Source organism: Bradyrhizobium sp. B039 (genome assembly GCF_038965675.1).
In the GTDB taxonomy this organism is placed as follows: domain Bacteria; phylum Pseudomonadota; class Alphaproteobacteria; order Rhizobiales; family Xanthobacteraceae; genus Bradyrhizobium; species Bradyrhizobium diazoefficiens.
Genome location: NZ_CP152416.1, coordinates 6,878,777 through 6,989,035, shown reverse-complemented (window position 1 = coordinate 6,989,035; position 110,259 = coordinate 6,878,777). Strand labels below are relative to the sequence as shown.

Annotated in this window: 110 protein-coding genes, 1 other RNA gene, 1 pseudogene and 1 riboswitch (2 of these 113 only partly in view); of the genes and pseudogenes, 59 read left to right on the top strand and 53 right to left on the bottom strand. The window is 65.4% G+C overall.

Going from position 1 to position 110,259, the window contains the following annotated elements; all coding sequences use genetic code 11:
- The 8 genes from AAFG50_RS33205 to AAFG50_RS33170 form a co-directional block, all read left to right on the top strand.
- A protein-coding gene (locus AAFG50_RS33205; RefSeq protein WP_028174578.1) for an FAD-binding oxidoreductase crosses the window boundary here: on the top strand, positions 1-1,033 show its 3' portion. Its footprint begins 296 nt before the window's first position; only the last 1,033 of its 1,329 coding nucleotides appear in the window; its start codon lies off the left edge, out of view; its stop codon occupies positions 1,031-1,033.
- Between the two features lie 13 nt (positions 1,034-1,046).
- A complete protein-coding gene (locus AAFG50_RS33200; RefSeq protein WP_028174579.1) occupies positions 1,047-1,973 on the top strand; it encodes a glyoxylate/hydroxypyruvate reductase A in 927 nt (308 codons plus the stop codon).
- Between the two features lie 9 nt (positions 1,974-1,982).
- Entirely contained in the window at positions 1,983-3,851 is a 1,869-nt protein-coding gene (locus AAFG50_RS33195; protein ID WP_028174580.1) for an ABC transporter ATP-binding protein, read from the top strand.
- A gap of 449 nt (positions 3,852-4,300) precedes the next feature.
- A complete protein-coding gene (locus AAFG50_RS33190; RefSeq protein ID WP_028174581.1) occupies positions 4,301-4,816 on the top strand; it encodes a hypothetical protein in 516 nt (171 codons plus the stop codon).
- Between the two features lie 316 nt (positions 4,817-5,132).
- Positions 5,133-8,462 (top strand): adenylate/guanylate cyclase domain-containing protein, encoded by a 3,330-nt coding sequence (locus AAFG50_RS33185; RefSeq protein ID WP_028174582.1) that lies wholly within the window; start codon positions 5,133-5,135, stop codon positions 8,460-8,462.
- A gap of 317 nt (positions 8,463-8,779) precedes the next feature.
- The gene (locus AAFG50_RS33180; protein WP_231166566.1) at positions 8,780-10,060 is read left to right on the top strand and encodes an HlyD family secretion protein; all 1,281 of its coding nucleotides are present in this window, start codon (positions 8,780-8,782) and stop codon (positions 10,058-10,060) included.
- Positions 10,061-10,072: 12 nt separating this feature from the next.
- Positions 10,073-12,265 carry a glycosyltransferase gene (locus AAFG50_RS33175; protein ID WP_028174584.1) on the top strand — a complete coding sequence of 731 codons (2,193 nt, stop codon included), beginning with the start codon at positions 10,073-10,075 and terminating at the stop codon, positions 12,263-12,265.
- Between the two features lie 171 nt (positions 12,266-12,436).
- Complete coding sequence (locus tag AAFG50_RS33170; RefSeq protein ID WP_028174585.1) at positions 12,437-14,341, top strand: diguanylate cyclase; 1,905 nt, start codon at positions 12,437-12,439, stop codon at positions 14,339-14,341.
- A gap of 31 nt (positions 14,342-14,372) precedes the next feature.
- Here AAFG50_RS33170 and phaZ read toward each other — a convergent pair whose 3' ends face one another.
- Positions 14,373-15,596: a polyhydroxyalkanoate depolymerase gene (gene phaZ / locus AAFG50_RS33165; protein WP_028174586.1), complete on the bottom strand. Its 1,224-nt coding sequence runs from the start codon at positions 15,594-15,596 to the stop codon at positions 14,373-14,375.
- Positions 15,597-15,777: 181 nt separating this feature from the next.
- Here phaZ and AAFG50_RS33160 point away from each other — a divergent pair, with 181 nt between their 5' ends.
- A complete protein-coding gene (locus AAFG50_RS33160; RefSeq protein ID WP_028174587.1) occupies positions 15,778-16,434 on the top strand; it encodes a glutathione S-transferase family protein in 657 nt (218 codons plus the stop codon).
- Positions 16,435-16,714: 280 nt separating this feature from the next.
- On the opposite strand, the gene AAFG50_RS33155 is transcribed toward AAFG50_RS33160, so the two are convergent.
- Positions 16,715-16,939 carry a hypothetical protein gene (locus AAFG50_RS33155; RefSeq protein ID WP_011089440.1) on the bottom strand — a complete coding sequence of 75 codons (225 nt, stop codon included), beginning with the start codon at positions 16,937-16,939 and terminating at the stop codon, positions 16,715-16,717.
- A gap of 184 nt (positions 16,940-17,123) precedes the next feature.
- Here AAFG50_RS33155 and AAFG50_RS33150 point away from each other — a divergent pair, with 184 nt between their 5' ends.
- Entirely contained in the window at positions 17,124-17,480 is a 357-nt protein-coding gene (locus tag AAFG50_RS33150) for a hypothetical protein (protein ID WP_028174588.1), read from the top strand.
- A gap of 9 nt (positions 17,481-17,489) precedes the next feature.
- Here AAFG50_RS33150 and AAFG50_RS33145 read toward each other — a convergent pair whose 3' ends face one another.
- Complete coding sequence (locus AAFG50_RS33145; RefSeq protein WP_028174589.1) at positions 17,490-18,593, bottom strand: mandelate racemase/muconate lactonizing enzyme family protein; 1,104 nt, start codon at positions 18,591-18,593, stop codon at positions 17,490-17,492.
- A gap of 183 nt (positions 18,594-18,776) precedes the next feature.
- On the opposite strand from AAFG50_RS33145, the gene AAFG50_RS33140 reads away from it, so the two are divergent.
- The 4 genes from AAFG50_RS33140 (at position 18,777) to AAFG50_RS33125 (ending at position 23,099) form a co-directional block, all read left to right on the top strand.
- Positions 18,777-19,610 (top strand): AraC family transcriptional regulator, encoded by an 834-nt coding sequence (locus tag AAFG50_RS33140; protein ID WP_028174590.1) that lies wholly within the window; start codon positions 18,777-18,779, stop codon positions 19,608-19,610.
- Positions 19,611-19,777: 167 nt separating this feature from the next.
- Positions 19,778-20,704: an SMP-30/gluconolactonase/LRE family protein gene (locus tag AAFG50_RS33135; protein WP_028174591.1), complete on the top strand. Its 927-nt coding sequence runs from the start codon at positions 19,778-19,780 to the stop codon at positions 20,702-20,704.
- Positions 20,705-20,844: 140 nt separating this feature from the next.
- Positions 20,845-21,438, top strand: a complete 594-nt coding sequence (locus AAFG50_RS33130) for a GNAT family protein (RefSeq protein ID WP_028174592.1) — start codon at positions 20,845-20,847, stop codon at positions 21,436-21,438.
- Positions 21,439-21,452: 14 nt separating this feature from the next.
- A complete protein-coding gene (locus tag AAFG50_RS33125) occupies positions 21,453-23,099 on the top strand; it encodes a GMC family oxidoreductase N-terminal domain-containing protein (RefSeq protein ID WP_028174593.1) in 1,647 nt (548 codons plus the stop codon).
- A gap of 1,013 nt (positions 23,100-24,112) precedes the next feature.
- On the opposite strand, the gene AAFG50_RS33120 is transcribed toward AAFG50_RS33125, so the two are convergent.
- Together AAFG50_RS33120 and AAFG50_RS33115 are read right to left on the bottom strand one after the other, a co-directional pair.
- A complete protein-coding gene (locus AAFG50_RS33120) occupies positions 24,113-24,955 on the bottom strand; it encodes a MoxR family ATPase (RefSeq protein ID WP_028152332.1) in 843 nt (280 codons plus the stop codon).
- Positions 24,956-25,062: 107 nt separating this feature from the next.
- The gene (locus AAFG50_RS33115) at positions 25,063-25,308 is read right to left on the bottom strand and encodes a GlsB/YeaQ/YmgE family stress response membrane protein (RefSeq protein WP_028174594.1); all 246 of its coding nucleotides are present in this window, start codon (positions 25,306-25,308) and stop codon (positions 25,063-25,065) included.
- Positions 25,309-25,431: 123 nt separating this feature from the next.
- Between AAFG50_RS33115 and AAFG50_RS33110 the strand changes: the two genes are divergently transcribed.
- The 3 genes from AAFG50_RS33110 to sseA all read left to right on the top strand — a co-directional run bounded on the left by AAFG50_RS33110 (position 25,432) and on the right by sseA (position 28,129).
- Positions 25,432-26,607, top strand: a complete 1,176-nt coding sequence (locus AAFG50_RS33110) for a VWA domain-containing protein (RefSeq protein ID WP_011089432.1) — start codon at positions 25,432-25,434, stop codon at positions 26,605-26,607.
- Positions 26,608-26,738: 131 nt separating this feature from the next.
- On the top strand, positions 26,739-27,152 hold the full coding sequence (locus tag AAFG50_RS33105) for a rhodanese-like domain-containing protein (protein WP_018641027.1): 414 nt from the start codon (positions 26,739-26,741) through the stop codon (positions 27,150-27,152).
- A 125-nt stretch (positions 27,153-27,277) separates the two neighbouring features.
- A complete protein-coding gene (sseA, locus tag AAFG50_RS33100; protein ID WP_028174595.1) occupies positions 27,278-28,129 on the top strand; it encodes a 3-mercaptopyruvate sulfurtransferase in 852 nt (283 codons plus the stop codon).
- 2 nt (positions 28,130-28,131) lie between these two features.
- Here sseA and AAFG50_RS33095 read toward each other — a convergent pair whose 3' ends face one another.
- Positions 28,132-28,899: a hypothetical protein gene (locus AAFG50_RS33095; protein ID WP_028174596.1), complete on the bottom strand. Its 768-nt coding sequence runs from the start codon at positions 28,897-28,899 to the stop codon at positions 28,132-28,134.
- 368 nt (positions 28,900-29,267) lie between these two features.
- Between AAFG50_RS33095 and AAFG50_RS33090 the strand changes: the two genes are divergently transcribed.
- Entirely contained in the window at positions 29,268-30,470 is a 1,203-nt protein-coding gene (locus AAFG50_RS33090; protein WP_039185840.1) for a L,D-transpeptidase, read from the top strand.
- A gap of 475 nt (positions 30,471-30,945) precedes the next feature.
- Entirely contained in the window at positions 30,946-32,322 is a 1,377-nt protein-coding gene (gene ltrA, locus AAFG50_RS33085) for a group II intron reverse transcriptase/maturase (RefSeq protein ID WP_028144467.1), read from the top strand.
- Positions 32,323-32,402: 80 nt separating this feature from the next.
- Here ltrA and AAFG50_RS33080 read toward each other — a convergent pair whose 3' ends face one another.
- Together AAFG50_RS33080 and AAFG50_RS33075 are read right to left on the bottom strand one after the other, a co-directional pair.
- Positions 32,403-33,365, bottom strand: coding sequence for a D-2-hydroxyacid dehydrogenase family protein (locus tag AAFG50_RS33080; RefSeq protein WP_028176317.1), 963 nt, complete (start codon positions 33,363-33,365; stop codon positions 32,403-32,405).
- Positions 33,366-33,496: 131 nt separating this feature from the next.
- Positions 33,497-33,712, bottom strand: a complete 216-nt coding sequence (locus AAFG50_RS33075) for a hypothetical protein (RefSeq protein WP_028176316.1) — start codon at positions 33,710-33,712, stop codon at positions 33,497-33,499.
- A gap of 236 nt (positions 33,713-33,948) precedes the next feature.
- Here AAFG50_RS33075 and ettA point away from each other — a divergent pair, with 236 nt between their 5' ends.
- Both ettA and AAFG50_RS33065 read left to right on the top strand, forming a co-directional pair.
- Positions 33,949-35,598 (top strand): energy-dependent translational throttle protein EttA, encoded by a 1,650-nt coding sequence (gene ettA, locus AAFG50_RS33070; RefSeq protein WP_011089425.1) that lies wholly within the window; start codon positions 33,949-33,951, stop codon positions 35,596-35,598.
- A 7-nt stretch (positions 35,599-35,605) separates the two neighbouring features.
- A complete protein-coding gene (locus AAFG50_RS33065; RefSeq protein WP_028176315.1) occupies positions 35,606-36,832 on the top strand; it encodes a lytic murein transglycosylase in 1,227 nt (408 codons plus the stop codon).
- 83 nt (positions 36,833-36,915) lie between these two features.
- Here the strand turns inward: AAFG50_RS33065 and AAFG50_RS33060 are convergent, their stop codons facing one another.
- On the bottom strand, positions 36,916-37,197 hold the full coding sequence (locus AAFG50_RS33060; RefSeq protein WP_011089423.1) for a hypothetical protein: 282 nt from the start codon (positions 37,195-37,197) through the stop codon (positions 36,916-36,918).
- Between the two features lie 211 nt (positions 37,198-37,408).
- The gene (locus AAFG50_RS33055; protein ID WP_028176314.1) at positions 37,409-37,744 is read right to left on the bottom strand and encodes a hypothetical protein; all 336 of its coding nucleotides are present in this window, start codon (positions 37,742-37,744) and stop codon (positions 37,409-37,411) included.
- Between the two features lie 134 nt (positions 37,745-37,878).
- On the opposite strand from AAFG50_RS33055, the gene AAFG50_RS33050 reads away from it, so the two are divergent.
- From AAFG50_RS33050 to bfr, 3 genes are all read left to right on the top strand, one after another.
- Complete coding sequence (locus tag AAFG50_RS33050; protein ID WP_028176313.1) at positions 37,879-38,181, top strand: hypothetical protein; 303 nt, start codon at positions 37,879-37,881, stop codon at positions 38,179-38,181.
- Positions 38,182-38,343: 162 nt separating this feature from the next.
- Positions 38,344-38,616 carry a (2Fe-2S)-binding protein gene (locus AAFG50_RS33045; protein ID WP_011089421.1) on the top strand — a complete coding sequence of 91 codons (273 nt, stop codon included), beginning with the start codon at positions 38,344-38,346 and terminating at the stop codon, positions 38,614-38,616.
- 133 nt (positions 38,617-38,749) lie between these two features.
- Positions 38,750-39,238 carry a bacterioferritin gene (gene bfr, locus AAFG50_RS33040; RefSeq protein WP_011089420.1) on the top strand — a complete coding sequence of 163 codons (489 nt, stop codon included), beginning with the start codon at positions 38,750-38,752 and terminating at the stop codon, positions 39,236-39,238.
- A gap of 130 nt (positions 39,239-39,368) precedes the next feature.
- Here bfr and AAFG50_RS33035 read toward each other — a convergent pair whose 3' ends face one another.
- The 3 genes from AAFG50_RS33035 to AAFG50_RS33025 form a co-directional block, all read right to left on the bottom strand.
- Positions 39,369-39,971 (bottom strand): pyridoxamine 5'-phosphate oxidase family protein, encoded by a 603-nt coding sequence (locus tag AAFG50_RS33035; protein WP_028176312.1) that lies wholly within the window; start codon positions 39,969-39,971, stop codon positions 39,369-39,371.
- Positions 39,972-40,047: 76 nt separating this feature from the next.
- Positions 40,048-40,401, bottom strand: a complete 354-nt coding sequence (locus AAFG50_RS33030) for a hypothetical protein (protein WP_028176311.1) — start codon at positions 40,399-40,401, stop codon at positions 40,048-40,050.
- Between the two features lie 174 nt (positions 40,402-40,575).
- Positions 40,576-41,637: an alpha/beta fold hydrolase gene (locus AAFG50_RS33025; protein ID WP_028176310.1), complete on the bottom strand. Its 1,062-nt coding sequence runs from the start codon at positions 41,635-41,637 to the stop codon at positions 40,576-40,578.
- Positions 41,638-41,761: 124 nt separating this feature from the next.
- Between AAFG50_RS33025 and AAFG50_RS33020 the strand changes: the two genes are divergently transcribed.
- Both AAFG50_RS33020 and AAFG50_RS33015 read left to right on the top strand, forming a co-directional pair.
- Positions 41,762-42,028 carry a DUF2277 domain-containing protein gene (locus AAFG50_RS33020; RefSeq protein WP_028176309.1) on the top strand — a complete coding sequence of 89 codons (267 nt, stop codon included), beginning with the start codon at positions 41,762-41,764 and terminating at the stop codon, positions 42,026-42,028.
- Positions 42,029-42,124: 96 nt separating this feature from the next.
- Entirely contained in the window at positions 42,125-42,346 is a 222-nt protein-coding gene (locus AAFG50_RS33015; RefSeq protein WP_028176308.1) for a hypothetical protein, read from the top strand.
- Between the two features lie 96 nt (positions 42,347-42,442).
- Here AAFG50_RS33015 and AAFG50_RS33010 read toward each other — a convergent pair whose 3' ends face one another.
- Positions 42,443-42,961, bottom strand: coding sequence for a collagen-like protein (locus AAFG50_RS33010; protein WP_039185833.1), 519 nt, complete (start codon positions 42,959-42,961; stop codon positions 42,443-42,445).
- A gap of 41 nt (positions 42,962-43,002) precedes the next feature.
- Here AAFG50_RS33010 and AAFG50_RS33005 point away from each other — a divergent pair, with 41 nt between their 5' ends.
- Entirely contained in the window at positions 43,003-43,401 is a 399-nt protein-coding gene (locus tag AAFG50_RS33005; RefSeq protein WP_231166565.1) for a hypothetical protein, read from the top strand.
- 26 nt (positions 43,402-43,427) lie between these two features.
- Here the strand turns inward: AAFG50_RS33005 and AAFG50_RS33000 are convergent, their stop codons facing one another.
- Both AAFG50_RS33000 and AAFG50_RS32995 read right to left on the bottom strand, forming a co-directional pair.
- A complete protein-coding gene (locus AAFG50_RS33000; protein WP_027547911.1) occupies positions 43,428-43,673 on the bottom strand; it encodes a helix-turn-helix domain-containing protein in 246 nt (81 codons plus the stop codon).
- A 285-nt stretch (positions 43,674-43,958) separates the two neighbouring features.
- Positions 43,959-44,726, bottom strand: a complete 768-nt coding sequence (locus tag AAFG50_RS32995) for an SDR family oxidoreductase (RefSeq protein ID WP_028176306.1) — start codon at positions 44,724-44,726, stop codon at positions 43,959-43,961.
- 111 nt (positions 44,727-44,837) lie between these two features.
- Here AAFG50_RS32995 and AAFG50_RS32990 point away from each other — a divergent pair, with 111 nt between their 5' ends.
- Positions 44,838-45,323, top strand: coding sequence for a molecular chaperone DnaJ (locus AAFG50_RS32990; RefSeq protein ID WP_028176305.1), 486 nt, complete (start codon positions 44,838-44,840; stop codon positions 45,321-45,323).
- Positions 45,324-45,452: 129 nt separating this feature from the next.
- Here the strand turns inward: AAFG50_RS32990 and AAFG50_RS32985 are convergent, their stop codons facing one another.
- The 4 genes from AAFG50_RS32985 to AAFG50_RS32970 form a co-directional block, all read right to left on the bottom strand.
- Positions 45,453-46,091: a hypothetical protein gene (locus AAFG50_RS32985; protein WP_028176304.1), complete on the bottom strand. Its 639-nt coding sequence runs from the start codon at positions 46,089-46,091 to the stop codon at positions 45,453-45,455.
- Between the two features lie 106 nt (positions 46,092-46,197).
- Positions 46,198-46,449: a hypothetical protein gene (locus AAFG50_RS32980; RefSeq protein ID WP_028176303.1), complete on the bottom strand. Its 252-nt coding sequence runs from the start codon at positions 46,447-46,449 to the stop codon at positions 46,198-46,200.
- Between the two features lie 239 nt (positions 46,450-46,688).
- A complete protein-coding gene (locus AAFG50_RS32975) occupies positions 46,689-46,949 on the bottom strand; it encodes a hypothetical protein (RefSeq protein ID WP_028176302.1) in 261 nt (86 codons plus the stop codon).
- Positions 46,950-47,092: 143 nt separating this feature from the next.
- The gene (locus AAFG50_RS32970; RefSeq protein WP_028176301.1) at positions 47,093-47,476 is read right to left on the bottom strand and encodes a RidA family protein; all 384 of its coding nucleotides are present in this window, start codon (positions 47,474-47,476) and stop codon (positions 47,093-47,095) included.
- A gap of 479 nt (positions 47,477-47,955) precedes the next feature.
- On the opposite strand from AAFG50_RS32970, the gene AAFG50_RS32965 reads away from it, so the two are divergent.
- A complete protein-coding gene (locus AAFG50_RS32965; protein ID WP_028176300.1) occupies positions 47,956-48,390 on the top strand; it encodes a hypothetical protein in 435 nt (144 codons plus the stop codon).
- Positions 48,391-48,494: 104 nt separating this feature from the next.
- Here AAFG50_RS32965 and AAFG50_RS32960 read toward each other — a convergent pair whose 3' ends face one another.
- Both AAFG50_RS32960 and AAFG50_RS32955 read right to left on the bottom strand, forming a co-directional pair.
- Entirely contained in the window at positions 48,495-49,190 is a 696-nt protein-coding gene (locus tag AAFG50_RS32960) for a glutathione S-transferase family protein (protein ID WP_028176299.1), read from the bottom strand.
- A gap of 106 nt (positions 49,191-49,296) precedes the next feature.
- Positions 49,297-49,944 carry a glutathione S-transferase family protein gene (locus AAFG50_RS32955; RefSeq protein ID WP_028176298.1) on the bottom strand — a complete coding sequence of 216 codons (648 nt, stop codon included), beginning with the start codon at positions 49,942-49,944 and terminating at the stop codon, positions 49,297-49,299.
- A 205-nt stretch (positions 49,945-50,149) separates the two neighbouring features.
- On the opposite strand from AAFG50_RS32955, the gene AAFG50_RS32950 reads away from it, so the two are divergent.
- Positions 50,150-50,878: an SDR family oxidoreductase gene (locus tag AAFG50_RS32950; protein WP_028176297.1), complete on the top strand. Its 729-nt coding sequence runs from the start codon at positions 50,150-50,152 to the stop codon at positions 50,876-50,878.
- Positions 50,879-51,038: 160 nt separating this feature from the next.
- On the opposite strand, the gene AAFG50_RS32945 is transcribed toward AAFG50_RS32950, so the two are convergent.
- Entirely contained in the window at positions 51,039-51,590 is a 552-nt protein-coding gene (locus AAFG50_RS32945; RefSeq protein WP_039185825.1) for a mismatch-specific DNA-glycosylase, read from the bottom strand.
- A 111-nt stretch (positions 51,591-51,701) separates the two neighbouring features.
- Here AAFG50_RS32945 and AAFG50_RS32940 point away from each other — a divergent pair, with 111 nt between their 5' ends.
- The gene (locus AAFG50_RS32940; protein ID WP_028176295.1) at positions 51,702-52,151 is read left to right on the top strand and encodes a hypothetical protein; all 450 of its coding nucleotides are present in this window, start codon (positions 51,702-51,704) and stop codon (positions 52,149-52,151) included.
- A gap of 125 nt (positions 52,152-52,276) precedes the next feature.
- On the opposite strand, the gene thiC is transcribed toward AAFG50_RS32940, so the two are convergent.
- The 6 genes and pseudogenes from thiC to AAFG50_RS32910 all read right to left on the bottom strand — a co-directional run bounded on the left by thiC (position 52,277) and on the right by AAFG50_RS32910 (position 57,930).
- On the bottom strand, positions 52,277-54,175 hold the full coding sequence (gene thiC, locus AAFG50_RS32935) for a phosphomethylpyrimidine synthase ThiC (RefSeq protein WP_028176294.1): 1,899 nt from the start codon (positions 54,173-54,175) through the stop codon (positions 52,277-52,279).
- 199 nt (positions 54,176-54,374) lie between these two features.
- Positions 54,375-54,983 (bottom strand): thiamine phosphate synthase, encoded by a 609-nt coding sequence (locus tag AAFG50_RS32930; protein WP_028176293.1) that lies wholly within the window; start codon positions 54,981-54,983, stop codon positions 54,375-54,377.
- Positions 54,970-55,752, bottom strand: coding sequence for a thiazole synthase (locus AAFG50_RS32925; RefSeq protein ID WP_028176292.1), 783 nt, complete (start codon positions 55,750-55,752; stop codon positions 54,970-54,972). The genes AAFG50_RS32930 and AAFG50_RS32925 overlap by 14 nt, the downstream gene beginning before the upstream one ends.
- 171 nt (positions 55,753-55,923) lie before the next feature.
- On the bottom strand, positions 55,924-56,121 hold the full coding sequence (gene thiS, locus AAFG50_RS32920; protein WP_011089396.1) for a sulfur carrier protein ThiS: 198 nt from the start codon (positions 56,119-56,121) through the stop codon (positions 55,924-55,926).
- A gap of 7 nt (positions 56,122-56,128) precedes the next feature.
- Positions 56,129-57,139 (bottom strand): FAD-dependent oxidoreductase, encoded by a 1,011-nt coding sequence (locus tag AAFG50_RS32915; RefSeq protein WP_028176291.1) that lies wholly within the window; start codon positions 57,137-57,139, stop codon positions 56,129-56,131.
- A riboswitch (TPP riboswitch) is annotated at positions 57,127-57,255 on the bottom strand. (Overlaps the previous gene by 13 nt.)
- Positions 57,256-57,389: 134 nt before the next feature.
- Positions 57,390-57,930, bottom strand: a pseudogene (locus tag AAFG50_RS32910) (lytic transglycosylase domain-containing protein).
- Between the two features lie 371 nt (positions 57,931-58,301).
- Between AAFG50_RS32910 and AAFG50_RS32905 the strand changes: the two are divergent.
- Positions 58,302-58,502 (top strand): hypothetical protein, encoded by a 201-nt coding sequence (locus tag AAFG50_RS32905; RefSeq protein ID WP_028176290.1) that lies wholly within the window; start codon positions 58,302-58,304, stop codon positions 58,500-58,502.
- Between the two features lie 8 nt (positions 58,503-58,510).
- Here the strand turns inward: AAFG50_RS32905 and AAFG50_RS32900 are convergent, their stop codons facing one another.
- Both AAFG50_RS32900 and AAFG50_RS32895 read right to left on the bottom strand, forming a co-directional pair.
- On the bottom strand, positions 58,511-59,836 hold the full coding sequence (locus AAFG50_RS32900) for an ATP-binding protein (protein WP_028176289.1): 1,326 nt from the start codon (positions 59,834-59,836) through the stop codon (positions 58,511-58,513).
- A 14-nt stretch (positions 59,837-59,850) separates the two neighbouring features.
- Positions 59,851-60,621, bottom strand: coding sequence for a response regulator (locus AAFG50_RS32895; RefSeq protein WP_028176288.1), 771 nt, complete (start codon positions 60,619-60,621; stop codon positions 59,851-59,853).
- Positions 60,622-60,801: 180 nt separating this feature from the next.
- Between AAFG50_RS32895 and AAFG50_RS32890 the strand changes: the two genes are divergently transcribed.
- Positions 60,802-61,371 carry a hypothetical protein gene (locus tag AAFG50_RS32890; protein ID WP_028176287.1) on the top strand — a complete coding sequence of 190 codons (570 nt, stop codon included), beginning with the start codon at positions 60,802-60,804 and terminating at the stop codon, positions 61,369-61,371.
- Positions 61,372-61,593: 222 nt separating this feature from the next.
- Entirely contained in the window at positions 61,594-62,121 is a 528-nt protein-coding gene (locus AAFG50_RS32885) for a PRC-barrel domain-containing protein (RefSeq protein ID WP_028176286.1), read from the top strand.
- 217 nt (positions 62,122-62,338) lie between these two features.
- Here the strand turns inward: AAFG50_RS32885 and AAFG50_RS32880 are convergent, their stop codons facing one another.
- From AAFG50_RS32880 to AAFG50_RS32845, 8 genes are all read right to left on the bottom strand, one after another.
- The gene (locus tag AAFG50_RS32880; RefSeq protein WP_011089388.1) at positions 62,339-63,550 is read right to left on the bottom strand and encodes an ABC transporter substrate-binding protein; all 1,212 of its coding nucleotides are present in this window, start codon (positions 63,548-63,550) and stop codon (positions 62,339-62,341) included.
- Positions 63,551-63,811: 261 nt separating this feature from the next.
- A complete protein-coding gene (locus AAFG50_RS32875; protein WP_028176285.1) occupies positions 63,812-64,642 on the bottom strand; it encodes an ABC transporter permease in 831 nt (276 codons plus the stop codon).
- Positions 64,639-65,901, bottom strand: coding sequence for an ABC transporter permease (locus AAFG50_RS32870; RefSeq protein WP_028176284.1), 1,263 nt, complete (start codon positions 65,899-65,901; stop codon positions 64,639-64,641). Before AAFG50_RS32870 ends, AAFG50_RS32875 begins: the two co-directional genes overlap by 4 nt.
- A gap of 22 nt (positions 65,902-65,923) precedes the next feature.
- Positions 65,924-66,982 (bottom strand): ABC transporter substrate-binding protein, encoded by a 1,059-nt coding sequence (locus tag AAFG50_RS32865; protein ID WP_028176283.1) that lies wholly within the window; start codon positions 66,980-66,982, stop codon positions 65,924-65,926.
- A 56-nt stretch (positions 66,983-67,038) separates the two neighbouring features.
- On the bottom strand, positions 67,039-68,148 hold the full coding sequence (locus AAFG50_RS32860) for an ABC transporter ATP-binding protein (protein ID WP_028176282.1): 1,110 nt from the start codon (positions 68,146-68,148) through the stop codon (positions 67,039-67,041).
- Between the two features lie 135 nt (positions 68,149-68,283).
- Entirely contained in the window at positions 68,284-69,852 is a 1,569-nt protein-coding gene (locus AAFG50_RS32855) for a DUF4403 family protein (protein ID WP_028176281.1), read from the bottom strand.
- Positions 69,853-69,992: 140 nt separating this feature from the next.
- Positions 69,993-70,631 (bottom strand): PQQ-binding-like beta-propeller repeat protein, encoded by a 639-nt coding sequence (locus AAFG50_RS32850; protein ID WP_028176280.1) that lies wholly within the window; start codon positions 70,629-70,631, stop codon positions 69,993-69,995.
- Positions 70,632-70,659: 28 nt separating this feature from the next.
- Complete coding sequence (locus AAFG50_RS32845) at positions 70,660-71,880, bottom strand: hypothetical protein (protein ID WP_028176279.1); 1,221 nt, start codon at positions 71,878-71,880, stop codon at positions 70,660-70,662.
- Positions 71,881-72,030: 150 nt separating this feature from the next.
- Between AAFG50_RS32845 and AAFG50_RS32840 the strand changes: the two genes are divergently transcribed.
- Complete coding sequence (locus AAFG50_RS32840) at positions 72,031-72,825, top strand: DUF899 domain-containing protein (protein WP_028176278.1); 795 nt, start codon at positions 72,031-72,033, stop codon at positions 72,823-72,825.
- The gene (locus tag AAFG50_RS32835; RefSeq protein WP_028176277.1) at positions 72,818-73,096 is read left to right on the top strand and encodes a hypothetical protein; all 279 of its coding nucleotides are present in this window, start codon (positions 72,818-72,820) and stop codon (positions 73,094-73,096) included. Before AAFG50_RS32840 ends, AAFG50_RS32835 begins: the two co-directional genes overlap by 8 nt.
- A gap of 16 nt (positions 73,097-73,112) precedes the next feature.
- On the opposite strand, the gene AAFG50_RS32830 is transcribed toward AAFG50_RS32835, so the two are convergent.
- Entirely contained in the window at positions 73,113-73,841 is a 729-nt protein-coding gene (locus tag AAFG50_RS32830; protein WP_049832631.1) for a dienelactone hydrolase family protein, read from the bottom strand.
- On the bottom strand, positions 73,838-74,323 hold the full coding sequence (locus AAFG50_RS32825; protein WP_028176276.1) for an Lrp/AsnC family transcriptional regulator: 486 nt from the start codon (positions 74,321-74,323) through the stop codon (positions 73,838-73,840). Before AAFG50_RS32825 ends, AAFG50_RS32830 begins: the two co-directional genes overlap by 4 nt.
- 133 nt (positions 74,324-74,456) lie before the next feature.
- Between AAFG50_RS32825 and AAFG50_RS32820 the strand changes: the two genes are divergently transcribed.
- On the top strand, positions 74,457-74,852 hold the full coding sequence (locus AAFG50_RS32820) for a nuclear transport factor 2 family protein (RefSeq protein WP_028176275.1): 396 nt from the start codon (positions 74,457-74,459) through the stop codon (positions 74,850-74,852).
- Between the two features lie 16 nt (positions 74,853-74,868).
- On the opposite strand, the gene AAFG50_RS32815 is transcribed toward AAFG50_RS32820, so the two are convergent.
- Together AAFG50_RS32815 and AAFG50_RS32810 are read right to left on the bottom strand one after the other, a co-directional pair.
- Entirely contained in the window at positions 74,869-75,288 is a 420-nt protein-coding gene (locus AAFG50_RS32815; RefSeq protein ID WP_039186095.1) for a c-type cytochrome, read from the bottom strand.
- 112 nt (positions 75,289-75,400) lie between these two features.
- On the bottom strand, positions 75,401-76,117 hold the full coding sequence (locus AAFG50_RS32810; RefSeq protein WP_028176273.1) for a L,D-transpeptidase: 717 nt from the start codon (positions 76,115-76,117) through the stop codon (positions 75,401-75,403).
- Between the two features lie 275 nt (positions 76,118-76,392).
- Here AAFG50_RS32810 and AAFG50_RS32805 point away from each other — a divergent pair, with 275 nt between their 5' ends.
- From AAFG50_RS32805 to AAFG50_RS32795, 3 genes are all read left to right on the top strand, one after another.
- Positions 76,393-77,445 carry a glycosyltransferase family 1 protein gene (locus tag AAFG50_RS32805; protein WP_028176272.1) on the top strand — a complete coding sequence of 351 codons (1,053 nt, stop codon included), beginning with the start codon at positions 76,393-76,395 and terminating at the stop codon, positions 77,443-77,445.
- A gap of 33 nt (positions 77,446-77,478) precedes the next feature.
- Positions 77,479-78,168: a methyltransferase domain-containing protein gene (locus AAFG50_RS32800; protein WP_011089374.1), complete on the top strand. Its 690-nt coding sequence runs from the start codon at positions 77,479-77,481 to the stop codon at positions 78,166-78,168.
- 258 nt (positions 78,169-78,426) lie between these two features.
- On the top strand, positions 78,427-79,086 hold the full coding sequence (locus AAFG50_RS32795; RefSeq protein ID WP_028176271.1) for a hypothetical protein: 660 nt from the start codon (positions 78,427-78,429) through the stop codon (positions 79,084-79,086).
- Between the two features lie 281 nt (positions 79,087-79,367).
- On the opposite strand, the gene AAFG50_RS32790 is transcribed toward AAFG50_RS32795, so the two are convergent.
- Positions 79,368-81,032, bottom strand: a complete 1,665-nt coding sequence (locus AAFG50_RS32790; RefSeq protein WP_039185817.1) for an aminotransferase class III-fold pyridoxal phosphate-dependent enzyme — start codon at positions 81,030-81,032, stop codon at positions 79,368-79,370.
- A 35-nt stretch (positions 81,033-81,067) separates the two neighbouring features.
- On the opposite strand from AAFG50_RS32790, the gene asd reads away from it, so the two are divergent.
- Both asd and AAFG50_RS32780 read left to right on the top strand, forming a co-directional pair.
- Positions 81,068-81,931, top strand: a complete 864-nt coding sequence (gene asd / locus AAFG50_RS32785; protein WP_028176269.1) for an archaetidylserine decarboxylase — start codon at positions 81,068-81,070, stop codon at positions 81,929-81,931.
- A 66-nt stretch (positions 81,932-81,997) separates the two neighbouring features.
- Positions 81,998-82,561, top strand: a complete 564-nt coding sequence (locus AAFG50_RS32780) for an NUDIX hydrolase (protein WP_028176268.1) — start codon at positions 81,998-82,000, stop codon at positions 82,559-82,561.
- A 113-nt stretch (positions 82,562-82,674) separates the two neighbouring features.
- On the opposite strand, the gene AAFG50_RS32775 is transcribed toward AAFG50_RS32780, so the two are convergent.
- Positions 82,675-84,117, bottom strand: coding sequence for a FecR domain-containing protein (locus tag AAFG50_RS32775; RefSeq protein WP_039185813.1), 1,443 nt, complete (start codon positions 84,115-84,117; stop codon positions 82,675-82,677).
- Between the two features lie 188 nt (positions 84,118-84,305).
- Positions 84,306-85,082 (bottom strand): DUF2147 domain-containing protein, encoded by a 777-nt coding sequence (locus AAFG50_RS32770; RefSeq protein ID WP_028176266.1) that lies wholly within the window; start codon positions 85,080-85,082, stop codon positions 84,306-84,308.
- Between the two features lie 197 nt (positions 85,083-85,279).
- On the opposite strand from AAFG50_RS32770, the gene AAFG50_RS32765 reads away from it, so the two are divergent.
- On the top strand, positions 85,280-86,173 hold the full coding sequence (locus tag AAFG50_RS32765; RefSeq protein WP_028176265.1) for a DUF2147 domain-containing protein: 894 nt from the start codon (positions 85,280-85,282) through the stop codon (positions 86,171-86,173).
- Between the two features lie 70 nt (positions 86,174-86,243).
- Here AAFG50_RS32765 and AAFG50_RS32760 read toward each other — a convergent pair whose 3' ends face one another.
- The gene (locus AAFG50_RS32760; RefSeq protein ID WP_162185870.1) at positions 86,244-86,486 is read right to left on the bottom strand and encodes a hypothetical protein; all 243 of its coding nucleotides are present in this window, start codon (positions 86,484-86,486) and stop codon (positions 86,244-86,246) included.
- A 97-nt stretch (positions 86,487-86,583) separates the two neighbouring features.
- Between AAFG50_RS32760 and AAFG50_RS32755 the strand changes: the two genes are divergently transcribed.
- The gene (locus AAFG50_RS32755) at positions 86,584-87,798 is read left to right on the top strand and encodes an extensin family protein (protein WP_028176264.1); all 1,215 of its coding nucleotides are present in this window, start codon (positions 86,584-86,586) and stop codon (positions 87,796-87,798) included.
- A 34-nt stretch (positions 87,799-87,832) separates the two neighbouring features.
- Here AAFG50_RS32755 and AAFG50_RS32750 read toward each other — a convergent pair whose 3' ends face one another.
- Positions 87,833-88,174, bottom strand: a complete 342-nt coding sequence (locus AAFG50_RS32750; RefSeq protein ID WP_028176263.1) for a DUF6665 family protein — start codon at positions 88,172-88,174, stop codon at positions 87,833-87,835.
- Between the two features lie 55 nt (positions 88,175-88,229).
- Positions 88,230-88,865, bottom strand: a complete 636-nt coding sequence (locus AAFG50_RS32745; RefSeq protein WP_028176262.1) for a TetR/AcrR family transcriptional regulator — start codon at positions 88,863-88,865, stop codon at positions 88,230-88,232.
- A 199-nt stretch (positions 88,866-89,064) separates the two neighbouring features.
- Between AAFG50_RS32745 and AAFG50_RS32740 the strand changes: the two genes are divergently transcribed.
- From AAFG50_RS32740 to AAFG50_RS32725, 4 genes are all read left to right on the top strand, one after another.
- On the top strand, positions 89,065-90,381 hold the full coding sequence (locus AAFG50_RS32740) for an HlyD family secretion protein (protein ID WP_028176261.1): 1,317 nt from the start codon (positions 89,065-89,067) through the stop codon (positions 90,379-90,381).
- Between the two features lie 29 nt (positions 90,382-90,410).
- Positions 90,411-91,994 (top strand): DHA2 family efflux MFS transporter permease subunit, encoded by a 1,584-nt coding sequence (locus AAFG50_RS32735; RefSeq protein WP_028176260.1) that lies wholly within the window; start codon positions 90,411-90,413, stop codon positions 91,992-91,994.
- Between the two features lie 447 nt (positions 91,995-92,441).
- Positions 92,442-94,241 (top strand): ABC transporter ATP-binding protein, encoded by a 1,800-nt coding sequence (locus AAFG50_RS32730; RefSeq protein WP_028176259.1) that lies wholly within the window; start codon positions 92,442-92,444, stop codon positions 94,239-94,241.
- Between the two features lie 70 nt (positions 94,242-94,311).
- Positions 94,312-95,718, top strand: coding sequence for an MATE family efflux transporter (locus AAFG50_RS32725; protein ID WP_028176258.1), 1,407 nt, complete (start codon positions 94,312-94,314; stop codon positions 95,716-95,718).
- Positions 95,719-95,750: 32 nt separating this feature from the next.
- Here the strand turns inward: AAFG50_RS32725 and AAFG50_RS32720 are convergent, their stop codons facing one another.
- Positions 95,751-96,494: a sulfite exporter TauE/SafE family protein gene (locus AAFG50_RS32720; protein ID WP_028176257.1), complete on the bottom strand. Its 744-nt coding sequence runs from the start codon at positions 96,492-96,494 to the stop codon at positions 95,751-95,753.
- Positions 96,495-96,722: 228 nt separating this feature from the next.
- Here AAFG50_RS32720 and AAFG50_RS32715 point away from each other — a divergent pair, with 228 nt between their 5' ends.
- Positions 96,723-96,983: a hypothetical protein gene (locus tag AAFG50_RS32715; RefSeq protein WP_039186092.1), complete on the top strand. Its 261-nt coding sequence runs from the start codon at positions 96,723-96,725 to the stop codon at positions 96,981-96,983.
- Between the two features lie 7 nt (positions 96,984-96,990).
- On the opposite strand, the gene AAFG50_RS32710 is transcribed toward AAFG50_RS32715, so the two are convergent.
- Complete coding sequence (locus AAFG50_RS32710) at positions 96,991-98,361, bottom strand: PLP-dependent aminotransferase family protein (protein ID WP_028176255.1); 1,371 nt, start codon at positions 98,359-98,361, stop codon at positions 96,991-96,993.
- 79 nt (positions 98,362-98,440) lie between these two features.
- Between AAFG50_RS32710 and AAFG50_RS32705 the strand changes: the two genes are divergently transcribed.
- Complete coding sequence (locus AAFG50_RS32705) at positions 98,441-98,869, top strand: DUF983 domain-containing protein (RefSeq protein WP_028176254.1); 429 nt, start codon at positions 98,441-98,443, stop codon at positions 98,867-98,869.
- Positions 98,870-98,939: 70 nt separating this feature from the next.
- Positions 98,940-99,653, top strand: a complete 714-nt coding sequence (locus AAFG50_RS32700; RefSeq protein WP_028176253.1) for an alpha/beta hydrolase — start codon at positions 98,940-98,942, stop codon at positions 99,651-99,653.
- A gap of 247 nt (positions 99,654-99,900) precedes the next feature.
- Here the strand turns inward: AAFG50_RS32700 and rnpB are convergent.
- An RNA gene (rnpB, locus tag AAFG50_RS32695) (RNase P RNA component class A) lies at positions 99,901-100,327 on the bottom strand.
- 148 nt (positions 100,328-100,475) lie between these two features.
- Between rnpB and AAFG50_RS32690 the strand changes: the two genes are divergently transcribed.
- Positions 100,476-100,826 (top strand): YciI family protein, encoded by a 351-nt coding sequence (locus AAFG50_RS32690; protein WP_011089353.1) that lies wholly within the window; start codon positions 100,476-100,478, stop codon positions 100,824-100,826.
- A complete protein-coding gene (locus AAFG50_RS32685) occupies positions 100,826-102,061 on the top strand; it encodes an RNA polymerase sigma factor (protein WP_028176252.1) in 1,236 nt (411 codons plus the stop codon). The genes AAFG50_RS32690 and AAFG50_RS32685 overlap by 1 nt, the downstream gene beginning before the upstream one ends.
- A gap of 113 nt (positions 102,062-102,174) precedes the next feature.
- Here AAFG50_RS32685 and AAFG50_RS32680 read toward each other — a convergent pair whose 3' ends face one another.
- Positions 102,175-102,954 carry an N-acetylmuramoyl-L-alanine amidase gene (locus tag AAFG50_RS32680; protein WP_039185808.1) on the bottom strand — a complete coding sequence of 260 codons (780 nt, stop codon included), beginning with the start codon at positions 102,952-102,954 and terminating at the stop codon, positions 102,175-102,177.
- 510 nt (positions 102,955-103,464) lie between these two features.
- Between AAFG50_RS32680 and rsmH the strand changes: the two genes are divergently transcribed.
- The 6 genes from rsmH to mraY all read left to right on the top strand — a co-directional run.
- Positions 103,465-104,454 carry a 16S rRNA (cytosine(1402)-N(4))-methyltransferase RsmH gene (rsmH, locus tag AAFG50_RS32675; protein WP_028176251.1) on the top strand — a complete coding sequence of 330 codons (990 nt, stop codon included), beginning with the start codon at positions 103,465-103,467 and terminating at the stop codon, positions 104,452-104,454.
- 3 nt (positions 104,455-104,457) lie between these two features.
- Positions 104,458-104,850 (top strand): hypothetical protein, encoded by a 393-nt coding sequence (locus tag AAFG50_RS32670; RefSeq protein ID WP_011089349.1) that lies wholly within the window; start codon positions 104,458-104,460, stop codon positions 104,848-104,850.
- Positions 104,847-106,589, top strand: a complete 1,743-nt coding sequence (locus AAFG50_RS32665) for a penicillin-binding protein 2 (RefSeq protein ID WP_028176250.1) — start codon at positions 104,847-104,849, stop codon at positions 106,587-106,589. The genes AAFG50_RS32670 and AAFG50_RS32665 overlap by 4 nt, the downstream gene beginning before the upstream one ends.
- Positions 106,590-106,659: 70 nt before the next feature.
- Positions 106,660-108,117: a UDP-N-acetylmuramoyl-L-alanyl-D-glutamate--2,6-diaminopimelate ligase gene (locus AAFG50_RS32660; protein ID WP_028176249.1), complete on the top strand. Its 1,458-nt coding sequence runs from the start codon at positions 106,660-106,662 to the stop codon at positions 108,115-108,117.
- Positions 108,114-109,493, top strand: a complete 1,380-nt coding sequence (gene murF / locus AAFG50_RS32655) for a UDP-N-acetylmuramoyl-tripeptide--D-alanyl-D-alanine ligase (RefSeq protein ID WP_028176248.1) — start codon at positions 108,114-108,116, stop codon at positions 109,491-109,493. Before AAFG50_RS32660 ends, murF begins: the two co-directional genes overlap by 4 nt.
- A 169-nt stretch (positions 109,494-109,662) precedes the next feature.
- Positions 109,663-110,259: the 5' portion of a phospho-N-acetylmuramoyl-pentapeptide-transferase gene (gene mraY, locus AAFG50_RS32650; protein WP_011089345.1), read on the top strand. The gene runs 507 nt beyond the window's last position; the window shows 597 of its 1,104 coding nt (coding positions 1-597); it begins with the start codon at positions 109,663-109,665; its stop codon lies beyond the right edge, outside the window.

Here is a 110,259-nt window from a genome sequence, read left to right as displayed (position 1 = left end):
CGGCGTCTTGTTCCTGACCAAGAGCAAGGACGAGCTCGCCGGCTGGGAACGCTGGGCCGCGATCGCGCGCGAGCAGCAGGTACACTCCACCGTCCTGACGCCGGCGGAGGTCGCCGAGCGCATGCCAGGCAATGCCGACAAATGGGTCGGCGGCCTGCACACGCCGAGCGACGGCCGCGCCGAGCCGTCGATGGCCGTGCCCGCGCTTGCGACTGCCGCGCGAAAGCACGGCGTTACGATCCACCAGGGCTGCGCCGCGCGCGGGCTGGAGACGACCGGCGGGCGGGTCAGCGCCGTCGTCACCGAGAAGGGCACCATCCGCGCGCAATCCGTGCTGCTGTCGGGCGGGGCATGGTCGTCGCTGTTCTGCCGCCGTCACGGCATCGAGCTGCCGATCGGCCTCGTCAACGCCACCGCATGCCGCACCACACCCGCGCCGGAGATTACCTCAGGGGCGCTCGGCACCGACTTCTACTGCATCCGCCGCCGCCTCGACGGCGGCTTCACGCTGGCGCTGCGCAACCGCGGCACGGTGGAGCTGTCGCCCGATCTATTCCGTTACGCCCGCACCTTCTGGCCGACCTATCTGCATCGCCGCAACGGACTGAAGATGTCGTTCGGCAAGTCGTTCTTCGACCAGCTCATGCGCGGCACCAGCTGGAGCCTCGACAAGCCCTCGCCGTTCGAGACCGAGCGGGTGCGCGATCCCGCGCCCGACATGTCGCTGGTCAATGCGGCGCTCGCATCGCTGATCAAGTCCAATCCCGAGTTGAAGGACATCGAGATCGCGGAAGCCTGGGGCGGCACGATCGACTGCACGCCCGATACGATCCCGGTGATCTCGCCGGTCGATGCGCTGCCGGGCTTCTTCCTCGCCACCGGCTTCTCCGGCCACGGCTTCGGCATCGGCCCTGCGGCCGGCAAGCTCGCCGCCGACATCGTGACCGGCTCGACGCCGCTGGTCGATCCTGAGCCCTACAGCCACAAGCGCATGATCGACGGCCGCCGGCTCGCGCCGGTCAGCCCGTTCTGAGGGCCTTGGCCGCATGACGGTTCTCTACAAGGCCAACATGGTGCGCGGCGCGGAGTGGGCGCGCTTCTTCGCGGAGCGCGCGCCGCATCTGCCGTTCCGGCTCTGGCCCGACATCGGCGATCCCGCCGAGGTGCGCTATCTCGTGGCGTGGGTGCCGCCTGATAACATTGCGGCGACCTTTCCAAACCTCGAGCTGGTCTTCTCGGTCGGCGCCGGCGTCGACCAGTTCGACGCCAGCAAACTTCCACCGCACATCCCGCTGGTGCGCATGCTGGAGCCCGGCATTGCCGAGACCATGGTGGAATACGTCACCATGGCCGTGCTCGCCCTGCATCGCGATCTCCTGCACTTCATCGCCCAGCAGAAGGAACAGGTCTGGCGCGAGATCCGGATCACGCCGGCGAAGCGGCGGCGTGTCGGCGTGATGGGGCTCGGCCAGCTCGGCCAGGCCGTGCTCGAACGCCTCAAGGCGTTCGGCTTCCCGCGTCTCGGCTGGAATCGCTCGCCGCGCGAGATCGAGGGCGTTATCTGCCATGCGGGCATGGACGCCTTGCCCGACTTCCTTGCGCAGACCGACATTCTCGTCTGCCTGCTGCCTCTGACCGATGAGACAAGCGGGATACTGAACGCGGACCTGTTCGCGCGCCTGCCGCGCGGCGCCTCCCTGGTCAATGTCGGGCGTGGCCCGCATCTCGTCGAGGCCGATGTCCTCGCGGCGCTCGACAGCGGCGCACTCTCGGGGGCTGTCCTCGACGTCACCGATCCCGAGCCGCTGCCGGCGGGCCATCCATTCTGGAGCCATCCGCGCATCTTGCTGACGCCGCACAACGCCAGCATGACCACGCCGGATACGGCCGTCGACTACGTGCTCGACGTCATCGCACGTCACCGTCGCGGCGAGGATCTGCCGGGGCGTGTCGATCGTACGCGCGGCTACTAGGACACTCGCATGAGCATCGGCGCCAGCAGATCTGACCAAGTCATTGCCGAAGCGCAGGGGCCGGTGCTGTCGGTCGCGGGCTTGACCACGTCCTTCACGCGCGAGCGGCAATGGATCCCTGTCGTCCGCAACGTGTCGTTCGACGTCGCGCCGCGCGAAACCGTGGCGATCGTCGGCGAGTCCGGTTCGGGCAAGAGTGTCACTGCGCTGTCGATCATGCGGCTCATTCCGAAGGAGAGCGGGCGGATCGAAGGGCGCGTCACGCTCGCCGGCCGCGATCTCCTCGCGCTGCCCGAAGCGAGCATGAAGGACATCCGCGGCAACGACGTTGCCATGATCTTCCAGGAGCCGATGACGAGCCTCAATCCGGTGCTCACCATCGGCTTCCAGATTGCGGAAGCGCTGATCCAGCATCGCGGCATGTCGCGGGCGGCGGCCGAGGCCGAGACCGTCCGGCTGCTCGATCGCGTCCGCATCCCCGCCGCGAAATCTCGCTTCCACGAGCATCCGCACCGCTTCTCCGGCGGTATGCGCCAGCGCGTGATGATCGCGATGGCGCTGGCCTGCAAGCCGAAACTCCTGATCGCCGACGAGCCGACCACCGCGCTCGACGTCACGATCCAGGCCCAGATCCTGGAGCTCCTGAAGGAGCTCCAGCAGGAAGAGGGGATGTCGATCCTCTTCATCACCCACGACATGGGCGTGGTCGCCGAGATCGCGGACCGCACGGTCGTGATGTATGGTGGGCAGGCGGTGGAGACCGATGCGACATCGCGCATCTTCGCTGCGCCCTCGCATCCCTACACCCGCGCGCTGCTCGCGGCGGTGCCTCGCCTCGGCTCGATGGACGGGCGTCCGCGGCCGATGCGGTTTCCGATTGTCGACAAGGTCACCGGCACCTCGGATGAGCCGACCGAGACACCGGATACGGTCTCGACTGCCGAGCGCCCGCTGCTCGAAGTCTCGAACCTCACCACGCGCTTTCCGATCCGCTCGGGCCTGTTCGGCAAGGTCTCCGGCCGCGTCCACGCGGTCGAGAACGTCTCCTTCACCTTGCACGCCGGCGAGACGCTGGCGCTGGTCGGCGAATCCGGCTGCGGCAAGTCGACGACCGGCCGCTCGATCCTCAAGCTGCTCGAGCCGGACAGCGGGACGGTTCTGCTCGACGGCCAGGATGTGCTGGCGATGAACGGCCGCACCTTGCGCGACTTCCGCAAGCAGATGCAGATCGTGTTTCAGGATCCGTTCGCGAGCCTCAATCCGCGCATGTCGGTGGGCACGGCGATCGCAGCGCCGCTGCTGGCCAACGGCCTCGCCACCGCTGCGCAGGGGCGCGACAAGGTCGCCGACCTGCTCGTGCGCGTCGGCCTGACCGCCGACATGGCCGCGCGCTTCCCGCACGAATTCTCCGGCGGCCAGCGCCAGCGCATCTGCATTGCGCGGGCGCTCGCGCTCGGGCCGAAGCTGATCGTCGCGGACGAGGCGGTTTCGGCGCTCGACGTCTCGGTGAAGGCGCAGGTCGTCAACCTGATGCTCGACCTTCAGGCCAGCATGGGCCTTGCCTACCTCTTCATTTCCCACGACATCGCGGTGGTCGAGCGCATGAGCCACCGGGTCGCGGTGATGTATCTCGGCGAGATCGTCGAGATCGGCCCGCGCGCAGATTTGTTCGGCAATCCGCAGCATCCCTATACGAAGAAGCTGATGGCCGCCGTGCCGGTCCCCGATCCCGCGCGCCGCGGCACCAGGCGCGAGGCCTCCAACGACGAGATCAGGAGCCCGGTGCGCGCGCCGGACTACCAGCCGCCGGTGCGGCAATATCGCGAGGTCTCGCCTGGTCACGTCGTCCAGGTGTGGGGCGAGGAGTGGTCGGCCTGAGGCGCGCAGGATGCGGTACGTTTCCGATGACGTGACCGAACGCATGAGTTGACGTGTACGAAGCAGGCAAGTGTAGATAGGTTTGATGTCGGCGAAAGCGCCGGGCAGATGCAGACTCGTCCTCCGGAAATCGTGACCGGATCGAGCGACAGGGAGCTGCGGAATGTGAACGATCTCATATTCCATCACACTCTTCTCGAGCTACCAATTCCGCAAGAAATTGCCGCACCCGAAGCTAACTGACAGACACGGGTGAGATGCAATGCCTGCGAAGCCGCGTGCTCGCAGCTTTGGATTGGCTCTCGTCTTGCTCGCGAGCAAGCCAGCCCCATCACTCAGCACAGATTTTTCAGAAATTGGAATCAGGGGAATCGCAAGACGCGTCCACGAGGCTGCCTCTATTCGGGGTCGGCCGGTAGGCTGCTACTTACCCAAGAAGGAGCTCACCAATGAAGCTAGGCGATGCAGTTTCCAGTGCAGTGTCCGAAACGAGGCAAGCCGGCAATCTTCGGATCGCTCGTTCCAGCCTGATCAAATCGGCCCATCTTCTTGAAAGAATTGGGCTCGCAGCCGTTGGCGCCTCTTGCGGCCTCTATGTGGGCGCGACCCTGTTGCGTCAGAGAGACGGACTGTTTGAAAGCGGCTGGATTGTGCTGATGACCACGCTCTACGGAGCTCTCAGCTATTATGTTGGAATCGATTTGTCTCGCAGTGTCGCTCGGAAGTCGATCTCGAGCCTCTCGGAAGAATACACCGGTTCCGAGGCGGTTGAGATCATGAGTGCGGCCGGAACGTTCGTCGCCGCCATTGCCGCAACCCTGTCAGTCAGCATCCTTGTCCTTGATCAAAATCTCCCCAACGGCCTGATAGGCTTTGTTGCCGGCTGTTGGGTGGTTGGCTCTTCGCTTCAAGTTGCGGCGGGCACGATGGCTCGCAGCTACGAAGCGTCGATGGACAAGGAATGAAGGACTGCGCTCACGGAAAGCGTCTGCCAGGCGTGGTGAGGCGGGCACGAGCCGCAGTGTTGGAGGGGGCCTCAGGTACGGGGTGAGTAGCCACGACTCATTGCAACCTCCGTCGTTCAACGCTGCGTGCTGACGATTCTTGGTAGCGCTGCCGTTCGCATCGGGCAATGCCGCTGCTTGGAAGCCCTATCAGTACTGAGCAACCTGAGTTTATCGCGCAACAAACAAGACGTGCCATCATGACGATGTTGGGATATCGTCCCCGCGCCGTGGTCCAAAATTCTGCTAACCGCCAACCACAGGATCGGTGGAGCCAATGCAGATTGCGGAGTGGCTCGAGAAGCTGGGACTTGGGCAGTACGCAGAGCGTTTTGTCCAAAATGGCGTCGACATGGGCGTCCTTCCCGAGCTGATGGACGAGGACTTCGATAAGCTCGGAGTCCTGCTCGGCCATCGCCGTAAAATGCTGCGTGCTATTGCCGACCTCGATCCCGCCGCGTTGATCGCATCGCCGGCTCCTCCTCACGACGCCGAGCGGCGCCACCTCACCGTCATGTTTTGCGATCTGGTCGGCTCGACTGCACTCTCGGCGCGTCTCGATCCCGAGGATATGTGGGAAGTGATCCGGGCCTATCGCGCTGCCTGCGCGAGGGTCATTTCCGCCTATGACGGCAGCATAGCGAGGTTCGTCGGCGACGGAATACTCGTCTATTTCGGCTATCCGCGCGCCCACGAGGATGACGCGGAGCGCGCAGTGCGCGCGGGCCTCGACGCCATCTCTGCGATGCGACAGCTCAAGACGAGCGGCGACGAACGGGTTGAGTTGCGGATCGCAATCGCGACCGGGCTTGTGGTGGTCGGCGACCTCATCAGCGGAGATGCGTCAGAGGAGAGCGCAACGGTCGGCGATACACCAAACCTCGCTGCCCGGCTCCAGAGCCTGGCGGAGCCGGGAGCGGTCGTCGTTGCCTCGTCGACGCGCCGGCTGCTCGGTGATCTCTTCACTTTTCGTAACCTCGGCCGCCGCGAGGTCAAGGGGATATCCGAACCCATCGCGGTCTGGGCGGTCGAGGGAGCGCCCGCATCGGAAAGTCGCTTCGAGGCGGTCCACGCGGCGCGCTCGATCGGCTTTGTCGGCCGCAAGGAGGAGATCGAACTCACGCTCTCGCGCCAGCGGTTGGCATGGCAGGGGCAAGGGCAGATGGTGCTGATTTCCGGCGAAGCCGGCATCGGCAAGTCGCGCATGGTTGCAATGCTGTCCGAAAGCCCCGTGTTGGGGGCGCACCGCCGCGTGCGATATCAGTGCTCACCGTACCACACCAACAGTGCGCTTCATCCCTTTGTCGCGCAACTCGAGCGCGCTGCCGGCATTTGCTCGCACGACACGCCCGGGCAAAAGCTCGACAAGCTCGAGGCGATGCTGGCGCTTGGAACGCAGCAGGTTGCCCGGGCGACAGCGCTCATTGCGGCACTGCTTTCGATCCCAACCGGCGACCGTTATCCGCCGCTCGGTCTGAGCCCGGCGCAGCTGCGGCGACAGACCTTTGCCACCCTTCTCGATCAGCTTGAGGGATTGGCGCGAGAGCAGCCCCTGCTGATCATCTGCGAGGATATGCATTGGGCCGATGCCACGACACTTGAACTGTTCGATCTCACGGTCGACCGGATCAGGCGACTGCCGATACTCGTGCTCATGACGTCGCGGCCGGAGTTCGAGCCCTCCTGGTCGGGCCTTGCCAACGTCACTCTGTTACGGCTCGACCGGCTCGATCGGCAGGACACGCGGGCGCTGGTCGAGCAGGTGACTGTCGGTCGCCAGCTGCCACGCGAGATGATGAAGCAGATCATCGACAGGACGGATGGCGTCCCGCTATTCGTCGAGGAATTGACCAAGATGGTGCTGGAGTCCGGATGGCTCGTCGAAGGTGCCGGGCGCTATCGCCTCGAAAGTCCGCTCCCGCCGCTCGCTATTCCCGCGACGCTGCAGGATTCGCTGATGGCGCGGCTCGACCGGCTGGCTCCGGTCAAGGAGGTGGCGCAGATTGGCGCCGCCATCGGCCGCGACTTCTCGTACGCGCTGCTGAGATATGTGGCGGGACGCGATGATCTGACGCTGAGCGCTGCTTTAGGGCAACTCGAGGAGGCCGAACTGCTGGTGTGTCGCGGGGCTCCGCCCGAGGCAAACTACAGTTTCAAGCACGCTCTCGTTCAGGAGGCGGCCTACGAGAGCCTGCTCAAGAGCAAACGGCAGGTGCTTCACACGCGCATCGGCGATGTCCTGCGCGAAAAGTTTCCAGTCGTCGCCGAGACTGAGCCGGAAGTTCTGGCACACCACTTCACCGAGGCTGGGCTGAACGAGGTCGCCCTCGAGTGGTGGCGCAAGGCGGGCCAGCAGGCGCTGAAACGCTCGGCCTATTCCGAGGCAATTGCGCATCTCGGCAAGGCGATTGCCATCGCCGATGAGTTGCCTGACGAGCCTCGCCGGATGATGAGCAGGCTGCATCTTCAAATCGCATATGGCCGCGCGTTAAGGGGCGGCCTCGGGCACAGCGCCCCCGAAACGGTAGCCGCATGGACGCGCGCCCGGCAGTTCGCTGCCGACATCAATGATCCGGTGGAACTTGCGCCGATCCATTCGGGCCTCTTCAATGCCTGTCTGACACACGGCGAACTTGCTCCAATGCGGGAACTGGCCGACGCCATCATGAGTGCCGCGGAGCGACGACCGGACGCGCCGGTGGCCGCCGTCGTTGCGCATTGGACAGGCGGCGTCACCTGCTGGTTCGGGGGCGACTATTTGAACGCGAGAACGCATCTCGAGCGGGCACTGGCGATCTATGGTGCCGAGCCGGATCCCGCGACGTTCAGGCCCTCGGCGCTGGATCTGCCGTTCGTGATCATGAGGTTTCTTGCTCTGGTGCTTTGGCCGCTTGGCAGCATCGCTCGCGCGCGCCGGCTCGCAGCCGAAGCGGTGAGCGCTTCGGGAGAACAACGGGCGCTGTCCCGGGCCAATGCGCTTGTTCATCGGGCCGTGTTCGACGGACTGTGCGGGGGCATGTTGCAGCAGACGGATACCATCCTGGCGCTCGGTCTCGCGCGCGACCACACGATGCCGCTGTATGTGGCCGCCGGTACCTATCTGAATGGCCTCGCCAAGTGGCGTGCCGGCGACCGGATGGCCGGACTGACGGAAATGCGTCGCGGATGGACCATGCTGCGCGAGAATGACTGCTACCTCTGTGAACCGTTTTGGGGGATGCAGGTCGCGATGGCCGACGCAGAGGTGGGCCAACTCGAAACCGGGCTGGAGATCTTGAGCGAATTGATCGCATGGGCGGGACAATCCGGTCAGCATTGGCTTGATGCCGAGCTGCATCGCGTCCAGGGCGAGCTTTTGTCGCGACATGACCCTCCGGACGATTCCGGGGCCGAAAATGCCTTCAACCGGGCGCTGGAAATCGCACGCCACCAACAGGCGAAGACTTTCGAGCTGCGCAGCGCCATTGGACTTGCGCGCCTGCACAAGACAAATGGCCGAGCGGGCGCGGTTTTCGAACTGCTCACTCCCGTCCTCGCCGAATTCGAGGCGGAACGAAATCTTCCCGAAATCGGGGAAGCGGAGACGCTGCTTAGGAATGGGCGTTAGACGCGCCGCCATTCGATCGGCGCAACCGGCGCGCCGACTTCAAGCCGGAATAGGTCGGCATCCTGGTCTTCGATTCGGGGAGCCGTAGTCTTCCGGTTTTGACACAGCTTAACCTAATGTGGTGAAAGCTAAATACGCTTCTCTTGGTTGTGAGCGCGAGTCTGCTGCTGCGGCGATCCCGATCTCGGCTAGCACCAATGTTGTCGGATTGCTCAGTGCCTCAAGGCGCAGACTCCATCCCAGGGCCGGGCCATGCGGCGATTGGCTTGCCTTCGCTGGGGCAGGCGCAGCGACCAAAGCCCATTGGAGATCCAGTCGTGGTTCGCTTGCATGTCGAACGTTTCATTCGCAGCCGGATTGTTCGCCGATCCTTGGCGCTCGGGATCATCGCTCTGAGCGGATGGACCCTGTTGCCGTATGTGACCTACCGAATCGCTCCCTCCGCCTATGTCAATGCCGAGCTCATGCGGGTGACTGCACCGATGGCGGGTCAGCTCTCGTCAGATCTTCCACGCAAGGGTGAATATTTCCAGCGCACCCGGGTGGTGCCGCTGGTCGAGGCGCGTTCGCCGGATCGCCGGCACCTCATGGACCTTGATCAGCAGCTCGCCATGTCCACCAAACGCGCCGAGCTCGCACGTCGGCAACTGGAGGAAATCGCCGAGCTCGATCGCAAGCTCGGCGAGCGCAGCGAGGACTATCGTTTGGGGATGGTGGAGCGCCTGAGCCACGAGATCGGCGAAACGGAAGCTGAAAAAGGCGGCTGTCTCGCCGAGGCGCGGCAGCGGAACGATGTCGCGGGCCGGATGGAGAGGCTCGTGAAGCTCGGCATCAGTTCGCAGATCCGCTCCGGTGAGGCCCAGGCCTCGCAGGAGGCAACCGCAACGCGGTGCCAGATGGCCGATGAACGCCTGCAGCGCCTCAAGACCGAGATGGGGGCGGTCGAGAAGGGCATCTATCTTCGTGGCGATGCCAATGACGTGCCGTATTCTCAGCAGCAGCGCGAGCGGCTTGTCCTCCGCCGCCAGGAGCTCGAGACGGACCTGTTGCAGAACAGCTCACGTGCCGCGCAGCTGGCCGCGGAGATCGCAGAGGAACGCACTCGACTTGATCGTCTCGATCACTACGATCTGTCCTTGCCCGCAGCCCATGTGGTCTGGTCGGTCGCGGCCAGCCCGGGCTCGATGGTCACGGAAGGGCAATCGGTCTTCGATTTTGCGGATTGCGAGCGCCGGTTCATCGTTGTTGAACTCCCCGAGCGTGATTTCGAGAAGATTAAGGCCGGAGATGCGGCTACCGTCCGCCTGATTGGGAGCCGCGAATGGAAGACCGGCCAGATCCGGCAAGTCCGCGGATCGGCAGCCTACGGCGATGATCGGCTGCTTGCGGCTCGGGTGCCGCGGCCTGATCCGGGCAACATCACCGTAGAGATATCGCTTCCGCCCAATGAGACGTCGGCCGATCGCAACGGCTCCTGCGATATCGGACGGTTGGCTGAGGTGCGCTTCGAGCGCAGCGCCGACGGCCTGCTACGATTGGTCAGCTCGAAGTTGAAATGGCTGACCGCTCGCCTGGAGCTCGACCAGTCGTCCCTGTAAGCGAGATGTTCCATGCAGGCCATGACTCTGCCGCTCTCTCAGCTGTTCGCGCCGATGCTGGGCATCTTTGCGGCGATGTACCTGTTGGCGCCGACCTTTCCAGTCGCGCGCCCTTGGGCGCGAGTCGCGGTCTTTGTCGTGGTTTGGCTCGTGGTCGCCCGCTATCTCGAATGGCGTATTTGCACCACCGTGCTGCCGGCAAGCGGGAGCTGGTATCAGGTCGGCTGGATCTGGCTCTGTCTGTTCGTCGAGCTTCTGACCTTCACAGATCAGTTCATTCTCTATCTGACTTTCCTTCGCAGGACCGATCGCCGCAGCGAAGCAGATCAGCACGAGCGTCGGCTTCGCAGCCTGCCGGATGACGAGTTGCCCTCGGTCGACGTCTTTATTCCGACCTATGACGAGCCATTCGAGGTGCTGGAAAAGACGATCACGGGCGCGCTGTGCCTGGGCTATCCAAATTTCCAGGTCTGGGTCTTGGATGATGGTCGCAGGCCTTGGCTCAGGGAACTCTGCAAGCAAAAGGGCGCCGGCTATCTCACGCGCGCCGACAACTTGAATGCCAAGGCCGGCAATATCAATCATGCCCTGACGAAGACGAGCGGCGAATTCTTCGCGATCTTTGATGCGGACTTCGTGCCGCAGCGCAATTTCCTGATGCGCACGATGGGCTTCTTCGCCGATCCAAAGATCGGAATCGTTCAGATCCCGCACACCTTCTACAATGAGGACCCGATGCAGGCGAATCTCGGCCTGCACAGGGGACTGCCGGACGAGCAACGGTTCTTCTTCGATTCCATCATGCCGGCGCGCGACGGCTGGGATGGTGCCTTTTGTTGTGGTTCCAACTCCGTCACGCGTCGCGCAGCACTCCGCGCGGTGGGCGATGCCTTGCCGACCCAGTCCATTACGGAAGACATGTTGTTGACGCTGGTCCTGCTGCGCAAGGGGTACGTTACTCGCTATCTACGCGAGCCGCTGGCGATTGGATTGGCGCCGGAAAGCCTTGACGCCTTTTTCGTGCAGCGGCAACGCTGGGCGCGTGGCGCGATCCAGACGCTGTATCTCGCCGACGGCCCGCTCGGCCCCGGACTGGGCTTGATGCATCGGCTCCTCTTCTTTCCGACGCATTGGCTCTCAATGGGCCTGCGGGCGCTCGCGGTCGTGTTGGTTCCGATCGTGTTCATGTGGACTGGGCTAGCGCCTGTCGTCGACGTCACTCCTGAGTCCGTCTTCTATTACTTGTTCCCCGCGATCCTGGCGCTTAACGGCGGCATCTCCTGGTTCGCGCCGCACGAGCACTTTCCGCTCGCCGCTCAGGTATCGGCGACTATCCAGAGCTTCAAGATCTTGCCAACGGTGCTCGGGACTCTCGTCAAGCCGACGGGGCATGCGTTCAGGGTAACGCCCAAGGGCGCAGCCGCGCGACGCGCAAGCTACGCCGCGGAGATATTCTGGCCATCGGCGGGTCTGATGGCGTTGACGGTCGTCGGCGTGGTTCTCAACACCATCCCGGAATGGCGGATCATCGATCATCCGGGCGCTTTACCGATGGTCGCCTTCTGGTCGGTCGTGAACATCGTCGTGCTCTTCTTCGTCTGCATGACCTCGCTGCAGGCGCGGATGGGACGTGCCGAGGAGCGTTTCGATGTCGATGAATCAGTCTTGATCCTGACTGGGACCGGCGAGGTGCTTTCTGGGCGCGTGAGCAACGTCTCCCTCTCTGGCGCCGGCGTTCTGCTCGGCGCCGGCATTGACTGTCCTCGCGCTGGAGAACCGCTGCGCGTGCACATCGCGCAGGTGGGGTGGATCGACGCGATGGTCGTGCAACAAAGAGGCCATCTCGTCGGGCTGCAGTTCCATTTGCCGCAGTCGCTTGAACGAGACCTGCTGATCCGGAAGCTCTTTACCGTCGCCCGCCTGAGGGGCAACGGCGTCATCGCGTGCTCGGTGAACAGGGCGATGCTCAAGAACATCTGGTCAATGGCCGCGCCGTTGCCCCACATTGTTGCAGGCGGCGCGAAGCCCGCGTCGTTTTCGCCGACCGAACGCCTGCCGGCAGAGAGCCTGGTCATTCGGCCTCAACCGCGGATCGACGACTTGGCACATCTTGCCGGAGTTCGAAGCCGTCATCCGGCGAGTTTTACTGAACCTCACTTTGGTCGAGTGGCCGGCACAGTGCTCGAGGCCGTCAAGCTGAGCTGATTGCTGTGTTATCCTTCTCGTCCGATCAGTCCATGGGCTATCGATCGACGGTCAGGCCGCTCATCGATGCCGTCAGTCTCCTTCCGGTGCTCTGCCAAAAACCTCAACCGGAACGAGCAACCATTCCTTAGCCCAAGGCGTTTACGGGGTTGAGGGTGGAGGGAGCGTCTCTTGATCGATCACCGTAGTGATGTTCGCCAGGGGCGTCTGACGCTCTGGGCCTCCGCATTTGTGGCGGTCGCTTGCTTGGCGATGGTCGCGCTCAGCGGCTGGCGGGAGTGGTCCTCGCGACAGACGCTGCTGAAGGGCTCCGAAACGGACATGGCCAATCTGGCCCGGTCGGTGACGCAACACGCGGACGATACGTTCGAACTCGCGGACACCGTTCTCAATGTGTTGGTTGGCCAACTCGAACTCGAGGGAACCAGCCCGGCGGCAATCGCCAAGATTCAGACCTTTCTTTCCCGGCGCAAAGCCGCGAACCGGATCCGCGCCGTGTTCGTCTATGACGAGACCGGCCGCTGGCTCGCGACCAGCGAGCCTGTGGATTTCGCCAGTCTCAACAACAGCGACCGAGAGTATTTCCAGCATCATCGCGCCATGGCTGACCGGGGAACCTTCATCGGGCCTCCAGTGAGGAGCAGGTCGGGCGGGCAATGGATCATCACCGCGTCAAGGCGCTTCAATCATCCTGACGGCAGTTTTGCCGGAGTGGCTCTTACCACGATCGATGTCGACTACTTTCTGCAATTCTATCGCGGGTTCGACGTTGGCCAGAACGGCTCAATTTCACTGGCGACAGCGAAAGGCATTGTCCTCGCGCGTAGCCCGGACAACGGATACACGGGCCGCGATCTGTCGAATGCACCGCTCTTTAGGAATTTCCGCGAGCGGCCGGCTGCGGGCGTCTACTACTTCACGTCGCCTCTCGACGGCGTTCGGCGACTGAGCTTTTATCAACTGAGCAGTCGCTACCCCGTTCTCGTGGTTGCGACGGAATCGGAAGACGACGTCTTGGCTCCATGGCGCAGGGCCGCGCTGATGCGCATGGCTGCGGTGCTGGGACTGATAGGAGGGCTCGCTGTTGCAGGGCTTTTGCTGGTGCGCCAGTTGCACCTGCGGCAAAAGATGGCCGCCGCCCTGATCGCCAAGGAGGCGGATTTTCGCCTCCTTGCGGAGCAGTCGGGAGACATGGTCATGCGCATCGCGCTCGATGGACGCATCCTCTATACGTCGCCGTCCAGCGCGCGGGTTCTCGGCTGGGCTCCGAACGAATTGGTAGATACGTCGGCCCTTGCCGGCATAAATCCCGCGGACCTGGCCCGGGTTGAGCAAACGATCTCCGCGCTGATGAACGGCGAAGCCGAGGAGGCTAGAATCACTTATCGCACTCGGCATCGCGAGAAAGGCGAGGTCTGGATCGAAACCGCGCTGCGCGTCGCAAGGAGTGCGCAGAGTGGAGACATCAACGGCGTGGTGGCGATCTCGCGCGACATGACCGAACGTAAGGACCTGGAGGATAAGCTGTCGGCTCTCGCCAGTTCGGATGGCCTGACGGCCCTGGCAAACCGCAGACACTTCGACGAGCGGCTGGAGGCGGAATGGGACCGGGCGAGGCGCGAAGGAACGCCTCTGTCACTGTTGCTGATGGACGTCGATCATTTCAAGCGTTTCAACGATCAGTACGGGCATCAGGCAGGCGATGCATGTCTTCGCTCGGTCGCCGGGGTCCTGGCAGAGCAGGCCAGACGGCCTGCAGACGTAGCCGCTCGGTATGGTGGTGAGGAATTCGCGTTGCTGCTGCCAAACACCGACATGGGAGGGTGCGAGCAGGTCGGCGAGCGAATCCGGCAAGCGATTCAGGACCTCGGGATTCTCCACGCGCTCAACCCGCCATCCAAGCAGGTCACCCTCAGTATTGGTGGCGCCACACATATGTCGTTCGGCGACAAGGCGGATTGCACGTCGTTGATTGTGGCTGCGGATAAAGCGCTCTACGCCGCCAAGGAGAGCGGACGCAACCGCCTTGTGATGTCAGGGCAAGTCGTCGCGTGGCCCGGCTCGATACGGGCTTGAAGAGCAGCCCTAGCGCGGCGCGGCGTGCGCCTCACGAATTCACGTGCACGAAATCCCGCAGCAGCGGATAGATCTCGTTGTTCCAGCGCTTGCCGGAGAACACGCCGTAATGGCCGACGCCGGCCTGCATGTGGTGCACGCGGCGATAGGCGCGCACGCCGGTGCAGAGGTCTTGCGCGGCGAGCGTCTGGCCGATCGAGCAGATGTCGTCCTTTTCGCCCTCGACCGTCATCAGCCCCATGCGGCTGACGGCTTTGGTGTTCACCGGCCGTCCCCGATGCATCAGCTTGCCCTGCGGCAGCAGATGCTCCTGGAATACGTCGCGCACGGTCTCGATGTAGAATTCTGCGGGCAGATCCATCACCGCGAAATATTCGTCGTAGAAGGTCTTGATGGTTGCCGCCTTTTCCTTCTCGCCCTTGGCGATGTGGTTGGCGAGGTCCATGTGCTGCTTGATGTGCCGCTCGAGATTCATCGAGACGAAGGCGGTGAGCTGCACGAAGCCGGGATAGACCTTGCGCAGCGCGCCGCGGCACTGCACCGGCACGTAGTTGATCAGGTTCTGCTCGAACCAGTCGATCGGCCTGCTCTTGGCGAATTCGTTCACCCTGGTCGGCTGGATCCGCGTGTCGATCGGCCCCGCCATCAGCGTCAGCGTCGCCGGCCGCGAGGGATGGTTACCTTCGCACATGACGGCGGCGGCCGCGAGCGCCGAGACCGACGGCTGGCAGATCGCCACCATATGCGGGCGCGGGCCGAGCTGGCCGAGGAAGTCGATGAGATGATCAGTGTAGTCGTCGAGCCCGAAGCGGCCCTCGCTGCGCGGAATGTCGCGCGGATTGTGCCAGTCGGTGATGTAGACGTCGTGGTCCTGGAGCAGCGTCTTCACGGTGCCGCGCAACAGCGTGGCGAAATGGCCGGACATCGGCGCCACCAGCAGCATGCGCGGCTGCTCGGGCACGTCCTGCTTCTTGAAGTGCAGCAGCGAGCCGAACGGGGTCGCGTAGGCGATCTCCTCGGTGACGGCGACCTCACGGTTGCCTACCATGACGCTGTCGATGCCGTAGGCCGGGCGATGGTAGGTGAGGGTGGAGCGCGAGATCAGCTCCAGCGCCGCCGACAGCCGGCCGACGACCTGGTGCGACACGCCCTGCGGCACCAGGTTGAGGAATTTGAGCGCAGACGAGGCGCCCGCCCGCCACGGCGCTGTCAGGTCCATCTGGTTCTGAAAGGCTTGATAATACATCGACATCATACTGAAGCGCCCACCTGTCCCATGGTGCCATGCAATATCGAAGCCAAAACTGAGTCAAATCGCCCGTAAAACTGGCACATCGCTTGCTCTTCAAGCGGGGTGTACACATTGGAAGCACAGGTAGTGGGCATGCCCGCGGGCCGGGCGGGGTGCCCATCTCAGGCGTGAGGGAAGAGGCCATATGGCGAAGGCGACACTGACCATCAGCAGCAAGAACTACTCGTCCTGGTCGCTGCGTGGCTGGCTGCTGACGAAGTTTTCCGGGCTCGATTTCGAGGAGATCGTGACCGCGCCCGACGACGCCTCCGCGCGCGCCGAAATCCTGTTGCTGTCGTCGTCGATCCTGGTGCCATGCCTGCGGCACGAGGGCGCGACTGTCTGGGATACGCTGGCGATTGCCGAATACCTCAACGAGGTGATGCCGGACGCCGGCCTGTTGCCGGATGACCGCGTCCAGCGCGCTCATTGCCGCTCGATCTGCGGCGAAATCCATTCCGGCTTCACCACGCTGCGCGCCTCGCTGCCTGTCAATCTGAAGGGACACTTCCCCGGCTTCAAGATCTGGTCGCGCGCGCAGGCCGACATCGACCGCGTCTGGTCCATCTGGCGCGACTGCCTGGAGAAATCGGGCGGCCCGTTCCTGTTCGGTGAGAGGCGCACCATGGCGGATGCGATGTACGCGCCCGTGGTGACGCGCTTCGTGACCTATGACGTCAAGCTCGAGCCGCTTCTGAAGGCCTACGCCGATACCATCATGGCCATGCCCGAGATGCAGGAATGGATCGCGGCGGCCAAGGAAGAGCCGGCCGAGATCGAGGAGCTCGAGGTCGAATATTAGGCAGGCGTTGCGCTGGCCTGCCTGTTTCGGGGGCGGGGACCGGCTGGGGCGGCGGTGCGAGCCATGCCTTGTCCACCGTTAACCTTTGGCGCCGGCTCCAGGCTCGAGCCCACCCGGCCGTCGCGCAGATATTGTGCGCGAAAACAGATCCGCGTCGACATCTAGCCGTGAACAGGCGTGGACGAGGCGATTCGGCTGATTCGGACGCGATTCGTTCGAACCGCGTTCCGAAGGTTAAGGCGGAGCGCGGCCCCGTTGCATTTTGGAACAGAAGCCGCTGTCAGGCGACGCCGGAGTGCTTCACACGCGGCAAGCGCCAGCCGATCACGGTCGCTTCGACCGCGATGCCGGCCTCGTGGTTCTGCCAGCGTCCCTCGACATAGCGGCAGGCGAACGGCAGTTGATACGTTCCGCTGTGATCCTCGCACAGCACTTCGACCGGCAAGCCAGGAGGCGGTTCACCGGCTCCGTCGAATTCCGCCAGACGTCTATCGCGCGTTGCCATTCCAAAAATCTCCCCTAATCAAAGCCGCGGAAAGAGCGCCCATTTCTTCCGCGCGCGGTTCACTGCTCCCTGTCCCAAGGGAACAAGCCAAGCTCAACGCGAGAATGCGGTACGAGTGTGGTAGCGTCCGGCGGCTGTGCGCAAACAGCGCACATTGCCGTGATCAATTTGACGAGGAACCTGCATGCCGTTTCGAAGCGCCGGCGTCTGTGTCGTGATGTTGCTGCTCGCCACGCTGGCGATCGCGCCGCTCCGCGCGCAGGACGTGCCCGGCATCGAGATCTGCACCGTCGAGAAGACCATGGAGCGGCGCACGAGCTGCCTCCAGAGCAACGTCGATTTCCTCCAGAAGACGATCACCAAGCTCAACCTCGATCACCAGCAGAGGCTGGATGCCGCCAATCGCCAGATCGACGCGTTGAAGACGAGCCTTGCCGGCTTGCAGAAGACGCTCGGCGATCTCCAGGCCGCGCAAACGAAGATCGCGGAGGACGTGAAGAAGAAGCAGGACGCGCCGCCGGCCAAGGACGCGGCGAAATAGGCGCCGCGCTCACGCGACGCGATATCGCTCCATCACGCCGCGGTCGGGCTCATAGCCGAGCCCAAGCCCAGTCGGCACCGCGACATGGCCGGTGGCATCGACGTCGGCGCGGCCGCCCCAGAGGCAGGCTTCGCGCTTCAGGTAAAACATCTCGACGAACCCGTCGTCGCGCCCCGCCAGCAGATGCAAGGTCGCAAGCAGGCCGGGGCCGAAATACGGGGAATGCGGGACGATCTGGACGCCGAGCCGATCGGCGAGCGCCGCGACCTTCAGGAACTCCGTGATGCCGCCGACCTTGATCACCGACGGCTGGGCGTGGCTCACCGCGCCCGCATTCATCATCTGGCGGAATTGATATTCCGTGCAGGCGTTCTCGCCGGCGGCGACGCCGAGCCCGCCCTTGCTGCGGACCTCGGCGAGCGCGGCAAAATCCTCCGGTGGCCAGACCGGCTCCTCCAGGAACATCGGCTGCGCGTCCCGGCATGTCCCGGCGAACGCGATCGCCTGCTCGCCTGACAGCGGGCAGTTCATGTCCACCATCAGCGGTATGCCCGGCCCGATCGCCTCGCGCGCGGCATAGACCGCCGGCGCCGTGGTCTCGTGCAGCTTGATGGCGCCATAGCCGAGCGCGAGCGCCTTCTTGCATTCGGCCGCGATGTTGTCGGGCGAGCCGATCCGCAACAGGCTCGCATAGGCCGGAATGGCCGGGCGCCTGGTCTCGCCGAGCAGGCGGTGCACCGGCACGCCCTTGATCTTCGCGGCGAGGTCCCAAAGCGCGATGTCGAGCCCGGAGATCGCGAACATGGTGATGCCGTAGCGGCCGAACAGATGCAGATTGCGCTGGATCTGCTCCATCACCGCGGGAATGCCGGCGGCATCGGGAACCTCCAGGCCACGGGCCTGCGGTGCGATCATCTCCTCGACGGCGCTGCGCGTGGTGCGGGGGCAGACATAGGCGAAGGCATCGCCCCAGCCGGTCAACCCGGCATCGGTCGTGACCTCGACGATCACCATGTCGAGCGCGGTGATGGCGGAGGCGCCCTGGCGGAAGCTCGCGACACCGGCGTCATAGGGGATGCGGATCTGGTGCGCCCGCACATCGGTGATCTTCATGACGCGGTTCCTCCTGCTTTCTTGTGAGCGGTTTCAAGGACGTCCCGAGTGTAGCCATGAATGCCCGGACGTTGCCAGTAGCTGTGCCGGCGTTATTCTCTTGCGGGATCGCAACGCCGATCAAGCGAAGCCCGCGGCGTTCCGTGCATCATGGTCGCGCTTCGAACGAGGGCCCGAACCAGCATGAATCCAGCCCAGCGCGCGCTCTGGTATATCGAGAGCCATCTGGCCGAGCCGATGACGCTCGACGAGATCGCTGCGATATCGGGCGTGTCGCGGTTCCACATCGTGCGCGCGTTTGCCGCAGCCACCGGCCTGCCGGTGATGCGTTACGTGCGTGCACGGCGGCTGACCGAGGCGGCGCGCAGCCTTGCGAACGGCGCGCCGGACATCCTGTCGCTGGCGCTGGAGGCGGATTACGGCTCGCACGAAGCATTCACCCGCGCGTTCCGCGACCAGTTCGGCACCACACCCGAAGCGGTGCGGGTCGCGACGTGCACCGGCCATCTCAAGCTTCAGGAGCCGATCCTCATGGACTCCACCATCTCAGACACTCTCGCCCCGCCGCGTTTCGAGACCGCAACGGCCTTCCTTGTCGCCGGCATCAGTGAACGCATCTCCTGCGACAACGGCGCGATCATCCCGGGGATGTGGCAGCGCTTCCACCAGGAGGTCGCCGACATTCCGGCGCGTGTCGGCAACGTCGCCTATGGCGTTTGCTGCAACGGCGACGATGCCGGCAATTTCGACTACATCGCCGGTGTCGAGGTCAGCGATTATTCCGACCTGCCGCGCCGCTTCGGCCGCATCCGCATCCCCGAGCAGCGCTATGCGGTGTTCGCCCACACCGACCACGTCGCCTCGATCAGGCGCACCGTCAACACGATCTGGAATCAGTGGCTGCCCGCCTCCGGCCTGAAGGCCGCGGACGCGCCGAGCTTCGAGCGCTACGACGAAAAATTCGATCCCGCGACCGGCAATGGCGGCTTCGAGATCTGGGTGCCGGTGCGCGGGTAGCACGATCCGCGAGGACCCTTAGTCGCGCCTTGCGGCGCAACGCTGGCATACCGTCCCGCTTGCTTGGCAAGCCCCGGTGACTTTGTCATAACCGCAGGCAAATCTTGCGTGTGGGGCCCGTGCCGGACATCCCGTGCAAGCCATAACAAGCAGCCGGGAGGGTCTCAATGTCTGACGTCCGCGTTCTCGCCACCGACCTCGAATTTCCCGAAGGGCCGGTCGTGATGCCGGACGGTTCGGTGGTGCTGGTGGAAATCCGCGGCCAGCGCCTGACCCGCGTCCATCCCGACGGCCGCAAGGAGATCGTGGCGAAGGTGCCGGGCGGACCGAATGGCGCCGCCCTCGGCCCCGACGGCAAGATCTACATCTGCAACAATGGCGGCTTCTCCTGGATTCCGACCGGCCAGATGATCATGCCGGGCCCGCAGCCGGACAACTATCTCGGCGGCTCGATCCAACGCGTCGACCTGCAATCCGGCAAGGTCGAGACCGTCGTGACCAAATGCGGCGAGCACGAGCTGCGCGGGCCGAACGATCTGGTGTTCGACAGGCACGGCGGCCTCTGGTTCTCCGATCTCGGCAAGCGCCGCGCGCGCGAGATGGACGTCGGCGGCATGTATTATCTCAAGCCCGGCATGAAAGAGGTCGTGGAGGTCGTGCACGGCGTGCTGCCGGCCAACGGCATCGGGCTCTCGCCGGACGAGAACACCGTCTACATCGCGGAGACGCCGACGGCGCGGCTCTGGGCCTATGAGCTCTCCGCGCCCGGCACGCTGAGGCCGCGCGAGGTGATCTATCGCGGCGAGCGGGGCAAGCCGATCTGCGGCCTCGGCGGCTACCAGATGTTCGACTCGCTCGCGGTGGAGGCGAACGGCAATGTCTGCGTCGCCACCCTCGTCTCCGGCTGCATCTCGGTGATCGCGCCTGACGGCACCCTGGTCGAGCAGGTGCCGACCGGCGACCGCGTCACCACCAACATCGCCTTCGGCGGCCCTGGGCTGAAGACCGCCTACATCACGCTGTCAGGCAAGGGCGAGCTGATCGCCATGGACTGGCCGCGCGGCGGTTTGCCGTTGAACTTCTTGAACAAGTGACAATCGCGTAAAACGCGATTGTCATCCCGGGGCTATGCGGAGCATAGAACCCGGGATCTCGAGATTCTCAGGTGCGCAATTGCGCACCATAGTCTGGTCCTTCGGACCATCCCGGAATGACATTCATGAGGAACGATTCAATGCCCTGGCCTGATCCCATCACCCTGCGTGGACAGCACGCCCGTCTCGAGCCGCTGTCGCACCAGCATATCGAGGGGCTGACCGAGGCCGTGAAGGACGGCGAGCTCTCGAAGCTCTGGTACACTGCGATTCCCCTGCCTGAGAACATGGGCAAGGAGATCGACCGCCGCCTGGCCTTGCAAGCCGCAGGCTCGATGCTGCCGTTCACCGTGTTCGACGCCGGCGGCAACATCGTCGGCATGACGACCTACATGAATATCGATGCCACCAACCGCCGCGTCGAGATCGGCTCGACCTGGTATGGCAAGAGCGCGCAGCGCGGCCCGCTCAACACGCAGTGCAAGCTGCTGCTGCTCCGGCACGCCTTCGAGACGCTGAACTGCATCGCGGTCGAATTCCGCACGCACTTCTTCAACCACCAGAGCCGCCGCGCCATCGAGCGCCTGGGCGCCAAGCAGGACGGCATTCTGCGCAGCCACCAGGTCGCGCCGAACGGCACGCTGCGCGACACCGTGGTCTACAGCATCACCGCCGCCGAATGGCCGACCGTGCAGGCGCATCTCGAATTTCAACTCAACGACAAGCCGCGCTGAGCGGCCGAGGCACCATGGACAGATTTGATTATGTGATCGTCGGCGCGGGCTCCGCCGGCTGCGTGCTTGCCAACCGGCTCAGCGAAGATCCGAACGTTAGCGTCTGCGTGCTGGAGGCGGGCCCAAGCGACTGGCACCCGTACATCCATCTGCCGGCGGGCTTCATCAAGACCTTCCACATGAAGAGCATCAACTGGGCCTACCAGCAGGAGCCGGGGCCCTACACCGGCGGGCGCAGCATCTACGCGCCGCGCGGCAAGACGCTCGGCGGCTCGTCCTCGATCAACGGCCACATCTACAATCGCGGCCAGCGCATGGATTTCGACACCTGGGCGCAGATGGGCAATCGCGGCTGGGGCTATGCCGACGTGCTGCCCTACTTCAAGCGGCTGGAGAAGCGGGTCGGCGAGGGGGAGGACACCTATCGCGGACGCGACGGCAACCTCATCGTCACCACCATGGACTGGCGTGATCCGCTCTGCGAGGCCTTCATGGAGGGCGCGGTCTCGCTCGGCATCCCGCGTAACCCCGACTACAACGGCGCGAAGCAGGAAGGCGTCTCCTACTGCCAGCGCACCATCAACAACGGCCTGCGCGTTTCCGGCTCGACCGCGTTCCTGAAGCCCGCGATGAAGCGGCCCAACGTGCATGTGCACACCCACGCGCACGCAACCGGGATCATCTTCGAGGGCAAGCGCGCCGTCGGCGTGCGCTACACCAAGGGCGGCCGCGGCGGCACGCCGGTGGAGGTGCGCGCCAACAAGGAAGTGATCCTGTCCGGCGGCACCTATAATTCGCCGCAGCTGCTCCAGCTTTCCGGCGTCGGCTCGCCCGATCTGCTCGGCGCGCACGGCATCGCGGTGCGCCACGCGCTGCCGGTCGGCGAAGGTCTGCAGGATCACTACGCCCCGCGCACGGTGGCGCGCGTAAAAGATATCAAGACCATCAACGAGCTCCGCCGCGGCTTCTCGCTGTGGATCGAGGCGCTGAAATGGGCAACCGCGCGCCGCGGCCTGCTGTCGCTGTCGCCGACCATGGTTTATTGCTTCTGGCATTCCGGCGAGAGCGCCGAGTCTTCCGACCTGCAGCTCACCTTCACACCGGCAAGCTACAAGGAAGGCGTGCAGGGCCAGCTCGAGGACGAGCCCGGCATGACGGTGGCCTCCTGGCAGCAGCGCCCCGAGAGCCGCGGCTATGTCCGCATTCGCTCGGCCGATCCGTTCGCGCCGCCGATCATCCAGACCAATTACCTCGACGCCGAGCTCGACCGCCGCGTCATCGTCGGCGGCATGAAGCTCGCACGGCGCCTTTTGAAGAGTGCGCCGCTGTCGCCCTATTACGCCTACGAGGATTTCCCCGGCCCCAACATCAACACCGACGACGAATTCCTCGCCGCCGCCACCGAACGCGGCACCACCACCTTCCACCCCGGCTGCACCTGCCGCATGGGTCCGGCGGATTCCACCTGGGCCGTGGTCGACGACCAGCTCCGCGTCCACGGGTTGGAGGGCCTCCGCGTGATCGATGCTTCCGTGATGCCGCGGATGATCTCGGCGAACCTGAATGCATCCACGATGATGATCGCGGACCGTGCCTCGGACCTGATCCGCGGCAAGGTGCCGATGGAAGCCGCGCGCATTCCGGATGCAGCGGTGGCGTGAGATCTTCGTAGGGTGGGTTAGCTAGCGGCTGCGCGAAGAGCAGTCCGCGCGGCGTAACCCACCACTTCTCTGGACGCGGAGACAAAAGAGGTGGGTTACGCTGTTGCTAACCCACCCTACTAGATTTGTTGTGTCGCTCACCCGTCAATCCCTCCCCGCAAAAATATTCCACTTTACCGAAATTCGGAATTGCGGCATAAGTCGAAACAGCCCGGCCCGACGAAGAGGGGCGGTTCGCGAGTCGTTCGAAACGCAGGCCGGGTTGCGGTGGACGCGGCAGCGTCGTGTGCGAGAGGCTGAGGGCAGGGCGGATTGCTCTCCGTGAGCCCAAAACTTCGTGCGGACGAGCGGCGCTGCGTGCGTACGGCAAAACCGTGTGGTCCTGGCCGTCGTTGCTACGGTCAAGCTCTTGCGGATGCGGCAGTCGCGTCAACCGGCGCGGTGTCGGTGAATTCCGCGAGGACGAGGGAGGCCAGAACGAACTCGGCTCCCGGGAGAGCACGGCATAAGCCGTCCGACCACTGCGCAGGGAAGGCCGTGTGTTGGGCTTCACCTGTATGCCGCTGTGCAGTTTTTCTGCGTGTGCCTTCGCACGGCGGACCGTGGGTGCCAGCCGGCACCCGGCCTTCCCTGCGCCCTCTTTCCTGGACGGTGTGATGGAGAGAGCAAAGCTCGGGCGAAATGCGCCGCGAGGCTGCGAAGGCGTGTCTGCGATTAAGCTGCGAGGTGGAGAACGATGCCCTTGCCCCTTGCTCCGTCATTGCGAGCGCAGCGAGGCAATCCAGACTGTTTCCGCGGAGGGATTCTGGATTGCTTCGCTGCGCTCGCAATGACGAGGTTGAGGCAGCGCGCAAATGCCTCCCCAACGTCGTCCTGGCGAAAGCCAGGACCCATTACCCCAGGGAGTGGTTTGGTGGGCGGTACTGGCCCCGGAGTCATATCGATAAATCACGCGGTATGGGTCCCGGCCTTCGGCGGGACGACACCGGGCGTGTGGTTGGCGGCGCGCCGACCTACACTTCCCTTCGGCTCAAGAACGCCAGCCGCTCGAACAGATGCACGTCCTGCTCGTTCTTCAGCAGCGCGCCGTGCAGCGGCGGGATCAGCTTCCGCGGGTCGCGTTCGCGCAGTTGCTCGACGCTCATGTCCTCGTTGAGCAGCAGCTTGAGCCAGTCCAAAAGCTCCGAGGTCGACGGCTTCTTCTTCAGGCCGGGCACCTCGCGCACCTCGAAGAAGATGCGCAGCGCTTCCTCGACCAGGCGCTTCTTGATGCCGGGGAAGTGGACGTCGACGATCCGGCCCATGGTGTCGGCGTCGGGGAACTTGATGTAGTGGAAGAAGCAGCGGCGGAGGAAAGCGTCCGGCAGCTCCTTCTCGTTGTTGGAGGTGATCATCATGATCGGGCGCTGCTTCGCCTTGATCGTCTCGCCGGTCTCGTAGACATGGAATTCCATGCGGTCGAGCTCGAGCAGCAAATCGTTCGGGAACTCGATGTCGGCCTTGTCGATCTCGTCGATCAGCAGCACCGGGCGCTGTTCGGCGGTGAACGCCTCCCACAGCTTGCCGCGCTTGATGTAGTTCCTGATGTCGGACACGCGGGCATCACCGAGCTGGCTGTCGCGCAGGCGCGACACCGCGTCGTATTCGTAGAGGCCCTGCTGCGCCTTGGTGGTGGACTTGATGTGCCAGGTCAGAAGCGGCGCGTTCAGCGCCTTGGCCACTTCCTCCGCCAGCACGGTCTTGCCGGTGCCGGGCTCGCCCTTGATGAGGAGCGGGCGCTCCAGCACGATCGAGGCATTGACGGCGACCTTGAGATCGTCGGTCGCAACATAGTCCTTGGTGCCGGTAAATTTCATCGCGCGTCCTTGTTGGTCGTCGTCCCAGATCTTGCCCTGCAGGCTTCGCCCTGGTCCAACAAACGGAACGGCCGCTCATGGCGGCCGTTCCTGGTTCGGTCAGGCTTTCAGACCCGTTTTATCAGCGAAAGGATGACGAGCACAATCACCGCGCCGATGGTGGCGTCCACGATGGCGCCGACCGTGCCGCTGGCGAGCTGGATGTGCAGCTGAGGCAGCACCCAGCCTGCAACCAGCGCGCCGATGATGCCGACGACGATGTTGCCGATCAGCCCAAATCCCGCCCCGTGGACAATCTTGCCGGCGAGCCAGCCGGCGATCGCGCCGATGATGAGTGCAGCGAGAATTCCCATTGCATACGTCCCCAAAACAACCCCGTGAGGTGGTCAATTCTAGAGCAAAAAGCCTCCCGGTCCAGCGTCCGACGACGGGCTCCGCCCCTTGACGTCCGCCCCCCGACGGGCAATCTGTCACCCATGTTCCTGCAATTCTTCACTTCTCTGCGCGATGCGCAGGTCCCCGTGACGCTGCGCGAATACCTCACGCTGATGGAGGCGCTCGACGCTGACCTCGCGGACTACACCGTCGAGAATTTCTACTATCTGTCGCGCGCCTCGCTGGTGAAGGACGAGCGCAATCTCGACAAGTTCGACCGCGTCTTCGGCACCGTGTTCAAGGGGCTGGAGAGCCTGCTCGAGGCCATGGACAAGGCCGAGATCCCCGAGGAGTGGCTGAAGAAGCTCGCGGAGAAGTATCTCACCGAGGAAGAGAAGAAGCAGATCGAGGCCATGGGCTGGGACAAGCTCATGGAGACCCTGAAGAAACGCCTCGAGGAGCAAAAGGGGCGGCATCAGGGCGGCTCGAAGTGGATCGGCACCGCCGGCACCTCGCCGTTCGGGGCCCACGGCTATAATCCCGAGGGCGTCCGCATCGGTCAGGAGAAGAACCGCAACAACCGCGCCGTGAAGGTGTGGGACAAGCGCGAGTTCAAGGATCTCGACGGCAATGTCGAGCTCGGCATCCGCAACATCAAGGTGGCGCTGCGGCGCCTGCGCAAGTTCGCGCGCACCGGCGCGCCTGATGAGCTCGATCTCGACACCACCATCCGCGAGACCGCCAATCACGGTTATCTCGACGTGCACATGCGGCCCGAGCGGCGCAACGCGGTGAAGCTCTTGGTGTTCTTCGACATCGGCGGCTCGATGGATTCGCATATCGAGCAGGTCGAGGAGCTGTTCTCGGCGGCGAAGAGCGAGTTCAAGCACATGGAGTACTTCTACTTCCACAACTGCCTCTATGAAGGCGTGTGGAAGCAGAACAAGCGCCGTTTCACCGACCGCACGCCGACCTGGGACGTGCTGCACAAATACCCGCACGACTACAAGGTCGTGTTCGTCGGCGACGCCTCGATGTCGCCTTACGAGATCATGGTGCCGGGCGGCTCGGTCGAGCATGTTAACGAGGAGCCGGGTTCGGTCTGGCTCGACCGCATCATCCGCACCTATCCGCATACGGTGTGGCTCAATCCGGTCGCGCAGAAGCACTGGGACTATTCGGAATCGACCACCATCATCAAGCGCATCTTCACCAATCGCATGTTCCCGATCACGATCGAGGGGCTGGAGGGTGCGATGAAGGAATTGACGCACTAGCTTCCCGTCATTCCGGGGCGCGCGTAGCGCGAACCCGGAATCCATCGGGCCGCAATGTTCGTCGATAGATGGATTCCGGGTTCGATGCTGCGCATCGCCCCGGAATGACGAAATAACAGAAGGGAAGACCCATGCCCCAGACCATCACCCGCGGCATCAAGGCGCTGATCGACGAGGCCAATGCCGAGATCGAGACGCTCACCGCCAAGGACGCCATCGAGATCTCCAAGAACGGTGACGTCGTCATCGTCGACATCCGCGATCCCCGCGAGATCGAGCGCGACGGCCGCATCCCCGGCGCGTTCGCTTGCACCCGCGGCATGCTGGAATTCTGGATCGATCCGCAGAGCCCCTATGCCAAGCCGATCTTCCAGGAAGACAAGAAGTTCGTCTTCCACTGCGCCGGCGGCCTGCGCTCCGCGCTCGCTGCCAAGACCGCGCAGGACATGGGCCTCAAGCCCGTCGCCCACATCGCCGGCGGCTACGCCGCCTGGCGCGACGCCGGCGGCCCGACGGAGCAGTGGGAGCCGAAGAAGAAGGGTTAGATCTCTCCCTTCGTCATTCCGGGGCGCGCGTAGCGCGAACCCGGAATCCATTCATCCACCATCTCTGCCGCGCGATAGATTCCGGGCTCGCGCTACGCGCGCCCCGGAATGACAAGGAAAGACCGATGACCCCCGACCCCCTCGTGTCCACCGAATGGCTCGCCGCCCATATCAACGACGCCAACCTTAAAGTGCTCGACGCCAGCTTCAAGCTGCCGGGCGTGCTGCCGCTGCCGAAGGACGACTATCTCGCCGCGCATCTGCCCGGCGCGGTGTTCTTCGACGTCGACGCGGTGTCGGATCATTCCAACCCGCTGCCGCATATGTATCCGAGCGCCGAGCAGTTCGGCCGCGACGTCGGCAATCTCGGCATCGGTAATGCCGACACGGTCGTGATCTACGATGCCGGCGGCTGGGTCGCCGCGCCGCGCGCGTGGTGGATGTTCCTGGCTTTCGGCCACGGCAATGTACGCATCCTCAATGGCGGCCTGAAGAAGTGGCGCGCCGAGGGGCGTCCCGTCGAGAGCGGCGAGGTGAAGCCGAAGCCTGCGACGTTCAAGGCGAGCTATGATTCAAAACGCGTGCGCAGCATGCAGCAGCTCATCGCCAACGTCGAAAGCAACAAAGAGCAGGTGATCGACGCACGCGCCGCCGACCGTTTCGAGGGCCGCGCGCCCGAGCCGCGCGCGGGCATCCGCTCCGGCCACATCCCCGGCGCCCGCAACGTGCCCTACAATCTCCTGTTCGATGCCGCGACCGGAACGATGAAGCCGCTCGACGATCTGCGTGCCGCTTTCACCGGTGCCGGCGTCAAGCTCGATGCGCCGATCGTGACGAGCTGCGGCTCGGGTGTGTCGGCCGGCGTGCTGACGCTCGCGCTCTATCGCCTCGGCATCACCGATACCGCGCTCTATGACGGCTCATGGTCGGAATGGGGCCAGGCCGGCGGCCCGCCGGTCGCGACCGGGCCGGCGTAAGCTTACTGGCGCGCGCGCGTGGTCGTCGTAGCGAAGGTCTGCTGCGGCTGTCCAAACGGGTCAAGCGACTGCTGCAGCTGTTGAGGCGGCGGGCGCCGCACCACGCGGTGCCGCTTCTTCGCCTTCGCCCGCGGCTTCGTCGCCTTGCTGTCCGGTGCGCTGCTGTCCGCCTTGGCCTTGGCCGGCGGATCCTTCCAGGCCGTGGTCGCGGGATCGTTCAGTGCAGCCATCCTGGCCGAGGCGGCATCGAGCGCCGAGGATTCCAGGGCGAGGCTAGGGTCAGCCGGGGCCGGCGCGCCGGCGGTCGGGACAGGGGGGGCCTCGGGGATCGATGCCGTGGTGTCGGCAGGGGTGAGCGTGTCGGTGGGAGCTGGTGCCGTGGCTTCCGTCGTCGTCTCGGTCTTGGCCGGTTCGGCGGCTGGCGCCTCAGCCGACGGTGTAGCGACCTGGGGCTCAGCGTCAGCCTCACTCGTCACCGCCGCGACCTGCTCGGGCTCGCTCACCGGCAGAGCGATGGTCGGCACCTGGTCGCGCAGCGACGGCGCGGTGGGCTCGGCCGGCTCCGGCTCCGCCCGCAAGGCCGCGAGCACCGGCTGGGCCGGCTCGGATGCCTGGGCAAACATCTGCTCCTGCGGGCCGTTCCGCCAGGAGGGGTTGCTGACATACTGCTCGTGGCTCGCCCGCAGCAGCGCGGCGGCGCCCAAGCCGAACACCAGGATGGAGGTTGACAGCAGGATCGCGGCAAGCAGGAAGCGAAAGCCGGGAAGCATCGAGGGATTGCGAATTTCCGCCCCGGCGGCGAGGTGGCCAGGGCCAATGAGCCATCTGAACGCGGTGACGGTACTGGTTGCCGCGTTCGCCACGCGGAATCGGAGCTCAAAGCGGCGGCGAATCAGGCTGATTCGAACATATCGCAACCCCTCCGCGCCGTTCCCTTAAAATCGGGGGCGATGACTCCGGCAATCCACGGCGGAATGCGATTTCCGCCCCCGTGATGCAACGGAGCAACGGTAGTCTTGCGGATCACAAATCGGCAAATCCGGCGCAAATCGGCCTGTAATGTCTTGAATGTGCCGCTATCTTCGGTCATCTGGCCGTTAGCGGTCCGATAGGGCCTGGGGACTATACAAGAGCGATGATGATCAAACATTTTCTGACGATATGCGCTGCCGCAACAGTCGCTGCGGCGGGAACCTCGCTCGCACAGGCCCAGAGCTATCCGGTCCAGCAGGCGCCGAGCTACGGCGCTCCGGCTGAATACCGCCCCGGCGACCGCACGCCGAGTTTCGACGCGCTGGAAGATGACGACGACGCGCTGCCGCAGGCATCGCTGCCGCCGCCCGGCCCGGGCGGTCCGATCTCGCCCAACGATCCGCGCTACGGCCGCCCCGCTGGTCCTCCGGTCTATTCGGCCGCTCCGCCGCAGGGACCGGTGATGTCACCGGATGATCCCCGTTATGGCCGTCCCGCCGGCGCTCCCGTCTACTCGGCTGCGCCGCCGCAGGGGCCGGTGATGTCGCCCGACGATCCCCGCTATGGCCGCCCCGCCGGCCCGCCCGCGGTGATCTATGCCGACCGTCCCGCTCAGCAGGCCCCCGGCAGCGACGGCCTGCGTCCGCCGGAAGCCGTCGGTGGTCCCGCCGCGACCGGAGCGGTCCAGGCCGGGCAGCCGCCGGTTGGCGCCGATGGCCGGCCGATGGCGATCGCCTCGCTTCCGCCCGAGGAGCAGCCCGACGCCGCGCCGGCACAGTTGCCGCCGAACCTGCGCCGCCAGGAGGTCTCGCTCGCGACCAAGGAGCCGGCCGGAACGATCATCGTCGATACCCCGAACACCTACCTGTACTACGTCCTCGGCAATGGCCGCGCGGTCCGTTACGGCGTCCGCGTCGGCCGCGACGGCTTCACCTGGACCGGGGTGCAGAAGATCACCCGCAAGGCCGAGTGGCCGGATTGGCATCCGCCGACCGAGATGATCGAGCGCCAGCCCTATCTGCCGCGCTTCATGGCCGGCGGCCCCGGCAATCCGCTCGGCGCCCGGGCGATGTATCTCGGCTCGACTGTCTACCGGATCCACGGCACCAACCAGCCCTCGACGATCGGCAAGTTCGTCTCCTCCGGCTGCATCGGCATGCTGAACGAGGACGTCTCCGACCTGTTCGACCGGGTCAAGGTCGGCACGCGCGTGGTGGTGATGCCGGGTGGTCCGGCGCCGGGAACGGCGACTGCGTCCGCCGCACCCACCCCCGGTGCGCCGGCCCCGATGGCGGCCCAGGCCGGCCCTGTCCCAGGTACGCAGCCGACCGTTGTGCCGCCGCTGCCCGCGCCGGTCACCGTGCGCTAGGCGCTGCGAGACAATTCAGATTGCGAAGGGCGTGCCGTCGGCACGCCCTTTTCGTTGTGTGCCGAGTATGAGCGACAGCTTGGAGGTGGAAGTCCTCTATCCAGCCTGATGGCGGCGAAGGATTAGCGAAGCGCAAGGGCGTCATCGTGAGGTGGGGTCTGAAGAAAGCGTGGAGCAAAGCCGCGGCCCGATGGACAAACACCGGATAACGAGGCCTACCCGGCCGGACGAGCGAGCAATTGATCGCGAAGTCCAAGGTCATCAAAGGTCGGGGTGGTAAATTCGGCGGGCGTGCGGTGAAGGCGGTCGGTCTTACCTCGGGAGGTCTGCGCTGTGTCTCGGCAACGAGACTGAGACCGTCGCAAGACGGCCTGACCGCAGCGCAGAAGTCAGCCGAGGGCGTAGTAGGCGGCAGCGCGCCGCTGAAGGCCTGAACGGTGGAAGTGGTCAGTAGAGCGGCGATCTCGTGCGAGCCATGCGGCAGAAGAATCAGGTCGAGCTGAACTTGAGCCCCGGAGCGGAGGGTGAAGCCCGAAGCGCCGGCGCCCGAGAGCCTGAAGCGCGTGCGGCGGAAGTCTGTCTCGAACGCCCGGCGGTCGCAGGACCGTCGATGGAAGACGTTGTCGAGAGTGAGAATCTGAAGGCAGCGTTGGCGCAAGTAAAGCGCAACAAGGGCGCGGCGGGCGTCGACGGGATGACCGTCGGCGAGCTGTCAGCCCACCTGAAGGAGCACTGGCCTGCGATCCGAGCCCAGTTGCTTGACGGCACCTACAAGCCACAGCCGGTGCGGCGGGTGGAGATACCGAAGGCGTCGGGCGGCCTGCGGCCGCTCGGCATTCCGACGGTGCTCGACCGCTTGATCCAGCAGGCGGTGATGCAGGTGCTGCAGGCGGATTGGGATAGGACGTTCGCCGAGACGAGCTTCGGCTTTCGGCCGGGGCGCTCGGCACATCGGGCGGTGGAACGGGCGCAGGCGTACATTGCGGCCGGCCACAGCATCGTGGTGGACATCGACCTGGAGAAGTTCTTTGACCGGGTCAACCACGACATCCTGATGGGACTGGTTGCCAAGCGGGTTGCTGACAAGCGCATCCTGAAGCTCATCCGCGCCTTCCTGAATGCGGGTGTGTTGGAAGGAGGGCTGGTCAGTCCGACGGAAGAGGGCACGCCGCAGGGCGGTCCGCTCTCGCCGCTGTTGTCGAACCTGATGCTGGATGTGCTGGACAAGGAACTGGAGAAGCGCGGCCACCGCTTCGTGCGTTACGCCGACGACTGCAACATCTACGTGCGCAGTCAGCGGGCGGGCGAACGGGTGCTGGCTGGCGTCGAGAGGTTCCTCGAAAAGCGCCTCAAGCTCAAGATCAACAAAGCGAAGAGCGCGGTTGCCAAACCGAGTGTTCGCAAGTTCCTGGGCTTCAGCTTCACCGGCGGGCAAGAACCGCGGCGGCGCATCGCGCCGCAGGCACTCGCCCGCTTCAAGGCGAAGGTTCGGGAGCTCACGCGACGCACGCGTGGTCGATGCCTCGTGCAGATCGCCAAAGAACTGTCGACCTACCTGATTGGGTGGCACGGCTACTTCGGCTTCTGTCAAACCCCGTCGGTGTTGCGCGTGCTTGACCAGTGGATCAGGCGACGGTTGCGCGCCGTTGCCTGGAAGCAATGGAAGTATGGACCCGCTCGCTTTGCCGAGTTGCGACGCCGCGGCGTCGGCCGGGATCTGGCGGCGCAAACCGCCGGCAGCCCACGTGGCCCTTGGCGGCTCGCGAACAGCCCCGCGCTCACCATTGCTCTGCCAAACGGCTTCTTTGCCTCACTCGGCTTGGCTTCCGTCGCGGCACGGCGACCCGCATAATCCGCTGAACCGCCGGATACGGACCCGTATGTCCGGTGGTGTGGGAGGGGCGGAGCCGCGAGGCTTCCCCCTATCCCGATTCAGGCCAGCTTGCGCGGCAGCTCGCCGCCGCGGGTCCAGGCGTCGATCGCCTCGACCATCTGGCCGTAATGGATGCGCAAGCCGTCCTCGGTGGCGTAGCCGAGATGCGGCGTCAGCACGAGATTGTCGAGCTTGCGGAAGGGATGGTCGACCGGCAGCGGCTCGACCGAGAACACATCCAAGCCGGCGCCCGCGATCTTCCGCTGCTGCAAGGCCTCCAGCAGGGCCTGCTCGTCCACGATCGGCCCGCGCGCGGTGTTGACGAGGAAGGCCGTCGGCTTCATCCGCGCGAGGTCCGCAGCGCCGACCAGTCCCCGCGAACGCTCGCTCAGCACCACATGGATGGTGACGATGTCGGCCTTGGCGAACAGCTCCTCCTTGGTGGCGTAGCCGACGCCGGCCGCCTTGCACTTCTCCGGCGTGAGGTTCGGGCTCCAGGCGATCACGTTCATGCCGAATGCTTTCGCAATGCCCGCCATCTTGCTGCCGAGCTTGCCGAGCCCGACGATGCCGAGCGTCAGCCCCTCGATCTCGACGCCGGCAAAGGTCTGCCAGGGCTCGCCGGCATGCATGCGCGCATTCTCCCGGCCGATGCCGCGGGTCAGCTCCAGGATCAGGCCCATGGTCAGCGGTGCCGTGGGATCGCGGGAATATTGCGTGCCGCCGATCGCAACGCCCTTCGCCTTCGCGGCCTCCATGTCGATCGAGGCGTTGCGCATGCCTGACGTCAGCAGCAGCTTCAGCTTCGGCAAGCCATCGAACAGGCTCTTGGGGAACGCCGTGCGCTCGCGCATCGCGCAGACGATCTCGAAATCGGCGAGCGCGCTGGCCGCGGCCTGCTCCGAGGTGAAGGGATGGCTGAACACGGTGACGTCGATGCGGTCGGACAGTTTCGGCCAGTCGGCGACGTCGAGGGCGATGTTGAAATAGTCGTCGAGAATTGCACAGCGCAGCCGCGTCATCAGCGTTCATCCATGGCGAGAGGTGATGGCGCCAGGCGGGGGCCATCGTCGGAACCGGGCCATGGTTGCGCGCAATCACACCTGCGCGCAAGCAGCTCGCGTCTTCAAAAATCCGATAGCGGGGAAAGGGCTCAGGGGTCGCGGGGCTTCAACCGGACCGGCGCATCCATGCCGTGCTTGGCGCGCCAGGCGGGGCCGGGGCCGCGCATGTAGTGCAGCTCGGGCCGGTAGGGGTTGAAGGCGGTGGCGAAGAAGCCCTTCCAGAAGCCCTTGATCTCCGCGACGAGCGCGGAGGTGCTGCCGGCTTCTGCCGGAACGGGAAAGGAATTGGTCTCGGTCAGAGCCATGGTGCGGCCTCGCTGTTCTCCCCGCCGCTTCTGCCGCGGGTGGCGTCTTTTTCGGCGCCGTGACGAGCTTTGGCCTGCTTTATTAAAAAATGGTTTCAATTGTCCGGATTGGCGTCAGCATGGTGTCCATCCCGTATTCATCCGTGGTGAACGGAGGGAAAACGTTGCCCTTTGGGGGCGGGATCGCTACATCGGCGGCAAGCAAATTTCCTCAAATCGAAGGTTTCACGGGACCGATGGCGCGCCAGTTCATCTATTTCATGCAGGGCCTGACCAAGAGCTACCCGACCCGGAAGGTGCTCGATAACATCCATCTGAGCTTCTACCCGGACGCCAAGATCGGCGTGCTCGGCGTCAACGGCTCGGGCAAGTCGACGCTGCTCAAGATCATGGCCGGCCTCGACAAGGAGTATAATGGCGAGGCCTGGGTCGCCCAGGGCGCCCGCGTCGGCTATCTCGAGCAGGAACCGCAGCTCGATGCCAAGCTTTCCGTGCGCGAGAACGTCATGCTGGGCGTCGCCAAGCAGAAGGCCATCCTCGATCGCTACAATGAGCTGGCGATGAACTACTCCGAGGAGACCGCCGACGAGATGACCAAGCTGCAGGACGAGATCGAGGCCCAGGGCCTCTGGGATCTCGACAGCAAGGTCGACCAGGCCATGGACGCGCTGCGCTGCCCGCCCGACGATGCCGACGTCACAAAACTCTCCGGCGGTGAGCGCCGCCGCGTCGCGCTGTGCCGGCTGCTGCTCGACCAGCCCGAGTTGCTGCTGCTCGACGAGCCGACCAACCATCTCGACGCCGAGTCGGTGTCGTGGCTGGAAGGCCATCTGCGCAACTATCCCGGCGCGATCCTGATCGTCACCCACGATCGCTACTTCCTCGACAACGTCACCAGCTGGATCCTCGAGCTCGATCGCGGCAAGGGCATTCCCTACGAGGGCAACTACTCGTCCTGGCTGGTGCAGAAGCAGAAGCGGCTGGAGCAGGAAGGCCGCGAGGACGCCGCGCACCAGAAGACGATTGCGCGCGAGCAGGAATGGGTCGCGTCCTCGCCGAAGGCACGCCAGGCCAAGTCCAAGGCGCGCTACCAGCGCTACGAGGAACTGCTGAAGCAGGCGAGCGAGAAGCAGACCCAGACCGCGCAGATCATCATCCCCGTGGCCGAGCGGCTCGGCGCCAACGTGGTCGATTTCGAAGGCCTCAGCAAAGGTTACGGCGATCGCCTGCTGATCGACGATCTCACCTTCAAGCTGCCGCCTGGTGGCATCGTCGGCGTGATCGGCGCCAACGGCGCCGGCAAGACCACGCTGTTCAAGATGATCACCAAGCAGGAAACGCCGGACAAGGGCACCATCACGGTCGGCGAGACCGTGCATCTCGGCTATGTCGACCAGTCGCGCGACGCGCTCGACGGCAACAAGAACGTGTGGGAGGAGATCTCCGGCGGCAACGAGCTGATCCTGCTCGGCAAGAAGGAAGTCAATTCGCGCGGCTATTGCTCGTCGTTCAACTTCAAGGGCGCCGACCAGCAGAAGAAGGTCGGCGCGCTCTCCGGCGGTGAGCGCAACCGCGTGCATCTCGCCAAGATGCTCAAGTCCGGTGCCAACGTCCTGCTGCTCGACGAACCGACCAACGACCTCGACGTCGACACGCTGCGCGCGCTCGAAGAGGCGCTGGAGGATTTCGCCGGCTGCGCCGTCATCATCAGCCATGATCGCTGGTTCCTCGACCGCATCGCGACCCATATCCTGGCCTTCGAGGGCGACAGCCATGTCGAATGGTTCGAAGGCAACTTCCAGGACTACGAGAAGGACAAGATGCGCCGGCTCGGCCAGGACAGCATCATCCCGCACCGCGTGAAGTACAAGAAGCTGACGCGGTGATGACGGCATGATGCGGCGGGCGCTCATCGCTGCGGTGATCGTTGTCACCTGCGGCTGGTCGTCCGCCCGCGCCGCCGACGCCGCCTTCACGCAGTTCATCGCCTCGCTCTGGCCGGAGGCGCAGGCGGCCGGCGTGTCGCGCGCGACGTTCGAGCAAGAGACGCGCGGGCTCGAGCCGGATTACAAGCTGCCGGATCTGATCCTGCCGGGCCGGCCGGCGACCGGCGCGCCGTCGCAGGCCGAGTTCGTGCAGGTGCCGGCCGACTACGTCAGGGACGCCTCGATCGCGCGCCTTGCGGGCGAGGGGCAGCGGCTCTTGCAAAAATATCGTCCCGCGCTGACCGAGATCGAGAAGAGTTCCGGCGTGCCTGCGACCGTCATGCTCGCGATCTGGGGCCGCGAGACCGACTACGGCCGCTACACGCTGCCGTATGATTTGGTCCGCGTGCTGGCGACGCAGGCCTATGTCGGTCGCCGCAAGGACACCTATCGCAACGAGTTCATCCTCTCGCTGAAGATCCTGGGCGAGGGCATGGTGACGCGCAAGGACATGCGCTCGTCCTGGGCCGGCGCCACCGGGCTCACGCAATTCCTGCCGTCCGAATACTACAAGCACGGCGTCGACTTCGACCGCGACGGCCGCATCGACATCTGGCACTCGGTGCCGGATGCGCTCGCCTCCGCCGCGCAGCAGCTCGTCAACAAAGGCTGGCAGAGCGGCGTGCGCTGGGCCTACGAGGTGCAGGCGCCGGCGAAGGTCGATTGCACCACCGGGGTGCCAGAGGTGACGAAGCCGATCAGCCAATGGCTGCGCGAAGGCTTCGTGCCGGTGCGTGGACAAAAGCTCAGCGCCGCGGAGCAGGCGCAGCCGGCCTCGCTGCTACAGCCGGAAGGAATCTACGGCCCGTCGTTCCTGACCACGAAGAACTACTTCGTCATCAAGGAATACAATTTCTCCGACCTCTACGTGCTGTTCGTCGGTCATCTCAGCGACCGCATGACGAGCCCGTTGCCCTTCGCAACGCCGTGGTCGGCCTCGAAGCAATTGCGCACCAGGGACGTCGAGACCATGCAGCGCGGGCTCACGCGCGTCGGGCTCTACAAGGACAAGATCGACGGCAAGGCCGGCATGCAGACGCGCGCAGCGCTCGGTGCTTATCAAAAGTCGGCGGGCCTGAAGGTCGATTGCTGGCCGAGCGAAGAGGTGCTGCGCTCGATCGAGGCGGCGCGATAGCGCGCGGGACCAAAAGAAAAAGCCCGGCCGATGGTCTCGGCCGGGCTTCGATCGCGGCGCTCACGAGCGCCATGGCGATCAGATCAGTAGCAGACGCGAACCGGGCGGATGACCCAGCCGTAACCGTCCCAGTAACGCTGACGCTGCCAGTAGCAGGGCGCGGGCGGCGGGGGCTCGGCGACGTAGACGGGGCCGCCATAGGCCGGACGGCTCGAGGCGATCGCGCCGCCGACGATGGCGCCGCCGATCAGGCCGGCCGCGATGCCCGCGCCGACGCCGTCATGGGCCTTTGCGGACGGAGCAGCGGTCACCAGCGAACCGGCGACCGTCGCAACCGTGAGGGCGGCAACTAAAGTCTTCTTCATGCTCTTGGCTCTCCTGGGAGATGGGTTCCCCTTGTTAGAGGCGCCCGGGGTTCAAAGGTTCACGCACACTCTGATGGAATTAGCCTTGCAGCTAGGAAGCGCGCAAATGGTCAATCCACGGTAAACGCACACAGAGCTGTGACGAGAAAAAGCGGTCTTTTTCGGGCTCCGAGATGAACGGCGCATCCGTCGTGAACCGGCTTTTGGCGCCTCAGCCACAGACCCTGACGCGGCGGACGCGCCAGCCATAGCCGTCCCAGAAGCGCTGCCTCTGCCAGACGCAACCGCCGTAATAGTCGTCGGCGACATAACCCGGGCCCGGCGCGTAGTAGCGGGGCGGGTAGTAACCAGGGCCATAACCCGGACCATACGCGTAGCCCGGCCCGGGTCCGTAATAATACGGGGAAGCGAGCGCGCCGCCGACAATGGCGCCGCCGATGATCCCAGCCGCCACGCCGGCAGCGACGCCGCGCTGCGCATGGGCCGGCGTCCCGGCCGTCAGGGCCACAGCGGTGAGGGCAGCGACTGCCAGGAGCGACTTCTTCATTGGCTTGACCTTTCGCACAAACACGCGGGAACTCTTTGGGGGGTAAAGTTCCATACTTCGTTTGAATGATCAATGAACGGCACCTTGGCCGGGTGCGACGAATTGGTGTGGACCGCAGCTCCGCCAGGGAGGCGATGATGGGCAACGCGATGATCAATGCATTGATTGCTGCCGGGATCGTCTTCGCCATCGGCTACGGCTGGATCACCCACCTCCAGAATCGCGGCCAACGCCGCTCCCGCGCAGGGGCCGGCAGCGATGGCGGCGGCGACAGCTATTCGGGGACCAGCGACGGCTTCTCGCTGGGAAGCTGGTTTTCCAGCGACAGCTCGGGGAACTCGACCGACACCGGCAGCTGTTCCAGCAGCGATAGCGGCAGCAGCGGCGGGGATTGCGGAGGCGGCGGCGACGGTGGGGGAGGCGGTGGCGGCGACTAGATCCGGCCGCCATCTTGATCCAGCGCAACACCCTGTTTTAGAGCCGTTCTAGGCTGTTTCCGGGTCAGTTTGGAATAGCTTCAAATACCGGTTTTTCCCTTTGCATCCGGCTGGCCCGTTAAATATCGATGATGGCGCATCACCGAAGGGCCTGCCGCTTCCATGATCGTTTGTTCCTGTAACGTGCTGAGCGATGACGACATCCGCGCCGCTGTGGCCGAGTCCGACGACGCCGTGCGCCATGCCAAGCAGGTCTATGGCTGCCTCGGCTGTAGCGCCGAATGCGGCCGCTGCGCGCGGACGATCAAGACCATCATCGATGAAGCGCTTGGCCCGTGCGCCAAGTCCTGCTGCTCCGGCTGCCCGCACAGCCACACCGTGGCCGCCAATGACGAGACGGCCGAGTCCGCCCAGTTCGCGCTCGCGGCCTGCTGAAATCTTCCGCGCTGTCGGCTGAGCTTTTCCCCCGCTGCGTCCCCGTAGCCGGTTGCCCCCTTCCGTAAACTCATTTAGAAGCGTTCTAAATTCGGTTTAGGATCGAGTTGGACTGCAAGAGCTGGAGTGAACCATGCAGGGCGACGCAAAAGTCATCGACTACCTCAACAAGGCACTGCGTCACGAGCTGACTGCGATCAACCAGTACTGGCTGCACTACCGCTTCCTCGACAATTGGGGCCTGCTGGACATGGCCAAGGTCTGGCGCAAGGAATCCATCGAGGAGATGGAGCACGCCGACAAGCTCACCGCGCGCATCCTGTTCTTCGACGGCTTCCCGAACATGCAGGTGCTCGATCCCCTGCGCATCGGCCAGAACGTCAAGGAGATCATCGAGTGCGATCTCGCCGCCGAGATGAGCGCGCGGGCGCTCTACCAGGAAGCGGCGACCTACTGCCACGGCGTCAAGGACTACGTCACGCGCGACCTGTTCGAGAAGCTGATGAGCGACGAGGAGCACCACATCGACTTCCTCGAAACCCAGCTCGACCTGATCGGCCGCATCGGCCTCGAGCTCTACACCCAGAAGCACGTCGGCGGGCTCGAGGGCGAGGGGCATTAAGCTCCGACCGCGGGCTCTCCATTCGTCATGGCCGGGCTTGACCCGGCCATCCCCGTGCTGCGCGCAATGAAGACGTGAATGCCCGGGACAAGCCCGGGCATGACGATCTGTTTGCGGAACGAAAGCGCGCCTACAGCTGCTGCTTGTAGCGCTCTTCCACGATCTCCTGACTCTCCGGTTCGCCCAAGCCCGTCTGGTCGTGAATGACCTCGACGATGCTCGGCATCACCGAGCGCTGCACCTTCTCCGGCGACCACAGCTTCGAGCGCATCAGCGCCTTGCCGCAGTGGAAATAGACTTCGCTGACCGCGACGTTCAGCACCGCGCGCGGTGGCTTGCCGAATTCCACCATCGAGGCAAGCAGATCCGGATCGGCGGACAGCGTGCCGCGCCCGCCGACGCGCAGCGTCTCGTCGATGCCGGGGACGAAGAACAGCAGATGCACGAAGCCCGAGCCTTCGACGACGTTGCGAAAACTGTCGATCCGGTTGTTGCCGGAGCGGTCGGGCATCAGCAGCTGGTTGGGGCCGGCGACGTGGACGAAGCCGATGCCGCCGCCGCGCGGCGAGGCGTCGACGCTGCCGTCCGCGCCTGACGTCGCGAGCACGCAGAACGGCGACATCTCGATGAACTTCTTTGCATGCGCATCGATCGCGGGACGTGCCTTTGCTATCACGCGCGGGCTCGGCTTGGCATAGATGGTGGCGAGGTCTTGGGCGCAAAGATCGGTCAACGGCGTGTCTCCGCATCAGCTTGGGGGCAAGCTACCCGATCGGGCCGCCCCAGCCAATGAAATCCATCACGACGCGCTACACTGCATCGGCGGGCACGAAGCAGCTGATGATGATGGTGCCGCGATGGTGGACGTACCACACCACGGCCCGGCCGACCGGGTTGCCGCGGTCGCGGATGATGGCGCGTTCGGGCACTGCCATCCACTGTCCCTCGATCGGTACCCAATAGGCGCCGTTGCGCACGTCATAGTCCGTGCGATGACCGTCGGAGATGTCGCAGCAGGGCACGCCGTTCGGCGCGATCACGCTCTTGAACCAAGCGCGGATGTCGGGCGGGACGTGATCATATTGCCCGTTGTCGAACGCAAACGCCGCGCTCGTCAGCGCCGTCATCGCAGCCAGCCAAACGCACAGTGCGAGCCTGCGCATGCGATCCTCCTCATCGCGTGTCGTGCCAATGGCGCGCGATCGCTCCGCGCCTCGATTCGTGTCGCTGACGCGATTAAGCCCGAGCTGTCAGCGCATTGCATGCTCAAATAATATGCGGCGCGAGAGGCGCCGCACATGATGCATTGCGATATGAGGACGTGCAGCCCGCCGATTCTACATCGTCCGTTGCGGCGCGGTTTGCAGCAATTGCCTGACCTGCTCGCTGTAGAACTTTGCATTGCCGGTGGTGCCGTGACCGCGCGTTTCGGTGCTGGCGGGGATCAGATACAGGCGGCCGTTCTTGACCTGCTTCATCGCCGCGTCCGTGAGGCCGGTCTCCGGCGGGTTACGCTCGTCGTCGGCGGAGTTGATCAGCAGCAACGAGGCTTCGATCTGCTCCAGCTTCTCCCCGGCATTGTAGTCGTGCGAGGACTCCCACTGGTAGACGAAGTCGTTGGCATCGGCCGTGATCGGCGTCGCGAGCCGCTCGTCGACGATCTTGTCGGCCTTGGCCGCCGTCGGCGCCTGCGATTGATAGGCCAGCGTTCCGCCGATGCTCGCGATGCCGTAGGCGGTGACGGCGTATTTCATCATGCGCGGCTGGCTGGAGTAGTTGCCGCCATTGTAGTCGGGGTCGTTGCGGATGGTGTCGAGCATGATCCGCCGCAGCATCCAGTTGCGCGATGCCATCTCGGTCGGTTGCGAGGCCATCGGGATCAGCGCGTCCATCGCCTTCGGATATTTCTCGCCCCACAGCCAGGTGTGCATGCCGCCCATCGAATTGCCGATGACGAGCCGCAGATGCTTGACGCCGAGTCCTTCCGTCACGAGGCGGTACTGCGCCTCGACCATGTCGTCGTAGTCGTATTTCGGAAAGCCGGTCTTCATGCCGTCGGACGGTTTTGACGATTTGCCATGGCCGATGCCGTCGGGAATGATGATGTAGTATTTGGTGGCGTCGAGCGACTGGCCCGCGCCGAACAGCTCGCCGGCGAAGCTTGGCGTCAGCATGCTTGCGCCCGAGCCGCCGGTGCCATGCAGCACCAGCACCGGTTGCCCGCTCGGCTCGCCGACGGTGGTGTAATGCAGCCGCAACTCCGGCATGACCTCGCCGGTGTGGAACTTGAAATCCCTGGCGATCCAGTCGCCCTGTTTCGGTGCAGGATAATCGGCAGCCATCGCCGACGCCGAGATGGACAGCAGAATGGCCGACAGCGCCGCGCAAGAAGTCTTCATGTTTCTCTCCCCATGCGGCTCGTATCCGGCGGCCGCGTTGCGGCGATCTTAGCAAAACTCTCCAGAAGGATGTAGGATTTTGGCTCCGCCGATCGTCCTCGAGGTAAACATCGGGAGTGACTGCATGTGCCGCAACATCAAGACGCTGTTCAACTTCGAGCCGCCGGCGACGGAGGACGAGATCCATGCCTCGGCCTTGCAGTTCGTGCGCAAATTGTCGGGCTTCAACAGGCCGTCGCAGGCCAACGAGGCGGCGTTCGACCGCGCCGTGGCCGAGGTCTCGGAGGCGGCGCGAAAGCTCCTCACCTCGCTGCACACCCATGCGCCGGCGCGCGACCGCGAGGTCGAGGCGGAAAGGGCCAAGGAGCGCTCGCGGCTGCGCTTTGGCTAGCGGATCCACTGTCCCGTTCCGTGATCTGGCTCACGGTATGGGGCGCCTCGACTTGCGATGATGTCTGCCGGGGTTTTGCCAACCCGGAGCACGACCATGACCCGCCCCCTTCTTCCGCTCAAAGCAGGTGCCATCATCTTCACGCTGCTGTGGACCGCGTGGATGATGTGGTGGGGCGGTTCGTTCTCGAGCGCGAGCGTCGTCATCCTGGCGCTGTGCGGCGCGGCGGTCGGCTATCTCTGGTATCGCGCCATGCGCTGGCAGTTCGAGCGCATGGGCATGCTGCCACGTAAGGATGATTCCTCAAGGGCTTCCTGATCCGGGCTCGTGTCCCGGACGCGGCGCTTCTTCAGCGGTGCGCCGCAGAGCCGGGACCCGGAAATCGTAAGCGGATCTCTTGCTGAGCCGCGGCCACTAATCCCTGTGGCCGTGCTTCTTCTTTTTCTTCTTTTTCTTGTGGTCGTCGTCTTCGCCGTCGTCGCTCTCGTCACCGGCGATCGGCTCGTCGGTTTCCTGCACGGCGGCCTCCAGCGCCTCGCGCTCGGCGGCTTCACGCTCGCGCTGGCGGCGGCGCTCGTCCCAGGCGTCGAAGAGCTGTTCGAGCCAGGGCAATACCTGCTCGATCGACGGCAACTGGCCGGGCGGGCCGGCCTCGCCGCGCGGGCCCTGCGGCCCCACTGGGCCTTGCGGTCCGACAGGTCCCTGCGCCCCGGCAGCGCCACGCGGACCGGCCTCGCCCTGCTTGCCTTGCGGGCCGGGCTTGCCTGCGGGGCCAGCCTTTCCGATCGGTCCCGGCTTGCCTTGCGGTCCCGGCTTGCCGCGCGCGCCGTCCGGGCCGCGCCGGCCCGGATGACCCTGCGGTCCCGGCCGTCCCGGCTCGCCTTGCCGCCCGCGCGGGCCCTGAGGTCCCTGCCGTTTCTGTTCGTCTGCCACGCCACTGCTCCCTTGACCGGAAGCAAGCTACTTAGCGTCGTTTGACGACAGCAGCAATTCTGTCCGCGCATCGCCCCCCGATTGATCAACATCAACCGGCGGCACGCGACGGCGTGTCACTGAAGGGCGCGCGGCCACAACCTCACGAGGAGCGACCGATGCGCGAAGCGTGGAAAATGTTCTGCTTGTCTGCAGTCACTTTTGCCGCTGCGCTCGGCCTTGCCCAGCTGTTGGTGCCCGATATCGTGCCGGTTGCTTTCGCCGAAGAGCCGCAGGGGTCATGGGCTGTCATGACGGCCTTCGTTCTCCGCGCGATCGAGCTGATCGCGGCCGCGGTCGCGATCATCGCGCTCGCGGTTCTCGCCGGCGCGTATCTGCAGCAGGAGCTGCGTCGGCTGTTTCGCAGCACATCGTCGCGCCGCGCGCCGCCGGCGGACTGATCGACCTCCGCGCGGCCACGCGCTGGTTAGTCCTGATAGGCCGGCACGTCGATGCCGGAGGCGGCATAGAGCCTGATCTTGTTGCGCAGCGTGCGTACCGACAGGCCGAGCACGCGCGCGGCGCGTGTGCGATTGCCGTCACAGCGGGCGAGCGTCTGGAGCACGAGCTCGCGCTCGACCTCGTCGACGGTCGCACCGATCAGCAGCGGAACGATCTGGTTTGGAGCAAGGAATTCTGCGCCCTGCGGCGCGGCGACATGAACAGTGGTCATCAATACACCTCCCGACCAACGCCCGCTTCCATCGTTGGAAGCGGATCGAGAACAAACGACCCCCAAGCCGTAAATCCACGGTGGGCGGGTTTGGTTAATGAAAGGTTAACCGCGGGCGATCGCACCAATTGACCTTGGGATTGCCGCGAAGCCGCCGCGATTGGCGCGAGATGCATGGTGATGCGGACGTATCTTGCGCCGCACATTCGCTGTCATGCCCCGCCCCAGTGCGCAATTGCGCACAAGGCGGACGATGACACTGAGCGGGTGGTGAAAGCGTCCCCCTCACACCGTCCGATATCCGCCGTCCACCATCACGATCGTTCCCGTGACGTAGGCCGACATATCCGACGCAAGGAAGATCGCGGGACCCACGATGTCCTCGGGCTTGCCGGTGCGCGCCAGCGGGGTGTGATCGACGAAGGCCTGCACCAGCGCCGGATTGGTGGCGCGCACATTGGCGTTGATGTTGGTCTCGATGAAGCCCGGCCCGATCGCGTTGACGCGCACGCCTTCCTTGCCGAGCTCGGCCGCGAGCGCCTTGGTGAAGCCGAGCACGCCGTGCTTGGAGGTGGTGTAGGCCGCCGAGCTCGGCGTGCGCAGATGCACGAAGGACTGGATCGAGCCAATATTGACGATGCGGCCCTTGGCTGCGCGCAAGGGAGCGAGGAAGGCCTGCGTCATGTTGAAGACGCCGTTGAGGTTGAGCGAGATGATGTCGTTCCAGTCCTTCGCCACCGTCTCCGTCTCCGCGGTGAAGGCGTTGCGGCGGGTGATGCCGGCATTGTTGACGAGGATCGAGACCTGCCCGACCTTGTCGGCGACTTGCCTGGCCAGAGCAAAGCAGTCGTCGCGCCTGGTCACGTCGAGCGCGAAGCTCTCGGCCCTGCCGCCCGCCTTGCGGATCTTCTGCGCCCCTTCCGCGACGGTGTCGGCGTTGACGTCGAGCAGCACCACTTGTGCGCCTTCGCGCGCGTAGCCGGCCGCGATCGCCCGGCCGATGCCGGAACCGGCGCCGGTGACGACGGCGATGTGGTTTGCAAGCAATGCCATGACATTTTCCTCCCGGATTCGTTTCGAAATTTCATGAAAGGCTAACTCGAAATTAAGGGGTCGGAAACGGCGGCCTTGGCATACTGATTCTCATTGCTAAACGTTGCGCGCATGATGGAACGGCTTGAATCCTGGAAATTGGCGCTCGAGCGCCTGCGGTCGGCGGAGCCGGCCGATTGGGCCGAGGCGGGCCGGCTCGTGGCCGAGATCGCGCGGATGAGCCCCGATGTCACGCTGCGACAGGCCGCCGAGCAGGCGCTTCCGGTGCTGCGCCAGGCTGTGGACAATGACGATCGCAGCGTCATGCTGGCGGCCCAGCGCCGCCTCGGCGTGGTCCTCGATGTCGTCCATGGTCTGACCGCGCCGCGCTTCGGCCGCCGCAACGCGACGCCGAAGAAACTCTCGAGCGAGGATCGCGCCCGCAAGGTGCTCGGCCTGCCGCTCGCGGTGCAGCTCACCTGCGAGGACATCAACCAGGCCTATCGTCGCGCCGCCAAGGGCATGCATCCCGACCGCGGCGGCAGCGCGGAAGCCTTCATCGACCTCGCCGCCGCGCGCGACCTCCTGATCCATCCCGGCGCGCACAAGGACGCGTGAGAGCGCTCAGACGAGATCTCGTAGGGTGGGCAAAGACGCATTTGCGCAGTGACCACCATCTTCGCGATGGATGGAATGGTGGGCACGCTTCGCTTTGCCCACCCTACGGCGTCTGCGCTGTTTCTAATCTCAGCTCTTGCTCACGCAGCTCGGATAGGGTGCGGCTTCACCTGGTACGATCGGGCAGAGCTCGATCGGGCCGAGTTCGCGCAGGCGGGTTTGCCAGCGTTCGTCATTGACCGGCGGCTCGTCGCTCTCGGGGCCGCGTTCGGCCCATTGGATGGTGTAGTAGTCGGTCGTGCCCTTCAGCGTGACCAGCAGGGCGGTCTCGCTGTGGCGGGTCGGGCCGCTGTCGACGCGGCCGCAGCCGATCACCGCGACAAAACCCTCGAAGCGGCCGAAATTCGTGGCGCCGAGCGGCTGTGCCGCAAAGCTGTCGGGGCAGGCCGATTTGAAGCCGCCGGCGATGGAGCCTGCGAGTGCCTCGGGCGAGGCGCCTTGAGTCAGCGTCATGCCCTTCTCGCCGGTGACCGTGATCATCTGCGTCCAGCGTTCCGGCGTCTCGCCCCTCAGCACGGCTTCGCGGATGTAGTGGCCGCCCTTGGTGTTCTCGAACACCGCGACGAAGTTCGACGGCATCGCGAAGCTGACAAGCTGGCCGAAGATCGGCGAGATCACGCGGAAGGATTGCGGCGCCTGCGCCGGCGATGTGGAGACGAGTGCGAGCGATGCAGCGAGGATCGCTGCCGTCGTGGTGAGCCTGCGCATCGATTGATCCCGCGGGAGCTGAGTAGAAACGCTGGATAGAAACGCGAACGGGCAAGGATGCTAGCAGCGCATCCTTGCCCGACCCTTGTCGTCCGCCGATCGAATCCTACCAGGTGCAGTGGCCGTTTCTCAACGCGTGGTCCTTCAGCGCGAGTGCGTCGACGAAGGTCGGCACGGTAGCGCTGACGCGGGCGTAGTCGGAGGGCCACGGCGTGGTCGGGATGCTCTCGTCCCAGATCTGGCAGAAGCCGGTGTCCTGCCAGCGGATCAGGTGATAGCTGGCCTCCGCGGGGCTCGCGGCGACGAAGGCAGTGACGGCAAGACCGGCGGCAGCGCACAGCACGGAAATACGACGCATGATCAGCTCCTTAAATGAAAGATGTGATGCGCCTCCCGACAATGACGGGAGGCGGGTGCGGGGCGCTTTTGGGGGGCGCGCCCCGGACAAGATGTGAGTAGTTCCGCCTGTTGATCAGGTTCAAGGCGCGTGCGCCGGAAATGCGGGATTTTGGCCGGAAAATGTGGGGCCGCGCGCCCAAAGAAGAGGGCGGATCGCTCGCGCGATCCGCCCTGCAAATCCCGTCTGTCGCGTCAGGCTCAGAGCGTGCAGCGGCGCTCCCCGCGCAGCTTGATCTGGAGGTCGGAGGCGGCCGTGAAGGTCGGGAGCGGCTTGCTGACGACCTTGTAGGTCGAAGCGCCCCACTGGAACGGCTTGTACTTCAGGTCCTCGTTCCAGACCTGGCAGATGCCGGTGTTGTCCCAGCGGATCACGTAATACCCGGGCGCCGCGGATGCGGGCACGGCGAACACGGAGGTGGCGATGCCGGCAACGGCACAGAGGGCGAGAACGCGACGCATGAAATATCTCCTTGTGGGGAAGTGTGACCCGAAAATTCGTGCGGTAAAAGCCGGCCCTTTGCAAGCCGGGGAGCCGCCGTTCACGGACATGTCAGGCGATGCAGGGCACTTGGTTTGGCCGCGTGCCCGGCAAGTCACACTGCTCACTTCGAAAGCGACGCCACCGCCTCGATCTCGATCAGCATCCGCGGATCGGGCAGCGCGTGCACCACGCAGGTGGTGCGTGCCGGATAGGGCGGCGGACCGAAGGCGCCGGCATAGAGCGCGTTCATGGCGGCAACGTCGGAGGCACGCGTCAGAAGCACGCTGACCTTGACGAGATCGCGGACGGTTGCGCCGGCCTCGGCCAGCACGCGCTTGATGTTGATGGCGACGTTGGCGAACTGCGCCTCGAAGCCGTCGGGCAGCGCGCCATTGCCGTCGAAGCCGGGAATGCCGGAGACGAACAGGAGATCGCCGACGCGCGTCGCAAAGGACAGCGGCGGTGCCTTCACATGCGGCGGGGGCGCGAAATGCTGGATCGGCATGGGATCACCTCGGGGGTCGTGCAGGGCCCATCAGCGTAGCGACATGCGGGGGAGTTGCAATCGCCATGAGGGAGGCGGCGCAGGGGGCAAAAACGAAAACCGCGAAAACAACCCCATGCATAGTAGGGATCACGCCGAAATCATTGGGCTTTTTTGAATTCGGTAACGCCGAAGCAATCGCTTGCTCCGTCGGGCAAAACAGGGGCAGAATGGCATCATGAAGTTGCCCGTCCTGCGGCACCAAGCTCCGCCGTCATGCCCCGGCTTGACCGGGGCATCCAGTACGCCGCGGCTTCCCCGTTCAGCCACCGCCGTCTCTGGAATACTGGATCGCCCGCCTGCGCGGGCGATGACAGTTGAATGCGATGCTGCACCTTGCGCCTCACGTCCACCCCATCATGTTCCCGCCGCGATCCATCGGATAGATTCGACCGTCTGATTCGATCCCTCCCTTGAAAAATAGCCCCCGGAGACGCCCCATGAAGATCGCTTCCACCCTTCGCGCCGCGCTGGTCGCCATCGCGGCGCTTGCCGGGCTCTCGACCTCGGCGATGGCCGACGGCGGCACCGTGGTGCTGACGATCTACAAGGCGGGCTGGATCATCGGCGGCTCCGGCGGCTCCGGCGTGCTGAACTTCCGCGGCCGCTCCTATGGGCTCTCGACCGGCGGGCTCGACTACGGCCTCGTCTTCGGCGGCTCCAAGACCGTGCTGCGCGGCCGCGTCTCCAACATCAACCGTCCCTCCGACGTTGCCGGCGTCTACGGTGCCGCCGGCGCCGGCCTTGCCGTCGGCCGCGGCGCCCGCGCCATCGTGCTCACCAACCAGAAGGGCGCGGTGCTGGAACTGTCGGGCTACCAGACCGGCCTGATGGCGAACGCGGATCTCAGCGGTCTCGCGATCACGATGCGGTAGGTGCGTAGGGTGGGCAAAGGCGCGTAAGCGCCGTGCCCACCATCGGTGTCAGCTCGGACGAAAGAGTTGGTGGGCACGCTTCGCTTTGCCCACCCTACGGCTCCCTACGCTCCCGTCACCGCCGCATGGATCCGCTCGCAATGCGCGACGAGATTGGCGTGTGCATCGACGAACGCCTTCAGCGGCGTCGGGATCGGGAAGTAGTGGATGTTGGCGATGAAGCCGTAGATGCCGGCATCGACGCTGGTTGGCGCTTCGCCGTGCACGAAACCCGCAGTGGGGACGATCTCGGCCAGCACCTCGAGGTCCGCAAGGCCTCGCGCATAGGCCTGCTCCGGCGTGTAGCGGCCGATGCCCTGGTAATGATAGCGCTGCGCGTTATACGCCTTCGCCTTCTCGAATCCTTCCGCATTGATCTGCGGATGCTGCGCGATGAAGGCGTCGCGGAAGGCCGGATAGTAGCGCTCGTCCTTCCAGCGCGAGTACGACATCACCCAGTAGAGATCGTCCAGCATGCGGGTGACGAAGTGATTGGTCCTCCGTGCGTCCTGCGAAAGCCCGGCATCGATGCCCAGGCGATATTTCGCGATCGCATGCGCGATGATCGTCTCGCTGTCGCCGATGGTCTCGCCGTCGTCGACGATGTAGGGCAGCTGCCCGCGCGGCGCGGCGGAGGCATCGAAGACATGCTCGTGCACGAACGGCACGCCGGCGAGCTTCAGGAAGGCGTAGACCTTGAGGCCGTAGCCGTTGTTGTCGGCGACGCCGAACAGCTTTGGGTAGGAGTAGAGCGTCAGCATGGGCGGGCTCCTCCGTGTTGGCGGAGGCAGCATGCAGGGGCGGGGAGACGGACGCAATGGGCCGGCGGAATTCGTCAGGACGACGGTTGAGCGTGGGGCGCCGCTCCTACGAACGCGACGCGGCGGTGAACACCGCCGACTGCGCCTCGAACGCACGCCTGAACGCCGGCCGGGCTTCGCCGCGGGCGACGTACGCGGCGATGTCAGGGTATTCGTCCAGCAGGCCGGAGGTGTTGAGCCGGCGCAGCACCGTCACCATCATGAGATCGCCGGCGCTGAACGCTCCGTCGAGCCAGTCGGCATCGCCGAGGCGACGGGACAACTCGCCGAGCCTGGTACGGACGCGATCCTGCAACATGGGCAGGCGCGCCTCGTACCAGCTCTTGTCGCGCTCGAACAGCATCGCCATTCCGAGCTCGACGATCGGCGGCTCCAGCGTATTGAGCGCGGCAAACATCCATGCAATCGCGCGGCCCCTCGGATTTGCCTCGAGCGGCAGCAGCCCGGCATGGCGCTCGGCGAGATGGAGCACGATCGCGCCCGATTCAAACAGCGCGAGATCGCCGTCCTCGAAGGTCGGGATCTGCCCGAACGGATGCAGCGCAAGATGCGCCGGTTGCTTCATCGCCGCGAACGAGACGAGGCGGACGTCGTAGGGCTGGCCGACTTCCTCCAGCGCCCAGCGAACCCGCATGTCGCGCGCCTGTCCCCTGCCGCGGTCGGGCGAGCTTTCGAAGGCGGTGATGGTGGGCATCGGGGGGCTCCGGGGTGGTGGCGTATTGTCCAGAGGACGAACGGGCCGGGTGGGTTCCGACAACCTATCGCGTTTTCTGGCGCGTAGGATGGGTAGAACAAAGCGAAACCCATTGCCTACGCGCGTTGACCGTTTTGCGACGTGATCCACTTCGCCAGGTCGCTTTGGATCGCTATACTGCCAATCTCAGCAGGATGGTGCCCCCATGGCGAGAGAATTGGAAGGCAAGGTTGCCGCCGTGACCGGAGCCGCGTCCGGCATCGGATTGGCGAGTGCCGAGGCGATGCTGGCTGCGGGCGCGCGCGTGGTGATGGTCGATCGCGACGAGGCTGCGCTGAAGGCGCTCTGCAACAAGCACGGCGACACCGTGATCCCGCTGGTCGTCGACCTGCTCGATCCAGAAGACTGCGCAACGCTGTTGCCGCGCGTCTTGGAGAAGGCCGGCCAGCTCGACATCCTGCATGCAAACGCAGGCACGTATGTCGGCGGCGATCTGGTCGATGCCGACACCATGGCGATCGACCGGATGCTGAACCTGAATGTCAACGTCGTGATGAAAAACGTGCACGACGTGCTACCGCACATGATCGAACGCCGGACCGGCGACATCATCGTCACGAGTTCGCTGGCGGCGCATTTTCCGACGCCGTGGGAGCCGGTCTATGCGTCGTCCAAATGGGCGATCAACTGCTTCGTCCAGACGGTGCGGCGCCAGGTCTTCAAGCATGGCATTCGCGTGGGCTCGATCTCGCCCGGCCCGGTCGTCAGCGCGCTGCTCGCGGACTGGCCGCCCGAGAAGCTGAAGGAAGCCAGGGACTCGGGAAGCCTGCTGGAAGCCAGCGACGTGGCCGAGGTCGTGATGTTCATGCTGACGCGGCCGCGCGGCATGACCATTCGAGACGTGGTGATGTTGCCGACCAATTTCGATCTTTAGGGCGCATGCGCGGGTGACGGTGTCCATTCCTCATGGTGAGGAGGCGCGAAGCGCCGTCTCGAACCATGCAGGCCCCATCATCTCGCCCGCGGCCATCCTTCGAGACGACTGCGGAGCCTGTCATCGGGCCGCGCATTGCGCGGACCCGGTGGCGGTCTCCTCAGGATGAGGTCTGTGGGTGTTGAACGTCCAGCGCAGCAATCCACGCCGCCAGTTCTCGCCACGGCTCCAGCGTCCAATGCCCGGACGCAGCACCGGACGGCGAGGGCAGCACGAACACCTCAGGCCAGCTTCCATCCCGCGGCTGCCGCCCCAGCGAAATCCCGCTCGACGGCCTGCCGTAAAACAAGCTCGCCGCTTTCTTGCTCGTGAACGCAATCGTCCTCGGCCGATACTTCTCGATCTTGGCCCTGAAGCCGGGCACGTCGATCGTGTCAGTCGCGATCTGGTGATCCATCCCGGCGCCGGTCTTGGAGAGATCGGTGAAGCCGATCCCGAGATCGAGCAGCGACGCGAACTCGCCCGGCTGATAACGCCGCGGCGTGATGCCGGCCTCATGGATCGCGCGCCAGAAGCGGTTGCCGGGATGGGCGTAGTAGTGCCCGAGTTCGGCCGAGCGCGTAGAGGCGGCGGTGCCGACGAAGACGAGGCGGAGGTGGGGGCGGAGCTGGTCGGGGAGGCGGTGGGGGGGTGCGTTCGACACGTCAATCATCCGCGGCTCCAGCCCGCATGAGCGGAGCGATATGCGGGACGACAAAGACACCAGATCTCGCTACGCTTATCCAGCTTTGCTTGCCGGCGGCGAATCGGGAAGACCATAGAAATGGCAATTGGTTTTAGTGAACGCCTTGATTTCGGTCCCATCATAGGATGGGAACTCTACCAAGTGACGATCGACAAGTATCACATCATGTTCTGGTTTGAGGGTGAAAATGCCTTGTTGAACGTCGCGGACCGTTTCTCGTTCAGATCGTCCGATGGTACGGTCAATTTCTCTTACGAGATCTATGGCAATCATAAATCCTTGAGTGTTGATCGCATCCTCCGAACGAAAATCGCCGAAACGACGATTGTGAGTAAGGAGCAGCTCGATCTTGTGTTTGAAAATGGCGACGTGCTGTCGATCTACGATAATCCGGAATTCAGATCCTGGTGGTTCCTCGGGGGGCGCCAAAACGATCCGGTTCGCCAGAGGACGAATTGGTCATTTTCAATCTGCGATCATGATCCGGAGGACCTGACAGAACAAGAGTACCAGGATCGACGCACCTGATCTGATAAGCTTCGTTCATCAGCGTCCATACAGTCAGCCGGATGGCAGAGTCCTGCTCCTGAGGAATCGGTCGTTTCGGAACAAAATCAAACATCGCGATCCCTCAAAGCTAGGTTGTGATTGCCTCACAACACCCGATTACTCTCCTTCACCTTCTCCGCATCCAGATAAACGCTGCTGCCCATCTCCTTGAACTTCGCGCTCATCTTAGCCATGCCGTCCTCGGCGGTGCCGCTCATCGACATGCCGATCGAGTTCGGGTCGTTCAGCGTCGCCGCATAGTCCCGTACGTCCTGCGTGATCTTCATCGAGCAGAATTTCGGGCCGCACATCGAGCAGAAATGGGCGACCTTGTGGGCTTCCTTCGGCAGGGTCTCGTCGTGGAAGTTTTTCGCGGTATCAGGGTCGAGGCCGAGGTTGAACTGGTCGCTCCAGCGGAAGTCGAAACGGGCGCGGGACAGCGCGTCGTCGCGGAGCTGGGCGGCGGGGTGGCCCTTGGCGAGATCGGAGGCGTGGGCCGCGATCTTGTAGGTGATGACGCCGGTCTTGACGTCGTTGCGATCGGGCAGGCCGAGATGCTCCTTCGGGGTGACGTAGCAGAGCATCGCGCAGCCGAACCAGCCGATCATGGCCGCGCCAATGCCTGAGGTGATGTGGTCGTAGCCCGGCGCGATGTCGGTGGTCAGCGGTCCAAGCGTGTAGAACGGCGCCTCGCCGCACTCCCTAAGCTGCTTGTCCATGTTGATCTTGATCTTGTGCATCGGCACGTGGCCGGGGCCTTCGATCATGACCTGGCAGCCCTTGTCCCACGCGATCTTGGTCAGCTCGCCGAGCGTCTCCAGCTCCGCGAACTGGGCGCGGTCGTTCGCGTCCGCGATCGAGCCGGGGCGCAGGCCGTCGCCGAGCGAGAACGAGACGTCATACTTGCGCATGAGGTCGCAGATCTCGTCGAAATGCGTATAGAGGAAGCTCTCCTTGTGATGCGCCAGGCACCACTTCGCCATGATCGAGCCGCCGCGGCTGACGATGCCGGTGACGCGGTTGGCGGTGAGGTGGATGTAGGACAGGCGCACGCCGGCGTGGATGGTGAAATAGTCGACGCCCTGCTCGCACTGCTCGATCAGCGTGTCCTTGTAGAGCTCCCAGGTCAGCTTGACCGGATCGCCGTTGCACTTCTCCAGCGCCTGATAAATGGGAACGGTGCCGATCGGCACCGGCGCGTTGCGCAGGATCCATTCGCGGGTGGTGTGGATGTTGCGCCCCGTCGAGAGGTCCATCACGGTGTCGGCGCCCCAGCGGATCGCCCACACCATCTTCTCGACCTCCTCCTCGACCGACGACGTGACGGCCGAGTTGCCGATATTGGCGTTGATCTTGGTCAGGAAGTTGCGGCCGATGATCATCGGCTCGAGTTCTGAGTGGTTGATGTTGCAGGGGATGATGGCGCGGCCGCGCGCGATCTCGGAGCGGACGAACTCCGGGGTGATGAAGGCGGGGACCTCGGCGCCAAAACTCTCGCCGTCGGCGAGCGCTGCTTCCGCGCGCTCGAGCTGCTCCTTGCGGCCGAGATTTTCGCGCGCGGCGACGTAGATCATCTCCTTGGTGATGATGCCGGCGCGGGCGAATTCGAGCTGCGTGATCTTGTGGCCGTCGAGGCCGCGCAGCGGCTTGTGATAGGCGCTGAACGCGCGCGCGGCCTTGTCGGTGGAGAGGTTGCCGTTGTCCTCCGGCTTGACCTGGCGGCCCTCATATTCCTCGACGCCGCCGCGCTCCAGCACCCATTGCTTGCGGTTGCGGGCAAGGCCGGCGTTGACGTCGATGGTCACGGACGGATCGGTGTAGGGGCCGGAGGTGTCGTACACCGGCAGGTTCGGCTCGCCGGCGCCTTCGGACAGGATGATCTCGCGCAGGGGCACCCGCAGATCGGGGGCCGCATCGGGCGAGGCAAAGATCTTGCGCGAGGAGGGCAGCGGGCCGGTGGTGACGGCGGGGACGGTCTTATCGGGGTTGGAGCGGATGTTCATGGGATCCTCCGGTTAATTCGTTGATGTCGCTGCGCGAGAGGCAAATACCGCTGTCATCCCCGCCTAGTGCGCAATTGCGCACGGGGGGCGGGGATCCAGTATTCCGAGGCGGTGCGGCTAGAGTCGAGAAGCTGCGGCGTACTGGATCGCCCGGTCAAGCCGGGCGATGACAGTGGAGTGTGGGGTGAGAGAGCGTGCATCACGCCGCCTCCTTCGACTCGCCGAGCCATTGCCGCACCCGCGCGTCGGGGTCGGCATTTTGCGTGACGTCGCTGACGACAGCGATGGAATCGGCGCCCGCGGCAAAAATCTCCGCGGCGTGCTCGAACTTGATGCCGCCGATCGCGACCAGCGGGATGGTGCCGATGCGCTTTTTCCATTCCGTGATCTTCGGAATGCCCTGCGGCTCGAAGCGCATCGACTTCAAGGTGGTGAAGAAAATCGGGCCCAGCGCGATGTAATCCGGCTTGGCGGCGAGCGCGGTCGCAAGCTCGGCGTCGTCATGGGTGGAGATGCCGAGCGACAGACCGGCCTCGCGGATGGCCTTGAGATCGGCGTCGGCGAGGTCCTCCTGGCCGAGATGCAGATACTTTGCGCCGGCGACGATCGCCGCGCGCCAGTAATCGTTCACCACGAGCTTGGCCTGCGTGCCCTCGGTGATGGCGAGCGCGTCGGTGACGATCTGCAGCGCTTCGGCGTCGTTCAGGTCTTTCGCGCGCAGTTGAATCGTGCCGACGCCGAGCTTGGTCAGGCGCTCGACCCAGGCGAGGCTGTCGACGACAGGGTAGAAGCGATCAGGATACGGCATGCCAGAACGGGGTCCCAACGACAGGGGTGGAGGGGGAGGCGAAGTCGCGGGCGTTCATCAGCCCGGCCTCAAAGGCGGTGCGGCCGGCCTCGACACCCAGGCGGAAGGCATTGGCCATGGCGACGGGATCGGCGGCTTTTGCGATGGCGGTGTTGAGCAGCACGGCGTCATAGCCGAGCTCCAGCGCCTGCGCCGCGTGGCTCGGCGCGCCCAGGCCGGCGTCGACCACCAGCGTGATGTCGGGCAGGCGGTCGCGCAAGAGCTTCAGCGCATCGCGGTTGGTGATGCCCCGGGCCGAGCCGATCGGCGCGGCCCACGGCATCACCACCTTGCAGCCGGCATCGACCAGGCGGTTGGCGACCGAGAGATCCTCGGTGCAATAGGGGAACACTTCAAAACCGTCCTTGATCAGGAGGCTTGCTGCTTCGACCAGGCCGACGACGTCGGGCTGGAGCGTGTCGTTGTCGGCGATCACTTCCAGCTTGATCCAGCTTGTGCCGAACAGTTCGCGCGCGAGCTTTGCGGTCGTCACCGCCTCGCGCACGCTGCGGCAGCCGGCGGTGTTCGGCAGCACGGTGACGTCGAGCTCGCGGATCAGATTCCAGAACGCATCGCCGGTCTTGCCGCCGGCGGATTCTCGCCGCAGCGACACCGTGACGATGTTCGAGCCGGCGGCGCGGATCGCCGCCTGCATGATCGCCGGCGAAGGATAGAGCGCGCTGCCGATCAAGAGGCGCGAGGCGAAGGATTTGCCGTAGAAGGTCACCATGTGCGAGGTGTCTCCTCAAGTTCAACTGTCGTCCCCGCGAAGGCGGGGACCCATACCGCGTGATTTCTCTTGGGGCATGCGGGGAGAGATCGGCCGCCATAACCGCTCCCTGTGGTTATGGGTCCCCGCCTTCGCGGGGACGACAAGTGGAGAGAGTGTGCTATCATCCCCTCACCCTCCCTGCCGCGGCGTGATGATCTCGATCTCGTCGCCGGCCTTCAAGCTAGTCTCGGCCCAGCGGCTCTTCGGCACGACGTCGTAGTTGAGCGCGATCGCGAAATGGGTGCCTTCGTAGTCGAGCTCGGAGAGCAGCGCGTCCACGCTGACTGAAGCCACCTCGCGCTGCTCACCGTTGATGATCACAAGCATTGCACGATCACCCGCATTGCATCACCTCGTTGTCGATCTGGCCGCGCTGGACGTATTGCAGCGTCAGCTCGGCGAGCGCCGGCGCGATCAGGAAGCCGTGGCGGTAGAGCCCGTTGACGGTGATCCTGCCGCCGCGAATGCCGATGCGCGGCAGATTGTCGGGGAAAGCGGGGCGAAGGCCCGAGCCGAACTCGACGATGCGTGCCTCGCCAAACGCCGGGTGCACCGTATAGGCCGCACCCAAGAGCTCCAGCGCCGAGCGGACGCTGACGCCGGTGTCCTCGGCCTCGATCGAGGTCGCCCCCAGCATGAACAGATTGTCCTCGCGCGGGATCACGTAGAGCGGCCAGCGCGGATGGATCAGCCGCACCGGGCGCGCCAGCTGCACCTCGCTCGTCTCGATCAGGATCATCTCGCCCTTGACGCCGCGCAGGTCAGGCTGCTCGTCGCGCGCGGACAGGCCGCGGCAGTCGATCACGATGCCGTCGAGATCGGCGGCGCTGACGTCGCTGGAGAACTTGATGGTGCCGCCGGCGGCGCGGATGCGTTCGTGCAGCTTCGGCAGCACGCGGCGCGGCTCGACATGGCCCTCGGTCGGGAAGAACAGGGCGTCGCGGAAGCGGCCTTCCAGCGACGGCTCGAGCTCGGCGAGGCTAGCTGCATCGAGCCGGCGGTGCTCTTCGGTCATCCGGGCAAAGCGCTCGAAATCGTTGCGCTCGCGCGGATGGGCGACGACCAGGGAACCGTTGAAGGGTGTGTCGGGCAGCTCGCGCCGCCAGATGTCGAGGGAGCGCTGGCCCAGCCGGCTGATGATGGGTTCGGCGACCTCGGCCTCGCACCATGGCGCCAGCATGCCGCCGGCCCAGTGGCTGGTGGAGTCCGTCATCGCAGCGTCGCCGCGCTCGTGCAAGGTCACGGCGTGGCCGGCCTGCGCGAACAGCAGCGCCTGCCAGGCGCCCGCAATGCCTGCGCCGATGATGGATACCGCGGATTCCGCTCGCTTGGTCGTCTGTAACATCCCTGTCCCTTCGCCGGCATGACCCGGATCAGGTTCAAAGGGTCACCGCGGTCCTGGGCGGATTTGCCCATTTAGCGGTATCTCAGCTCCTCCTCGGAGCACCCCTCGGAACGGTGCCAATGTATGCCAGCGGGGCGGGGTGGTCAACGCGTTAGCCACAGGGCAGTCATTCCGGGGCGATGCGAAGCATCGAGCCCGGAATCTCGAGATTCCGGGTTCAGTCCTGCGGACTGCGCCGGAATGACAGCGGTTAGTGTGGAACCTGGGCCCGCGCGTTGCGGACGCGCTGGGCGAGCTTTTTGTGCGGCGTGGTGCCGAACATCGGCTGCGGGTTGCCGTTCGGCTCCAGCCAGGCCTCGTTGCTGGCCTCTCGCACCATCTGCTGCGCCGTTTCCTGGCGCTGCCGCTTTGCAACGTAGTAATAGCCGCCAGCGAAATAACGCACGGCTCGGGCATGGTCGCCATTGGCGGCGCGATAGGCGCCGGCGAGGTATTTGACCGCGTAAGTGAGATTGGTGTTGGGATCGCGCAGGCCGGCGGCATCGCCGGTGTAGCCGACGCCGCGGGCGGTCGCGAGCTTGATCTGCATCAGGCCGATGGTGCCGCCATGGCCGACGAGGCCGGGCTGATAGCGGCTTTCGCGCATGATGACGATGCACCAGCGCTTCCGGCACGCCGTTGGCGCGGGCATGGGCCGCGACCATCTCGGCGTACTCGGCTTCACCCGCGAACGCGGCCTGCGGCGACACCAGTCCGGCCGCGATGAGCGCGGCGACACGTAAAATTTTCATCAGATATCCCTGACGTCCCTGAGCGACCTGCGCCCGGCTGTTGTTATTGTTTGAGCATGATCTGTTCGGAAAACCGCGGTGCACTTTTCCGGATCATGCTTTAGGACTCCGGAACACGGCGATGATGTGACCAAACGCCGCCGCTGACGATTTTGCGGCGCCGAGCCGCTGTTACGACGCAATGCTGGCGTAGCTGAGCCTCGGGGCGGACGACCCCCGCTCGCGACAGCACGTCTGTCTATTCGCGCGCAGACGCGAAAGCGAGGATGAAAACGCTGCAAATCGGGAGAGGTGCCATGACAAAAACCAACATGGCCAACGCGGACTTTGTCAGCGCGGACTTTGTCAGCGCGGACTTTGTCAGCGCGGACTTGGCCAAGGCACATTTCGGCGACATCCCCCGGCAAAATCCCTGTGCTCAATGCGGCGCGCCGATTCCGAAGCCCGACTGGATCGAGCCGGGCGAGGGGCGCATCTCCTATCTCTGGACGTGCCGCGCCTGCAATTATCAGTTCGAGGCGGTGGCGATCTTCGACGAGGTCGCCGTCACGCACACCCCGCTCGCGGCTTAAGCGGCGCTCTACGCGGCGAGCCGCGGCTCCTGCCAGACCGGCAGCTCCATCCGCACGATCAGCCCATGCGGCTCGCGGTCGTGCAGCGACAGCGTCCCGCCATGGGCGATCGCGATCGCGTGCGCGATCGACAGGCCGAGGCCGAAGCCGGTGGACTCGTCCATCGTGCGCGCATCGTCGCCGCGCGCGAACGGCTCCAGCATCTCCTGCTTGCGCGCATCCGAAATGCCGGGGCCGTCGTCCTCGACGTCGATGACGAGCCTGGTGCCGGATATGTCGAGGCGGATCGTGACCTCGGCGCCGTAGCGCACGGCGTTCTCGACGAGGTTGGTGACGCCGCGATGCAGGTCGTCGGGACGCGCCGCCGCGGTGGCCGAAGCGGGGCCGTCATAGTGCACGACATGGCCCATGTCGCCGAATTGGTCGGCAATGAGCTGGAGCGTGCTGGCGATGTCGACCAGCGTCACCGCCTCGACGTTGCGGTCGTTGCGCAGGAGCGACAGCACGGATTCCAGCATCGAGCGCATCTGGTCGAGATCGATCAGCATGCGCTTGCGGTTGACCTCGTCCTCGATGAACTCGGCGCGCAGGCGCAGCCGCGTGATCGGCGTGCGCAGATCGTGGCTGATCGCCGCCAGCATTCTGGTGCGATCCGACATCAGCCGCGCGATCCGCTCATGCATGCGGTTGAGCGCGCGCGCCACCGAGCGGATCTCCTCCGGGCCGCGCTCGGGCAGCGGATCGGCTTCGCCGTCCAGGCTGAAATTCTCGGCGGCTTCGGCAAAGGACGACAGCGGCGCGGCCAGCGCGCGCGCCGCCCACAGGCCGAGCACGGTGACGCAGATGAAGGTGGTCATCAGCGCCGTCAGCCACGGTGCGCCCCAGAACCACGGCCGCGGGCCGCCATCGACACGGCCGGCGATCACGCTGCCGTCTGGCAATTCGACGCCGACGCGGTGCGCGGTGTCGTCGGCGGCGAGCTGCACCACCTTGTAGCCGCGCCCGAGATGACGGCGCATTCCGCGCAGGTGCTGGCTGTCGCTCGTCGCGACAATGGCCGCCGTGCCGGGCGCGTGCATCTCGATGCCGAGCTTGGGAAAGGCGCGCGCGAGGTCGGCGACGAGGCGCGGCCGCTCGCCGGCCTCGGCCGAGCCGAGCAGCAGCGCGGCATCGGTCAATTGATGGGCGCCGTCCGGCGGCGTGTCCGGGCGGTCCGGCCGGCTGATCAGGAAGGCGGCGGTGACGACGAGATGGAGCGCGACGGTGGAAGCCAGCACCAGGGCTGCGATCTGCCCGCCGATACCCTTGAGATGGAAGAACCCGAACGGCTTCATCGTCGGCGCCCCCTTCAGTTGCCCAGGGGGACCGCGACCACTCCGGTGCTTGCTGCTTCAGTTCTCGCTGCTTCAGTTCTTGGCGTGAACAGATAGCCGCCGGAGCGCACCGTCTTGATGATGGTCGGATCGTGCGGATTGGGCTCGATCTTGCGGCGGATGCGGCTGACCAGCACGTCGATGGAGCGTTCGAACGAGCCGGTGTTGCGGCCCTGCGTGAGGTCGAGCAGGCTGTCGCGCGACAGCACGCGGCCCGGCCGTTCGCAGAACGTCCTGAGCAGATCGAACTCGGCGCTGGTCACTGCGACGCGCGCGCCCTCCGGGTTGCGCAGCTCGCGCAGGCGCAGGTCGATGCGCCAGCCCTCGAAGGCGAGCGTGCTCGCGCCTTCGATCGAGCTCGCCGCCTGGGCTGCGGCCTGGCGGCGCAGCACCGCGTTGATGCGGGCGAGCAGCTCGCGCGGGTTAAAGGGTTTTGCCAGATAGTCGTCCGCGCCCATCTCGAGGCCGACGATGCGGTCGACGTCCTCGCCGCGCGCGGTCAGCATGATGATCGGCGTCTGCGCCTCCGAGCGCACCTTGCGGCAGAGGCTCAGGCCGTCCTCGCCCGGCAGCATGACGTCGAGGATGATGAGGTCCACGCGATGATCGGCCATGGCGCGCGACATCTCGCGGCCATCGCTCACGGCGGTGACGTTACAGGCGTTGTTGCGCAGGTACTTCGCAATCAACGTCCGCGTTTCGCGGTCGTCCTCGACGACCAGGATGTTGGGATTGAGAATGGCCATGCGCTTTGTTTGTCCAAGATTCGGGCCAAAAGGCGAAGATTTTTGTTTCGGATTGTTTCTGCAGGCCCCGTCGCAATGCCGGGACACACCCGGGCAGTGGAGCGGCAAGATCTCGTTAAGGCCGTTAACCATACCGTGGCGCGGCCATACAAGAAACCCCGCAAGATCCACGGAGCCATCATGACCTCGATTTCGGCGGCCTCCGCCGGTACCCATCAGTCGCCGCTACAGCGGCTGCAGCAGGAATTGCAATCGGAAGTTTCCGCCGGCACGATCTCGTCGTCGGACCAGTCCGCGCTCTCGACCGCGCTGACCGACATCGACACGGCGCTCCAGCAGAGCCGCTCGAGCGACCAGTCGAGCGGCGCGCGTCCCTCCAGGGACGACATGAAGTCGAAGATCGACGACCTCATCTCCAACGAGGTGTCGAACGGGACGCTGACCTCGGACCAGGCCGAACAGCTCAAGGGCGTGTTTCAGTCCGCCTTCGCGCGCGGTCCCGGTGGTGCGGGCGGAGCCGGTGGCGCAGGCGGACCGCCGCCCGGCCCGCCGCCGGACGACGGTTCTTCGGATCCGTCGTCGACGGACTCCACCAGCAGCACGTCGAGCTATTCGACGACGGCGGAGATTCTCCAGCAATTCCTCCAGGCGCTTCAGCAGTCGCAATCGTTGGCGTCGTCGTATGGTGCCAACGGCAACTCGTCCAGCAACTCGGATTTCTCCGCACTCCTGATCGACTACAAGAGCTGACCTGAGCGACGCAGGTCGGCGCGTTCCCCGCCGCGCTCGTGCTTCACCCAGGGCGCATGATCGTCGGCGGGGAACTGTGCATTGGAACGTTCCTGCGTGACGTGAGGAACTTTCACTGCAACGCAGCGCCACCGTTGTGCGACGAAATCGCCGCAGCTTAGGAACTGCGCGTGATCGGCGCTGTTCTCTCCATACGAGTTTTTGCTGAAGGAGAGGACAACAATGCTGATGAAATCAATCGCCGCCGGCCTTGCCGGCACCGCGCTGCTTGCGACTGCTGTGTTTGCGCAATCGCCGACCGCCACCACCGACAAGGCGCCGACCGCGGCCACCACCACCACGACCACGTCGGCCTCGGGTGAATGGCGCACGTCGAAGATGCCGGGCCTGAAGATCTACAACGACGCCAACGAGAACATCGGCTCGATCAACGATCTGCTGATGGACAAGAGCGGCGCCATCAAGATCGCCGTGATCGGCGTCGGCGGCTTCCTCGGCATGGGCGAGCATCTGGTTGCCGTGCCCTATGACAAGCTGAAGTTCGTCAATGAGGCCGTCGCCTATACCGGCGCGGCCGGCACAAATCCGAACGCCAAGCCGGCGACGACCACAACCACGGGTGCCGCGACCGGCACCGACAAGACCGCGACGACCGTGACGGCTTCGTCGAAGTGGTATCCGGACCACGCCGTGTTCAACGCGAGCAAGGACGAGCTGAAGAACATGCCCGAGTTCAAGTACTCGGAGTAATGCGGTTCGCGTGACGATTTGAACGACGCGCGCCCGGTTTTCGCCGGGCGCGCTGTCGTGCTCTTCCCCACCTCTCCCCGCTTGCGGGGAGAGGTCACTTCGCATCGAAGATGCGAAGTGGGTGAGGGGGACTCTCCGCGAGTCTAACTGTCACCGTCGTTGTGGAGACTCCCTCACCCCAACCCTCTCCCCGCAAGCGGGGAGAGGGAGAGCACTTTTAGTGCGTCACCAGCGGGCAGCCGCCCTTGTCGAGCGGACGGAACGCCTCGTCGCCGGGCACGGTGGCGATCAGCTTGTAGAGATCCCACTCACCCTTGGACTCCTCGGGCTTCTTGACCTCGAACAGATACATGTCGTGGACCATGCGGCCGTCGATGCGGATCTTTCCGTTCTTTGCAAAGAAGTCGTTGACCGGCGTTGAGCGCATCTGCTCCATCACCTTCGGCGCCTCGTCGGTCTTGATGGCCTCGATCGCCTTCAGATAGTGCATGGTTGCCGAATAGAGGCCGGCCTGGATCATGGTCGGCATGTGCCCGACCTTCTCGTTGAAGCGTTTCGAGAAGGCGCGCGTCTCCTCGTTCATGTCCCAGTAGAACGCGTCGGTGACGATCAGGCCCTGCGTCGCCTTGATGCCGAGCGAATGCGTGTCGGTGATCTCCTGCAGGAGCGCGATCATCTTCTGGCCGCCCTGAGTGAGGCCGAACTCGGCGGCCTGCTTCAGCGCATTGGTGGTGTCGCCGCCGGCATTGGCCAGCGCGACCACCTTGGCCTTGGAGGCCTGGGCCTGGAGCAGGAAGGAGGAGAAGTCCGACGAGTTGAGCGGATGGCGGACTTCGCCGAGCACCTTGCCGCCGCTCTCCTTGACCACGTTGGCGGCATCGCGCTGCAGCGCCATGCCGAAGGCGTAGTCGGCGGTGACGAAGTACCAGGTGTCCTCGCCGCGCTTCACCATCGCCTTGCCGGCGACGTTCGACAGCGCATAGGTGTCGTAGGTCCAGTGCACCGTGTTGGGCGAGCAGGCGACGCCGGTGATATCGGAGGAGCCGCCGCCGGAATTGATGTTGATCTTGTTCTTTTCCCGCGTCAGCGCCGAGATCGGCAGCGCGACCGATGAGGTCGGCACGTCGAAGATCGCGTCGACCTTGTCGTTGTCGTACCAGTTGCGGGCGATGTTGACGCCGACATCGGGCTTGTTCTGGTGATCGGCGGCAACCACCTGGACCGGCTTGCCCGCCACCTTGGCGCCGTAATCGGCCACCGCCATCTCGACGGCGGCGAGCGAGCCCTTGCCGGTCGCGTCCGCATAGAGGCTCGACATGTCAGTGAGCACGCCGATCTTGACGACATCGTCGGAAATCTGCGCCTGCGCGGTGCCGCATGTCGCAGCGAGCGCGAGACCGACTGCTGTGGCGGCGATGAGTTTTTGCATGTTGTTTCTCCCTGTGTGTTGTTGTTTGGGCGTTGTTGCGGGGACTGTTCTAGCGACAAACGGTCGCGGCAGCTAAGCCAAAGATGCGTGAGGGGGATGAGAAATAAGCAGGGGGATCTGTCGTCATTCCGGGGCGCGCCCCCTTGGGCGCGAGCTTTGATGCGCAGTTGCGCATCAGAGAATCCATTCATCCACCGTCGCTGCGGCCCGATGGATTCCGGGCTCGCGCTGCGCGCGTCCCGGAATGACAGCGGGGGCCTTTCAGGCGCTGCTGCCCTTCAGCCGTTCGTTGCGTCGGCGCAGGCCTTCCAGGGTGGCGAGGAGGATGACCGATACCGTGGTCAGAATCACCGCCGCTGCCGTGATGGTCGGGCTGATGTTCTCGCGGATGCCGCTGAACATCTCGCGCGGCAGGGTGCGCTGCTCCGGCCCTGCCATGAACAGCACGATCACCACCTCATCGAAGCTGGTCGCGAAGGCGAACAGCGCACCTGAGGCGAGGCCAGGCAGGATCAGCGGCAGGATCACGCGGCGGAACGCATAGAGCGGCGAGGCGCCGAGCGAGGCGGCGGCGCGCGCCAAATTGGTGTCGAAGCTTTGCAGCGTCGCGCCGACCGTGATCACCACAAAGGGCGTTGCCAGCGCGGTGTGGGCCAGGATCAAGCCGAGGTAACTGCCGGTCAGCCCGATCGGCGCGAAGAAGAAATACAGGCCGACCGCGGTGATGACGCCGGGCACGACGACCGGCGACAGCACGAAAGCCAGCACGAGCGGCTTGAACCGGCTCTTCCACTGCGCCAGCCCCAGCGCGGCCAAAGTACCAAGCACCATCGACAGCAGAGTCGAGGCAACGCCGATGATCATGCTGTTCTTCAGCGAATTCATCCAGCGCGGCGAATTGATGAAATCGTCGTACCAGCGCAAGGAGAGGCCCGGCAGCGGATAGGTGAGGTACGAGCCCGAGCTGAACGACAGCGGCATGATCGCCAGGATCGGCGCGATCAGGAAGATGAACACCAGCGTGGAGATGATGATCGTCGCGGTCCACGCGATGCGCTGGCTGGGCGTGCGGAGGGTGGAATTGTCGCTCAATTCTTCATTCCTCCCGTGACCTGCTGGCCCTGCACCAGCTTGCCGTAGACGAGAGCGAGCAGGACAGTGGCGAGCAGCAGCACCGCACCCAGCGCCGAAGCAAGGCCCCAATTGGCCGTCTCGGTTGTGTAGAGCGCGATGAAGTAGCTGATCATCTGGTCGGCGGCGCCCCCGACGAGTGCCGGTGTGATGTAGTAGCCGAGCGCCAGGATGAAGACGAGCAGGCTTCCCGCGCCGATGCCGGGCAGCGTCTGGGGCAGGTAGATCCGCAGGAAGGCGGTGAGTGGTGGCGCACCGAGCGAGGCGGCGGCGCGCATGTAAGCAGGCGAGATCGCCTTCATGCTGCTGTACAGCGGCAGGATCATGAAGGGCAGGAGAACGTGGGTCATGGCCACGCAGACGCCGAAGCGATTGTAGATCAGGCGCAACGGCTGGTCGATGATGCCAAGCCACTGCAGGCTGTCGTTCACGACGCCCTTGCTCTGCAACAGCACGATCCAGGCGCAGGTGCGGACCAGAAGCGATGTCCAGAACGGCAGCAGGACGAAGATCATCAGCAGGTTCGACCGGCCCGGCGGCAGCGTCGCCAGCAGGTACGCGACGGGGAAGCCGAGGATCAGGCAGAGTGCCGTGACGCTGAGGCTGATGAGGAAGGTGCGGGCGAACACGTCGCGGTAGATCGCCTGATCCGGCGGAGCTGCGACGATCGCGCCGTCCGCGTTCCGCGTCAGGTCGAGCGCCGCCAGAAGGTAGAAGCCTGTCGTTGGGCCGCTGGCGTCCTTGATCGTCGTCCAGGTGGCGCGTTCGCGCCAGGCCGGATTGATCTTGCCCAGGGTCTCCTTGGCCGCCCCTTGCTCCGGCGCCGCCTTCAGATTGCGTGCCGTGCTGGTCAGGATCGTGCGGAAGCCGTTCAGCGCGTAGTTGAGCCGCTTGGCCGCGACGGCCATGGTGCCGGACGCGCGCGCCGCCTGGATGTCGCTTGCCAGCGCTGCAAAGGCCTTTTCGTCCGGCAGGTCCTTGCCGTCCCAGTCGGCGAGAGCCGCGACGGTCTGAGGTAGAACCTGACGCACCTCCCGGTCATCGACGGCGCGCCACAGCATGCCGGCGATGGGCCCAGCGAAGGTGAAGAGCAGGAAGACGAGAAGCGGCGCTACCAGCGCCAATGCCTTGACCTGGCGTGCCCGCTCCGCACGCCTCAATCGGCGCTTGAGCGGCACCTCGGTCGACGCATCGGCGCCGGTCAAAAGCGCATTCGTCATTGGTCGAGCCTTGCGGGGCGCGCTATTTCGCGGCCCATTTGTTGAAGCGCTCGGTCAGACGGTCGATGTTCTCGAGCCAGAAGGCAACGTTGATCTCGACCGCGTTCTTGATGTTGTCAGGCGCTGTCGGCAGGTCCTTCAGAACGGCAGGCGCGAGCAGAGCGGCCGCGTCCTTGTTCGAGGTGCCATAGGCAATGTTCTCCGACAGTTTTGACTGGTTCTCCGCCTTGCCTGCGAAGTCCAGGAACTTGTAGGCCGCGTCCTTGTTCGGGCTACCCTTCAGGATGACCCAGCTGTCGAGCGTGAAGAGCGCGCCGTCCCACACCATGCCGAAATTCTTCTTCTCGTTCTTGTTCGCGGTGTCGATGCGGCCATTGTAGACCGAGGTCATGGCCACCTCGCCGGAGGCGAGCAGTTGCGGCGGCTGCGCGCCGGCCTTCCACCAGACGATGTCGCCCTTGATGGTGTCCAGCTTCTTGAACGCGCGCTCGACGCCTTCGTCGGTCGCCAGCACCTTGTAGACGTCCTTCGGCGCGACGCCGTCGGCCATGAGGGCGATCTCCAGCGTGGTCTTCGGGCCCTGACGCAAGGCGCGCTTGCCCGGAATCTTCTTGGTGTCGAAGAAGTCGGCCCAGCCATTGGGGGCCTGCTTCAGCTTGTCCTTGTCGTAGCCGAGAACGAAATCGTAGAGGATGGCGCCGACGCCGCAAGCGTTGACCGATGGCGGGATATAGGCGGCCTCGCCGCCGATCCTGGAATAGTCAAGCTTCTCGAACAGGCCTTCCTCGCAGCCGACCGCGAGTTCGTCGCTCTCCACCTGCACGACGTCCCAGGTGGCGGCACCACCCTGCACCTTGGCGCGCAGCACGCCGACACCGCCGTCCCAGGACTCGTCGTTCATCGGAGCCCCGGCCGCCTTCTTGAACGGCTCGAAATAGACCTTCTTCTGCGCATCCTGATACGCGCCGCCCCACGACACGACGGTGAGGTCACGCGCCTGTGCGACCGTGGCCAGCGCAGCGCTGGCGCTGAATGCCGCGACGAAACCCAGAGCAATCCTGCCAGTTTTGCGCTTCAGCATGGTCCTTGTTCCTTCTTCATGTGCGTTACGTTGACGTTGATCGTTGCAGGTTCGGATCAAACGGGATCGAGGGCGAGGCAATCTTCGGGCCGGAAGGTGATGAACACGCTTTCGCCAGGAATGAGACTGTGATGCGCCCCCGGCTGAAGCTTGACCATGAACTCCCCGTTGCCGGCGACATCGAGCACGGCCAGCGCGTGGTCGCCGAGATAGATGGTGTTCTGCACCCTGGCCGGCAGCCGGTTCGGTCCTTCGCTGGAGGTGCCATCCGGGACAATGGCGACGCGCTCCGGCCGCACCGACAGGGAGGTCGATGCGCCCGCGCCTGATACATTGACCGCCCGTGCGGTGACGGCGCCGCCACCCGCCAGCGCGACCCGGCAATAGTCCTTGTCGACCGTCTCGACGGTGCCGGCCAGCACGTTGTTTTCGCCGATGAAGTGAGCGACGAAGCTGTTCACCGGATGCTCATACAGCGCGTCGGGCCTGTCGATTTGCTGCACGATGCCGTCGTTGAGCACGGCAATGCGGTCCGACATGGTAAGCGCTTCACTCTGATCGTGGGTGACGTAGACGACGGTGATGCCCATCGTCTCGTGCAGTTGCTTGATCTCCAGCTGCATCTGCTCCCGCAGGCGCTTGTCGAGGGCGCCAAGGGGCTCGTCCATCAGCACGAGTTGCGGATTGAAAACCAGCGCGCGGGCCAGCGCCACGCGCTGCTGCTGACCGCCGGACAGCTGCCCGGGCCGCCGGTGCGCAAGGGTTTCCATCTTGATCATGCGGAGCGCCGCCCTGACGCGCTCCTGCGCTTCCGCCTTGTTGATTTTGCGGACGGAGAGCGGGAAGGCGATATTCTCCGCGATCGTCAGGTGCGGAAACAAGGCATAGTTCTGGAACACCATGCCGATGTCGCGCTTGTGCGGCGGCATGTTCTTGATCGGCCGGTCTGCGAGATAGATCTCGCCATGGGTCGGAACCTCGAAGCCAGCCAGCATCATCAGCGTGGTCGTCTTGCCCGAGCCCGACGGGCCGAGCAGGGTGATGAACTCGCCCTTCCTGATGTCGAGGTCGAGGTTCTTCACCACGAGGTGCTCGCCATCATAGGTCTTCTGTATGCCGGAAAATCGCACCAGTGCCGGCGCAAGCGTGACCATGCCGGCTTCCATGTTGTCCTCGCGTCATCGGCTACAGTGCTGTCAGGACCTCGTTCGAGGTTGCGAAGAACAGCTTAGCATCCTCCGATGAGAATGCTAGCGGCGCAAGCGACGAAGACACGCGCGGGCTTGGTGAGTGAAGACGCGCTACATCCCCGACAGCTTCGTCACGTACACGTTGAGCGAGCCGCCGGCTTCCGCGACCACGCGCAGCGTCTTGGAATCGAAGGCGATGTCGGCGAGCGTCAGGCTGTCGATCTTCGCGTCGACCTTGAGGCCGTCCTCGCTCTTCTGGTAGTCGGCGATCGCGGCCGCGATCTTCTCGCGGGCGTTGGCGGCGATCGGCTTTAGATCGAGTGTCGCCTTCTGCACCAGCGCCTGCTGCATCTGCGGCACCACCGCGCGCGCCGCCGCGCCGAGCAGCCCGAAGGCGGCCTCGGATTCCACCGCGAGCTGGATGTCGGCGAGCCGCAGCGTCTGCTGGGCCTGGTCGAGCATCGGCCGGCCCCAGATATGCACGGTCGCCTCGGCGCCGAGGCCGAGCCAGCTCTTCTTTTCTTTCGCGCGCACCAGAAGCGAGATCAGCAACCGGTCGCCGGACGGAACCACGTTGACGCTCTTCACGGTGACGTCGACCGGGCCCGAGCCGTCTTCGGGATAGGTGTGGCCGACCATCTGCGCCGCAATGAGCTTGTTGATCTCGGTGAAGGGCACGTCGATCGGCACGCCGATGCTCACGCCGGTGCCGGTCGGCGGCACGATCGAGATCTTGTCGGGGAACGGGCAGTCCGGCTTGGACGGCGCCGAGGTCACGCGCGTCTCCAGCTCGAGGCCAAGCAGCAGCGTCACGTTCTGTGCGTCGACGCGCGGCTGTGCCGCGATTGCGCGGGTCGGCTTCATCTCGAGCCAGAGCGGCGGCAGCGCGGCCGACGAGCCCGAGCCTTGCAGCGGGATCGTACGGCAGGCCCTGGCCCATTGCAGCTTGGCATTCTCCCGCAGCGACGGATCGTTGCGGATGCGCTCGGAGACGATGTTGATCTGCTCGCCGACGTTCTTGTCGATCAGCGGCTTGACCTGCGCCGGCACGTTGACCTTGGCGCCGGAGACGTTGAGGTTGGTGTCGCCGAGATTGACCTGCGCCCCGAGATTGGGCTCGAGATGCCAGTTGGCCGCGAGCTTCGGACGCGAGGTGACGACCACGTTGCCCTTGATCTCGGCGCTGGCGTTCAGATTCTTGATGTTGACCGCGCCGATCCGTTTCGCCGCGTCACCGCCGAGCACGCTGCCGAGCGCGTCGCCGAGTGCGCCCGTGGCTTTGGCGGACAGCGAGCCCGTCACGTTCAGCTTGCCGCTGAGCGGCGTCGAGATGGTCAGCACGTCCTTGTCGCCGGCAGCCGCCATCGGTCCGCGCACGGCGGACCAGCCGATGTCGGCGTTCTCCAGGATCTGCGAGATCGGATTGTCGGCCTTGCCGGCGAAATTGCGCGGCGCGGCCTTCTCGGCCTGCTCGCGGATCGCCGAGATCGCGATGGCGACCGGCGCGACCACGATCGAACTCTTCGAGGCCGGCGGCAGCGGCGGCAGCTGCGCGACCGGGGGCGCGGAATTGGTCGCGCGCGGCGACAGCCAGTCCATCGCCTTCAGGCTGATGAAGAACGACGCCGCGAGCACCGCCACGGCAATCAGGATAGTCTTGAAATTCAACGCCAGACGCATCTCACCCCCAGGCCGCCCGCGAGGGATTCTACAGGGCGGGAGAGGAGGGCGCTAGAGCGCATCGATGGGGTGGAATTGGGGCGAATGTGTTAACGGCCGCGTGCGCGCCGTTGCCGCACATTCAGGCCGTCATCGCGGGGCTAGCCGCGCCGCGGACGCCGGACCGCTCTCACATTGCCGCGATCTCCGCCACCGCAGTAGAAACGGTCACCGCCATCGGACTCCAGGCCCGAGACCATCGTGCCCGCCGGCAGGTCGAGCTGCTCCAGCACCTTGCCGCTCTCCGGGTTGATCCGCCTGATGTCACTGTCATCGCCCTCCCAGGTGCCGTGCCAGAGCTCGCCGTCGACCCACGTCACCCCGGTCACGAAGCGCTTGCTCTCGATGGTGCGGAGCACCGCCCCGGTCTCCGGATCGATTTGATGGATCTTGCGCTCCCGATATTGGCCGACCCACAGCGAACCCTCCGCCCAGGCGAGTCCGGAATCGCCACCGCCGCCGGGCGCCGGGATGGTGTTGACCACCTTGCCGGTCGCGGCGTCGATCTTCTGGATGCGGTCCTCGGCGATCTGGAACAGGTGCCGGCCGTCGAACGCCGTCCCGGCGTGCGCGGCGACATCGATCGAGCGTGTGAGCTTGCCGCTGGCCGGATCGACCGCGTTCAGCTTGTCGCCGGATGCGAACCAGACATGCGTGCCGTCATAGGTCACGCCGTGCACGGCCTCGACGCCCGGAAAGGGCCCGTACTCCCTGACGATCTCGGCGGCTGAACGTTTCATGTGCTTGATCCCTGTGAACTGATCCACCTTACGTCTTCAGCAGCGGTCCCGGGAGTAACAAGCCTGTCGGGAAGCCCGGGACGGGCGGGGTCATCCAGCGGCGCGCCCGTCCGTGTCCGAACGACTGCACCTTGTTCGATCGCGCGAGCTCCTCGAGCGCGCGCTGCACGGTGCGCGCGCTCGTTCGGAGCGCCAGCGCGAGCGCCGAGCTCGACCACGGCTCGCCGTCGGAGAGAAAGGCCAGGACGGCGGCGTGCTTTTCCTCGACCGGCCGGGCCAGCACGAGGACGTCGCGCGTCTTGCGCGGCGCCAGCACAAAACCCTGCTTCGTCGCGCTGACATTGGCCAGCGGCTTGAGCTGGGTGCGGAGCCGCCCGATCTCGACGCGCAATCGCGCGCGATGCGATTCATCGGCGTGCTTCGCCCGGAACGCACCTGATATCAGCGTCTCTCGCGAGACATCCGCGGGCCAGGCCTGCGCCAGAAGACGGGCGAGCGCGAACAGCACCTGCCGCGTTCCGAGCGACACGGCAACGCCTTGCCTGCGCACGACATGATGGAAGGTGTCGACGACGAGCGCCGTCGAGGTCGCCAGTCTTTCGACCTCCCCGAGCAACAGCGGGTGTTCGCTGCCGCGCGCGATCAGGCGCGCGGCCGGCGTGTCGAGGATGCGGTTCGCGCTGTCGACCTCGGCCGACAGTGCCGGGATCCCTGCCAGCCGCGCTGCTTCTGCCGCGCGGCTGAGTGCCGTGCGCGCGGTTTCCGTCCTGAGCCGTCGGATCGCGATGCCCGCGACCACCAGCTCGCGCGCCACCTGGGACGCAGGCGGGAGCAATGCGCTGCCGACCTCGGCCAACGTGCGCTCAGCCTCGTCGATGCGGCCGAGGAGGAGGAGACGGCGCGCCTCGATGTGGCCAGCATGGGCTGCATTGGCGAGATCGCCGTGCTTTTCGAGCGTCGCCCGCGCGGCCGCGAGCGTCTTCGCAGGCCAGCTCAGGTCGCGCGAGACGAGCGCGATCTCGGCTTCCGCCACGACGCATCTTGCGCGTGCCACCGCCTCTCTCGGACCGAAGGCACGCGCGGCGCTCCGCAGCAGCGTCTTCGCCTTGGCGAGATCGCCGAGCTGCGCCATCGCGATGCCGCGCAGCGCCAGCGACGGGGCGTCGTTGCGCAAGGCGACACGGTTCAGCGCGCCGAGCGGATCGCCGGCTTCGAGCGCGCGCGCCGCGGCCGTGATCAGCGACTCCATTTCAATCCCGCCATACTTGTTACTCCCACCACGCAACCGCTTGGTGCCAGAAATCGTTGACGGCCGACAATGTGCGGCGAGGAGCGAGCGGTTCCACGTCTGTCATAGCGCGACGCGGAATGAGCGCCCAGGAGAGAGGTTTGGAGAGCCATGATGACATCAGCAGAAAAAGCAGGAAGTAACGGACAGGCCGCCATGCAAACACCGCCGGTGGTGTCGCCGCAGGACTGGGAGGCAGCCCGTCAGCAACTGCTCGTGAAGGAAAAGGCGCATACCCGCGCCCGCGACGCGCTGGCCGCCGAGCGCCGGCGCATGCCGTGGATGGTCGTGGACAAAACCTATGCGTTCGAGGGGCCCGGCGGCAAGGTCACTTTGCCCGACCTGTTCCAGGGCCGGCGGCAGCTGATCGTCTACCGGGCCTTCTTCGAGCCGGGCGTGTTCGGCTGGCCGGATCATGCCTGCCGCGGCTGCTCGATGGTCGCCGACCAGGTCGCCCATGTCTCGCACCTGAACGCCCGCGACACCACGCTGGTGTTCGCCTCGCGCGCGCCGCAGGCCGATATCGCCAGGCTGAAGAAGCGGATGGGCTGGACCATGCCGTGGGTCACCATCACCGACAGCTTCGATGCCGATTTCGGCGTGGACGAGTGGCACGGCACCAACGTGTTCTACCGTGACGGCAACCGCATCTTCCGCACCTATTTCGTCAAGAGCCGCGGCGACGAGCAGATGGGCGGCACCTGGAACTATCTCGACATCACGCCGCTCGGCCGGCAGGAGGTGTGGGAGGATTCACCCAAGGGCTATCCGCAGACGCCGACCTACAAATGGTGGAACTGGCACGACAGCTATGTCGAGGGCGCTGCGCCCGACAAGCGATGGGTCGAGGTCACGGACGCCGGCGAGAAAGCGTTTCGCGAGGAGGCCGCGGAAGGTCGTGACTAGTCCCGTCAGCGCAACTGCGCCCGCCAGCTGCGATGGCGTGACGGCCGCGCGCCGCCTCGCCAGATGGCTGGCCTTGGCGGCGACGCCGACCTTCGCGGTCATGGCCATGCTGACCGCCGCGCTCGGCGGCGGCCCGGCGGACATGCTGTGCGGCGCCGGGCAGGGCTCTCTGCTCGGCGGCATGGTGCCGATGTATCTCTTGATGAGCGCGTTTCATGCGGCGGCGTGGCTGAGGCTGATCGCGGAGTGGCGAGGCCGCGGCGGGCGGTGACGTCCGTCGAGGTCTTCTAGCGCAGCTTCAGTTCGAAGACTTCTTCGAACAGGCTGAGCATGGCGGTCCATGACCGTTGGTCGGCAGCCTCATGATAGGCATGGTTCGGAAGGTTCGCCTCAATGAGCTCAGGATTGGTGAAGCCGTGTGCGGCGCCGCCATAGACATGGACCTGCCAGTCGACGCGCGTGCTGCTCATGACCTCTTCGAAGCTCGCGAGCTGTGCCAGCGACACCAGCGTGTCGGCTGCGCCGTGACACACCAGGATCTTGGCCTTCATATTGGTCGCGTCGTCTGGCCGTTCGCTGGTGAGGCCGCCATGGAAGCTCACGACCGCCGCGAGATCGGTGCCGGTCCGCGCCAGCTCCAGTGCCGTCGTGCCGCCGAAGCAATAGCCGACGGCGGCGAGCCGTGTGGCGTCAACCGCCTGCTGCCCCGCCAGGGCGGTGCGCGCCGCTTCCGCCCGCTCGCGCCAGCGTGCGGTGTCGGCGCGCAAACCGTTCATCAACTCGATCGCCTGCGGCACGTCGGGCGCCGTTCTGCCGCCGCCGTAGAGATCGGCCACCAGCACGACAAGGCCAAGTCCGGCCAACCGCTCCGCACATGCGATCGCATGGCTGCCGATGCCGCGGGCATCGGGGAACAGCACGATGCCGGGACCTCGGGCGGTTGCGGCTGCATCGGTGACGAGGACGCCCTGAAGTTCTGCGATGCTGTCGCGATATCGGAGAATTGCCTGTGTCATGGTGCTGCCAGGTGCGAGAGGGGCAGGGGCGCACCCGCCTTCAGCGTCTGGATCGCGATGCTGCTGCGAACCTCGCGCACGATGGGCAGATTGAGCAGCTTGTCGACCAGGAAGCGCTGGTAGTCCTCGAGCTCGGGCACGACGATTTCGAGGAGGTAGTCGGCTTCGCCGGAGACGAGGTGGCAGGCAACCACTTCGGGCATCGCCACGACCGTGTGCTCGAACGCCAGCGCCTGGTCGTTGGCATGGCCGTTGATCTTGACGCCGAGGAAGGCCGAGAAGCCCAGCCCGAGGCGGCCGCGCCGCAAGGCGGCGCGGTAGCCGTCGATGTAGCCCTCCCGCTCGAGCCGCCTCACCCGCCGCAGGCAGGGCGATGGCGACAATCCGACCTTGTCCGCCAGTTCGATGTTGCTCAGTCGCGCATTGGTCTGGAGTTCGGTGACGATGCGCCGGTCGATCGCATCCAGCTCGCATTTTGGCATAAACCGCATCCCGTTGGATCAAGAAGGGCGCAATGTTGCGCCGGCGCCTTCGAGACTAGCCTAGTTCGCAAGGACATGCCTCGGCTTTCCGTGGGATGCAGTGGCTCCGCCGTTTCTGCTGATGGAGTGAACCATGACCGAAGGCCCGAACCTCGCGCCCCTGCTGGAGGCTGTCGAACGCTACTTCACGCTGATGTACGACAACGACGTATCGCAGTTCGACCGCGTCTTTGCGCCGACCGCGCAGCTCCACGGATTTCGCGATGCCGAATTGCGGATATTGCCGGTTCGTGACTACAGGACCATGCTGGCGGCGACACCGTCACCAAAGTCGAAGAACGCTCCGCGCCTTCAGGAGATATTGCTGATCGATCTGGCCTCGCCCGTGCAAGCCCTTGTCAAGGTTCGAGTTCGGATCGATGTGCTCCAATACGTTGATTATCTGGCCTATCACCGCATCAAGGACACTTGGTTGATCACGGCGAAATCGTTCCAGGTCGAGCGACGACATGAGCCGACCGGCACGTAGCGGCGCTGCCGCAATCTCATTGGCTGCCCGCCGCCTGCAGATACGCAACCACCTTGGCCGCTTCGTCGGCGGAGACGCCGCCATAGGGCTGCATCTTGTTGCCGGAGACAACTTCATCCGGCTTGACCATGAAGCGGGTGAGCTTGTCCTGGTCCCAGACGAAGCCGGCTTCCTTCATCGACGGAGAGTAGTTGTAGTCGGGCAGCGAGCCTGCCTTCCGTCCCACAATCTTGCTGAGATTGGGGCCCAGACGATTGTCGCCCTCCTTCACCGAGTGGCAGGTGCGGCAGGAATTGTTGAACGCCTGCTGAGCTGCCTCGTCGTTCGCCGGCTGCTGGGCGCGCGAAGAGGGCGCGGACAGGAGCAGCGTCAATGCCCCGGCGCGGGCGATCGGGCGCAGCCATCTGCTTGGCGATGTTTGCAGGCGGGATTGCATCTGCGCCTCCATCGGGGATCGCGCCGCAACAGGGGCGCATCGGGATGTCGAGGGCCAACGAAAACGGCCCCGGTGGGTTCCGGGGCCGTTTGCGTCACAATGTCCTGTCGCTTTAGCGGGTCGCGGCGCCGAGCTCCGCGCGGCGCTCGGTCATCGGCAGCACGATCACCTTGGTGCCGACGCTGACGCGGGAGTAGAGGTCGGTGACGTCGTCGTTGGTCAGGCGGATGCAGCCTGAGGAGACGTGCTTGCCGATCGTGTCCGGCGCGTTGGTGCCGTGGATGCGGTAGATGGTGCCGCCGAGATACATGGCGCGGGCCCCTAACGGGTTGCCGGGGCCGCCGGCCATGTGGCGCGGCAGATAGGGCTGGCGGACGATCATCTCCGGCGGCGGGGTCCAATCCGGCCACTCGGCCTTCTTGGTCACCGACTGGACGCCGGACCAGGTGAAGCCGTCGCGGCCGACGCCGATGCCGTAACGAACGGCCTGGCCGTTGCCCAGCACGTAATAGAGATAGGTGTTGGGCGTATCGATGATGATGGTGCCCGGCGCTTCGCGCGTCGCGTAGGAGACGGTCTGGCGGCGGAAGCGGGCCGGCATCTCGACCGTGTCCTGATCCTCGGAAGGAGCTGCCTGGTAGGGCGTTGCCTGGTAAGGCTGATAGGGCTGGATCGGCTGCGGCGCGGCCATCGGGGGCAGCGGCTGGAAGAAGGGGAAGAGCTGCACCGGCGCGGCCTTGGCCGGACCTGCGAATGCGATTGCGGAGATCGCCACTGCGCTGAAAGCAACGGCGCGCGAGTACGTCTTGAACGTGTCCAGATTGAACATGTGATCGCCCCTGTTTGCGCGGGTGTTCGTGGTCACCCCGGCACCGTTGCGGTGCTCTGTTGCCTGGATCACTAACGGAAAGAAGTTTCGGGACGTTTGCGCGGAAAACCGAAAACGGTTTCATCGCGGCAAGGATTGTTTCATGACAGTTTCGTGGCCGCGTGGGTCCGTTAACGAACAAAACACCGGGCCGACACTTCTGTGACGTCACACGCCTGAAATATCCGTGGTTGATGGTCCAAAGCCGAGAATCATCAAACTCTCGGGATTTCCCCATGCGGGTATTAATCGCGACTGACGCCTGGCATCCGCAGGTTAACGGGGTGGTCCGGACGCTCACCTCGCTGGCGGGCGCCGCCAAGGCGCTCGACGTCGAGATCGACTTCCTCACGCCGGAAGGCTTTCCGTCGTGGCCGCTGCCGACCTATCCGGGCCTGCGTATTGCGCTGCCGAGCGCTAAGGAGATCGCGCGGCGGATCGAGAAGGCCGCACCGGAAGCGCTGCACATCGCGACCGAAGGGCCGATCGGCTGGGCCGCGCGGGCGTATTGCCGCCGCAACCGGCTCGCCTTCACCACCTCCTACACCACGCGCTTTCCGGAATATGTCTCGGTGCGGACCGGCATCCCCGCGAGCGTTGGCTATGCCGTGCTGCGCCACTTCCACGATGCCGCCGCCATGACCATGGTGGCGACGCCCTCGCTGCGGCAGGAGCTGTCCGAGCGCGGCTTCAAGCGGCTCGGCTTCTGGACGCGCGGCGTCAACACCGAGCTGTTCCACCCGGACTCTCCGGCCAAGCTCGCCCTGCCGCGCCCGATCTTCATGACCATGGGCCGGGTGGCGGTGGAGAAGAATCTCGAAGCGTTCCTCGCGCTCGATCTGCCCGGCACCAAGGTCGTCGTCGGCGACGGCCCGCAGAAGGCGGCGCTCGAAAAGAAATATCCGGACGCGGTCTTCCTCGGTGAGAAGAAGGGCGCGGATCTCACGGCGCATCTCGCGGCTGCCGACGTCTTCGTGTTTCCGAGCCTGACCGACACGTTCGGCGTGGTGCAGTTGGAGGCGCTCGCCTGCGGCACGCCGGTTGCGGCGTTCCCGGTGACGGGCCCGAAGGACGTCATCGCCGATCATCCGATCGGTGCGATCGACCACGATCTGCGCACCGCGTGCCTGCGCGCGCTCACCATGTCGCGCGAGACCTGCCGCAACTTCGCGCTGGAGCGCTCCTGGGAGAACAGCGCGCGCCAGTTCGTCGGAAACCTCACCTCACTTCAGCCCAGCCGCGCCTTGCGCGCCTCGCCGGTGATGGTGCGGCGGCCGGTGCGCGGTTGATCCACCCTTTGAACCCCAGCGAGAACCTCACCGATGGCTAAGATCATGAACCTTGACGGCACCCAGCAGCTCGACCTCACCCGCGGCACGGTCGAGCAGGCCTACGATCGCTGGGCGCCCGTCTACGATCTCGTGTTCGGCGGCGTGTTCGCCAAGGGCCGGCAGGCCGCGATCGCAGCCACCAACAAGATCGGCGGCCGCGTGCTCGAGGTCGGCGTCGGCACCGGCATCTCGCTGCCGCTCTACGCCCCGAACCTGCGCATCTTCGGCACCGACATTTCGGAAGCGATGCTCGACAAGGCGCGCCAGCGCGTCGCCGAAGGCAAGCTGAAGAACGTCGAAGGGCTTGCGGTGATGGATGCCGAGAAGCTCGAATTCCCCGACAATTCCTTCGACGTCGTAATGGCGCAATATGTCGTCACCGCCGTGCCGAACCCGGAGAAGGCGCTGGACGAATTCGCCCGCGTGCTGCGTCCGGGCGGCGAGCTGATCATCCTGACCCGCGTCAGCGCCGATGCCGGCATGCGCCGTTTCATCGAGCAGAAGCTGCAGCCGGTGGTGCGTCCGCTCGGCTTCCGCACCGCCGAGTTCGCCTGGTCGCGCTATGCCAAGTGGCTGGCCGGCGCCCCCGGCATCGAGCTCGCCGAGCGCCGCCTGATTCCGCCGCTCGGCCATTTCTCGCTGGTGCGCTTCCGCAAGGTCGACGTCGCCAAGGCCGCGTGACTGCTGCTCCTCATGGTGAGGAGGCGCGTGGCGCCGTCTCCCGGACGATGCTTCGCATCGCTCGAAGGATGAAGGCCCGTGCTGCTGCACCTCGGCCTTCATCCTTCGAGACGCGCGTTCCGCGCTCCTCAGGATGAGGGGCAGAGTAACACGTGCGTCATCGCGCCGCTGCACATCGTCACATGACAAAATGATGATGTCACACGGCGTACATCGAATCCCTGTAATCCCGTACCCGAAAGCATTTTGGGGGAGAGCATGATCAAGAATTATCTCGAGCAGCTGCGGATCCAGCGCTGGGACGACCATCGCTACTATCACCACAGCCGCATCAATCAGAGCCTGCACTTCATCAGCGCACTGAGCTTCCTCTTCGCCTACGTCTGGCTGTTCGTCGATCCCGTGATCTCGGCGCTGGTCGGCTGGCTGGTCTCGATGACCTCGCGCCAGGCCGGTCACTTCTTCTTCGAGCCGCATACTTACGACCACATCAACCAGGCGACGCACGAGTACAAGGAAGAGATCAAGGTCGGCTACAACCTTCAGCGCAAGGTGGTGCTGATGGCGATCTGGGCGGCCTCGCCGCTGGTGTTGCTTGCCGATCCGACGCTGTTCGGCCTGTTCACGCCCTGGGCGAGCGCGACCGATTTCATGCGGCAGGTCGCCAAGATCTGGCTCGTGGTCGGCGGCGGCGGTCTTCTGTTCCGCACCGTGCACCTGTTCTTCATCCGCGACGTCGAGACCGGCCTCGTCTGGATGACCAAGATCCTGACCGACCCCTTCCACGATCTGATGCTCTATCGCAACGCGCCGCTCGCCCTGATGCGCGGCGAGCTGATGGACCCCGGCCTGCACCTCAACCCCGAGCACACGCTGGGCCTGATCTCCGAGCCCACGCTCGAAGAGCAGCACGCCTGAGCGCGCTGCGTAAACACAACACTCCGATGTCTGATGGTTGCGTCATGCCCGGGCTCGTCCCGGGCATCCACGTCTTGGGGGCCTTTTCGCCTCTCCCCGCGCGCGGGGAGAGGCCGACGCGCGTAGCGCGGCGGGTGAGGGGGGCTCTCCGCGGGGGCGTGGCTAGCCGATCGCTCGCCAACTCTCACCGCGCTCGCGGTGAGTCCCCCTCACCCCAACCCTCTCCCCGCAAGCGGGGAGAGGGGGAGGATAGGGCGGTGTTCGGGGCGCAGCGAAAAGCCTCAGCGCCCGAAACGCTTGGCCAGCATCTCTTTCAAAATCTGCCGCTTGATGTTCTTGTTGGTGAGCGCGCCGTCGTGCCACCAGAAGCCGTCGGCCTTCATCTTCTCGGCCGCACGGACGAAGCGTTCGGCCACTTCCGTGAAGTCGGCGTCGGTGTAGTTGAGGCTGAAGATCAGCCGGCCGGTGCCGACCCAGCTCAGCGCCAGGCCTTCGGCGCGCAGGTAATATTGCAGCATCCAGTTGTAGCGGGACGGCGTGGTGTATTTCACCGTCCAGATCGACGAGAAGTTTGCGAACCGTACCGGCAGATCGGCGCTCTCCATCATCTGGTTGAGCTTTTCCGCGCGGCCGTTCCAGGTCGCGTCCAGCCCGTCATAGATGGCGCGGAAGTTCGGGCTGGCGAGCCGGCTCAAAAACTCGTCCATCGCCGTCATGACGTAGGGATGCGAGTTGAAGGTGCCGCGGGCGAAGCAGATGTCGGCGGGACGATCGTCGCGGAAGCGGCGCATCAATTCCTTCTTGCCGCAGACCACGCCGACCGGCAGGCCGCCGGCGAGGCTCTTGCCGTAGGTCACCATGTCGGCCTTGACGCCAAAGTATTCCTGGGCGCCGCCGGCGGCGAGACGGAAGCCGACGAAGACCTCGTCGAAGATCAGCACGATGCCGCGCTCGGTGCAGACCTCGCGCAGCTTCTTGAGCCACTCGGTGTAGGCCGCGCGATCGAAATTGCCGCCACGGGAGCTGTCGACCAGCGAGGAGTCGCCGGGCGCGTTGCCGTTCGGATGCAGGCCCTGCAGCGGATTGACCAGCACGCAGGCGATGTCCTTGCGCGTGCGCAGCACATGCAGCGTCTTCTCGGACATCTCGGCGAGGGTGTAGGTCTCGTGTGCGGGAATCGGATTGCCGACGCCGGGCTGCACGTCGCCCCACCAGCCGTGATAGGCCCCCGCGAAGCGAACCAGATGCGTGCGTCTGGTGTGGTAGCGCGCGAGCCGCACCGCCTGCATCACGGCTTCGGTGCCGGACATGTGGAACGAGACCTCGTCGAGGCCGGAGATCTGGCAGAGCCGCTGCACGTTCTCGAGGATGACGGGGTGATAGGGGCCGAGCACGGGTCCGAGCGCATGCGCCCGCTTCTCGGAGCCCTCGATGCACTCCTTGTAGAAGTCGTTGCCGAAGATGTTGACGCCGTACGACCCCGTGAGGTCGTACGAGGTGTTGCCGTCGACATCGGTGACGGTGACGCCACGCGAGGACTCCATGAAGGTCGAGGTGCCCAGGTGCTCGCGGACGAGGCGCGAGAACTGGAACGGCACGCGGTAGCTCTCGGTGAAGTTCAGGTCGGAAATCGTTTCCGCGGCCTCCTTGGTCATCGCGCGCCCCTTGGGGTAGCGCTCGGCGTAGAGGCTTGCGAGGCGGAAGAAGCCGTCCTTGCGCTGGGCCGCGATGTTCGCCGGCGCGCCGTCGCAAGAGAAGTAGTCGTTCTCTCCGAACTCGTAGAACGGGAGCAGCCGGGCCACCCGGCGCGACATCTTGGAGTGCCCGGCGAGCGAGCGGTGCTTGGCGCGGGAGAGTTCGATCCGCGCCTTGAGCTTCGGGAAGGCGGCGGCAGCGGACGCTGCGGCGGCCACGGACATCGAGAGAATCGGGAGTGTCGTTTCCATGACAACAAGCGCTAATACTGCGAGCTGACAGATTCATGACAGTCAAAGCCCTCATCGCCTCTTTCACCCAGCAGGAAGACCTCAACTTTCTGTTGACCAACCGCATCCCCCGCGCCGCGCTGACCCGCTTCATGGGCTGGTTCTCCAAGATCGAGAATCCGCTTGTGCGGGACTTCTCGATCGCGCTGTGGAAGCTGTTCTCCGACCTCGATTTGTCGGAGGCGCGGAAAACGCATTTCAAGAGCCTGCACGACTGCTTCACCCGGGAGCTCAAGCCGGGCCTGCGGCCGTTCGATCCGGACCCTTCCGTCGTCGCGAGCCCCTCGGACGGCATCGTCAGCGCGCATGGCCGGATCGCCGATACCGAGCTGTTCCAGGTCAAGGGCGCGCCCTATTCGCTGCTGGACCTGCTCGGCGATTCCGCCCTGGTCGACCAGCACCGCAACGGATCCTTCGTCACGCTGCGGCTGACCTCGAGCATGTATCACCGCTTTCATGCGCCCTATGACGCCCATATCGAGCGCGTCACGCTAATCCATGGCGATGTCTGGAACGTCAATCCGATCGCGCTGAAGCGGGTCGAGCGTCTGTTCTGCAAGAACGAGCGCGCGGTGATCCGCACGCATCTGTCGACCGGCGAGGCGGTGACGCTGGTGCCGGTCGCCGCGATCCTGGTCGCGAGCATCCGCCTGCACTTCCTCGACATGGTGCTGAACGCGCAGACGAAGGGTCCGGTCAACTTCCCCTGCGACGTCAATGTGAGCAAAGGCGAGGAGCTCGGCTGGTTCGAGCACGGCTCGACCATCATTATCCTGGCGCCCGGCGATTTCAAATTCTGCGACGGCATCGCCGAGGGCACCCGCATTCGCGCCGGTCAAGCGCTGCTCGGGAGAAAGTAGCCTTCAATCCGCCGTCCCCGCCGCCTATATGGTCGGCGGGACGAATAGATCGACACGGATTTGGTGATGGCGCGGGCGCCGGTGATGGCGGCGGGGGGTATTGTGCTACGGCGTGGCGCGCCGCCGCTGATCGCGGTCGTGCGCCAGCGCAAGCGCAACGAATGGGTTTTGCCGAAGGGCAAGCTCGACGACGGCGAGACGCCGAAACAGGCCGCGCACCGCGAGGTGCTGGAAGAGACCGGTCACGAGGTCGCCATCCACGAATTCCTGGGCACGCTCGTCTATCAGTCGGGCGGCCGCTCCAAGGTCGTGCATTTCTGGCGCATGGAGGCCGACGGCGGTCCGGTCCGCAAGCTGATGAACGACATCAAGGCGGTCGACTGGCTGACTCTGGACGATGCCATCTCGCGCCTGTCGCGCGAATACGAGCGCGCTTTCCTGATCCAGACCGGTCCGATCGCGATTGCCGCCGCCGGCCTTGCATCTTTGCCCGCACCCGAGCCGCGGCCGGCGAGCGACGACGTCGATGCAGCCTTGCAGGCGCTGACGCCCGCCGAGGCTGCGTCGGTCGACGAGCTGCGCCACGGTCTGTTGCAAAAGGTGAAGGCCTGGCTGCGCGGCGAGGCGTGAGACTTCTTCACGCCGCCCTGCTTGCGGGTTTGGAAGCATCCGCGAGTTAGTATGGTTGGGATAGTGTCAACTCCCTCCAAATCGTCATTGCGAGCGCAGCGCGCTGACGCACGTTACCGCCGCTCTTTCTTCTCCTTCGGAGCGGGCGCCGGCTTGCGTGGCGCTGCGGGGCGTTGTGCGGCGGGCGGGCGCTGCTGGAATCCGCCCTGGCGCTGGATGCCGCCGGGCTGCTGGATCGCGGGCGGCTGGCCCGGCTGCAATCCGGTGCGCGGCGTTTGCGGCTGCGGTGTCGCGCCCGGCTGCGGCGGCACGGCTGCTCCGGGCTGCGCCGGAGTCTGGCCGGCGCGCGGCGGCTGGGTTTGCGGCGTGCCGCCGGGTTGGACGCCGGGTCCGGTGCGCGGTGCGCCGGCCGGCCGGCCCGCACCATGCTGCTGACCCTGTTGCTGCTGGCCTGCGCGCTGGCCACCCGGCTGCACCGCGCCGCCCTGTCCTTGTTGTCCCTGGCCCTGCCGCTGCGGCGGCTGCGCGCCTTGCCGGTTTGGCGTGCCCGGCTGCTGCTGACCCGGACGGTTGTTCTGGCCGGGCTGGCCGTTCGGCCGCTGCGGCTGTTGGCCCGGCGCCGTCGTCGGCCGCAATTGTTGCTGCTGCGGCGGCTGCGCCGGCCGCGGGATGCGGCTGATCGCGGTCGGATTGGCGCGGCGGAAGTCGCGCTGCTCGGTGACGATCTGGCGGCCCGTAGTCTGCGCCAGATGCACCTGGCTGACAAAGCCGCGGTCGCGCGCGATCTGCTGCGGGGCAATGGTGATCGGCACGGCCGCAAAGCGCATGCCGCCGGGCCCGCCCGTGCCGGGGCGGATCGCAAAGCCGCTTGCGGCTTGCGTCAGCGCGCCGAGCCGCGTGCCGCTGGTGCGGTCGTTGACTTCGATGTGCCCGACCCGGCCGTCGGCGTCGGGATAGAGTTTGATGTTGACGTTGCTGGCGCTGCTCGCGGCCGCGCCCTCGGGCACGTCGACGACGCCGGTGGTGCCGCGGATGCCGAGCGTCGCGGTCGGCGTCGCGATCTTCATGTCGCCGGTCTTCGCCACCGCCGCCGCAACGAAGGCAACCGTGCCCTTGCCGATGTCGAAGATCGCCGAATTCTGCTTGCCGCCGTCCTCATAGACGTAATTGTCGATGGTGATCCTGGCGCTGGCGGAGAGGTTGAACGTGGTCGAATCGTTGAAGGTGATGCCGAGCGAGGAGTTCGACGAGGTCTGCACGACGTCGTTGAGATAGATGTCGTCGCGCACGCGCAGCGGATAAGAATTCTTGTCGCGGATCACGGTCGCGATCCCCGTGACGGTCGCGACGTTGCCGATCGGCTCGACGGTGGCGGATTGCGCGTCCGCGGCCGGTGTCGGCGAGGCGGCGGGCGTCGGGGAGGGGGCGGGCGCCGGCTGGGCCTGCGGCTGGGCTTGCGCAAGCTCGATTGCATCGGATGCACAAGCCACGCTCGCGCCGGCCAGCGGCAAGGCCAGCAGCGGAAGCGCGAACACGAAGCGGCGCCAGGCCACCATTGAAATCACGAGGGAGTCCCGGTGAGAAACGCGAGGCGAGATCGGCCGATTTCAGCCTGATTGAGCTGAATGGCGGATGAACGTCTGTCGCATGGGAGAGGCGAACGTTCAAACGCCACGTCCCGGTGTCAGGGACGTGGCGCCATCATAAAAACAAGAAGGCATTTCTGCCGCTGATGCCTTCGGCGTCAGCTCACGCGCTTCCAGGTCTGGCCGCCGCAGAACATCCCGCCGAAGGCGCAACCCTGCACGCGCATCGCGTTCGGGCCCTTCATCGCGATGGTCGAGTCGTAGTTGCGGCCGGAGTCGGGGTCGTGGATGCGGCCGCTCCACTTCGAGCCTTCGGGCTTCATGTTGATCAGGATGCGCTCGTTGGTCTTCTCGGCGTAGCCGCACAGATTGGCGCCGCACTGCTCGACGCGGACATTGCCCTTGTTCTCTTCGGTCGCCCAGACGCCGATCGGCGTGTTGGCGGCCGGCGCCGGCGCGGCGGCCACCGGAGCCGGAGCGGGAGCAACGGCGACCGGCGCGGGCGCAGCAACGGGTGCGGGCTGCACCGTGTTGTCGAAGCCGACGGACGGAGCGGCGGCAACCGTCGTGGCGGAAGCTGCGGGGGCGGCAATCGCAGGGGCGGCCGGCGCGGTCGCCTGGACCGGCGCCTGCTGCACGGGCTGCTGCTGCACCGGAGCCGGCACGGGCTGCGCGGTGGTGGTGGCCGGAGCCGGCGTGGTGTCGACGTCATCGTCCTTGGAGCCAAGGCCCTTGAGGTTGATGTTGTTCAGCTTGATCGGCTTGTCCGACAGGCCCGGCGCCACGATGGTCACGCAGTCGAGCGAGGCGCAGTTGCGCGGCGTCTCGATGCGGATGCGCTGGCCCTCGATCTGGAACGAGATCGAATTGCCGGCATGCGCGGCCGCGGTCGACGCGAGGAAGAGTGCGGTGGCGGCGATGGTGAGCTTGTTCATGACAACCTCCGAAAAAAGCGTGGTCCCGATATGGACTGAAGTCGCTGGTGGATGAAACGTGGTTCGACCCTACGCCCGACCCGTCCCGCCTTCCGTGATGGACGTCACAAGGACCCGTGGCGCCTGGGTGAGCCAGCGCACATTCAGCCGCATTTCATCCCGCGTAACCTCGTCGCGACAGAGAGAGGGAGGCGCCGATGACGCGGCTTGCGACTTCGCTTGGCATATTGATCGCGCTGCTGGCGGTTGCGCCTCCAGCCCAGGCCGGTTCCTACTCCTTCTCGATCGGCGGCCACCGGTTCCATGTCGAGGCGCCCAGGAATTGCCGGTCCGCGTCCTGCGTCTCGATTTCCTCCAATCGCGGCTTTCGGCCGGCGGAGGACGTCGCCATGACGCCTGCTGCGCCTGGCCCACCGCCGGTCGTCCAGGCGCCGCAGCCGGTCTATCCGGCAACCCCGGCCCGGCCGCCACAGGCGATTGCGGTCGCGCCGTCACCGGCGCTGCCGCCCCCCGTGCTCGCCGCGACGACATCGCAGCCCGTTGTGCTGCCGCCGGCGCCAAGACCGGAGGCACCAAGGATCGAGGCCATGAGCCCCAATCCGCCACGGGTCGAGCTGTCGCGCACAGGTCCGCCGAAGCCGATCGCGCTCGATCCGCCGCGCATGGAGCCGCCCGTCGTCGCGCCGAGGCCCGAAATCAAGCCGGCTACCACGATCGCACAGCGCAGTGACGACGAGTCGCCCGGCATGCCGCTCGGGCAGTGGGAAAGCGACGGCGCCAAGGGCACGGTCCGCATCGAACGCTGCGGCTCCGCGCTCTGCGGCTATGCGCTGACCGAGGCGTCGAGCAGGGGCGAGAGCGTGCTCGTCAACATGAAGCAGAAATCGCACGACGTCTGGACCGGCAGCATCTACAGCCGCTCCACCGGCAACACTTACTATGCGAGGATGACGCTGAAGAGTCCCGGCAAGCTCTACGTCGAGGCCTGCGCGCTCGGCCACTTCTGGTGCTCCGGCAACGACTGGACGCGCATTGAGGAGCCGCAGGAGCGGCTGGCCACGACGTCGCGGCAATGGGGCGCGCGGTCGTAGCAATGTAGTCGGCTTGCCCTCGCCCTCCAGAGGAGGGCAAGCGGTCTTCGGTGTGGTTGATCGATGGCCGCTAGATCATGCCGAGCACGATGGCGCCGACGAAGGCCATGGCGAGGTACGCGGTGATCACGCTCAGTCTCCCGGCGAACGTCATTCCGTTGCTCCCAAGAATACTGGCTCCCAAGAATCCTGGCTGCCAAGAATCCTGCGCTGGAGGATGCTCCGCTGGAGCAGGCTCCCGCCGCTCGCGCGCCCAACTAATATGGTTAACAGAAAGTCTCGTTGTGAAAAAGGCAGCCTTGCTGTCGCTCATCTCCAGGAGCCGGCGCTCGTCCCGGGCCGGCATGGTTAAGGAAGGCTGAAATCAACACGTTGAAGAGTCTTTAAGTAAATTCACCGAACGTGCGTGCATGACGCGCGGAGTTCGTTTGTATCTCGTCGGCTCCATCGTCCTTGTTTCGCTAGCGGGTTGCGGACGCGGCTTCTTCCAGGCCGAACGTGAACCGTGGCGGGCCGAGGCCGAAGCGGCGTGCCTGAAATCGGGTGCGGTCAGGGAGAGTGCGGACATCGTCCGCATCGACCCGATCTCCGGGCCCGGCAGCTGCGGCGCGGAGTTTCCGCTCAAGGTCGCCGCCATCGGCGAAGCCTCGGGCAGCTACGGCTTTGCCGACGAGGAACTGCGCCCGCCGGGCAATGTCGGCAGCCAGCCGCGCTGGCCGGTGACGCAGCCGCGATCGAATTATCCGCAGGGCCAGAATTCTCCGGCATCTTCCTATCCGCAGCGGTCGAACTATCCCGAGAGCGCCGTGCGCCAGCCTTCCGGTTATGGCGCCTCGTCCGGGCCGATGTCACTGAACGCGCCCGGCGTAGCGCCGGAGGAAGACGAGATCGACCTGCCGCCCGAAGGCACCGATGCCGCGGGCGCGGCGCGCTACATGAATGCGCCGAGCTATCCGGCGCGGCAGCCCGGTCCCGCACCTTATTCGCAGGCGCCCGCGCAGCAGCCGCTACCGCGGCTTGGTCCCGCGCAGGGCAATCCCGTCACCGCCGTCGGTCCCGTCGCGGTGAGGCCGACCGCGACGCTCGCCTGTCCGATCGTGTCCGAGCTCGACCGCTGGCTCGCCGACACCGTGCAGCCGTCGGCGATGCGCTGGTTCGGCGCCCGCGTCGTCGAGCTCAAGCAGATCTCGGCCTATTCCTGCCGCGGCATGAACGGCAATCCGCACGCCCACATTTCCGAGCACGCCTTCGGCAACGCGCTCGACATCGCCGCCTTCGTGCTCGCCGACGGCCGCCGCGTCACGGTGAAGGACGGCTGGCGCGGCATGCCGGAAGAGCAGGGCTTTCTGCGCGACGTGCAGTCGGGCGCGTGCGCGCATTTCACCACGGTGCTGGCGCCGGGCTCGAACGTCTATCACTACGATCACATCCACGTCGATCTGATGCGCCGCGCCAGCCGCCGGCTGATCTGCCAGCCGGCCGCCGTCTCCGGCGAAGAGGTCGCCGGGCGCGCGCAGCAGCGCAACCCTTACGCCGGCAGGCGCGATCCCTATGTCACCGGCTCGCTCGGAGCGCGCAAGGCAACGACGCGCAAGCAGGAGGAAGAAGAGTACGCCGACGATTAGGCGCGTTTGCCAGTAGCCCTACGCAGTCAGAATGTCATTTCGAGGCCGGCTTCGACGGTGCGGGGACCACCCCCATGCACAGCTGCACCTCGCCGGGGACGTTGTAGGTGCGCATGATATGGCGGCTGTCGCGCAAGCCGGACGCCTCACGTTGCACCACGAACATCCAGAGCGCCTGGCCGGCTTCCATCACCAGCTTGCGCCTCGCCGCCTGCATCGAGGCCGGCGTCCCCGAGGCTGCGTGGGCGGCGTCGAACTCGCGCAAGCGCGCAAGGCTCTGCTCGAGTGTGCGGCCCATCCGTCCAAGCGCCGAGGCCTGTTCCTGGACGATCTCATAATGGAGGATATCGACAGGCGGGCGAAGATCACGGGACATGGCCGCAAATATAATGCCGCGAGACCGGCATGCGCAACGCGTGGCGTGCTCGCCGTTACTTCGCCCGGTACGCCGCCAGGAACATCCGCGTCGCGCTGTCGACCACTTCGGTCATGCGCTCTTCCGACGGCGCGGGCGCGGCCTGGAAGACGAAGGGCAGGAAGAGCGAGGCCTTGCACAGTTCCATGAACTGCGAGGCGGCAAGGTCGCAATCGTCGATCGTGAGATCGCCGGCGGCGGCGCGGGCTTTGAGATAATCGGAGAGGCGGTTGATGGTCTTGTCCAGCACCCGCGCGTAGTAGCGGCGGCCGACATCGGGCATGCGCTCGGCGATCGCCATCACGGTGCGGATCGCCGATCCGCCGCCCGGCCGGCAGAGCAGATGGATGTAGGCCCGGCCGAACTCATTCAGCGTGGTCTCGGCATCGCGGGCGGGATCGAAATTGAACACGACCTGGCCGTGCTGTAGCGCCTCCTGCTCGAGGATGGCTTCGAACAGCGCGCATTTGTCGGCGAAGTAGACATAGAGCGTGCCCTTGGAGACCTGCGCCGCGCGCGCGATCTCGCCCATGCTGGCGCCGTCGAAGCCGAGATCCATGAACACCTTGCGGGCCCCGTCCAGGATCTGGCGGCGCTTGGAGCTGTCCTCCTCCTGGATGACGTGCAGATGTTCGCTGGCAGCTACAACCATTGGTTCAGGGTCTCGGAAGGTTTCTGGACGAGGTGCCGAACTATGAAACGCAAATAAAGGATTCGGGCCAGTAGGGTCCGACGCTGGATATTATGTATATTGACCGAACGGTTCGGTCAATGATATTTGAGGTAAGTTAAGCGAGGGGAACACGCCGCGAGCGGCCGTCCTTCATCGCGCTTTTTTTGAGGAGGCCTTTATGGCCGTATCGAGAGACCAGGCTGCGCGCGTGCTTCACCAGGAAGCGGTGGAGACGAATTCGGCGAACGGTGAACCTGTGACCGAGACGTCCGCCGTTCTCGCCGAGCAGTTGCGCTCCCATGTGGCCGAGGAAGCGAAGCGCCGCAACGAGGCGCCGGGGAAGCCCGTGACCGACAAGCCGGCCACACCCGGGTCAGACGCGCCCGCTGCCAGCGGCACGCCGAAATCCGGCAAGCGCAAATTCGTCCTGATGGGCGTCGGTCTCGTGCTGGCGCTCGCGGCAGCCGGCTATGCCGGCTATTACACGCTGGTCGGCCGCTTCTACATCGCCACCGACGACGCCTATGTCCGCGCCAACAACACCATGCTCGGCGCGCGCGTTGCCGGCCACATTTCCTCGATCCTTGCTGGCGACAACACGACGGTGCGCGCCGGCGACGTCATCTTCCGCATCGACGACGGCGACTACAAGATCGCGGTCGATGCCGCTGCGACCAGGATCGCGACCCAGCAGGCCACCATCGATCGCATCGGTCGCCAGATCGCGGCGCTCGAGAGCCAGGTTGCCCAGGCCAAGGCGCAGCTCGTCTCGGCTGAAGCGGGCCTCAAGCGCGCCGACCTCGATTATGAGCGCCAGCAGGCGCTGAGCAGCAAGGGCTTTGCCTCGCGCGCCACCTTCGAGAGCTCGGAAGCCGGACGCGACCAGGGCGCCGCCGCGGTCAAGGCCGCGCAGGCCGCCTATGACGTCGCCGTCAGCAACGTCGACGTCACCAAGGCGCAGCAGGCCGAAGCCCAGGCCCAGCTTGCGGAGCTCAAGACCTCGCTCGCCAAGGCCGAGCGCGATCTCGCCTTCACCGCGGTGCGCGCGCCGGTCAACGGCACGTTCTCGAATCGCCTCGTCAGCGCCGGCGACTTCGTCGCGGTCGGCCAGCGGCTCGGCAACGTCGTGCCGCTCGACGACGTCTATATCGACGCCAACTTCAAGGAAACGCAGCTCAAGCGCATCCGCCCCGGCCAGCCGGTGACGATCAAGGTCGATGCCTATGGCATGCGCAAGTTCTCCGGCGTCGTCGACAGCATCGCGGCGGGCGCGGGCTCGGTGTTCACGCTGCTGCCGCCGGATAACGCCACCGGCAATTTCACCAAGATCGTGCAGCGCGTGCCGGTCCGCATCCGCGTGCCGAAGTCGGTGGCGAAGCAGAACCTGCTCCGCGCCGGCATGTCGGTCTACGCGACCGTCGACACCAACAAGGGCGCGGCCGACGCCGACAGCGAGGTCGATCTCGACGATCCCACCATGATCCATCCGCAGTAAGAGCACCTTAAACGCTGCGAGGTCGGACCATGGCCAATGCCACGACTGCTTCACCTGAGATGATGGCGGCCCCCGCTTCGGAGCGCATCGCGCCGAAGCGGCTGTTCGCCTTCATCATCATGGTGTTCGGGATGTTCATGTCGATCCTGGACATCCAGATCGTCTCGGCGTCCCTCAGTGAAATCCAGGCCGGCCTGTCGGCGAGCTCGAGCGAAGTCTCCTGGGTCCAGACCGCCTATCTGATCGCCGAAGTCATCGCGATCCCGCTGTCGGGTTTCCTGTCGCGCGCCTTCGGCACGCGGCTCTTGTTCGCGATCTCGGCCGCGGGCTTCACCGCCTCGAGCCTGCTCTGCGGCTTCGCCACCACCATCGAGGAGATGATCCTCTGGCGTGCGCTCCAGGGCTTTCTCGGCGCCGGCATGATCCCGACCGTGTTCGCCTCGGCCTACACCGTGTTCCCGCGCTCGAAATTCCACATCGTCGGTCCCATCATCGGGCTGGTCGCGACCCTGGCTCCCACGATCGGGCCGACCGTCGGCGGCTACATCACCGACCTGATGTCGTGGAACTGGCTGTTCTTCATCAACGTCGTGCCCGGCATCGCCATTACCTTGGGCGTGCTGGCGCTGGTCGATTTCGACGAGCCGCATTTCGAATTGCTCGACCGCTTCGACTGGTGGGGCCTGCTGTTCATGGCCGGCTTCCTCGGCACGCTGGAATACGTGCTGGAGGAAGGCCCGCAATATGAATGGCTGCAGGACACGACAGTGGCGATCTGCGCCTGGATCTGCGCCATCTCGGCGATCGCGTTCTTCTGGCGCGTCTTCACGGCGGCCGAGCCGATCGTCAATCTGCGCACCTTCTCCAACCGCAACTTTGCGGTCGGCTGCGTGCTCCAATTCTGCATCGGCATCGGCCTCTACGGCCTGACCTACATCTATCCGCGCTATCTCGCCGAGGTGCGCGGCTACAGCGCGCTGATGATCGGCGAGACCATGTTCGTGTCGGGCATCACCATGTTCCTGGTCGCGCCGCTGGTCGGTCGTCTCATGGTGAAGATCGACATGCGCTACATGATCGCCTTCGGCCTCGTCGTGTTCGCGATCGGCTCCTACCAGATGACCTGGATCACCCGCGACTACGATTTCTACGAGTTGCTGGTGCCGCAGATCCTGCGCGGCGTCGGCATGATGTTCGCAATGGTGCCGACCAACAACATCGCGCTCGGCACGCTGGCCCCTGACAGGGTGAAGAACGCCTCGGGCCTGTTCAACCTGATGCGCAATCTCGGCGGCGCGGTCGGGCTTGCCGTCATCAACACCGTGCTCAACAACCGTACCGACCTGCACATCACGCGCCTCCAGGAGCGCGTGACCTGGGGCAACGCGACCGCGACCGAAACCCTGACCATGTTCATGCAGAAGTTCCAGGGGCTCGGCGATTCCGCGCTGATGGCGATGAGGCAGCTCTCGCAGCTGGTGCACCGCCAGGCCGTGGTGATGAGCTTCGGCGATGCCTTCTTCATGCTGACGCTGTTCTATCTCGGCCTCAGCCTGCTGGTCACGCTGCTGAACAAGCCGGCCTCGCTGACGGGCGGCGGCGACGCGCATTGACGCCACGCACGCTGTCGTCGCCCGGGACAGTAGTGGTTGAGCCGAGAAGCCGCGGCGTACTGGATGCCCCGCCTTCGCGGGGCATGACAGTGGAAGATGAGATCGACGGCGGCCGCGAACCAAATTGCAACACTCGTTCGTGATCTCGCGCGAGCCCCGTTGCAAACCGCTAACGGCACATCTATAAAGCGCACCTCATTCAATCGAACCGGGAGGGATTTGCATGATTTCGTCGCATTCGCAGATCGTTCGCCCGCGTTCGTTGTTCTGGTTCGGTATGTCGGCGGCCTGTTAGAGGCCTCTTCCGCCAGATTCGATCGGGTCACGAGTCCCGATCGCCCCACTTCCCCAAGTCAAAATCACCTGTGAGTGACGCCGTCTGCCCTTCGTGGCCGACTTGCGTCCGTTGATGGAGCCGGCCCGCACCAAAAGCGGCTGGATGATGTCATGACCTCTCTCTCAAAAAGGCCCGCGGCGATACGCGTGGTGTTGCCCTTCGTGTTCCGGCACTGGCTGAACCAGCCCGGTCGCGGCTTGATCGTGGCCGGTGGCCTGCTGGGCGCGACCGTCGCTGACCTGTTCATGCCGGTCTTCTCCGGACATCTGGTCGATGCGCTGACACGCGGTTCGTCCGATCCTGACGCGCGCCACGCGGCGCTGGTTGCGTTCGGCGCCATCGTGGCGCTCGGTGCGGCCTCCGTGGTGCTGAGGTTGATCGGTCTCCAGGCGATCGTCCCGTTCACGCTCAAGATCATGTCGGATGTCGCCCAGGGCGCCTTCACGCGCGTGCAGCGCTTCTCGACCGACTGGCACGCCAACTCCTTTGCCGGCTCCACGGTGCGCAAGATCACGCGCGGCATGTGGGCGCTCGACCTGCTCAACGACACCATCCTGATGGCGTTGGCGCCGTCTCTGCTGGTGTTGATCGGCTCCATGGTCCTGATCGGCCTGCACTGGGCCTCGCTCGGCGCGGTGATCGCGGTGGGAGCGCTCTTCTACGTCGCCATCACCGTGCTGTTCTCGACGCGCTACATCGCGCCGGCCGCGCGAATCTCCAACGCCTGGGACACCAAGGTCGGCGGCACGCTGGCGGACGCGCTGACCTGCAACGCCGTGGTGAAATCCTTCGGCGCCGAGCTGCGCGAGGATACGCGGCTCGCCCGCGTCATCAACCGCTGGCGCGTTCGGGTGCGGCGGACCTGGTTTCGCTACAACTACACGGCCATGGCGCAGCTCTCGCTGCTGCTGGCCTTGCGTGCGTCCGTGATCGGCGGCTCGGTGCTGCTGTGGATGAGCGGGCATGCCTCGCCCGGCGACGTCACCTATGTGCTGACGAGCTACTACGTCATCCACGCATATCTGCGCGACGTCGGCATGCACATCAACAACCTCCAGCGCTCGGTCAACGACATGGACGAACTGGTGGCGATCCATGATGAGCCGATCGGGATTGTCGATGCGCCGGACGCGCGGCCGATCGCGATCGAGGGCGGCGAGATCGCGTTCGACGACGTCACGTTCCACTATGGCGGCCACCGCGCGCCGCTGTACGACGGCCTGTCGGTCACGATCCGCGCCGGCGAGCGGGTTGGCCTGGTCGGCCGCTCCGGCTCCGGCAAGACCACCTTCGTCAAGCTGGTGCAGCGGCTCTACGACGTCAGCGATGGCCGTGTGCTGATCGACGGCCAGGATATCGCAAAGGCCACGCAGCAATCGCTGCGCAGCCAGATCGCGATCGTGCAGCAGGAGCCGATCCTGTTCCACCGCACGCTCGCCGAGAACATCGCCTATGGCCGGCCCGGCGCCAGCCTGGAGGCGATCGAGCAGGCGGCGCGGCTGGCCAATGCGCACGACTTCATCCTGAGTCTGCCCAAGGGCTACGGCACGCTCGTCGGCGAGCGCGGCGTGAAGCTGTCGGGTGGCGAGCGGCAGCGCGTGGCGCTCGCGCGCGCCTTCCTGGCGGACGCGCCGGTGCTGATCCTGGACGAGGCGACGTCGAGCCTCGATTCGGAATCCGAAGCGCTGATCCAGCAGGCGATGGAGCGGCTGATGAAGGGACGCACCTCGATCGTGATCGCGCACCGGCTGTCGACGGTGCGCAGCCTCGATCGGATCCTGGTGTTCGACCGCGGCGAGATCGTCGAGGAGGGCACCCACGCCGTGCTCGCAGGCAAGCCCGGCGGCATCTATCGCGGCCTGTTCGAGCGCCAGGTGGTGGACCTCGGGCACCTCGCAGCAGCGGAATGAGAGGCGCGCGGCGGCGGGACGAAAGTCCCGCCGTCACGCCGCCCACGGAATGCGCCAAGGATGGAATGAGATGAAAGACCTGACGAACGGCTCCATCGTGCGACACATCCTGGCCATGGCGCCCCCGATCATGGTCGGCATGGTCACGATCATGATCTGCCAGCTGGTCGATTTGTACTTCGTGTCGGGACTGGGCGATGCCGCCGTTGCGGGCGTCGCCGCGGCCGGCAATGCCGGCTTTCTCATCAACGCGCTGATGCAGGTGCTCGGCGTCGGCACGGTGGCGCTGATCGCGCATGCCGTGGGCCGCAAGGATCGGCCGGATGCCAATCTGATCTTCAACCAGGCGATCGCGCTGTCGGTGCTGTTCGGCGTGCTGACCCTAGTCATGGGCGCGGCGCTGTCGCGCCCCTACATGCGTGCGATCGCCGCGGACCAAGCCACGATCGAGGCGGGGACCACCTATCTGTTGTGGTTCATGCCGGCGCTCGCTCTGGAATTCGCGATGCAAGTGCTGGCATCGGCGCTGCGGGCGACCGGCATCGTGCGCCCCGCGATGCTGGTGCGGGTGCTCGCTGTCGCCATCAACATCGCACTCGCGCCGGTGCTGATCTCGGGCTGGGGCACCGGCCATGCGCTTGGTGTCGCCGGAGCGGGCTTGGCGAGCTCGATCGCGGTGGCCATCGGTGTCCTGATTCTGCTGGCGCATTTCCGCAAGGCCGAGCGCTACGTCGCCTTCAACCCGGCGCAGTGGCGTCCGCAGCCGCATCACTTGAAGCGCATCCTCAATGTCGGCCTGCCGGCCGGCGGCGAGTTCGCGATGATGTTCATCTTCATGGCGGTGGTTTACTACGTGCTGGGCGATTTCGGCCCGTCGGCGCAGGCGGGATTCGGCATCGGCCAGCGTGTGCTGGCCCTGATCCAGATGCCGGCGCTTGCCGTTGCGCTGGCCGCGGGGCCGATCGCCGGCCAGAACGTCGGCGCTGCCAACGGGGCGCGCGTGCGGGAGACCTTCGTCAAGTCGGCGTTGATCACCTCCGCCGTGATGATCGGCTTCATGATCCTGGCGCAAACGAAGCCGGAGCTGCTGCTCGCCGGATTCTCGAACGACCGGGAGACGATGGCGATCGCCTATCTGTTCCTGCGGATCATCTCGCTCAACATGGTGGCGCAGGGCCTGATCTTCACCTGCTCGAGCATGTTCCAGGGTCTCGGCAATACCAAGCCGGTGCTGCTGAGCTCGGCGACGCGCGTGTTCACCTATTCGCTGCCAGCGATCTGGCTCTCGACGCGTCCGGGCTTCCGCATCGAGTACGTCTGGTACCTGTCGATCGCGGCGACCACGCTCCAGGCGGGCTTAAGCCTGTGGCTGCTGCGCCGCGAGTTCGACAAACGCCTGGCGCCGCTCCGGCAGGACGAGGCTTCGAAGCAGGTCGAGCCCGAGCCCGTCACGCCTCCTGCGCGCGTCCCTGCGTAGCGACAGCTTGTGACCTGCCGACGCAAGGAAGGCTAATGCGCACCAAGGCTGTTCCAGACGAGGCCGAGCCCCGACAGGAACAGCAGACCGAGCACGACATCGCCAAAGTGCTTGTCGCTCAGCGCGTGATAGACGCGTGCGCCGGCCCATGCGCCGATCAACGTGCCGGGAAACGCGACCAGCGCGAGCCAGACCACCTTGAAGGCGACGAGGCCCGATGCCGTCTGCAACACCAGCGCGGTGGCGAGCACGGTGAAATTGAAGAGCTGGAAGATGCCGCGCCGCTCGTGCTTGTTCCAGCCGCGGATGTTGGCCCACAGGATCGGCAGCGGCCCCGACAATCCGGCAAGGCCGCCCAGAATGCCGCCGGCAAAGCCGATCGCACCGTCGGCGATCCGGCCGCCGAACGTGATGGCGAGCGGCCTCTTGTTCAGATACAGCGCGCTCGAGAAGATCAGCAGCAGCACGCCGATGCTCAGCTTGAACACCTTGGGATCGGCGGAGGCGACCATCATGGTCCCCAGCGGCACCCCGATCAGCCCGCCGATCAGGAACGGCCAGACCAGCGAGAGGTCAAAACTCTTCCACATCGACGGCAGCGTCGAGGTCTGCGCGATCACCGAGCAGATCAGCACCAGGGGCACCGCGAGCGAGGGCGGCAGCACGTAGAGCCAGATGCCGAGCGCCATCAGCGCCGTGCCGAACCCGGCCAGGCCCGAGACGAAGCCGCCGGCCAATGCGCCGAGCGGCAGCAGCGCGTAACCGTAGGTTTCCAACGGATTGTCCTTGTCGCCACCGGCGATCCCGAACTGTTGATCGCCACCGCCCGCATAGCACGGGTGCGGCCGTGCAGGTCAATCCATGCTGCACGCAGGCGTGATCTGCGGCGTCGGGCTTTTGGGAAAGACATGCCTACATGATGGTCGTACTTCAATCTAAAGGCCCGCCCGACGCCATCGTGCGCTCCGATCGGACAGCCCCGAATAAGAAGGTGGAGAATGACCATGACCCGCACCAACATTGCCGTTGCGGCCGCGCTGCTGTCGGCGGCGGCGTTGATGCCGACATTGGCACAGGCGCAGTTTTCGGAGCCCGCGGCCTATCAGGCCGCCCATCCCGACCGCGACGTGCTCAATGGCGGCCAGCTCACACCCGCGGCACGCGCAGCCCGTGGCGAGACGGTGGCACCGAGCGAGGCCTATGCGGCCTATCCGTCAGGCATGACGCCGGTCGTCCGCCCGCGCCATCGCCGCCAGCACCAATAGGTATCTGCTAGACGATCTGCCTGGTGTCGGCGGGCTTGTGCAGCGCGCCGACCAGGATGCGCAACGCCTCCGTCAATTCCGCCCTGTTGCGCGCTGCGCCCAGCGAGATGCGTGCCGCATGCGGCGGTGTCCCGTCGACGGTGAAGACATCGCCGGCCACGACCGCGAGTCCATTCCGTAGCAGATGCGCCGCGACATCGGGGCGGCCCTCCGGCAGCCGCAGCCACAGATGATGGGCCGCGGGCTTGGCCAGAAACTGAAGGCCTTTCAGTGCGCGCTGCGCGAGTTGCTGGCGCCCCACCGCCTCGTTGCGAATGGCGGTGATGATGCGATCGGCGATGCCGGTTTCGAGCCAATGCGTCACCAGCGCGACCATCAGCGGCGCCGGCATCTGCACGGTGGCCTGCAAATAAGAACGCATCTCCTGCTGCGCGGCGTTGTCGGGCGTCACGAGGTAAGCAACGCGCAGCGCCGGCGCGATGCATTTTGACAGCGTGGTTGCGAGATACGTCCGCTCCGGAATGAGATTGGCGATCGGCGCCGCCGAGCGGTCGAGCAGCCCGTAGGCGTCGTCCTCGATCAGGATCGTATCGGCATCGCGGATGATCCTGGCGATCGCGCTGCGCCGCTCGGGAAGAAGCGTCGCGGTGGTCGGATTGTGCAGCGTCGGAATGAGATAGACGGCCTTCGGCTTGTGGACACGGCAGGCCTTCGCCAGTGCATCGGGCAGGATGCCGCCGTCATCCATGGCGACGCCGACGAGCTTGACGCCGAGCCGCGCCGCGGCGGCCTTGATGCCGGGGAAGGTGAGGGCTTCCGTGAGCACGATGTCACCGGGCCGCGCGAGATGGGCGAGCAGATTGAACAGGACGGTCTGCGTGCCGGGAAAGATCACGAGCCTGTCGGCATGCGCGTGCGGGACGCGTGCGCGCATCCAGCGCGCTGCGACCTCCCGCTCATGCACGCTGCCGCCGGGTGGCTGGTAGTTCAGGAACGCGGTCAGGCCCGATTGGGCGCGGAGAGCTTCCAGCCCTGCGACGATGCGCTCGTCGAGCTGTGCCTCGAGCGGATGCGGCGGCACGTTCATCGAGAGGTCGATCGCGACGGGATGCGGCAGATCGACCGCGCGGCGCGCGCTGGTCTCCGATACGAACGAGCCCTGGCCGACCCGGGCCTCCAGGATGCCGCGGCGCCGCGCCTCGGTGTAGGCGCGCGTCACCGTGGTGAGGTCGATGTCGAGCGCTTTTGCGAGCGCGCGCTGCGTCGGCAACTGCTGGCCGCGCACCAGCCGGCCGGCTGCGATGTCGGCCTCCATGGCATCGACGATGCGCTGGTAGCGCGGCCCGCTCAGCTCCGAGATTGTAGGGGTCCAATCCATGCAATTTAGGCCCATATCCTTTGAATGTATGGATGCAGGATATTATTGTATGGATCATCAGAACGGAAGAGGTGTCGTCATGACGACCGGTTCGGTTTCCCTGGCAAAGGCGATGTGGCGCGGTTTTCGCGGCAAGTGTCCGAACTGCGGCGAAGGGCACATGTTCGGACGCTTCCTGAAAGTGGCAGACAGCTGCGATCATTGCGGCGAAGAGCTGTTCCATCAGCGCGCCGATGACTTTCCGGCCTATCTCGTAATGGTCGTGGTCGGCCATCTCGTGGTCCCGGCGATCCTCGCGGTCGAGACCGCCTATGCCCCGCCGGTCTGGCTGCAATTGGCCGTGTGGCTGCCGGTGACGCTGTTCGCTTCGCTTGCGTTGCTGCAACCGACCAAAGGCGCCATCGTCGGCCTGCAATGGCAGATCGGCATGCATGGCTTTGAGGCTGGCAAGTTGCGGCGCGAGGCCGGTGCGCTCGTCCTCGCAAAAGTGAATACGCGCGCGGTCTGAGCGGGTAGCGTTTACATCGCGCGTGCGGCCGCTACACTCCATCGTACAAACAAGAACGATGGAAACGCCGATGGCCGCACGCGCGAAGACCTTCCTGCTCTGTCACGGCGCGTGGTCCGGCGGATGGGCCTGGAAGAAGATGCATCCGCTGATGGCGCAGGCGGGCCACCGCCTGGTCGCGCCGACCTACACCGGGCTCGGCGAGCGCGCGCATCTGGCCAATCCCGCGATCGATCTCGAGACGCACATCCGGGACATCCTCAACGTCATCAAATTCGAGGACCTCAGCGATCTCGTGCTGCTCGGCCACAGCTATGGCGGCATGGTCGCGACCGGCGTTGCCGACCGCGCACGCGAGCGCGTGACGCAACTGATCTATCTCGATGCCTTCGTGCCGCGCGACGGCCAGTCGCTGTTCGATCTCAACGAGAGCGGGCGCGAGCCGATGCGCAAGGCGGCGGCCGCCGGCGATGGCTACCGCATCCCGCCGAACCCGCCGCCGCCGGATACGCCGCAGGCCGATCTCGACTGGCTCAACGCGCGCCGCATCAACATGCCGATCAAATGCTTCGAGACGAAGTTGAAGCTGGAGCATGGCGAGCCGGCCATGCCGCGCAGCTACATCTATTGCACGCGCTTTCCGCCGGGCGACGTGTTCGGGCAGTTCGCGAAGCGCACGAAGAACGAGGATGGCTGGCGCTATTTCGAGCTCGACGCGAGTCATGCGCCGAACGTGACGGCGCCGGCGGCGTTGATGGCGGTGTTGAACGAGATCGCCGCCTGACCCACAGCCGTCATTCCGGGGCGTGCGCAGCACGAACCCGGAATCCATCTCTCCTCCGTCTCTGCCGCCTGATGGATTCCGGGTTCTCGCTTCGCGAGCCCCGGAATGACACCATTTGAATGGCTGCGCGCTCGGACAAAATGGTGAGGGGTCCGATGCGGTCAGCATCGAACCCCTCGTCACTTCTTAGTAAGACGCGTTTTCTTCACGCGAGCCGGAAAAACCACTTCGCTCGAAAACGCTTTAGAACATCAGCCGGCCTGTAAGCCGGGTTCTGTAGGGCACCGTTCGCTTGCGCGCACGATACGTGACGGCCATTCCTCTGGGGCCATGTTTGCACATGGCCTCGAGCAACCTACCCGGACGGCGGGCCTGACATCGCCCCGCGGCGTTATCGCTTGCGCGAACAGCCCGCTACGCCGTCCCTATTCGGTTTTGCTCCCGGTGGGGTTTACCATGCCGGCTCCGTTGCCGCAGCCGCGGTGCGCTCTTACCGCACCTTTTCACCCTTACCCTGCGAAGCCCGAAGGCGAAGCAGGGCGGTTCGTTCTCTGTGGCACTTTCCCTGGGGTTGCCCCCGCCGGACGTTATCCGGCACCGTATGTCAAGGGAGCCCGGACTTTCCTCCCCGGCGGCCTTTCGACCGTTGCCGGAGCGGCCGTCCGGCCGACTGACGGGGTTAGGCATGGGCATTTGTGACGGTTTCGTCAAGCCGAGATCGTCGCGCACGCGATCTGCAAATAATTTATCCTGAAGATGTCGTTCGATGTGCGCCCCGTTCGACTGGATGTCGGTGATCCCCCGAACAACAGGAGTTAAGCGATGCAGTATCTGCTGCTGATCTACCGGAGCGAAGCGGAATTGAGCAAGATGACCCCCGCAGACCGTCAGGCGATGTCGGCGGAGTACGGCACTTATACGCAGTCCATCGTCCAGAGCGGCCATTTCAAGGCCGGCGACGGGCTTCAGCCGACCACGACCGCGACCACCGTGCGCGTTCGCGATGGCAAGACCCTGACCACCGACGGTCCGTTCGCCGAGACCCGCGAGCAACTCGGCGGCTACTATCTGGTCGAGGCCAAAGATCTCGACACCGCCATTGGGCTGGCCGCGCGGATTCCCGGGGCCAAGGAGGGATCCATCGAGGTTAGGCCGGTCATGATCTACAAGTGATCTCTCCTGCCGACATCGCTCGGACCTTTCGCGACGAGGCGGGGCGGGTGCTTGCCACGCTGATCCGCCTCGTCGGCGATTTCGATCTCGCCGAGGACGCACTCCAGGATGCCTTCGCGGTCGCGCTCGAACGCTGGTCGGCGGGCGAGGTGCCCGATAATCCGCGCGCCTGGCTCGTCAATGTCGGCCGCAACAAGGCGATTGATCGCATCCGGCGGCAGGCCGTGTTCCGCGGCAAGCAGCAGGCGTTCGTGCATGAGCTCGAGCTCAACGCGCAGGCGCCCGACGAGCCTCCGGCGACGCTCGACGACGACATGCTGCGGCTGATCTTCACCTGCTGCCATCCCGCGTTCGCGCCGGAGGTCCAGGTCGCGCTGACGCTGCGCACCGTTTGCGGCCTCTCGACCGCGCAGGTCGCGCGCGCGTTCCTCGTCGGTGAGGAGGCGATGGCGCAGCGCCTCGTCCGCGCCAAGCAGAAGATCAGGCTCGCCGGCATTCCCTATGAGGTGCCCGAACGCGACGCGCTGGCGCAGCGGCTCGACGGCGCGCTCGCCGTCATCTATCTCGTCTTCACCGAAGGCTATGTCGCAACCTCGGGCGCAGACCTGATGCGGCCGGATCTCGCGGTCGAAGCCATCAGGCTCGGTCGTTTGCTCGACCGGCTGATGCCTGACCGGGCCGGGATCAAGGGCCTGCTGGCCTTGATGCTGCTGCACGACGCGCGCCGCGCCGGACGCGCGACGTCGGCCGGCGACATCGTGCTGCTGGAAGAGCAGGACCGCACGCTCTGGGATCGCGCGCAGATCGAGGCGGGTCTGCGTCTCGTGGACGACGCACTGCGCATATCCGGCCGGCCGCAACCCTATGCGGTGCAGGCCGCGATCGCCGCGCTGCATGCGCGCGCGCCGAGCTTTGAGGCGACCGACTGGCCGCAGATCGCCGGGCTCTACGAGGTGCTGCTGCGGATCAATCCTTCGCCGGTGATCGAGCTCAACCACGCCGCCGCAATCTCGATGGTCGACGGCCCGGCGCGCGCGCTCGATCTCGTCGACGCGATCACCGCACGCGGCGGGCTTGGCGGCTACGAGCTGCTGCCCGCGGTGCGCGCGGATCTGTTGCGACGGCTAGGCCGCAAGGACGAGGCGCGCGAGGCGTATGTCGCGGCGACGGCAGCGACGCAGCTCGAGCCGCTGCGGCGGCTCTATGCGCGAAGGATGAGGGAGATGGGCAACTAGCACCGTCATTCCGGGGCGATGCGAAGCATCGAACCCGGAATCTCGAGATTCTCAGGTGCGCAATTGCGCACCATAGTTCGCACTTCGTGCGCCCCGGAATGACGGCTACGCCGTCACTTCGACGCGACCGCCGTCCCGTCCGGCAGGCTCGCCAGCAACGCTTGCAAGGTCGACAGTGTCGAATGATCCGCAACACCGTCCAGCCGTGCCGGGCGGAAGTGGCGCTGGAAGGCGGTGACGACCTCCATGGTCGCGGCGTCGTATTTGCCGGTCAGCGGCACGCCATAACCGTATCGCGCGAGCGCCTGCTGCAGGCTCAGCACCTCGTCGCTGATGGTGCCGAGCATCAGGCTCTCGCCGCGCACGACGGGCGTGGGCGTGACCCAGTGCCCGACGCCGGAATTGGCCAGCGAATGCCACGGAAATTTCTCGCCGGGATCCTTCTTGCGCGCGGGCGCAACGTCGGAATGGCCGAGCACGCGGTGCGCCGGCACTTTTCGGCGCAGCATGATGCCGCGGCACAGCGCGATCACGGCGGCGATCTGGCGCAGCGGAAACTCCGGATAGCCCCAGTCGTGGCCGCGATTGACGATCTCGATGCCGATCGAGCAGGAGTTGACGTCGTCCTCGCCGGCCCAGGACGAGACGCCGGCGTGCCAGGCGCGCCTCGCCTCGGGCACGCATTGCACGATGCGGCCGTCCTCGAGCACGACGTAATGCGCCGACACTTCCGTCCCCGCCGTGCACAGCCGCGCCAGCGCGCCCTCGACGTCGGGCATGCCGGTGTAGTGCAGCACGATCATGTCCGGCTGGCGTCCCTTGCTGCGCTCGCCATGGTTCGGCGAAGGAATGATGTCGGAGACGATCGACGAATCCGGCTCGAACGTCCGCATGTTCGCCGCGGCCTTGGGAACCGGGAGAACGCGTTGACGCTTCGAATCAGAACCAGATGGCGTGGACGAACCGGACGACATAAACAGCTCAAGTCGGAATAGGAGAGGGCCAAGCCCTTCTCTTTACTATTCCTTTACCCTCCGCCGTGCGCAATCGCGCGTCGCGGTTAACGGATGCATTTTGGGCGGGTGTGTGGATGAGGCATCACTGCCGCTTCACCTTTTCGACTTGTAACGGGCCGATCAACGCTTTCTTAACGCTAAGGGCCGTTACTGAGGGATGAAGAGCCGACCCGCGTCCGGAGGCGGCCAAAGCGTATTTTGGCTCGAAATCCCATGGCTGCCCGACAAATTCCACTGGGAACACTGGGTTGGCGGCCGGGGACGACCGGGCTCGGTAACCATGCTGGACAAGGGTTGGGTCGTGGAACCGCCGCGACGCGGAATCATTCGAGGCGTTATGGGCTGGCTCGCCCCGGATCTGGCTTGGTTGTTCGGCAGGCGTGGCGCATGAGCTCCGCTCCTCACATTCCCGTGCTCGGTCGCGAGGCCATCGATCATCTCGCGCCGCGCGAGGGCGGGATCTATGTCGACGCCACCTTCGGCGCCGGCGGCTATAGCCGTGCCATCCTCGACGTGCCTGGAACCCGACTCATCGCCATCGACCGCGACCGCACCGCAATCGCCGGCGGCGCCGAGCTGGTCGAACGCTCTGCCGGTAGGCTGACACTGGTCGAGGACCGTTTCTCCCATCTCGCCGAAGTCTGCGCGGCACAAGGCGTCGATGCCGTGGACGGCGTCGTGATGGACGTCGGGGTGTCCTCGATGCAACTCGACCAGGCCGGCCGAGGCTTTTCGTTCCGCCTCGACGGTCCGCTCGACATGCGGATGGGGCAGGCGGGCCCGACCGCGGCCGACGTCGTCGCGCGCGCCTCGGAAGCCGATCTCGCCGACATCATCTATCTCCTCGGCGAGGAGCGGCATTCGCGCCGCGTCGCCCGCGCCATCGTCGCGGACCGGCAGGAGACGCCGTTCACGACCACGCGCGCGCTCGCCGACCTCGTCGGCAGGGTGGTTCGCTCCAAGCCCGGCGACATTCACCCCGCGACGCGGACGTTCCAGGCCCTGCGCATCTTCGTCAACGAGGAGCTCGAGGAACTCCAGGCCGCGCTCACTGCGGCCGAGCGCGTGCTCAAGCCCGGCGGACGCCTCGTGGTGGTCTCGTTCCATTCGCTGGAAGACCGCATCGTCAAGAATTTCCTCGCCGAGCGGTCGAAGACCGGCGGCGGCTCGCGGCACCTGCCGGAAGTCGCGCAAACCGCGCCGAGCTTCCAGCTCCTGACGCGGCGGCCCGTCGTCGCCGGCGAGGACGAAGTTGCGCATAACCCGCGCGCGCGTTCGGCAAAACTGCGCGCCGCGGAGCGCACCTCGGCGCCGGCGCACAAGGACGATCAGTCTTCGTCCTGGCCAAGACTCTCCGACGTGATGAGGGGAGGCTAGCGCATGCGCTTCATCCACCTCCTCGTCATCGGCGCGCTGATCTTCGCGGCGGCCTATGTCTACCGGATCAAGATGGACTCCACCGCGCGCACGGAGAAGGTGTTGCGGCTGCATGCGGAGATCCGCGAGCAGCGCGATGCGATCGCCTCGCTCCGCTCCGAATGGGCCAAGCTTGATGCGCCCTTGCGCCTGCAGGGCCTGTCCGAGCGGCACCTGCCGCTCAAGCCGGTCAACGGCACGCAATATGACTCGCTGAAGAACCTGCCCGAGCGCCCGCCGCGGATGTTCAGGCCCGGCGAGCCCGACCCGATCGGGGCCATGCTCAACACCATCGAAGCCGCGAGCGATCCCGATACCGTGACGGGCTCCGTGCCTCAGCCCGAGGACAAGCAATGAGCCCGGCGACGCCTGCAAAACCCACCGAGCCCTGGCGGCAGCGGCTGATCCGCAGCCTGCTCTACGGGCGCAACGTCGACCGCGCCGCGAAGGCGCGCGCGCGCGTCGGACTTGCGATGCTCGCCTTCGCCTCGGTCTACGCCCTGATCGGTGGCCGGCTCGTGATGTTCGCGATCGGTGCCGACGCCCACAGTGCGCGCCGAGCGGCGGCGCAGGAGGTGGTTGCGACGGCGCGGCCCGACATCGTCGACCGCAACGGCGCCATCCTTGCGACCGACGTCAAGGCGGCGAGCCTGTTCGGCGAGCCGCGCCGCATCATCGACAAGGACGAGGCGATCGAGCTCCTGACCGCCACCGTGCCCGACCTCGACGAGGCCGAGGTGCGCGAGCGCCTGAAGACACGCAAGGGCTTCGTCTGGCTCAAGCGCGAGATCACGCCGAAGCAGCAGCAGGACATCCACAAGCTCGGCATTCCCGGCATCGGCTTCCTGCGCGAGAACAAGCGCGTCTATCCGACCGGCAACGAGGTCGCCCACCTCATCGGTCTCGTCAATATCGACAACCAGGGCATCGCCGGCATGGAGAAGTGGCTCGACAATCAAGGGCTCGCCGATCTCCATCGCGCGGGCTTTGCCACCGACCGCCTGCAAAAGCCGATCGAGCTCTCGGTCGACCTCCGCGTCGAGCACGCGCTACGCGACGAATTGCTGAAGGCCAAGGAGAAGTTCCACGCCAAGGCGGCCTCCGGCATCATCTCCAACGTCAAGACCGGAGAGATCGTGGCAATGGTCTCGCTGCCGGACTTCGATCCCAACAATCCGAAGGAAGCGCACGATCCCGATCGCATCAATCGCCTGACCACAGGCGTCTACGAAATGGGATCGACGTTCAAGGCGTTCACGCTGGCGATGGCGCTCGATTCCGGAAAGATCAATCTGAACTCGTCGTGGGATGCGCGTGGAAACCTGCACTACGGCAAGTTCACCATCCACGACAGCCACTCGCTCGGACGGTTCATCAACACCAAGGAAGTGTTCACCTACTCGTCCAACATCGGTGCCGCGCGGATCGCGCTCAACCAGGGTGTCGAGGCGCACAAGGCGTTCCTGGCCAAAATGGGACAATTGACGCGGCTGCGCACCGAGTTGCCGGAGAGCGCGGCTCCGCTGGTGCCGCGCCGCTGGGGTGAGCTGAACACGGTCACCATCGCGTTCGGTCAGGGCCTGTCGGTCGCGCCGCTCCAGGCGGTGATGGGCATCAACGCCCTGATGAACGGCGGCTATCTGATTCCGCCGACATTCATGAAACGCAGCGAAGACGAGGCGCGGGCGATGGCCAAGCGCGTGATCAAGCAGGAGACCAGCGACAAGATGCGGTATCTGATGCGGCTCAATGCCGAAATCGGTACTGCCAAATCCGCCGACGTGAAGGGCTACTATGTCGGCGGCAAGACCGGCACGTCCGAGAAGGTCATCAACGGCCGCTATGCCAAGAAGCGGGTGCTCAACTCCTTCACCGCGATCATGCCGTCCGACGATCCGAAATATCAGATTCTCGTCATGCTGGACGAGCCGCAGGCGCTGCCCGAGACGCATGGTTTCATCACCTCGGGCTTCAACGCGGTGCCCACGGGCGGCAAGGTGATCGAGCGGATCGCGCCGCTTTTGGGCATCGAGCCGCGATTCGACCTGCCGCCGTCCGACCGCCTTATTCTTGCAGCATCCAGGACAACCCAGTAATCAACCGGGTAGGCCATCGCCGGTGCTGAGTCGGAGGTTTTCGGCTTTCCGGCATGTCGACTGGACGACCATGAAACTGCGCGATCTCATAGGCAATGACGCCGCAATCGAGCCCGCTATCGCGGCGCTCGAGGTGACGGGGCTTGCGCTCGACAGCCGCGTGGTCAGGCCGGGCGATCTCTTCTTCGCGCTCGCGGGCAGCAAGACCGACGGCGCACGCTTCATCGATGCGGCGGTCGCCGCAGGTGCGGTTGCGATTGTCGGCGATCATGCGCCCGGTGGCGGCAAGGTGCCGTTCATCGCCGTCGCCAATCCGCGTCGCGCCCTGGCGCTGGCCGCGGCAAGATTCTTTCCCGCGCAGCCCGCGACCATCGCTGCGGTGACCGGCACCAGCGGCAAGACATCGGTCGCGGCGTTCACGCGCCAGATCTGGGAGCGGCTGGGCCATGCCTCCGCCAGCATCGGCACCATCGGTCTCGTGTCGCCGAAGCGCACCGTCTACGGCTCGCTGACGACGCCGGATCCGGTCGCGCTGCACCGGCAGATCGATGAGATCGCGCGCGAGGGCGTCACCCATCTTGCCTTCGAAGCGTCCTCGCACGGTCTCGATCAATATCGCCTCGACGGCGTGCGCGTCTCCGCCGGCGGCTTCACCAATCTGTCGCGCGACCACATGGATTACCACCCGACCGTCGCGCATTATCTTGCGGCGAAGCTCCGGCTGTTCCGCGAACTGGTCCCGCCTGGCGGCGCCGCCGTGATTTCGGCCGATCATGATTGCTCGGCCGAAGCGATCAGTGCCGCGAAGGCGCGTGGCCTGCGCGTGATGGCGGTCGGCCGCAACGGCGACGGGGTGGGCGAGGGCATTCGCCTCACCGAGGTCGGGGTCGACGGCTTTTCGCAAAAGCTCACGGTCGAGCATCGCGGCAAGCGTTATGTGGTCCTGCTGCCGCTGGCCGGCGAATTCCAGATCGAGAATGCGCTGGTGTCGGCCGGCCTCGCGATCGGCACCGGCAGCGATGCCGCCAACGTATTCGCGAGCCTCGAACATCTCGAAGGCGCCAAGGGCCGGCTCGAGCGCGTCGGCGAGCGCAACGGCGCGCCGATCTTCGTCGACTATGCGCACAAGCCCGACGCGCTGGCGAAGGCGTTGCAGGCGCTGCGGCCTTACGCCAAGCGCAGGCTGGTCGTCGTGTTCGGCGCCGGCGGCGACCGCGATGCCGGCAAGCGTCCGATCATGGGCGAGATCGCCGCGGAGAATGCCGACGGCGTCATCATCACCGACGACAATCCGCGAAGCGAGAAGCCGGAAGCGATCCGCGCCGCGATCCTCGCCACCGCAAAAGGGGCGCGCGAGATTGGCGATCGCGCCGCGGCGATCCGCACCGCGATCGAGGAACTGGAACAGGGCGATGCGCTGCTCATCGCCGGCAAGGGCCACGAGACCGGGCAGATCGTCGGCAGCGAGGTGTTGCCCTTCAGTGATCACGAGGCGGTTGCCGCCGCCCTAGCGTCGAGGGTTGCATGAGCGCGCCAATATGGACGGTTGCGGAGGTCGCGCGCGCGCTGGGCGCTGCCGGATCATTCCCGGACACGCCGATCGACTTCGTGACGCAGGACAGCCGCCTGGTGAAGCCCGGCAGCCTGTTCGTCGCGCTCAGCGGCACGCCGAGCGGCGGCTTCATCTCGGCCTTCGCCAGCGCGCGCGACGGCTGGGAGTTCGCTGACAAGGCGGAAGCCGCGGGCGCGGCCGCGATGATCGTGCCGCACGAGATCGCGGGCATCCGCGTCCCCCAGATCGTCGTGAAGGACACGCTGATCGACGGCCTCTGGGGCCTCGCGCGCGCCGCACGCGCGCGCTTCAACGGGCCGGTGATCGGGCTCACCGGCAGCGCGGGCAAGACCAGCACCAAGGAATTTCTGGCGGCCTATCCGAACGCCTATGCCAGCCCGTCGAGCTTCAACAATTTCTGGGGCGTGCCGCTGACGCTGTGCAATGCGCGGCCCGATGCCAGCCTCTGGGTCGTCGAGATGGGCATGAACCAGACCGGCGAGATCGCGCGGCTCAGCGAGTTGACGCGGCCGACGGTCGCGCTCGTCGTCAACGTCCAGCCGGTGCATCTGGAAAAGCTCGGCTCGCTGGAGGCGATCCGGCGCGAAAAGGTGTCGATCGCGCTCGGCCTGCCGGAGGATGGCGTGCTGGTGCTGCCCGCCGGGCTCAAGGCGTCCGAATGGAAGGGCAAGGTGGTGCGCTTCGGCGAGCATGCCGAGGTGCACGAGGTCACGCACGCGCCGCATGGCGAGAGCTGGCAGGTCGTGGCGATGATCGGCAAGAAGCAGATCGCCTTCAGCCTGACGCCGGGCGCGCCGCACCGCGTGCAGAATGCGCTCGCCGCGCTCGCTTCGATCCGCGCGGCGAACCTCGATGCCGCGACGCTCGCGATCAAGCTCGATCGGGTCGGCATCATGACCGGCCGCGGCGTCGAGCAGGCGGTCGGCGGCGTCACCGTGATCGACGACAGCTTCAACGGCAACCCGGCCAGCGTGGCTGCTGCGCTGCAAAGCCTGCAGGCGCGCAACGTAACCGGCGGCCGCCGCATTGCCGTGCTTGGTGACATGCTGGAACTGGGCGACGACGCACCAAGCTACCACACCGGTCTCACCAGGTATCTCGACGGCATCGACGGTGTCTACTGTGTCGGCCCCCTCATGCGTCACCTCTTCGAGGTGCTTCCATCGGGCAAGGCGCTTGGCTGGCACGACGATCCCGCCACGCTGAAGCCGGGCGAGGTCGCAAGCCTGCTGAAGGCAGGCGATGTGGTGGTTGTCAAGGGCAGCAAGAAGATGTTCTGGGTCAACAAGTTTGTGCCGGGCCTAGTGGCCGCCTTGCAGGCAAAGGCGTAAACTGCTTGGAAGGCGCTGTTTCCGAATCCTCCCTTTTCGGCGCGAAGCCGTCCGTTTTCCCACAGGTCGCCCGACCCATGATGAAGACCAGCGAATGCGCGTGAGGCACGTCGATAAGGCCAAGGCCGATAACAAGGCCGCGTGCGAAAGGCGCCATAGGACCGTCTGAATGTTTTACTGGCTGATCGAGCTCTCCAACACATTTCCGGGCTTCGGTGCCTTTCGCACCTTCCTGAACGTCTTCCGCTACATCACCTTCCGCACCGGCGGCGCGGTGGTCACCGGCGCGCTGTTCGTGTTCCTGTTCGGGCCCTGGATCATCGATCATTTGCGCATCCGCCAGGGCAAGGGCCAGCCGATCCGGACCGATGGCCCGCAATCGCATCTCGCCAAGAAGGGCACGCCCACCATGGGCGGGCTGATGATCCTGTCCGGCCTCACGGTCGGCACGGTGCTGTGGGCCAACCCGCTCAATCCCTATGTCTGGATCGTGCTCGCGGTGACGCTTGGTTTCGGCTTCGTCGGCTTCTATGACGACTACCTCAAGGTGACCAAGCAGACCACGACCGGATTCGGCAGCAAGCTTCGCCTGCTGATCGAGGCGGCGATCGCGCTGGTGGCCTGCTACGCGCTGGTGCGCTTGAACCGCGATCCCGCGTCCACCGCGCTGACGATTCCGTTCCTGAAGGACACCGTGCTGCATTTCGGCTGGTTCTTCGTCGTGTTCGGCGCCTTCGTCATCGTCGGCGCCGGCAATGCGGTGAAT

Coding starts and splice junctions, on each gene's coding strand:
- AAFG50_RS33200 (WP_028174579.1), top strand. CDS start 1,047: ATGACGGTTCTCTACAAGGCCAACATGGTGCGCGGCGCGGAGTGGGCG.
- AAFG50_RS33195 (WP_028174580.1), top strand. CDS start 1,983: ATGAGCATCGGCGCCAGCAGATCTGACCAAGTCATTGCCGAAGCGCAG.
- AAFG50_RS33190 (WP_028174581.1), top strand. CDS start 4,301: ATGAAGCTAGGCGATGCAGTTTCCAGTGCAGTGTCCGAAACGAGGCAA.
- AAFG50_RS33185 (WP_028174582.1), top strand. CDS start 5,133: ATGCAGATTGCGGAGTGGCTCGAGAAGCTGGGACTTGGGCAGTACGCA.
- AAFG50_RS33175 (WP_028174584.1), top strand. CDS start 10,073: ATGCAGGCCATGACTCTGCCGCTCTCTCAGCTGTTCGCGCCGATGCTG.
- phaZ (WP_028174586.1), bottom strand. CDS start 15,596: ATGATGTCGATGTATTATCAAGCCTTTCAGAACCAGATGGACCTGACA.
- AAFG50_RS33160 (WP_028174587.1), top strand. CDS start 15,778: ATGGCGAAGGCGACACTGACCATCAGCAGCAAGAACTACTCGTCCTGG.
- AAFG50_RS33155 (WP_011089440.1), bottom strand. CDS start 16,939: ATGGCAACGCGCGATAGACGTCTGGCGGAATTCGACGGAGCCGGTGAA.
- AAFG50_RS33150 (WP_028174588.1), top strand. CDS start 17,124: ATGCCGTTTCGAAGCGCCGGCGTCTGTGTCGTGATGTTGCTGCTCGCC.
- AAFG50_RS33145 (WP_028174589.1), bottom strand. CDS start 18,593: ATGAAGATCACCGATGTGCGGGCGCACCAGATCCGCATCCCCTATGAC.
- AAFG50_RS33140 (WP_028174590.1), top strand. CDS start 18,777: ATGAATCCAGCCCAGCGCGCGCTCTGGTATATCGAGAGCCATCTGGCC.
- AAFG50_RS33135 (WP_028174591.1), top strand. CDS start 19,778: ATGTCTGACGTCCGCGTTCTCGCCACCGACCTCGAATTTCCCGAAGGG.
- AAFG50_RS33130 (WP_028174592.1), top strand. CDS start 20,845: ATGCCCTGGCCTGATCCCATCACCCTGCGTGGACAGCACGCCCGTCTC.
- AAFG50_RS33125 (WP_028174593.1), top strand. CDS start 21,453: ATGGACAGATTTGATTATGTGATCGTCGGCGCGGGCTCCGCCGGCTGC.
- AAFG50_RS33120 (WP_028152332.1), bottom strand. CDS start 24,955: ATGAAATTTACCGGCACCAAGGACTATGTTGCGACCGACGATCTCAAG.
- AAFG50_RS33115 (WP_028174594.1), bottom strand. CDS start 25,308: ATGGGAATTCTCGCTGCACTCATCATCGGCGCGATCGCCGGCTGGCTC.
- AAFG50_RS33110 (WP_011089432.1), top strand. CDS start 25,432: ATGTTCCTGCAATTCTTCACTTCTCTGCGCGATGCGCAGGTCCCCGTG.
- AAFG50_RS33105 (WP_018641027.1), top strand. CDS start 26,739: ATGCCCCAGACCATCACCCGCGGCATCAAGGCGCTGATCGACGAGGCC.
- sseA (WP_028174595.1), top strand. CDS start 27,278: ATGACCCCCGACCCCCTCGTGTCCACCGAATGGCTCGCCGCCCATATC.
- AAFG50_RS33095 (WP_028174596.1), bottom strand. CDS start 28,899: ATGCTTCCCGGCTTTCGCTTCCTGCTTGCCGCGATCCTGCTGTCAACC.
- AAFG50_RS33090 (WP_039185840.1), top strand. CDS start 29,268: ATGATCAAACATTTTCTGACGATATGCGCTGCCGCAACAGTCGCTGCG.
- ltrA (WP_028144467.1), top strand. CDS start 30,946: ATGCGGCAGAAGAATCAGGTCGAGCTGAACTTGAGCCCCGGAGCGGAG.
- AAFG50_RS33080 (WP_028176317.1), bottom strand. CDS start 33,365: ATGACGCGGCTGCGCTGTGCAATTCTCGACGACTATTTCAACATCGCC.
- AAFG50_RS33075 (WP_028176316.1), bottom strand. CDS start 33,712: ATGGCTCTGACCGAGACCAATTCCTTTCCCGTTCCGGCAGAAGCCGGC.
- ettA (WP_011089425.1), top strand. CDS start 33,949: ATGGCGCGCCAGTTCATCTATTTCATGCAGGGCCTGACCAAGAGCTAC.
- AAFG50_RS33065 (WP_028176315.1), top strand. CDS start 35,606: ATGATGCGGCGGGCGCTCATCGCTGCGGTGATCGTTGTCACCTGCGGC.
- AAFG50_RS33060 (WP_011089423.1), bottom strand. CDS start 37,197: ATGAAGAAGACTTTAGTTGCCGCCCTCACGGTTGCGACGGTCGCCGGT.
- AAFG50_RS33055 (WP_028176314.1), bottom strand. CDS start 37,744: ATGAAGAAGTCGCTCCTGGCAGTCGCTGCCCTCACCGCTGTGGCCCTG.
- AAFG50_RS33050 (WP_028176313.1), top strand. CDS start 37,879: ATGATGGGCAACGCGATGATCAATGCATTGATTGCTGCCGGGATCGTC.
- AAFG50_RS33045 (WP_011089421.1), top strand. CDS start 38,344: ATGATCGTTTGTTCCTGTAACGTGCTGAGCGATGACGACATCCGCGCC.
- bfr (WP_011089420.1), top strand. CDS start 38,750: ATGCAGGGCGACGCAAAAGTCATCGACTACCTCAACAAGGCACTGCGT.
- AAFG50_RS33030 (WP_028176311.1), bottom strand. CDS start 40,401: ATGCGCAGGCTCGCACTGTGCGTTTGGCTGGCTGCGATGACGGCGCTG.
- AAFG50_RS33025 (WP_028176310.1), bottom strand. CDS start 41,637: ATGAAGACTTCTTGCGCGGCGCTGTCGGCCATTCTGCTGTCCATCTCG.
- AAFG50_RS33020 (WP_028176309.1), top strand. CDS start 41,762: ATGTGCCGCAACATCAAGACGCTGTTCAACTTCGAGCCGCCGGCGACG.
- AAFG50_RS33015 (WP_028176308.1), top strand. CDS start 42,125: ATGACCCGCCCCCTTCTTCCGCTCAAAGCAGGTGCCATCATCTTCACG.
- AAFG50_RS33000 (WP_027547911.1), bottom strand. CDS start 43,673: ATGACCACTGTTCATGTCGCCGCGCCGCAGGGCGCAGAATTCCTTGCT.
- AAFG50_RS32995 (WP_028176306.1), bottom strand. CDS start 44,726: ATGGCATTGCTTGCAAACCACATCGCCGTCGTCACCGGCGCCGGTTCC.
- AAFG50_RS32990 (WP_028176305.1), top strand. CDS start 44,838: ATGATGGAACGGCTTGAATCCTGGAAATTGGCGCTCGAGCGCCTGCGG.
- AAFG50_RS32985 (WP_028176304.1), bottom strand. CDS start 46,091: ATGCGCAGGCTCACCACGACGGCAGCGATCCTCGCTGCATCGCTCGCA.
- AAFG50_RS32980 (WP_028176303.1), bottom strand. CDS start 46,449: ATGCGTCGTATTTCCGTGCTGTGCGCTGCCGCCGGTCTTGCCGTCACT.
- AAFG50_RS32975 (WP_028176302.1), bottom strand. CDS start 46,949: ATGCGTCGCGTTCTCGCCCTCTGTGCCGTTGCCGGCATCGCCACCTCC.
- AAFG50_RS32970 (WP_028176301.1), bottom strand. CDS start 47,476: ATGCCGATCCAGCATTTCGCGCCCCCGCCGCATGTGAAGGCACCGCCG.
- AAFG50_RS32965 (WP_028176300.1), top strand. CDS start 47,956: ATGAAGATCGCTTCCACCCTTCGCGCCGCGCTGGTCGCCATCGCGGCG.
- AAFG50_RS32960 (WP_028176299.1), bottom strand. CDS start 49,190: ATGCTGACGCTCTACTCCTACCCAAAGCTGTTCGGCGTCGCCGACAAC.
- AAFG50_RS32955 (WP_028176298.1), bottom strand. CDS start 49,944: ATGCCCACCATCACCGCCTTCGAAAGCTCGCCCGACCGCGGCAGGGGA.
- AAFG50_RS32950 (WP_028176297.1), top strand. CDS start 50,150: ATGGCGAGAGAATTGGAAGGCAAGGTTGCCGCCGTGACCGGAGCCGCG.
- AAFG50_RS32945 (WP_039185825.1), bottom strand. CDS start 51,590: ATGATTGACGTGTCGAACGCACCCCCCCACCGCCTCCCCGACCAGCTC.
- AAFG50_RS32940 (WP_028176295.1), top strand. CDS start 51,702: ATGGCAATTGGTTTTAGTGAACGCCTTGATTTCGGTCCCATCATAGGA.
- thiC (WP_028176294.1), bottom strand. CDS start 54,175: ATGAACATCCGCTCCAACCCCGATAAGACCGTCCCCGCCGTCACCACC.
- AAFG50_RS32930 (WP_028176293.1), bottom strand. CDS start 54,983: ATGCCGTATCCTGATCGCTTCTACCCTGTCGTCGACAGCCTCGCCTGG.
- AAFG50_RS32925 (WP_028176292.1), bottom strand. CDS start 55,752: ATGGTGACCTTCTACGGCAAATCCTTCGCCTCGCGCCTCTTGATCGGC.
- thiS (WP_011089396.1), bottom strand. CDS start 56,121: ATGCTTGTGATCATCAACGGTGAGCAGCGCGAGGTGGCTTCAGTCAGC.
- AAFG50_RS32915 (WP_028176291.1), bottom strand. CDS start 57,139: ATGTTACAGACGACCAAGCGAGCGGAATCCGCGGTATCCATCATCGGC.
- AAFG50_RS32900 (WP_028176289.1), bottom strand. CDS start 59,836: ATGAAGCCGTTCGGGTTCTTCCATCTCAAGGGTATCGGCGGGCAGATC.
- AAFG50_RS32895 (WP_028176288.1), bottom strand. CDS start 60,621: ATGGCCATTCTCAATCCCAACATCCTGGTCGTCGAGGACGACCGCGAA.
- AAFG50_RS32890 (WP_028176287.1), top strand. CDS start 60,802: ATGACCTCGATTTCGGCGGCCTCCGCCGGTACCCATCAGTCGCCGCTA.
- AAFG50_RS32885 (WP_028176286.1), top strand. CDS start 61,594: ATGCTGATGAAATCAATCGCCGCCGGCCTTGCCGGCACCGCGCTGCTT.
- AAFG50_RS32880 (WP_011089388.1), bottom strand. CDS start 63,550: ATGCAAAAACTCATCGCCGCCACAGCAGTCGGTCTCGCGCTCGCTGCG.
- AAFG50_RS32870 (WP_028176284.1), bottom strand. CDS start 65,901: ATGACGAATGCGCTTTTGACCGGCGCCGATGCGTCGACCGAGGTGCCG.
- AAFG50_RS32865 (WP_028176283.1), bottom strand. CDS start 66,982: ATGCTGAAGCGCAAAACTGGCAGGATTGCTCTGGGTTTCGTCGCGGCA.
- AAFG50_RS32860 (WP_028176282.1), bottom strand. CDS start 68,148: ATGGAAGCCGGCATGGTCACGCTTGCGCCGGCACTGGTGCGATTTTCC.
- AAFG50_RS32855 (WP_028176281.1), bottom strand. CDS start 69,852: ATGCGTCTGGCGTTGAATTTCAAGACTATCCTGATTGCCGTGGCGGTG.
- AAFG50_RS32850 (WP_028176280.1), bottom strand. CDS start 70,631: ATGAAACGTTCAGCCGCCGAGATCGTCAGGGAGTACGGGCCCTTTCCG.
- AAFG50_RS32845 (WP_028176279.1), bottom strand. CDS start 71,880: ATGGAGTCGCTGATCACGGCCGCGGCGCGCGCGCTCGAAGCCGGCGAT.
- AAFG50_RS32840 (WP_028176278.1), top strand. CDS start 72,031: ATGATGACATCAGCAGAAAAAGCAGGAAGTAACGGACAGGCCGCCATG.
- AAFG50_RS32830 (WP_049832631.1), bottom strand. CDS start 73,841: ATGACACAGGCAATTCTCCGATATCGCGACAGCATCGCAGAACTTCAG.
- AAFG50_RS32825 (WP_028176276.1), bottom strand. CDS start 74,323: ATGCCAAAATGCGAGCTGGATGCGATCGACCGGCGCATCGTCACCGAA.
- AAFG50_RS32820 (WP_028176275.1), top strand. CDS start 74,457: ATGACCGAAGGCCCGAACCTCGCGCCCCTGCTGGAGGCTGTCGAACGC.
- AAFG50_RS32815 (WP_039186095.1), bottom strand. CDS start 75,288: ATGCAATCCCGCCTGCAAACATCGCCAAGCAGATGGCTGCGCCCGATC.
- AAFG50_RS32810 (WP_028176273.1), bottom strand. CDS start 76,117: ATGTTCAATCTGGACACGTTCAAGACGTACTCGCGCGCCGTTGCTTTC.
- AAFG50_RS32805 (WP_028176272.1), top strand. CDS start 76,393: ATGCGGGTATTAATCGCGACTGACGCCTGGCATCCGCAGGTTAACGGG.
- AAFG50_RS32800 (WP_011089374.1), top strand. CDS start 77,479: ATGGCTAAGATCATGAACCTTGACGGCACCCAGCAGCTCGACCTCACC.
- AAFG50_RS32795 (WP_028176271.1), top strand. CDS start 78,427: ATGATCAAGAATTATCTCGAGCAGCTGCGGATCCAGCGCTGGGACGAC.
- AAFG50_RS32790 (WP_039185817.1), bottom strand. CDS start 81,032: ATGGAAACGACACTCCCGATTCTCTCGATGTCCGTGGCCGCCGCAGCG.
- asd (WP_028176269.1), top strand. CDS start 81,068: ATGACAGTCAAAGCCCTCATCGCCTCTTTCACCCAGCAGGAAGACCTC.
- AAFG50_RS32780 (WP_028176268.1), top strand. CDS start 81,998: ATGGCGCGGGCGCCGGTGATGGCGGCGGGGGGTATTGTGCTACGGCGT.
- AAFG50_RS32775 (WP_039185813.1), bottom strand. CDS start 84,117: ATGGTGGCCTGGCGCCGCTTCGTGTTCGCGCTTCCGCTGCTGGCCTTG.
- AAFG50_RS32770 (WP_028176266.1), bottom strand. CDS start 85,082: ATGAACAAGCTCACCATCGCCGCCACCGCACTCTTCCTCGCGTCGACC.
- AAFG50_RS32765 (WP_028176265.1), top strand. CDS start 85,280: ATGACGCGGCTTGCGACTTCGCTTGGCATATTGATCGCGCTGCTGGCG.
- AAFG50_RS32760 (WP_162185870.1), bottom strand. CDS start 86,486: ATGAGCGACAGCAAGGCTGCCTTTTTCACAACGAGACTTTCTGTTAAC.
- AAFG50_RS32755 (WP_028176264.1), top strand. CDS start 86,584: ATGACGCGCGGAGTTCGTTTGTATCTCGTCGGCTCCATCGTCCTTGTT.
- AAFG50_RS32750 (WP_028176263.1), bottom strand. CDS start 88,174: ATGTCCCGTGATCTTCGCCCGCCTGTCGATATCCTCCATTATGAGATC.
- AAFG50_RS32745 (WP_028176262.1), bottom strand. CDS start 88,865: ATGGTTGTAGCTGCCAGCGAACATCTGCACGTCATCCAGGAGGAGGAC.
- AAFG50_RS32740 (WP_028176261.1), top strand. CDS start 89,065: ATGGCCGTATCGAGAGACCAGGCTGCGCGCGTGCTTCACCAGGAAGCG.
- AAFG50_RS32735 (WP_028176260.1), top strand. CDS start 90,411: ATGGCCAATGCCACGACTGCTTCACCTGAGATGATGGCGGCCCCCGCT.
- AAFG50_RS32730 (WP_028176259.1), top strand. CDS start 92,442: ATGACCTCTCTCTCAAAAAGGCCCGCGGCGATACGCGTGGTGTTGCCC.
- AAFG50_RS32725 (WP_028176258.1), top strand. CDS start 94,312: ATGAAAGACCTGACGAACGGCTCCATCGTGCGACACATCCTGGCCATG.
- AAFG50_RS32715 (WP_039186092.1), top strand. CDS start 96,723: ATGACCCGCACCAACATTGCCGTTGCGGCCGCGCTGCTGTCGGCGGCG.
- AAFG50_RS32710 (WP_028176255.1), bottom strand. CDS start 98,361: ATGGATTGGACCCCTACAATCTCGGAGCTGAGCGGGCCGCGCTACCAG.
- AAFG50_RS32705 (WP_028176254.1), top strand. CDS start 98,441: ATGACGACCGGTTCGGTTTCCCTGGCAAAGGCGATGTGGCGCGGTTTT.
- AAFG50_RS32700 (WP_028176253.1), top strand. CDS start 98,940: ATGGCCGCACGCGCGAAGACCTTCCTGCTCTGTCACGGCGCGTGGTCC.
- AAFG50_RS32690 (WP_011089353.1), top strand. CDS start 100,476: ATGCAGTATCTGCTGCTGATCTACCGGAGCGAAGCGGAATTGAGCAAG.
- AAFG50_RS32680 (WP_039185808.1), bottom strand. CDS start 102,954: ATGCGGACGTTCGAGCCGGATTCGTCGATCGTCTCCGACATCATTCCT.
- rsmH (WP_028176251.1), top strand. CDS start 103,465: ATGAGCTCCGCTCCTCACATTCCCGTGCTCGGTCGCGAGGCCATCGAT.
- AAFG50_RS32670 (WP_011089349.1), top strand. CDS start 104,458: ATGCGCTTCATCCACCTCCTCGTCATCGGCGCGCTGATCTTCGCGGCG.
- AAFG50_RS32665 (WP_028176250.1), top strand. CDS start 104,847: ATGAGCCCGGCGACGCCTGCAAAACCCACCGAGCCCTGGCGGCAGCGG.
- AAFG50_RS32660 (WP_028176249.1), top strand. CDS start 106,660: ATGAAACTGCGCGATCTCATAGGCAATGACGCCGCAATCGAGCCCGCT.
- murF (WP_028176248.1), top strand. CDS start 108,114: ATGAGCGCGCCAATATGGACGGTTGCGGAGGTCGCGCGCGCGCTGGGC.